The sequence below is a fragment of the Cetobacterium sp. 2G large genome (genome assembly GCF_014250655.1).
Taxonomy (GTDB): domain Bacteria; phylum Fusobacteriota; class Fusobacteriia; order Fusobacteriales; family Fusobacteriaceae; genus Cetobacterium_A; species Cetobacterium_A somerae.
Map to the genome: position 1 here is coordinate 1 of NZ_JACHTH010000007.1, position 115,343 is coordinate 115,343.

The 115,343-nt window shown below is 28.1% G+C and carries 104 protein-coding genes, 1 tRNA gene, 1 pseudogene and 1 riboswitch (1 of these 107 running past the window's edge); of the genes and pseudogenes, 64 read left to right on the plus strand and 42 right to left on the minus strand.

Annotated elements, in window-relative coordinates:
- The coding region (locus H5J23_RS10700) for a hypothetical protein (RefSeq protein WP_185892207.1) at window positions 1-1,278 on the plus strand (1,278 nt) is incomplete at its 5' end.
- A 35-nt stretch (window positions 1,279-1,313) separates the two neighbouring features.
- Here the strand turns inward: H5J23_RS10700 and H5J23_RS10705 are convergent.
- Complete coding sequence (locus H5J23_RS10705; protein ID WP_023049669.1) at window positions 1,314-2,246, minus strand: L,D-transpeptidase; 933 nt, start codon at window positions 2,244-2,246, stop codon at window positions 1,314-1,316.
- A gap of 133 nt (window positions 2,247-2,379) precedes the next feature.
- Between H5J23_RS10705 and H5J23_RS10710 the strand changes: the two genes are divergently transcribed.
- Both H5J23_RS10710 and H5J23_RS10715 read left to right on the plus strand, forming a co-directional pair.
- The gene (locus tag H5J23_RS10710) at window positions 2,380-4,455 is read left to right on the plus strand and encodes a molybdopterin oxidoreductase family protein (RefSeq protein WP_185892208.1); all 2,076 of its coding nucleotides are present in this window, start codon (window positions 2,380-2,382) and stop codon (window positions 4,453-4,455) included.
- Between the two features lie 13 nt (window positions 4,456-4,468).
- Window positions 4,469-5,392, plus strand: coding sequence for a hypothetical protein (locus tag H5J23_RS10715; protein WP_023049667.1), 924 nt, complete (start codon window positions 4,469-4,471; stop codon window positions 5,390-5,392).
- Window positions 5,393-5,408: 16 nt separating this feature from the next.
- Here the strand turns inward: H5J23_RS10715 and mobB are convergent, their stop codons facing one another.
- Window positions 5,409-6,503 (minus strand): molybdopterin-guanine dinucleotide biosynthesis protein B, encoded by a 1,095-nt coding sequence (gene mobB / locus H5J23_RS10720; RefSeq protein WP_185892210.1) that lies wholly within the window; start codon window positions 6,501-6,503, stop codon window positions 5,409-5,411.
- The gene (locus H5J23_RS10725; protein ID WP_185892212.1) at window positions 6,496-7,710 is read right to left on the minus strand and encodes a molybdopterin molybdotransferase MoeA; all 1,215 of its coding nucleotides are present in this window, start codon (window positions 7,708-7,710) and stop codon (window positions 6,496-6,498) included. The genes mobB and H5J23_RS10725 overlap by 8 nt, the downstream gene beginning before the upstream one ends.
- 120 nt (window positions 7,711-7,830) lie before the next feature.
- On the opposite strand from H5J23_RS10725, the gene H5J23_RS10730 reads away from it, so the two are divergent.
- Window positions 7,831-8,541: a MurR/RpiR family transcriptional regulator gene (locus tag H5J23_RS10730; RefSeq protein ID WP_023049664.1), complete on the plus strand. Its 711-nt coding sequence runs from the start codon at window positions 7,831-7,833 to the stop codon at window positions 8,539-8,541.
- A gap of 139 nt (window positions 8,542-8,680) precedes the next feature.
- Window positions 8,681-9,922: a coproporphyrinogen-III oxidase family protein gene (locus tag H5J23_RS10735; protein WP_185892213.1), complete on the plus strand. Its 1,242-nt coding sequence runs from the start codon at window positions 8,681-8,683 to the stop codon at window positions 9,920-9,922.
- A gap of 48 nt (window positions 9,923-9,970) precedes the next feature.
- Here the strand turns inward: H5J23_RS10735 and H5J23_RS10740 are convergent, their stop codons facing one another.
- Window positions 9,971-10,918 carry a potassium channel family protein gene (locus H5J23_RS10740; RefSeq protein ID WP_185892215.1) on the minus strand — a complete coding sequence of 316 codons (948 nt, stop codon included), beginning with the start codon at window positions 10,916-10,918 and terminating at the stop codon, window positions 9,971-9,973.
- A 163-nt stretch (window positions 10,919-11,081) separates the two neighbouring features.
- Here H5J23_RS10740 and H5J23_RS10745 point away from each other — a divergent pair, with 163 nt between their 5' ends.
- Both H5J23_RS10745 and H5J23_RS10750 read left to right on the plus strand, forming a co-directional pair.
- Complete coding sequence (locus tag H5J23_RS10745; protein WP_185892217.1) at window positions 11,082-12,257, plus strand: dicarboxylate/amino acid:cation symporter; 1,176 nt, start codon at window positions 11,082-11,084, stop codon at window positions 12,255-12,257.
- Window positions 12,258-12,336: 79 nt separating this feature from the next.
- The gene (locus H5J23_RS10750; protein WP_023049660.1) at window positions 12,337-13,566 is read left to right on the plus strand and encodes a GNAT family N-acetyltransferase; all 1,230 of its coding nucleotides are present in this window, start codon (window positions 12,337-12,339) and stop codon (window positions 13,564-13,566) included.
- Window positions 13,567-13,594: 28 nt separating this feature from the next.
- Here the strand turns inward: H5J23_RS10750 and H5J23_RS10755 are convergent, their stop codons facing one another.
- Window positions 13,595-14,344, minus strand: a complete 750-nt coding sequence (locus H5J23_RS10755; protein WP_185892219.1) for a glucosaminidase domain-containing protein — start codon at window positions 14,342-14,344, stop codon at window positions 13,595-13,597.
- 149 nt (window positions 14,345-14,493) lie between these two features.
- On the opposite strand from H5J23_RS10755, the gene H5J23_RS10760 reads away from it, so the two are divergent.
- A complete protein-coding gene (locus tag H5J23_RS10760) occupies window positions 14,494-15,819 on the plus strand; it encodes an MATE family efflux transporter (RefSeq protein WP_023049658.1) in 1,326 nt (441 codons plus the stop codon).
- A 50-nt stretch (window positions 15,820-15,869) separates the two neighbouring features.
- Here the strand turns inward: H5J23_RS10760 and H5J23_RS10765 are convergent, their stop codons facing one another.
- Window positions 15,870-17,192 carry a YjiH family protein gene (locus H5J23_RS10765; protein ID WP_185892221.1) on the minus strand — a complete coding sequence of 441 codons (1,323 nt, stop codon included), beginning with the start codon at window positions 17,190-17,192 and terminating at the stop codon, window positions 15,870-15,872.
- Between the two features lie 320 nt (window positions 17,193-17,512).
- Between H5J23_RS10765 and H5J23_RS10770 the strand changes: the two genes are divergently transcribed.
- Together H5J23_RS10770 and H5J23_RS10775 are read left to right on the plus strand one after the other, a co-directional pair.
- On the plus strand, window positions 17,513-18,496 hold the full coding sequence (locus tag H5J23_RS10770; RefSeq protein WP_185892223.1) for a DNA-processing protein DprA: 984 nt from the start codon (window positions 17,513-17,515) through the stop codon (window positions 18,494-18,496).
- Between the two features lie 39 nt (window positions 18,497-18,535).
- The gene (locus H5J23_RS10775; RefSeq protein WP_185892225.1) at window positions 18,536-19,306 is read left to right on the plus strand and encodes a homocysteine S-methyltransferase family protein; all 771 of its coding nucleotides are present in this window, start codon (window positions 18,536-18,538) and stop codon (window positions 19,304-19,306) included.
- 7 nt (window positions 19,307-19,313) lie between these two features.
- Here H5J23_RS10775 and H5J23_RS10780 read toward each other — a convergent pair.
- A tRNA-Arg gene (locus tag H5J23_RS10780) sits at window positions 19,314-19,390 on the minus strand.
- Between the two features lie 185 nt (window positions 19,391-19,575).
- Between H5J23_RS10780 and mglB the strand changes: the two genes are divergently transcribed.
- The 3 genes from mglB to mglC all read left to right on the plus strand — a co-directional run bounded on the left by mglB (window position 19,576) and on the right by mglC (window position 23,144).
- Window positions 19,576-20,559 carry a galactose/glucose ABC transporter substrate-binding protein MglB gene (mglB, locus tag H5J23_RS10785; RefSeq protein ID WP_185892227.1) on the plus strand — a complete coding sequence of 328 codons (984 nt, stop codon included), beginning with the start codon at window positions 19,576-19,578 and terminating at the stop codon, window positions 20,557-20,559.
- A 61-nt stretch (window positions 20,560-20,620) separates the two neighbouring features.
- A complete protein-coding gene (gene mglA / locus H5J23_RS10790) occupies window positions 20,621-22,117 on the plus strand; it encodes a galactose/methyl galactoside ABC transporter ATP-binding protein MglA (RefSeq protein ID WP_185892229.1) in 1,497 nt (498 codons plus the stop codon).
- Window positions 22,118-22,133: 16 nt separating this feature from the next.
- A complete protein-coding gene (gene mglC / locus H5J23_RS10795; protein ID WP_023049652.1) occupies window positions 22,134-23,144 on the plus strand; it encodes a galactose/methyl galactoside ABC transporter permease MglC in 1,011 nt (336 codons plus the stop codon).
- A 44-nt stretch (window positions 23,145-23,188) separates the two neighbouring features.
- Here the strand turns inward: mglC and nrdG are convergent, their stop codons facing one another.
- Window positions 23,189-23,698 (minus strand): anaerobic ribonucleoside-triphosphate reductase activating protein, encoded by a 510-nt coding sequence (gene nrdG, locus H5J23_RS10800; RefSeq protein WP_185892230.1) that lies wholly within the window; start codon window positions 23,696-23,698, stop codon window positions 23,189-23,191.
- Window positions 23,699-23,716: 18 nt separating this feature from the next.
- The gene (gene nrdD, locus H5J23_RS10805) at window positions 23,717-25,906 is read right to left on the minus strand and encodes an anaerobic ribonucleoside-triphosphate reductase (protein WP_040407446.1); all 2,190 of its coding nucleotides are present in this window, start codon (window positions 25,904-25,906) and stop codon (window positions 23,717-23,719) included.
- Window positions 25,907-26,264: 358 nt separating this feature from the next.
- Here nrdD and H5J23_RS10810 point away from each other — a divergent pair, with 358 nt between their 5' ends.
- A complete protein-coding gene (locus H5J23_RS10810; protein ID WP_185892232.1) occupies window positions 26,265-27,659 on the plus strand; it encodes an aminopeptidase P family protein in 1,395 nt (464 codons plus the stop codon).
- A gap of 266 nt (window positions 27,660-27,925) precedes the next feature.
- Here H5J23_RS10810 and H5J23_RS10815 read toward each other — a convergent pair whose 3' ends face one another.
- Genes H5J23_RS10815 through H5J23_RS10825 form a run of 3 tightly spaced genes read right to left on the minus strand, consistent with a single transcriptional unit; the run spans window position 27,926 to window position 30,140 of the window.
- Window positions 27,926-28,177, minus strand: a complete 252-nt coding sequence (locus tag H5J23_RS10815; RefSeq protein ID WP_023051059.1) for a hypothetical protein — start codon at window positions 28,175-28,177, stop codon at window positions 27,926-27,928.
- A gap of 16 nt (window positions 28,178-28,193) precedes the next feature.
- Entirely contained in the window at window positions 28,194-29,045 is an 852-nt protein-coding gene (locus H5J23_RS10820) for an outer membrane protein OmpK (RefSeq protein ID WP_185892234.1), read from the minus strand.
- Between the two features lie 12 nt (window positions 29,046-29,057).
- Complete coding sequence (locus H5J23_RS10825) at window positions 29,058-30,140, minus strand: histidinol-phosphate transaminase (RefSeq protein WP_185892235.1); 1,083 nt, start codon at window positions 30,138-30,140, stop codon at window positions 29,058-29,060.
- A 110-nt stretch (window positions 30,141-30,250) separates the two neighbouring features.
- Between H5J23_RS10825 and yvcK the strand changes: the two genes are divergently transcribed.
- From yvcK to H5J23_RS10850, 5 genes are all read left to right on the plus strand, one after another.
- A complete protein-coding gene (gene yvcK, locus H5J23_RS10830) occupies window positions 30,251-31,222 on the plus strand; it encodes a uridine diphosphate-N-acetylglucosamine-binding protein YvcK (protein WP_023051062.1) in 972 nt (323 codons plus the stop codon).
- A 12-nt stretch (window positions 31,223-31,234) separates the two neighbouring features.
- Window positions 31,235-32,626: an aminopeptidase gene (locus H5J23_RS10835; protein ID WP_185892237.1), complete on the plus strand. Its 1,392-nt coding sequence runs from the start codon at window positions 31,235-31,237 to the stop codon at window positions 32,624-32,626.
- Window positions 32,627-32,824: 198 nt separating this feature from the next.
- Window positions 32,825-33,004, minus strand: a riboswitch (cobalamin riboswitch).
- Between the two features lie 113 nt (window positions 33,005-33,117).
- Window positions 33,118-34,053 (plus strand): nitronate monooxygenase family protein, encoded by a 936-nt coding sequence (locus tag H5J23_RS10840; protein WP_023051064.1) that lies wholly within the window; start codon window positions 33,118-33,120, stop codon window positions 34,051-34,053.
- Window positions 34,054-34,148: 95 nt separating this feature from the next.
- Complete coding sequence (gene eutH / locus H5J23_RS10845) at window positions 34,149-35,261, plus strand: ethanolamine utilization protein EutH (protein ID WP_185892238.1); 1,113 nt, start codon at window positions 34,149-34,151, stop codon at window positions 35,259-35,261.
- A 5-nt stretch (window positions 35,262-35,266) separates the two neighbouring features.
- Complete coding sequence (locus H5J23_RS10850) at window positions 35,267-36,442, plus strand: M20 family metallopeptidase (RefSeq protein ID WP_023051066.1); 1,176 nt, start codon at window positions 35,267-35,269, stop codon at window positions 36,440-36,442.
- 48 nt (window positions 36,443-36,490) lie between these two features.
- Here H5J23_RS10850 and mscL read toward each other — a convergent pair whose 3' ends face one another.
- From mscL to H5J23_RS10885, 7 genes are all read right to left on the minus strand, one after another.
- Window positions 36,491-36,883 carry a large-conductance mechanosensitive channel protein MscL gene (gene mscL / locus H5J23_RS10855; protein WP_023051067.1) on the minus strand — a complete coding sequence of 131 codons (393 nt, stop codon included), beginning with the start codon at window positions 36,881-36,883 and terminating at the stop codon, window positions 36,491-36,493.
- A 27-nt stretch (window positions 36,884-36,910) separates the two neighbouring features.
- On the minus strand, window positions 36,911-37,150 hold the full coding sequence (locus H5J23_RS10860; protein ID WP_023051068.1) for a hypothetical protein: 240 nt from the start codon (window positions 37,148-37,150) through the stop codon (window positions 36,911-36,913).
- An 82-nt stretch (window positions 37,151-37,232) separates the two neighbouring features.
- Window positions 37,233-38,564, minus strand: coding sequence for an MATE family efflux transporter (locus tag H5J23_RS10865; protein WP_185892240.1), 1,332 nt, complete (start codon window positions 38,562-38,564; stop codon window positions 37,233-37,235).
- 83 nt (window positions 38,565-38,647) lie between these two features.
- Window positions 38,648-39,400: a hypothetical protein gene (locus H5J23_RS10870; RefSeq protein WP_023051070.1), complete on the minus strand. Its 753-nt coding sequence runs from the start codon at window positions 39,398-39,400 to the stop codon at window positions 38,648-38,650.
- Window positions 39,401-39,449: 49 nt separating this feature from the next.
- Window positions 39,450-40,145, minus strand: coding sequence for a ThiF family adenylyltransferase (locus H5J23_RS10875; protein ID WP_023051071.1), 696 nt, complete (start codon window positions 40,143-40,145; stop codon window positions 39,450-39,452).
- Window positions 40,145-40,366 carry a MoaD/ThiS family protein gene (locus tag H5J23_RS10880; RefSeq protein ID WP_185892242.1) on the minus strand — a complete coding sequence of 74 codons (222 nt, stop codon included), beginning with the start codon at window positions 40,364-40,366 and terminating at the stop codon, window positions 40,145-40,147. The genes H5J23_RS10875 and H5J23_RS10880 overlap by 1 nt, the downstream gene beginning before the upstream one ends.
- Complete coding sequence (locus tag H5J23_RS10885) at window positions 40,360-42,165, minus strand: aldehyde ferredoxin oxidoreductase family protein (protein WP_185892244.1); 1,806 nt, start codon at window positions 42,163-42,165, stop codon at window positions 40,360-40,362. Before H5J23_RS10885 ends, H5J23_RS10880 begins: the two co-directional genes overlap by 7 nt.
- A gap of 161 nt (window positions 42,166-42,326) precedes the next feature.
- On the opposite strand from H5J23_RS10885, the gene H5J23_RS10890 reads away from it, so the two are divergent.
- On the plus strand, window positions 42,327-43,364 hold the full coding sequence (locus H5J23_RS10890; protein WP_185892245.1) for an AbrB family transcriptional regulator: 1,038 nt from the start codon (window positions 42,327-42,329) through the stop codon (window positions 43,362-43,364).
- A gap of 46 nt (window positions 43,365-43,410) precedes the next feature.
- On the opposite strand, the gene H5J23_RS10895 is transcribed toward H5J23_RS10890, so the two are convergent.
- Window positions 43,411-44,004 carry an HAD-IA family hydrolase gene (locus H5J23_RS10895; protein WP_185892247.1) on the minus strand — a complete coding sequence of 198 codons (594 nt, stop codon included), beginning with the start codon at window positions 44,002-44,004 and terminating at the stop codon, window positions 43,411-43,413.
- Between the two features lie 72 nt (window positions 44,005-44,076).
- The gene (locus tag H5J23_RS10900) at window positions 44,077-44,787 is read right to left on the minus strand and encodes a hypothetical protein (RefSeq protein WP_185892249.1); all 711 of its coding nucleotides are present in this window, start codon (window positions 44,785-44,787) and stop codon (window positions 44,077-44,079) included.
- Between the two features lie 156 nt (window positions 44,788-44,943).
- On the opposite strand from H5J23_RS10900, the gene H5J23_RS10905 reads away from it, so the two are divergent.
- Both H5J23_RS10905 and H5J23_RS10910 read left to right on the plus strand, forming a co-directional pair.
- The gene (locus tag H5J23_RS10905) at window positions 44,944-45,156 is read left to right on the plus strand and encodes a hypothetical protein (RefSeq protein WP_023051465.1); all 213 of its coding nucleotides are present in this window, start codon (window positions 44,944-44,946) and stop codon (window positions 45,154-45,156) included.
- Window positions 45,157-45,253: 97 nt separating this feature from the next.
- On the plus strand, window positions 45,254-45,976 hold the full coding sequence (locus H5J23_RS10910) for an MBL fold metallo-hydrolase (RefSeq protein ID WP_023051466.1): 723 nt from the start codon (window positions 45,254-45,256) through the stop codon (window positions 45,974-45,976).
- Window positions 45,977-46,014: 38 nt separating this feature from the next.
- Here H5J23_RS10910 and H5J23_RS10915 read toward each other — a convergent pair whose 3' ends face one another.
- From H5J23_RS10915 to H5J23_RS10950, 8 genes and pseudogenes are all read right to left on the minus strand, one after another.
- Window positions 46,015-47,625, minus strand: a complete 1,611-nt coding sequence (locus H5J23_RS10915; protein WP_023051467.1) for an AbgT family transporter — start codon at window positions 47,623-47,625, stop codon at window positions 46,015-46,017.
- A 233-nt stretch (window positions 47,626-47,858) separates the two neighbouring features.
- Window positions 47,859-49,556 (minus strand): flavocytochrome c, encoded by a 1,698-nt coding sequence (locus H5J23_RS10920; RefSeq protein WP_255494410.1) that lies wholly within the window; start codon window positions 49,554-49,556, stop codon window positions 47,859-47,861.
- Between the two features lie 136 nt (window positions 49,557-49,692).
- Window positions 49,693-50,298 carry a copper homeostasis protein CutC gene (locus H5J23_RS14335; protein WP_040407763.1) on the minus strand — a complete coding sequence of 202 codons (606 nt, stop codon included), beginning with the start codon at window positions 50,296-50,298 and terminating at the stop codon, window positions 49,693-49,695.
- A 30-nt stretch (window positions 50,299-50,328) separates the two neighbouring features.
- Window positions 50,329-50,733: pseudogene (locus tag H5J23_RS14340) on the minus strand (MOSC domain-containing protein); the annotation flags it as partial.
- Between the two features lies 1 nt (window position 50,734).
- The gene (moaA, locus tag H5J23_RS10935) at window positions 50,735-51,715 is read right to left on the minus strand and encodes a GTP 3',8-cyclase MoaA (protein ID WP_185892250.1); all 981 of its coding nucleotides are present in this window, start codon (window positions 51,713-51,715) and stop codon (window positions 50,735-50,737) included.
- Window positions 51,716-51,743: 28 nt separating this feature from the next.
- The gene (locus H5J23_RS10940; protein WP_023051471.1) at window positions 51,744-52,706 is read right to left on the minus strand and encodes an aromatic acid exporter family protein; all 963 of its coding nucleotides are present in this window, start codon (window positions 52,704-52,706) and stop codon (window positions 51,744-51,746) included.
- A gap of 11 nt (window positions 52,707-52,717) precedes the next feature.
- Window positions 52,718-53,635: a glutaminase A gene (gene glsA, locus H5J23_RS10945; protein WP_040407759.1), complete on the minus strand. Its 918-nt coding sequence runs from the start codon at window positions 53,633-53,635 to the stop codon at window positions 52,718-52,720.
- 77 nt (window positions 53,636-53,712) lie between these two features.
- A complete protein-coding gene (locus H5J23_RS10950) occupies window positions 53,713-54,957 on the minus strand; it encodes an AraC family transcriptional regulator (RefSeq protein WP_040407761.1) in 1,245 nt (414 codons plus the stop codon).
- A 258-nt stretch (window positions 54,958-55,215) separates the two neighbouring features.
- Here H5J23_RS10950 and fdhF point away from each other — a divergent pair, with 258 nt between their 5' ends.
- The 14 genes from fdhF (at window position 55,216) to H5J23_RS11020 (ending at window position 70,414) form a co-directional block, all read left to right on the plus strand.
- Complete coding sequence (gene fdhF, locus H5J23_RS10955; RefSeq protein WP_185892252.1) at window positions 55,216-57,876, plus strand: formate dehydrogenase subunit alpha; 2,661 nt, start codon at window positions 55,216-55,218, stop codon at window positions 57,874-57,876.
- A 10-nt stretch (window positions 57,877-57,886) separates the two neighbouring features.
- Window positions 57,887-59,608 (plus strand): 2Fe-2S iron-sulfur cluster binding domain-containing protein, encoded by a 1,722-nt coding sequence (locus H5J23_RS10960; RefSeq protein WP_221892828.1) that lies wholly within the window; start codon window positions 57,887-57,889, stop codon window positions 59,606-59,608.
- A complete protein-coding gene (locus H5J23_RS10965) occupies window positions 59,605-60,189 on the plus strand; it encodes a molybdenum cofactor guanylyltransferase (protein ID WP_185892254.1) in 585 nt (194 codons plus the stop codon). Before H5J23_RS10960 ends, H5J23_RS10965 begins: the two co-directional genes overlap by 4 nt.
- A gap of 141 nt (window positions 60,190-60,330) precedes the next feature.
- Window positions 60,331-61,116, plus strand: coding sequence for a substrate-binding domain-containing protein (locus tag H5J23_RS10970; RefSeq protein WP_185892256.1), 786 nt, complete (start codon window positions 60,331-60,333; stop codon window positions 61,114-61,116).
- 1 nt (window position 61,117) lies between these two features.
- Window positions 61,118-61,747 (plus strand): ABC transporter permease, encoded by a 630-nt coding sequence (locus H5J23_RS10975; protein ID WP_023050501.1) that lies wholly within the window; start codon window positions 61,118-61,120, stop codon window positions 61,745-61,747.
- A complete protein-coding gene (locus H5J23_RS10980; RefSeq protein ID WP_023050500.1) occupies window positions 61,748-62,353 on the plus strand; it encodes an ATP-binding cassette domain-containing protein in 606 nt (201 codons plus the stop codon).
- On the plus strand, window positions 62,353-63,000 hold the full coding sequence (locus tag H5J23_RS10985; RefSeq protein ID WP_023050499.1) for a ferredoxin-like protein: 648 nt from the start codon (window positions 62,353-62,355) through the stop codon (window positions 62,998-63,000). Before H5J23_RS10980 ends, H5J23_RS10985 begins: the two co-directional genes overlap by 1 nt.
- A 20-nt stretch (window positions 63,001-63,020) precedes the next feature.
- A complete protein-coding gene (locus H5J23_RS10990; protein WP_185892258.1) occupies window positions 63,021-65,129 on the plus strand; it encodes an aldehyde ferredoxin oxidoreductase in 2,109 nt (702 codons plus the stop codon).
- A 19-nt stretch (window positions 65,130-65,148) separates the two neighbouring features.
- On the plus strand, window positions 65,149-65,673 hold the full coding sequence (locus H5J23_RS10995) for a hypothetical protein (protein ID WP_185892259.1): 525 nt from the start codon (window positions 65,149-65,151) through the stop codon (window positions 65,671-65,673).
- Window positions 65,674-65,685: 12 nt separating this feature from the next.
- Window positions 65,686-66,405, plus strand: a complete 720-nt coding sequence (fdhD, locus tag H5J23_RS11000) for a formate dehydrogenase accessory sulfurtransferase FdhD (RefSeq protein ID WP_023050496.1) — start codon at window positions 65,686-65,688, stop codon at window positions 66,403-66,405.
- A gap of 15 nt (window positions 66,406-66,420) precedes the next feature.
- The gene (locus H5J23_RS11005; RefSeq protein WP_023050495.1) at window positions 66,421-66,618 is read left to right on the plus strand and encodes a twin-arginine translocase TatA/TatE family subunit; all 198 of its coding nucleotides are present in this window, start codon (window positions 66,421-66,423) and stop codon (window positions 66,616-66,618) included.
- The gene (gene tatC, locus H5J23_RS11010; RefSeq protein WP_185892261.1) at window positions 66,608-67,318 is read left to right on the plus strand and encodes a twin-arginine translocase subunit TatC; all 711 of its coding nucleotides are present in this window, start codon (window positions 66,608-66,610) and stop codon (window positions 67,316-67,318) included. The genes H5J23_RS11005 and tatC overlap by 11 nt, the downstream gene beginning before the upstream one ends.
- Window positions 67,318-68,523: a molybdopterin molybdotransferase MoeA gene (locus tag H5J23_RS11015; RefSeq protein WP_185892263.1), complete on the plus strand. Its 1,206-nt coding sequence runs from the start codon at window positions 67,318-67,320 to the stop codon at window positions 68,521-68,523. Before tatC ends, H5J23_RS11015 begins: the two co-directional genes overlap by 1 nt.
- A complete protein-coding gene (locus tag H5J23_RS11020; protein WP_185892265.1) occupies window positions 68,516-70,414 on the plus strand; it encodes a molybdopterin biosynthesis protein in 1,899 nt (632 codons plus the stop codon). Before H5J23_RS11015 ends, H5J23_RS11020 begins: the two co-directional genes overlap by 8 nt.
- Window positions 70,415-70,432: 18 nt before the next feature.
- Here H5J23_RS11020 and panF read toward each other — a convergent pair whose 3' ends face one another.
- From panF to H5J23_RS11035, 3 genes are read right to left on the minus strand one after another with little or no spacing between them, the layout of a single operon-like run.
- On the minus strand, window positions 70,433-71,881 hold the full coding sequence (panF, locus tag H5J23_RS11025) for a sodium/pantothenate symporter (RefSeq protein ID WP_023050491.1): 1,449 nt from the start codon (window positions 71,879-71,881) through the stop codon (window positions 70,433-70,435).
- An 8-nt stretch (window positions 71,882-71,889) separates the two neighbouring features.
- A complete protein-coding gene (locus H5J23_RS11030) occupies window positions 71,890-72,123 on the minus strand; it encodes a YhdT family protein (protein ID WP_023050490.1) in 234 nt (77 codons plus the stop codon).
- Window positions 72,124-72,183: 60 nt separating this feature from the next.
- Entirely contained in the window at window positions 72,184-73,395 is a 1,212-nt protein-coding gene (locus tag H5J23_RS11035) for an FprA family A-type flavoprotein (protein ID WP_023050489.1), read from the minus strand.
- Between the two features lie 255 nt (window positions 73,396-73,650).
- Here H5J23_RS11035 and lgt point away from each other — a divergent pair, with 255 nt between their 5' ends.
- From lgt to H5J23_RS11050, 3 genes are all read left to right on the plus strand, one after another.
- Window positions 73,651-74,523, plus strand: coding sequence for a prolipoprotein diacylglyceryl transferase (gene lgt, locus H5J23_RS11040; protein ID WP_023050488.1), 873 nt, complete (start codon window positions 73,651-73,653; stop codon window positions 74,521-74,523).
- Window positions 74,523-74,933, plus strand: a complete 411-nt coding sequence (locus H5J23_RS11045) for an META domain-containing protein (protein WP_023050487.1) — start codon at window positions 74,523-74,525, stop codon at window positions 74,931-74,933. The genes lgt and H5J23_RS11045 overlap by 1 nt, the downstream gene beginning before the upstream one ends.
- A gap of 135 nt (window positions 74,934-75,068) precedes the next feature.
- Window positions 75,069-76,673, plus strand: coding sequence for a CTP synthase (locus H5J23_RS11050; protein WP_023052387.1), 1,605 nt, complete (start codon window positions 75,069-75,071; stop codon window positions 76,671-76,673).
- Here H5J23_RS11050 and H5J23_RS11055 read toward each other — a convergent pair.
- Window positions 76,670-77,788 carry an alanine racemase gene (locus H5J23_RS11055; protein ID WP_185892267.1) on the minus strand — a complete coding sequence of 373 codons (1,119 nt, stop codon included), beginning with the start codon at window positions 77,786-77,788 and terminating at the stop codon, window positions 76,670-76,672. The genes H5J23_RS11050 and H5J23_RS11055 overlap by 4 nt on opposite strands.
- Window positions 77,789-77,950: 162 nt before the next feature.
- On the opposite strand from H5J23_RS11055, the gene H5J23_RS11060 reads away from it, so the two are divergent.
- The gene (locus tag H5J23_RS11060; protein ID WP_023049887.1) at window positions 77,951-79,573 is read left to right on the plus strand and encodes a nitrite/sulfite reductase; all 1,623 of its coding nucleotides are present in this window, start codon (window positions 77,951-77,953) and stop codon (window positions 79,571-79,573) included.
- A 15-nt stretch (window positions 79,574-79,588) separates the two neighbouring features.
- Here H5J23_RS11060 and pncA read toward each other — a convergent pair whose 3' ends face one another.
- Complete coding sequence (pncA, locus tag H5J23_RS11065) at window positions 79,589-80,206, minus strand: bifunctional nicotinamidase/pyrazinamidase (protein WP_023049886.1); 618 nt, start codon at window positions 80,204-80,206, stop codon at window positions 79,589-79,591.
- Between the two features lie 133 nt (window positions 80,207-80,339).
- On the opposite strand from pncA, the gene H5J23_RS11070 reads away from it, so the two are divergent.
- Window positions 80,340-80,915, plus strand: a complete 576-nt coding sequence (locus H5J23_RS11070) for a GNAT family N-acetyltransferase (protein WP_221892829.1) — start codon at window positions 80,340-80,342, stop codon at window positions 80,913-80,915.
- Window positions 80,916-80,934: 19 nt separating this feature from the next.
- Window positions 80,935-82,119, plus strand: a complete 1,185-nt coding sequence (locus H5J23_RS11075; RefSeq protein ID WP_023049884.1) for a MalY/PatB family protein — start codon at window positions 80,935-80,937, stop codon at window positions 82,117-82,119.
- A gap of 46 nt (window positions 82,120-82,165) precedes the next feature.
- Here H5J23_RS11075 and H5J23_RS11080 read toward each other — a convergent pair whose 3' ends face one another.
- Together H5J23_RS11080 and H5J23_RS11085 are read right to left on the minus strand one after the other, a co-directional pair.
- Entirely contained in the window at window positions 82,166-82,777 is a 612-nt protein-coding gene (locus H5J23_RS11080; protein ID WP_023049883.1) for a nitroreductase family protein, read from the minus strand.
- A gap of 62 nt (window positions 82,778-82,839) precedes the next feature.
- The gene (locus H5J23_RS11085) at window positions 82,840-83,892 is read right to left on the minus strand and encodes an alanine racemase (RefSeq protein WP_040406158.1); all 1,053 of its coding nucleotides are present in this window, start codon (window positions 83,890-83,892) and stop codon (window positions 82,840-82,842) included.
- A 106-nt stretch (window positions 83,893-83,998) separates the two neighbouring features.
- Here H5J23_RS11085 and H5J23_RS11090 point away from each other — a divergent pair, with 106 nt between their 5' ends.
- On the plus strand, window positions 83,999-84,712 hold the full coding sequence (locus H5J23_RS11090) for a 2-phosphosulfolactate phosphatase (RefSeq protein WP_023049881.1): 714 nt from the start codon (window positions 83,999-84,001) through the stop codon (window positions 84,710-84,712).
- Here the strand turns inward: H5J23_RS11090 and H5J23_RS11095 are convergent.
- Window positions 84,705-86,021, minus strand: coding sequence for an MATE family efflux transporter (locus tag H5J23_RS11095; RefSeq protein ID WP_023049880.1), 1,317 nt, complete (start codon window positions 86,019-86,021; stop codon window positions 84,705-84,707). The two genes, H5J23_RS11090 and H5J23_RS11095, sit on opposite strands and share 8 nt — an antisense overlap.
- Window positions 86,022-86,119: 98 nt before the next feature.
- Here H5J23_RS11095 and H5J23_RS11100 point away from each other — a divergent pair, with 98 nt between their 5' ends.
- From H5J23_RS11100 to H5J23_RS11175, 16 genes are all read left to right on the plus strand, one after another.
- Window positions 86,120-86,941, plus strand: a complete 822-nt coding sequence (locus H5J23_RS11100) for a MerR family transcriptional regulator (RefSeq protein ID WP_185892269.1) — start codon at window positions 86,120-86,122, stop codon at window positions 86,939-86,941.
- A gap of 52 nt (window positions 86,942-86,993) precedes the next feature.
- Window positions 86,994-88,154 carry a hypothetical protein gene (locus H5J23_RS11105; protein WP_023052287.1) on the plus strand — a complete coding sequence of 387 codons (1,161 nt, stop codon included), beginning with the start codon at window positions 86,994-86,996 and terminating at the stop codon, window positions 88,152-88,154.
- A gap of 24 nt (window positions 88,155-88,178) precedes the next feature.
- On the plus strand, window positions 88,179-88,928 hold the full coding sequence (locus H5J23_RS11110; protein ID WP_185892270.1) for a phosphatase: 750 nt from the start codon (window positions 88,179-88,181) through the stop codon (window positions 88,926-88,928).
- 17 nt (window positions 88,929-88,945) lie between these two features.
- Complete coding sequence (locus H5J23_RS11115; protein ID WP_023052289.1) at window positions 88,946-89,902, plus strand: nitronate monooxygenase; 957 nt, start codon at window positions 88,946-88,948, stop codon at window positions 89,900-89,902.
- Between the two features lie 65 nt (window positions 89,903-89,967).
- The gene (locus H5J23_RS11120) at window positions 89,968-90,780 is read left to right on the plus strand and encodes a purine-nucleoside phosphorylase (RefSeq protein WP_023052290.1); all 813 of its coding nucleotides are present in this window, start codon (window positions 89,968-89,970) and stop codon (window positions 90,778-90,780) included.
- Window positions 90,781-90,805: 25 nt separating this feature from the next.
- The gene (locus tag H5J23_RS11125) at window positions 90,806-91,522 is read left to right on the plus strand and encodes an HAD family phosphatase (protein WP_023052291.1); all 717 of its coding nucleotides are present in this window, start codon (window positions 90,806-90,808) and stop codon (window positions 91,520-91,522) included.
- Window positions 91,523-91,874: 352 nt separating this feature from the next.
- Complete coding sequence (asnA, locus tag H5J23_RS11130) at window positions 91,875-92,858, plus strand: aspartate--ammonia ligase (protein WP_040406937.1); 984 nt, start codon at window positions 91,875-91,877, stop codon at window positions 92,856-92,858.
- 75 nt (window positions 92,859-92,933) lie between these two features.
- Window positions 92,934-93,980, plus strand: a complete 1,047-nt coding sequence (gene hydE, locus H5J23_RS11135; RefSeq protein WP_023050384.1) for a [FeFe] hydrogenase H-cluster radical SAM maturase HydE — start codon at window positions 92,934-92,936, stop codon at window positions 93,978-93,980.
- A complete protein-coding gene (gene hydG, locus H5J23_RS11140) occupies window positions 93,965-95,356 on the plus strand; it encodes a [FeFe] hydrogenase H-cluster radical SAM maturase HydG (RefSeq protein ID WP_023050383.1) in 1,392 nt (463 codons plus the stop codon). Before hydE ends, hydG begins: the two co-directional genes overlap by 16 nt.
- Before the next feature lie 9 nt (window positions 95,357-95,365).
- Entirely contained in the window at window positions 95,366-96,553 is a 1,188-nt protein-coding gene (gene hydF / locus H5J23_RS11145) for a [FeFe] hydrogenase H-cluster maturation GTPase HydF (protein WP_185892272.1), read from the plus strand.
- A gap of 172 nt (window positions 96,554-96,725) precedes the next feature.
- Window positions 96,726-98,024: a Na+/H+ antiporter family protein gene (locus H5J23_RS11150; RefSeq protein WP_023050381.1), complete on the plus strand. Its 1,299-nt coding sequence runs from the start codon at window positions 96,726-96,728 to the stop codon at window positions 98,022-98,024.
- Window positions 98,025-98,042: 18 nt separating this feature from the next.
- Window positions 98,043-99,575, plus strand: a complete 1,533-nt coding sequence (hutH, locus tag H5J23_RS11155; protein ID WP_185892274.1) for a histidine ammonia-lyase — start codon at window positions 98,043-98,045, stop codon at window positions 99,573-99,575.
- A 12-nt stretch (window positions 99,576-99,587) separates the two neighbouring features.
- On the plus strand, window positions 99,588-100,484 hold the full coding sequence (gene ftcD, locus H5J23_RS11160) for a glutamate formimidoyltransferase (protein ID WP_185892276.1): 897 nt from the start codon (window positions 99,588-99,590) through the stop codon (window positions 100,482-100,484).
- A 20-nt stretch (window positions 100,485-100,504) separates the two neighbouring features.
- Window positions 100,505-101,761, plus strand: a complete 1,257-nt coding sequence (hutI, locus tag H5J23_RS11165; protein WP_023050378.1) for an imidazolonepropionase — start codon at window positions 100,505-100,507, stop codon at window positions 101,759-101,761.
- The gene (locus H5J23_RS11170) at window positions 101,762-102,400 is read left to right on the plus strand and encodes a cyclodeaminase/cyclohydrolase family protein (RefSeq protein WP_023050377.1); all 639 of its coding nucleotides are present in this window, start codon (window positions 101,762-101,764) and stop codon (window positions 102,398-102,400) included.
- 75 nt (window positions 102,401-102,475) lie between these two features.
- On the plus strand, window positions 102,476-103,423 hold the full coding sequence (locus tag H5J23_RS11175) for a Gfo/Idh/MocA family protein (protein WP_185892278.1): 948 nt from the start codon (window positions 102,476-102,478) through the stop codon (window positions 103,421-103,423).
- Window positions 103,424-103,461: 38 nt separating this feature from the next.
- On the opposite strand, the gene H5J23_RS11180 is transcribed toward H5J23_RS11175, so the two are convergent.
- The 5 genes from H5J23_RS11180 to H5J23_RS11200 all read right to left on the minus strand — a co-directional run bounded on the left by H5J23_RS11180 (window position 103,462) and on the right by H5J23_RS11200 (window position 112,480).
- On the minus strand, window positions 103,462-104,925 hold the full coding sequence (locus H5J23_RS11180) for a DUF4403 family protein (RefSeq protein WP_023050375.1): 1,464 nt from the start codon (window positions 104,923-104,925) through the stop codon (window positions 103,462-103,464).
- A 76-nt stretch (window positions 104,926-105,001) separates the two neighbouring features.
- The gene (locus tag H5J23_RS11185) at window positions 105,002-106,933 is read right to left on the minus strand and encodes a [FeFe] hydrogenase, group A (protein WP_023050374.1); all 1,932 of its coding nucleotides are present in this window, start codon (window positions 106,931-106,933) and stop codon (window positions 105,002-105,004) included.
- The gene (locus tag H5J23_RS11190; RefSeq protein WP_185892279.1) at window positions 106,930-109,791 is read right to left on the minus strand and encodes a UvrD-helicase domain-containing protein; all 2,862 of its coding nucleotides are present in this window, start codon (window positions 109,789-109,791) and stop codon (window positions 106,930-106,932) included. Before H5J23_RS11190 ends, H5J23_RS11185 begins: the two co-directional genes overlap by 4 nt.
- Window positions 109,792-109,901: 110 nt before the next feature.
- Window positions 109,902-111,734 carry a sigma factor-like helix-turn-helix DNA-binding protein gene (locus H5J23_RS11195; protein ID WP_023050372.1) on the minus strand — a complete coding sequence of 611 codons (1,833 nt, stop codon included), beginning with the start codon at window positions 111,732-111,734 and terminating at the stop codon, window positions 109,902-109,904.
- A 53-nt stretch (window positions 111,735-111,787) separates the two neighbouring features.
- Window positions 111,788-112,480 carry a hypothetical protein gene (locus H5J23_RS11200; RefSeq protein WP_023050371.1) on the minus strand — a complete coding sequence of 231 codons (693 nt, stop codon included), beginning with the start codon at window positions 112,478-112,480 and terminating at the stop codon, window positions 111,788-111,790.
- Window positions 112,481-112,657: 177 nt separating this feature from the next.
- Here H5J23_RS11200 and H5J23_RS11205 point away from each other — a divergent pair, with 177 nt between their 5' ends.
- From H5J23_RS11205 to H5J23_RS11225, 5 genes are all read left to right on the plus strand, one after another.
- A complete protein-coding gene (locus H5J23_RS11205) occupies window positions 112,658-112,864 on the plus strand; it encodes a hypothetical protein (RefSeq protein WP_185892281.1) in 207 nt (68 codons plus the stop codon).
- Between the two features lie 94 nt (window positions 112,865-112,958).
- On the plus strand, window positions 112,959-113,375 hold the full coding sequence (locus tag H5J23_RS11210) for an Rrf2 family transcriptional regulator (protein ID WP_040406913.1): 417 nt from the start codon (window positions 112,959-112,961) through the stop codon (window positions 113,373-113,375).
- 45 nt (window positions 113,376-113,420) lie between these two features.
- Window positions 113,421-113,660: a TIGR03905 family TSCPD domain-containing protein gene (locus H5J23_RS11215; protein ID WP_023050368.1), complete on the plus strand. Its 240-nt coding sequence runs from the start codon at window positions 113,421-113,423 to the stop codon at window positions 113,658-113,660.
- 78 nt (window positions 113,661-113,738) lie between these two features.
- Window positions 113,739-113,963, plus strand: a complete 225-nt coding sequence (locus tag H5J23_RS11220) for a YMGG-like glycine zipper-containing protein (RefSeq protein ID WP_023050367.1) — start codon at window positions 113,739-113,741, stop codon at window positions 113,961-113,963.
- 108 nt (window positions 113,964-114,071) lie between these two features.
- Window positions 114,072-115,343, plus strand: partial view of a carboxylesterase gene (locus H5J23_RS11225; RefSeq protein WP_185892283.1) — the 5' portion only. It continues 138 nt past the right edge of the window; the window shows 1,272 of its 1,410 coding nt (coding positions 1-1,272); the start codon lies at window positions 114,072-114,074; the stop codon falls past the right edge of the window.

Sequence of the window (115,343 nt, forward strand, 5' to 3'; positions counted from 1 at the left end):
TTTTTCTCTCAAAATAATGAAGAAATTGATAAACTCTCAAGAGAAAGATTTAGTTTTGAAAAAGAAAGTGGTTTAAGTAATATAGAATGTTCAAAAGTGGAGAATTATAAAAAGCTAAGAGAGGAAGTTAGGAAATTTTTAAATCTTTACTTTTTGGGAGAGGAAAATTTTGAGAAAGCAATTGTATGGTATCAAAGAGTTTTTACTCCAATTGTAAGTATATTAATTTCTAATTTTAAAAATTTAGAAAATGAAAATAATGGAGATATTTTTGTAGAATATTTAAAATATAAAAATACTTATAGATTAGGAAATAAATATCAAAGAGGTTATACAAATACATTAATTGATTATTTAAATAGAAATAAAATTTTATTATTAAAAGATTTAAAAACAGATATTAATTTAGATAGTTTTTTAATAGATGACTTTAGAAAGCTTTATTATATTGATAAAATTATATTTTATACAGATGATACAAAGGGAAAAATAAAAGCTATTAGAGAATATTCTAAAAAGCAGTTTAGAAGAGAAACATTAATAATAGGAGAAATTGCTCTATTTAATCTAGTGAATGATATCCCAGGGTTTATTATTGGGATGCAAAGATGGTTTGAGCAAGTATATAATTTCTACAAGGAAGAGATTATATTAAAATCAAAACAATTAAATTTAACTTTAGATGGATTAAATTTAGAAGAGATAGTTGAAGATTGTATAAGATATTCTAGATATTATAGAAAAAAAGAGGATAAATTATTAACGAAAAAAGAACTTATTTATAGCTATATTTTGGATATATATCTGCCTATTTTTATTATGTTTCAAGAGAATGAACTTGAAAAAAATAGAAATAAGCAATATTTAAAAATAAGTCAGAGTTATCTTTATTATACGAGGTATGGAGGATTAGATAACTTAAGAGAGTTTATAGAAAAAAATATAGTGAATAAAGAGGAATATAAAATAGGAGATTTTACTCTAAGTAAAAATATAAAGCTAGATTATAATTTAGATAAGGAGTTAGAAAGCTATTGGTCCTTAAAAGATTATGGAGGAACACAAAATTATGAAACTATCTATCGACTTAAAGAGTATATAAAGTTTTTAAATATAAAAACTCTAGAAGAAATAAATAAAAAATTTAAAGAGGATATAGAGAAATTAATAAAAAATAGAGAGATTTTAATTCAGTACAACAATAGTAGAGTCTTAAACGTTGTAAAAGGAAAATGGGAACAGTATACATTTATAGATTATTATGGAACATTAGTATAAAAAGGGAACTTAAAAAAGTTCCCTTTTTATATGGTTTAATCAATAACTATGAATAAAGACTTATCAACTTCAGCCCAATTATATACAAATTGAGCATGAGAAGCGGAAGACCTAACACACATGTGTGAAATAGGAAGAGACCCCAAAGAATTGCTGTATTCAATAATACTCGTTCTTGGAAGGTCTACAGGAAATCCATGAAAATAGCCACCACCAGAGAATCGTGTAGCATAAGGGGAATAACCACCAGGTTCAGATTCATTTCCAAATTTCATATAATCCATTCTTTTTAATTTGTTTTGAGTTACAAAAACTCCTAATGGAGTAGCATAACTATAGGGTAGCTTATCTTTGCCAGTAGTGATAGGATTTTTACTTCTTATTTTCCAAATGCCACCCACTCTTTCAAGAGTAACAACATTCTGGAAACTTCGGTTTATGATAATTATTTTATCAAATCTTTTAGTTGAAAGGGTCTCGATATATCTATTTGGAATATACCAGGTACCGTCAATATCTTTCACTTGAACTTTAGAAAAATTTCCATTTCGTGATAAAATTTTTACTAAACTACCATCCCAAGCATATCTTTCAGGTTGATTTAAATTACTTTCAGAATATAGGGGAATTCCTTGATTTCTTCGGACACCGTATATATCAGATTCTGGAGGAGATTTCATTTTTATAGCTGCTCCAGGTTTTCCATTTGCATTTTTATAATTTTTTAAAGATCCTAAATTATATTGATCATGAGTAAAATTATCTATATTATCCAATATATTAGATATTTTTGTCCAATCGTAACTTCTATGTTGAGTATAATTGTCACCTATTTTTATTATATAGGTATCAGGTAAAGTATACTTATCATATAAAAGTTCTTTTTCAATAATTGCTGATTTAGAAAATGAAAATAATGTGAGTAGAAAAAAAACTGTGAATATTTTAAAATTGAAAATTTTTATCATAATACCTCACTCTCCTTATATATTTAAAACTATTTTACAAAATAATCTTCTACTCTCCTTCTATAAATTTAAATTAAAGGAAAAAAAATAAAAAAAAGAATAAAAAAATATAAATAAAAGTGGAGGTAAAGGAATGAGTATACAAACAACATGTAGTTTTTGTGCTACTGGATGTAATTTAGAGTTTGAAGTGGAAAATAATAATATATTGTCTTGCAAACCGGTAATAACACATCCAGTTAATAAAGGTTTAGCTTGTATAAAAGGAAGAAACATAGCTTATCAAAATTCAATGGAACATAGAATCAATTCGCCATTATTGAGGGATGAAGAAGGAAAAATGAATCCGATTTCTTGGGAAAAAGCATATGAAATTATTGCAGAAAAATTTATTGATATAAATAATAAATATGGAAGAGGATCTTTAGCTTTTTTAAGTACAGGTCAGATACCTTTAGAAGAGATGGCAATTTTAGGTTATATAGGAAGATTTGGATTAGGAATGGAAGGAGATGGAAACACAAGACTATGTATGGCAACAGCAGCAGTTTCTTATAATCAATCTTTTGGATTTGATGCTCCTTCATATTCTTGGAATGATTTAATGACAACAGAGTTAGCTATTTTTATAGGAGCAAATCCAGCTATTAGTCATCCAGTTCCATGGTGGAGATTAAGAAAAGAGAATAAAGAGGCAGAAATAATAGTGATTGATCCTAGGAAAACAGAAACAGCAAAAATGGCTAATATGTGGATACCTGTAAAATTAAAAGGAGATTTATGTTTACTTTATACTTTAGCTAACTATTTAATTGAAAAAAACTATATAGATATAGAATTTGTGAGAAATAAAATAGAGAATTTTGATGAGTTTAAAAAATTTGTATCAGAATATACTTTAGATAAATTAGAAGATAGTTGTGGAATAAAAGATAATGTATTAATAGAATTAGCAGAAAAAATACATAATAAAAAAAAGGTGTCGTTTTGGTGGACGATGGGTGTAAATCAAAGTTATGAGGCTACAAGAACAGCAGAAGCAATAATAAATATTTGTTTTTTAATAAAAGCTATTGGAAAAGAAGGGTGTGGGCCCAACTCCTTAACTGGGCAATGTAATGCTATGGGTTCTAGACTTTATAGTGCAGAAACTTGTCTTTTTGCTGGAAGGAAATTTAATTCAGAAAATGATAGAAAAATAATAAGAGATATTTTAGAAATACAAGATGAGATAATTCCAACAAGAGCAACATTAGCATTTAATGAAATTATTGAAAAGGTAGAAACAAAAGATATTAAGGGACTTTGGATAATAGCAACTAATCCAATGGTATCTTATCCACACAATACACTTATGGAAAATTTTAATTCAAAAATTGATTTCCTAGTAGTACAAGACATATATTATGATACAGAAACAGCAAAAGAGGCAGATTTATTTTTACCGACAGCGACATCTCTAGAAAAAGAAGGAACTTTTATAAATACTGAGAGAAGACTTGGGGCAGTTCAAAAAGTGGTTGAACCTCCTGAAGGAATAAAAAGCGATTACGAAATAATACTAGAAATTGGAAAAGCTTTAGGGTTAAATGACAAATTAAAATTAGATAAATGGAAGACTCCTAAAGATGCTTTTAATTTGATGAAGGCTATATCTGAAGGGATGCCTTGTGATATAACAGGAGTTGAATATGACAATTTAAAAAATAGTAATGGAGTTCAATGGCCTTTAAGATATAAAGAAAATTTAGAAAATGATTATAGAATATTATTTGAAGATTATAATTTTTATACAGAAAATAAAAAAGGAAAATTTATATTTGAAACTCCACAAGAATATCCAGAGCTTCCAAATGAGCAGTATCCGTTTTATTTAATTACAGGAAGAGGAGGAGTAGGTCTTTGGCATACATTAACAAGAACAAGGAATATGCCAATAGTACAACATACATACCCAAAGGAGGACTATTTACTAATAAGTCAGCAAGATGCAGATAATTTGAAAGTAAAGGATGAAGATTTAGTTTTAGTATCATCTAAAAATGGAAATTGCAATATAAAAGTTAAAGTAAGTGATGAAGTAGTAGCAGGACAAGTTTTTATATCTATGCACTATAATGTGGCAAATAGACTAACAGATTCTCTGTATGATCCGTATTCAAAAGAGCCATCTTATAAATATGCAACAGTATCTATAAAGAAAATTTAAATTAGGAGGCTTTATGGCAGAAAATAGTTTAATAGAAAAATTAAAAAAGTATCCTTCAGGAGCCTCAGCTTTAGGACTAGGTATAGTTGGTTTAGGTTCAGCATGGGAGGGGTTAGGTTATAAGTATGGAGAATCTATATTTTTAGGTACAATTTTAATCTCTTTAGTTTTAGTTATTACTTATATTTCAAAAATTATATTTTGTTATAGTTCATTTTTAGATGATATACAAGATACTATGAGAGGAGCTGTTGTCACTTCGTTAGATATGGCAATTTTGATAATTTCAACATATGTATATAGATATAATCCAGAAATAGGAAGATTAATTTGGTTCATAGCTTCTTTAGTTCATCTTATTATTTGGTTTACATTTACATATTATAGAATTAAGTTAGGAAAACTTTTAGAGTTTCATTTTGGATGGTTTGTAACTTACGGAGGAATAATAACAGTAGCTGTAACTGCTAAAAATATGGGGTTTGATCCTTGGGCTAAATCATTTTGGTGGATAGGACTTATTTCAGTGATAGCATTGTTACCAATTATAATCATACGTGGAATAAGATTAGGATTTGAAAATAAATATAAAATTACTATTCCTGTTGTGGCTGCTCCGGTAAATCTTTTATTAGCTGGATATTTAAGTGGAATATTTGAAGTTAATCAAACGGTTGCCTGTTTATTAGCAATAGCAGCTTTTACAGGAACGTTTACAGCATGGATAGGAGTTCTTCGAGCTAAAACACTACCTTTTGCACCAACATTTGCAGCTTTTACATTCCCTTTAACGATAAGTGTCACTGCAGCAACTAGATTTGGTAAGTTATACCCCAGTTTTTCTTTTATAGCTTGGATTGAAATTATTATAACAACAATCTCTGTTTTATATACAATTTATAGATTTTCAGAATTTTATTTTTTTAAGAAAGATTAAAAGAGGATGACCTAAATTATATTAGGTCATCCTTTCTTATTATATCGATTAATTTTTCAAAAATATTATCAATGTCATTAATATCTATAATATCTAAATTTTCTCCATTCTCAATAAAATCTAAATCACTTACTAAAAATTTTAAATTATTTTTATTAGATTGACTAATATTAGACACTTCTTTTCGAATAACTTCTATTTTAGGATAAGAACTATTTTTAAAGCCTTCTAGAATTATGAAATCATAATTTTTGAAGAAGTCTAAGTAGAAATTCAAATCTTTTTCAATAGAATTTTCTAAAAACATATATTTACTTTTTGAAAAAATAAGTGTTCCTAATGCACCTGATTTTATATGTTTATCAGTATCTGAATCAAGATTATCCATTTGAAAATCATGACCATCATGTTTTATAGTTCCAACTTTAAAACCATTTTCTAGAAATTTTTTTAAAAGTTTTGTAATCAAAGTTGTTTTTCCAGAATTTTTAACCCCAGAAATTGCAAAAAAATTAGTTTTTTTATTTTTAATTAAGGAGTTGTAATCATCTGGAGTATTAATGTTTTTTAAGATGTTTTTATCATCAAAAATAGTATATTTTAAATCAATAAATTTAATATTAAGTTTATTCATTAGATTTAAAACTTTAAAATCGTCATTATCAATAGCATCTTTAATTATAGGAAGAGATTTTTTAGTGTAAATTCCAAGTAAAGGATGAATAAATCCATCTTTATCTCTAACTATAAAAGCGTCATGATAAGGTGAAACGAAACTAGTTATATATTCGATAAAATCTTTAGTTAGGTTCGGAACATCACATGGAACAGTAAAAATATAATCTAAGTCACTTTCTAAAATACCCTTATACAAACCAGATATAGGACCAATCTCTTTATAATCATCATCAATTCTAATAAAATTATCTGTAGAAATATCCTGTTCACTATTTAAGGATAGATAAATTTTACTAAAATCGCAAAAAAGATGGTTTAGTCGATTTAAAAAAGTTTCGTTGTTATATTTCAATAAAGCCTTATTGCAATAGTTCATTCGACTACCTTTTCCACCTGCTAAAATTAAAACATTAATATCTTTAATTTTAATCAATTAAAATCACCGTAACCTTATCTCCTTCGTTTAAACATGGTGTTCCTGGTAAAATTTCAACAATAGCATTTTTTCCAATAAGAGATGATATAGTTCCTGAAGAATGTTTTTGATCATTTAAATATATATACCCCTCTTTGAAGTATCCTCTAATAAAACGTCTTTTAGAAGATTTTTTATTAAATCCACCTTTAACTTCCGCTTCTACAATAGATGTATTTTTTATACTATTAGAGCTAAGTTTAGATAAAATTGGTCTTCCTAAAAGTTCAAAATTAACTAAAGATGCAAAAGGATTTCCAGAAAGAGAAAGTATTAATTTTCCATCTTTTTCAGATGCTAAAACGGGAGTTCCAGGTTGGATATTAATTTTCCAAAAAAGTCTATTAGCGTTAAGTTCTTTTATTACATCATGCATAATATCTTTTTTTCCAACAGATACACCCCCTGTAGTTATCAATAGATCTATATTTTTAAGTTCTTTGGATATAAAGTTTGAAACTAATGTTGAGTCATCACTCATTGGAGGATACATGACTCCCTCAACTCCTAAATATTTTAATTTACTAATAAGAGTGAAAAGATTACTATTATAAATCTTACCTTTTTCTAGAGTTTTTCCAGGCATAGTTAGTTCGCTTCCTAAACTTAAAACTCCAACTTTAGGTTTTTTAAAAACTTTAATAGTATTAATCCCTAAAGAGGCAAATACTCCAATATGATTATATGTAATTATTTCGCCTTTTTTTACCACAAGATCATTAACCTTTAAATCTTCACCTAAGAAGCAAAAGTTTTCAAATGGTTTAAGTTCTTTAGTAATATATAAAGCTTTAGTTTCTTCATTAAAAACAACATCTTCTTGCTTAATAACACAATTACATCCATCAGGGATAGGTGCTCCAGTCATTATTCTAAAAGCTTCTTTCGAAGAAAGTTTTTTATTACAGAAATCTCCTGCAAAAACTTCAGATATAACATTAAAAGTTACAGGATTCTCTTTAGTAGCTCCTATACTATCATTACTATTTAAAGTAAAACCATCTAGAGGAGAACGATTAAATGGAGGATTGTTCAAAGGGGAGAAGATATCTTCGGCTAAGACAAAACCTAAACTATCTAAAATATATTTTTCTTCAACAGTGTTTAAGGGTTGTATTTGTTTTAATAGAGTTTCAAGGGCGTACTCTAAGCTAATTTGCTCCATATTAATAACACCTCGCATAAATTTAATTAAATAATTTCTTTTTAATAATATAGCATAAAATATGGAAAAAAAGTATTTAAAAATTATGATATAATAGAATAAAAACTGGGGGAATAAAATATGGAGATAGATATATATAAGTTAGGTGAAAGATATAATTTAACAGAATCAGAAGAGTTAGCATTAAGTTATATAGTAAATAATATAGATAAAGCTTTGGAGATTGGTGTTAGAGGAGTGGCAAAAGAGTGTTTTGCATCAACTTCAGTAGTTATGAATCTATCCAAAAAATTAGGGTATAAGGGATTTATAGACATGGTTTATAGATTAGAATTAACTTTAAAATCAAGTTTAGAAAAAAAGAGTGTTACAGAAAATTATTGTTTGGATTTTTCTTTACAAAAAGGAATGAAGTTTAAAAACATTTTGAAAAGAAAAAAAAATAAACCAATTTTTGTTCATGGAGTGGGTTTTTCAAATCCTATTGCAAAATATATATCGGATAAATTAATGGTAATTGGCTATTTTTCTATGATGTCAGAATATATGGAGAATGTAGAAAGAGATTATGAAGAAAAACCTGTATTAATAGTAGTTTCAAAATCGGGAGAGACAGCAGCAATTTTAAATTTGTGCCAAAAGGCTAAATTAAAGGAAGTTCCTGTAATAGTTTTAACGGGAGTTAAGAATAGTAGTATGGAAGAGTTAGCTGAATTAAGTTTTGTAATAAAAAATAGTAATTTATTAGATGATAGAAATTTAGAAAAGAATGATTTCTTTGGAAATACTATATTATTTTTTGAAGAATTAGTAGAAGAATACTTAAAATAATAATGGAGGATTTATTCTTCCATTTTTTATTTAGATTAATTAAATTGACAAAATTAGAATAAATCATTATAATTAAATCAACTTTTAATTTGAAAATCAAATATTTTTAATTTTATATAAAAAATAGAGGGGGATGAGAGTGTTTAAAATAAGATATAAATCACATCACGATGTTAAGGATATAATTTTGTCTAAAAGTAAAAGAAAATTAAGATTACCACAGTCATATTGGGGATTGATGGAAAAGGAATCAGAAGATTTAGATGGTGGAATATATGTACATGTACCCTTTTGTGATAAAATTTGTTCATTTTGTAATATGAATAGGAAACAGTTAGATAATGATTTAGAGGATTATACAAAATTTTTAGTGAAAGAAATAAATAAGTATAGAAACAAAATTTATATACAGAAAAAGAAATTTTCAGTAATATTTTTTGGAGGAGGAACACCTACAATATTGAAGCCTCATCAGCTTGAAGTAGTTTTATCAACTTTAAGAGAGGTATTTCCTTTGAGAGAAGATTATGAATTTACATTTGAAACGACACTTCATAATTTAACTTGGGAAAAGTTAGAAGTTATGAAAAAGTATGGAGTTAATAGATTGAGTATAGGTATACAGACTTTTTCAAATAGAGGTAGAAAATTGCTGAATAGAACCTATGATCAAGACTTTGTAAAGAAAAGACTAAAAGAAATTAAAGCAAAGTTTCAAGGATTAGTTTGTTTAGATATTATATACAATTATTTAGATCAAAGTATTGAAGAAGTTAAAGAGGATGCTAGAATTGTATCAGAAATATCTCCTGATAGTGTAAGTTATTATTCTTTAATGATTCATGATGGATCTGAAATATCAAAAGATTTAAATTCTGGAGAGAAAAACTTTGATTATAAAACTGAACGAGATAAAGAATTGCATGATGCATTTTTAGACTTTTTATTGGAGAGTGGTTATAAAGTTTTAGAGCATACTAAATTAACAAAAGGAACAGATTTATATAAGTACATCAGAAATGTCCACAAATTAAAAGATTTAATTCCAATTGGAATAGGAGCAGGGGGAAGAGTTCAAAATATAGAGTTGTACCATTTAAATAGATTAGTTTCATTTTATTCCTTAGATACAGAAGATGTGATGAAATTAAAGAAAATATCAGGTATCACCCAATATGAAGATGTTCAACTAGAAAAGTTAAGTAATATAGTGAAGGAAAAATATAATGAAATATATGAGGTTCTAAAAGAGTTAGAAAAAACTGGATATATATCTATAGATAGAGAAAAAAATCTTTATAGATATACAAAGAAAGGAATATTTTGGGGGAATAATATATCCGCACTCTTAGTTGAAAAATACCTTGAAAATAGATTATAAAAAATAGGCATAAGAATTCAAAAAATTCTTATGCCTATATTATTTTATTTAATTTGTTGAAGTGTTTTCAATATCATCTAAATCTGATTTTATTTTTTTAAGAAAATCGATTGTTCCCCAAAATAAAGGGAATTTTTTTGTAGGAATATTAGTAGTTATCTGGACATCGGTAGTATTCTCTTCTTGGGAAGTAGGTGGTAATGTAGCGCCAAGAGCTGAAAAAATAAATCCAAGAGAAAAACTTGTTAAAAAGATTCCTAAGATGGTTTCTAAAACACAAAGCAATCGTATATATGCATTTAAAGGAGAGATACTTCCAGAACCAACAGTTGTAAGACTTCCTAAACTAATATAAAGATGATTAAGGAAATTTTCTAAATTAAATGTAGAGGGTTTATCAACACCTATAAAAAGATTGTTTTGTGCCATTAGATTTAAAATATAATAGAAAGAACCAAAAGCTAATCCTAAGGTTATGTATGTTAAAAATGTTGTAAGAATATCTAATCCTTTAATTTGCCTTTTTTTATTTATTAGCATAATAAATTGTTTGGATACTATAATAATTATTAAAGACATTGATACCAAAATAGAAATAATATGTAAAAACTTAATAATAAAACTACCTAAAAATATATTTAAAAATATATAATCAATTCCACCTAAAATTGGAATTAATAAAATAAAATACAAAATTAAAAAAATAGAAAAAATAGTGTGGTTGCTCAAAAATATTTTTAATTTAGGTCTAAAAAAGTATATAAAGGGATATATAATAAAAAACATAGATATTATCATTATAAAACTGCTAACAATAAATTCTCTAGATGAGTTTATTGTGTTCGAAGTATAAAGTTCCCAAGCTGTAAATAAAATTGAAAGAATTAAAGAAAAAGTACGTATTTGTTCTTTTTTTAAATCGTTAATATTTTTGATATTCTTTATGTTCTTGATATTCTCTATTAGTTTTGAGAAAAAATTTTTATAATTTATCATAATTTTAAGTATCCTCCAAAAAAATATTTTCTATTCAACACTTACCGAAAGATTTTTAATTTCCTTTAAAAATTATAGAAGAAATATTTGACAATTAGAACAAAGAGTAATAAACTTGAAAAGTAGGAAGAGATTAATAAATTAATTTAAAGGGGGAGAACAAATGTCAAAAGAAAAAAAAGATAACTTAATATTAAAATTAATTGTTGGAGTTATCATAGGATTAATTATTGGATTGTTTTCTAATGAACCGGTAATTGGAGTAATTCAAACTATTAAATTTATCTTAGGTCAAATTATTTCGTTTACAGTTCCATTGATTATTTTAGGGTTTATAGCACCTGCTATAACGAAAATGAAAGCTAATGCGAGTAAAATGTTAGTAGCTATGTTAATATTAGCATATCTATCATCACTAGGAGCAGCTATATTTTCAATGCTTTCAGGGTATATGATTATCCCAATGTTAAATATATTAACAGTAGTAGATGGTTTGAAAACACTACCACCAATGATATTTAAGTTAAATATACCACCAGTACTTTCTGTTATGTCAGCTTTAGTTTTAGCTTTATTTTTAGGATTAGCAATAGTATGGACAGATTCTAAAAAATTAGAAGCTGCTTTAGATGAGTTTAATAATGTTATTTTGTCAATAGTTTACAAGATTATAATTCCAATACTACCATTTTTTATAACAACAACTTTTGCAACACTTGCATATGAAGGTAGTATAACAAAACAACTACCAATATTCCTAAAAGTCGTTGTAATTGTTTTAGTAGGGCACTTTATATGGTTGTCTATTTTATATTCAATAGGTGGAGCTGTATCAAAGCAAAATCCATTAAATCTATTGAAGTTTTATGGACCGGCATATTTAACAGCTGTAGGAACGATGTCTTCAGCAGCAACTTTACCAGTAGCATTATCATGTGCTAAAAAATCAAAGAGTTTAGATGATGATATAGCTAACTTTGCAATTCCATTAGGAGCTACGGTTCATCTATGTGGATCAGTTTTAACAGAGGTTTTCTTTGTAATGACAGTTTCTCAAGTACTATATGGAACACTTCCTTCAGTAGGAACAATGGTATTATTTGTAGTTTTATTAGGTATATTTGCAATAGGTGCTCCTGGAGTTCCTGGAGGAACAGTTATGGCATCACTTGGAATAATATCATCAGTATTAGGATTTGATGATACTGGAATAGCTCTTATGCTAACAATATTTGCTTTACAAGATAGCTTTGGAACGGCTTGTAATGTTGTAGGAGATGGAGCTTTAGCACTGATATTAAATGGGATTTTTAAAAAAGATAAAAGTCTACAAAATTAAAAAAATAAAAAACTCTCCAGACTTGTAAAAGGAGAGTTTTTTTTATATAATATTCTAATCATTGTTTTGCGGAGGAGAGATGTATAAGAGTTATATATATGAGGATATAGAAAATAAACTTGAAGAATTTAAAGAGTTAGATAAGAATTTTTCTTTAGATAAAGATGGGTTGTATTATACTATAGAAAATAAAAATGAAATTATAGCATATATTTTATTAGAAAAAAACGAGAATAATTATAAGTTGAAAAGAATTTTTGTAAAAAAAGATGAAAGGTTTAAATCTTATGGAACAAAACTTTTACTTTTTATTATTAATAAAAAAATAAAAAAAGGAAATTTAATTGTAGGTAAAGATAATTCAATTTCAGATTTTTTAATAAAGATTGGGTTTAAAAAGAAAGAGGATGGAGAGTTTGTAATAGAGGATGTAGAAAATAAAGATTTTAGAAAAAAGGAAGGACAAAAAACAGTAATAGCATCCATATTTTGGAATATAATTTTAGCTACTACAAAAATAGGCTTTGGATATATAGGAAAATCAAGAGCATTATTAGCAGATGGATTTAATTCGCTTTCAGATGTTGTAACGTCTAGTGGTATTTTATTAGGAATTCATTTTAGTAATATACCGGAGGATGAATCACATCCTTTTGGACACGAAAAGATAGAAAGTGTAATTGGAGTAATAATGGGAATTTTTATGATACTTACAGCTTTTGAGTTAGGAAAGGGAGGAGTAGAAATTCTTTTTTCAGGCGAAAAAAGAGAAGTTCCTGAAATGTTAACAGTTTATTTTGCTTTATTTTCATCAGTTGTAAAATATTTTATGTATAAACAGAAAATAAGGGTAGGGTTAGAAACTGAAAACAGTGCTTTGATAGCAGATGCCAAAGATAGTAGAAATGATATATTTGCATCTCTTGGTGTAGTGTTAGGAATTTTATTATCTATTTATGTAAATCCAATATTCGATTTAATAATAAGTATATTGGTTGCTGTATTGATATTTAAAGAAGGAGTTAGTGTAATACTAGAAACGACAGATACTATTTTAGATAAACAAGATATGGAATTTATTGAAGAGATAAAAAAATATATATATGAAAATACAGATATAAAAAATGTTCATGATATTATGATGAGGAAATCTGGTGATAAAATATTTTTAGAGCTACATATAAGAGTTCCCAAAAATATGAGTGTTTATAATGCACATAAAATATCAGATGACTTAGAAAATTCTATAAAAGAGGATTTTCCGTTAGTAAAAAATGTTATTATTCATTTAGATTGTTTATTGAATTAAAAAAAGTCTGCTTAATTGCAGACTTTTTTTATGCATCATCATATTTTTCAAAATCATTATGTTTTAACATTGTTTGCACCTTTTTTATATATGCACCCTTTAATTCAGAGTAACTAGTTAAGCCATGTGCAATCTTTTCTGGGGGCTCACCTGCGTGAACTTTAGTTCTAAGTGATTTGTAAGCATTAACTCTAGAAAGAGTTAGAACAAAATCTTTAACAGAGTCTTTAATAGAGTCATACTCTTTGTAAGTACGATTTGTATGTTTATAAGCATTCATACCAAAAAGATTATTTTTCTCTTTAAAAACCTTTGATGTTCCCCAACCACTTTCAATAGCTGCTTGCGAAAGAATAAGTGATGTAGGGTATTTAATCATTCTTTTTTTAAGCTCAGACCAATTATAAGCTGAAACTTTATAAGAATTAAAAATTCTATCTAATTCTTTTTTTTCCTCAGAAGTATGAGAATTTTTTTTAGATAATGTTTCTATGATAGAAATATCTCTATCAATTTCTTTGTTTACAATTTCAATACTAGGCAGGAGCATTGAAATAAAAACTTCTTTTCTACTACGTACGCTTAATTTTTTTAAATCTAATCCATCTAAAGAGTAAACATGATTTCCAGTAGGTTTATTCTCTAAATCTTTTAATGTTTTTACTTCGATAGTTTTATATTTAATTTCGTGTGGGATATGAAAATCCCTATCAATAGAGAATGAAAAAGATGAATAAAGGAAAAAAACGAGCATACTAATAACTAATTTTTTTAACATAGCTTCTCCTTTATCAATATAATAATTTTAATATACGTTAGATTATACATGATGATACATTAAAAATCAATAAAAAATTTACACGGAGCTAAAGGTATAGTATAATAAAACGATATAAAATATTAAATCATGGTAGGAGAGGGCAATAGATGTTAGAGCAAAAAAAATCATTATTTTCAATAACAATTCCAATATTTTTAGAACTGTTATTAGTTACTGTAGTAGGAAATATTGATACCATAATGTTAGGAAGATTTAGTGATAAAGCTGTTGGAGCAGTTGGGGGAATGAGTCAAGTTTTGCTTATTCAAAATACAATTCTTAGTTTTATTTGTTTAGGAACAACAATTCTTATGTCTCAATATGTAGGTGCAAAAAATCATAAATCTACAAAGGAGGTAATAGCAGCTTCTTTAGTAATGAATGTGGTTATTGGTGCAGTTTTAGGATTAATATATTTAGTTGCATGGGAATGGATTTTAGTAAAGATAAAATTACCATTGAGTCTTAGAGAGATTGGTATGAATTATTTTAAATTAGTAGGTGGACTATGTATATTTCAAGCAATCTCTCTTACAAATGGAGCTATATTAAAAAGCTATGGAAATACAAAGCCTATGCTATTTGTAAATGTTGGAGTTAATTTATTAAATATTTTAGGAAATGGAATGTTTATTTTTGGGTGGCTAGGAGCACCAATTCTAGGTGTAACTGGCGTTGGATTATCCACAGTTTTTTCAAGATTTATAGGTGCGATAATTTCATTACTTGTAATGACAAATTATTGTAAATTTAAAATTGTAGAAGATTTGAAGAAATTTACTCATGAAAAAGTTAAGCAAATTTTATCTATTGGAATTCCTACAGCAGGAGAACATTTAACGTGGAGTTTAACACAAGTTATAATTTTAGCTATGGTAAATACAATGGGAACAATTGAGATTACAGCAAGAACATATTTAGCATTAATCTCTTCCTTTATTATGATTTTTTCCATTGCTTTAGGACATGGAACAGCAATACAAGTAGGGCAACTTGTGGGAGCAGGAGATAAAGATAGAGCGTATAATCAATGTATGAAAAGCTTAACACTATCTTTTATAGCCGCGGCATTAGTTTCAGTTATAGTTTATTTTTTAAGATTTCAAATAATGGAATTATTTACTAAAGATATGGAAGTTGTGAAAGCAACAGCGAAAGTATTTCCGTGGTTAATTTTTATAGAAACTGGAAGAACGTTTAATATTGTAGTTATAAATGCACTTCATGCAGCAGGAGATATAAAGTTCCCAATGATAATGGGGTGTATAGTTATGCTTGGAGTAGCTGCACCATTATCGTGGTTATTAGGAATAAGAATGGAATGGGCTTTGGTTGGAGTATGGATAGCTAATGGAACAGATGAATGGATAAGAGGTTTTGCAATGTTATGGCGTTGGAAAACTAAAAAATGGATGGCTAAAGGATTTGTTTAGAAATAAAAAAGCAGCTTACAAAATAATGTAAGCTGCTTTTTTTATTTAAATTAATAGCTTAAAATTCCAAATTTAACAAGTATCATAGCTATTGAATAGATAACAGGGAATGTAATAGCAGTTCTTAAAATAAAGAATTTAGCGACATCTAATATAGAGAATCCCATTTTCGAATTAACAAGAATCATACCAGTTTCACTTAGGAATATCAATTGTGCAAAAGAAAGAGTTCCAACTATAAATCTAGCTACTTCACTTGTTGTATTTTCAATAAATAAAGCAGGTAAATACATATCAGAGAAACCAACAATCATAGCAGGAGCCATTTGTGATGCTACTTCATGAGTAAATCCTAATCCTCTTAAAATAGGCATTAAAGGCATAGATAAAATATTGAAGAAATTAGTATTTTCTGCAATAACTAAACCAATAGATCCAACACACATAATAACAGGAATAAAAGTTACATAGATAACTAATACTTTAAAAAGAGAATCCACAACAATCTCTTTTTCAGATGCTTTTCCAGCTGTAGTAGTTGCTAAATGAAGAGCTTCAGCAAAACTTCTAGCTCCACTATCATCAACTTTATTACCTTCGTAGTATTCATTTCTGAATTTTTTTAAAGGTAATCGAGCGATTATAAATCCAGCAATTATAGTTGAAAAAGCAATAGTTCCATAAAATATCCAAAATATTTTAGAGAATTTTAATAAATCAGCAACAACAGCAGCAAAAGATATTCCTACTATTGAGAATGATGTTGCGATAATTGCAGCTTCTCTTTGAGTGTAATATCCTTTTTGGTATTGTTGATCTGTAACTACAATTCCAATAGTTCCATCTCCAAGAAATGACGCAAGAGCATCGATAGCGGCATATCCAGGAACTTTAAATATTTTTCTCATAATTGGAGCAATTAAAGTTCCAATAAATTCGACTAATCCAAAAGATGTAAGAAGTGGCATAAGCATAACCCCTATAAAAAAAGTAACCATAAGAGGTGGAATCATATCTCCAGCCATTAATCCACCAGTGTTCTCATTACTTAAAAATTCAGGTGCAAGTCCAAGTGAGATTAAAATGAACATAAAAGAACCACCAATTCTTAAAATTCCACTTAATTTATCTGTAACGAATAAATCATTTAAGTATTGTTCTTTAAAATTTTTTTTGATAAATCCAAGAGTTGTTCCAGTAATAGTAATAACAGAACAAAACATTATTAAGAAATTAACCCAACTTGAAAAATTATTTAGAACAAAGTTTTTAAGGTGACCCATAATAATAGATGATTCACCACCAATTGTAATAGGAGCTAAGAATGCTAAAAGCCCTATGAAAGAATAAATACCAAATTTTAGTATTGCCATTATAAAAAACCTCCAGAAATTATAAAATTTCTGCCAAATAAAAAAACATACTTTAAATAAAAGTATGCCTGAATTGAGAACTTATATTATTAAGCGTATTACTATGGCAGCTTCGTAATACTTAATTCACAGGAACATGTCGTCATCGCCATCGGCCTTAGGCTCAAAACATATAAGTGAACTAACCTCTGTTTAAATTGTCAGTTAAGTATACATTAAATAAAAGAGATTGTAAAGAAAAAAATAAAATAAATAAAAAGGTTAAAATATAATTTTAAGTATTTATCTTTATAAATACAAAATGTGGAGGCGAGAAAGTTATGTATTCGAAAGATGATATGATTTTATGGTCAATGATAGGTTCGATGGTTATAAATGTTGGAAAAATAGATATTTTAGCTTTTTCACCTGAATATCTATTTAGAATTTTTAAAAAATCTAGTGAATTAGGAATAAATATATTAAATGGAAATTATAATGAAGCATTAGAGGTTATAAATATATTAAAAGATGGAGCAGAAAAAGAAAAAATAAAAATCTTTTTTAGTGATTTTAAGATGTTGAAAAACTTAAGAAAACAAATAGAGGAAGAGAAAAAAATAATGGATAAAGACAACATAAAGTTTATTACATATTTTTGTTCAAATTATCCTCAAAGATTGAGATTATGTAAAATACCGCCGTTTGTGTTGTATTATAAAGGGGAAGAAATAGATGCAAGCAGTTTAGATAATTCGATTTGTATAGTGGGTACAAGAAAACCTGAAGGTAGAAATATAGAGGAATTTACAGAAGAGGTCATAAAAAATATGAGGAGAGAATTAAAATACAATATAAGTGGATTAGCTATTGGTTGCGACTTTATTGGACATAAAATTACTTTAAAATATAATATAAAAAATATAGCTATATTAGGTCAAGGGTTAGGAAGTGAAATTTATCCAAAAGAACATTTAAGTTTAGCAAATGAAATTTTAGATAATGGTGGAACGATTTTATCTGAGATACCTCCTAGTTTAAAAGTAAGAGGAATATATCTTCTTCAAAGAAATAGAATTCAAGCTTATTTAACAGAAGAGCTATTAATTTTAGAAACTGGAAAAAAAGGTGGAACTATAACAACTTTAAAAGTGGCTTTTTCAGAAAAAAAGAGAGTTTATATTAGAAATATAAAAATAAATCAAACTATATTTAATATGAAAAATATATCTAAAGTTACGTTTATAAGTTCCTATTCTGATATAAATTTAATTAAAATTTTAACTTCTAAACCAAATACTCTTTTTACTTTTGAATTTTCTTGAGATATAATAAAGGAGAAATTAGAAGGAGGTATTTTAGATATGATTTTATTAGATGGAGCTATGGGAACAACAATTTCAAATATATATAAAATAGAGGATAAATGTAGAGAAAAATTAAATTGTACAAAACCCGAATTAATAAAAGAGATACATGAAAAATATGTAGAGGTAGGAGCGGATTGTTTAAAGGCAAATACTTTTAATTGTTCTAAAGAAGCTTTGAAAAATTATGGAGAAAACGAAGAGAAAGCTTATGAATATGCACTATTAGGAGGAAAGATTTGTAAAGAAGTTGCTGACAAGTATAATAAAAAAAGTATTGGAACTTTTTGTTTGCCAGATAAAGATCAAATAGATGGAATTTTGGATAGTGATGTAGATATTATTATGATTGAAACGATTTATAACTTAGATAAAGGATTAGAGAGTTTAAAATTATTAAAAAAACAAATGGAAGACAAAAAGTTAGTAAAACCTGTTATGATTTCATTTGCAGTTGATAAAGATGGGAAACTTTATTCTGGTGAAAAACTTATAGATGTATATGAAAAATTTTTGAATAAATATATTATATCAATAGGAATCAATTGTAGTGAATTAACAAGAGAGATTATAGGAGTATTAAAAAAATTTAAAAAAGAAACAAATTTAAAGATATCATTTCATCCAAATTCTAATGGAGATATAGAAAAGTTTACAAAAGATATAAATGAATTACTAAAAGTAAATGTAGTTGATATTGTTGGTGGATGTTGTGGAACAGATTTTAATCATATAAAAATACTAAAAAAAACTTTAGAAAAGTTTTAAAATAAAATGGTGTACCTGACGAGAGTTGAACTCATGACCTACTCCTTAGGAGGGAGTTGCTCTATCCAACTGAGCTACAGATACACTTTATATTTTGAATGTAACATATAAAAAAATAAAAGTCAAGATAAAAAATAGCGATAAAAAAGAAGTTTTTTTACTTAGGAAAAAAACTTCTTTTTTAGTTTTTTCATATGCTTGACATTGGGTTTAATTATAAAGTATAATTAACAATATGTTTCATATAATTACAATTTTGGAGGGGTTTTATGAAAAGAGTTTCGGTTTTATTAGGAGCATTAGCTCTTACGACAATGGCATCAGCAGCACCAACAAAAATTGGAGTGACAGTTTATCGTTATGATGATAATTTTATGTCAACAGTTAGACAAAGAATTGAAGAGGTAGCAAAGAACGATAAAAATGTTGAAGTTTTAATGAACGATTCACAAAATGACCAATCTAAGCAAAATGACCAAGTAGACGTTTTAATTGCTAAAGGGGTAGATGCATTAGCAATTAACTTAGTTGACCCAGCAGCAGCTTCAACAATAATCCAAAAAGCTAAAGCTGAAGATATTCCAGTTGTATTTTATAATAAAGAACCGTCTAAAGCAGATATGGAAAGTTATGATAAAGCTTACTATGTAGGAACAGATTCAAAAGAATCAGGAGTTATTCAAGGGGAAGTAATAGCTAAACATTGGGCAGCAAATCCAGCTTGGGATTTAAATAAAGATGGAGTATTACAATATGTTCTTTTAAAAGGAGAGCCTGGACATCCAGACGCAGAAGCTAGAACAACATATGTAACACAAACTTTAAATGAAAAAGGAATAAAAACACAAGAATTACATATGGATACTGGAATGTGGGATGCTGCTATGGCAAAAGATAAAATGGAAGCATGGTTATCAGGTCCAAATGGTGAAAAAATAGAGGTTGTAATTGCAAATAATGATGGAATGGCAATGGGAGCTGTTGAAGCATTAAAAGCTAATGGAAAAGCAAAAACTCCTGTATTTGGAGTAGATGCTTTAGCTGAAGTTTTAGTTATGGTTGAAAACGGAGATGTTGCAGGAACAGTACTTAATGATGGAATGAACCAAGGTCAAGCAACATACGAAATTGCAAAAAATTTAGCTGAAGGGAAAAAACCTACAGAAGGAACAAAATGGGAATTAAAAGATAAAGTATTAAGAGTACCTTATGTAGGAGTAGATAAAGACAATTTAAAAGATTTTAAAAAGTAGTGTGTAGGGGAGGTATGAGCCTCCCTTTCTTTATAAAATATTTAGATTTTAAGGAGTGGGTATGGAAAAATATTTACTAGAAATGACAGAAGTATCAAAGTCTTTTCCCGGAGTAAAAGCTCTAGATAAGGTAAATTTAAAAATAAGACCTCATACAGTTCATGCTTTAATGGGAGAAAATGGAGCTGGGAAGTCAACTTTAATGAAATGTTTATTTGGAATTTATTCAAGAGATGAGGGGAAAGTTTTCTTAGATGGAAAAGAAGTTAATTTTATTTCAGCTAAAGATGCTTTAGAAAATGGTGTATCAATGGTTCACCAAGAACTAAATCAAGTTTTACAAAGAACTGTAATGGACAATGTTTGGTTAGGGAGGTATCCTTTAAAAGGAATATTTGTAGATCATAAAAAGATGTATGAAGATACAAAGAAAATATTTAAAGAGTTGGAAATTGATGTAGATCCAAAAGCGAAAGTTTCAACATTATCTGTATCACAGATGCAAATGGTTGAGATAGCAAAGGCCTTTTCATATAATTCTAAAATAATAGTAATGGATGAGCCTACATCCTCTCTAACAGAAAAGGAAGTTGGACATCTTTTTAAGATTATCAAAAAGCTTACAGATAGAGGTTGTGGTGTTGTATATATATCTCATAAAATGGAAGAAATAAAAGAGATTTGTGATGATATAACAATACTAAGAGATGGACAGTGGGTTACTACAACTAGTTTAGAAGGATTATCAACTGATGAGATAATAAGTATGATGGTTGGAAGATCTTTAACTCAAAGATTTCCTGAAAAAACAAATGTTCCTCAAGAAGTGGTACTTCAAGTAGAAAACTTAACAGCTAAAAATCAACCGTCTATAAAAGATATAACATTTGAATTGAAAAAAGGAGAAATCCTTGGAGTAGCAGGATTAGTTGGATCTAAAAGAACAGATATAGTTGAAACTATATTTGGAATTAGAGAAAGAGAAAGTGGAAAAGTAATAATAAATGGAAAAGAAATAGAAAATAAAACTAGTTTAGAAGCTATAAAAAATGGTTTTGCACTTGTAACAGAGGAGAGAAGAGCTACAGGTATTTTTCCTCAGTTAAATATTGAATTTAATTCTTTAATATCTAATATGACTAATTATGAAGGGAAAAATAAAATTTTGAACTCTTCTAAAATGTATGGAGATACGAAATGGGTTATTGATTCAATGAGAGTAAAAACGCCAAACCAAAAAACTCCTATTGGGAATTTATCAGGTGGAAATCAACAAAAAGTAATAATAGGAAGATGGCTTTTAACTAGTCCGGATATACTGATGTTAGATGAACCAACAAGAGGTATAGATGTAGGAGCTAAATATGAAATTTATCAGTTAATGCTAGACTTGGCAAATAAAGGAAAAGGAATAATTATGATTTCTTCTGAAATGCCAGAGCTTTTAGGGGTTACAGATAGAATATTAGTTATGAGTAATGGAAGAGTAGCTGGAATTGTAAATACTCATGAAACAAGTCAAGAAGAGATTTTAAAATTAGCATCATTATATTTATAAGTTACGGGAGGACAAAATGGAATTTTTTAAAGGTAAAGATACAAAAAAACTTCTATTGGATGGAGGGTTATATTTAGTATTGTTGATACTTATAGCAGGAATAATTATAAAAGAACCATCTTTTCTAAGTTTTAGAAATATGAGAAATATACTAACTCAATCATCAGTTAGAACAATATTAGCTTTAGGAGTAGCAGGAATAATAGTTACTCAAGGAACAGATTTATCTGTAGGAAGACAAGTAGGGTTATCAGCAGTAATTTCGGCGACATTATTACAGGCAATGACTAATGTAAATAAAGTATTTCCTAATCTAGATACATTACCAATTCCAGCTGTTATAGTTATAATAGGAATTATTGGAGCATTTGTTGGATTTTTAAATGGATTTGTTGTAGCATACTTAAATGTAACTCCATTTGTTGCAACGCTAGGTTCGATGATTATAATCTATGGTGCAAACTCTTTATATTATGATTATGTTGGAGCTTCACCAATAGCAGGATTCTCAAAGAGTTTTACTAATTTTGCTCAAGGCTATTTCACAATAGCAGGATTTAGATTTAACTATCTGATTATTTATGCAGCATTAGCAGTATTGTTTATATGGATTTTATGGAATAAAACAACTTTTGGAAAAAATTTATTTGCAGTAGGAGGAAATCCTGAAGCGGCTAAGGTATCAGGAGTAAATGTAAAAAAGACATTAGTGCTAGTTTATACATTATCTGGAATATTCTATGCTTTTGGTGGAATGTTAGAGGCTGGAAGAGTAGGAAGTGCTACAAATAACCTTGGAAATATGTATGAGATGGATGCTATAGCAGCTTGTGTTGTAGGAGGAGTTTCGTTTTCAGGAGGAGTAGGAACAGTTCCAGGAGTATTAATAGGGGTTATAATTTTTACTGTAATAAACTATGGATTAACTTTTATAGGAGTAAATCCATATTGGCAATATATAATAAAAGGATTAATAATAGTTATGGCAGTTGCATTAGATACATTAAAATATGTAAAGAAAAAATAGAAATAATAAAAAGAATCTAGAGGAGTATACCTCTAGATTCTTTTTTAATCTATATATTTGATGGTTTCTTTTAACTCTAAACTTTTTTTTATATTAATGACTCTTTGATTTTTACTACCACGCCATTTAAGATTTAAATCTTTTTCTTCTATTCGAAACTTTCCATCGACTAAAATATCACATAATTCTATAAGAGACAATAACTTTGGGCTTTCAATAATAGCTTCCCAAGTAAAACCTGACCAAATCCAGATATCTTTTTCAGGAAAAAGATTTTTAAATTTCTTTATAAAAGACACAAGAGGATCTATATTACTGATATAAGTAGGGTCTCCTCCTAATAAAGATAATCCTTTTATACTTTTATCATATTTTTTAAAATAGTTTAAAATATCATTTTCAGTTTCTTCAGTAAATAGAGAACCATAATTTGGATCCCAAGTATCAGAATTAAAACAATCTTTACAATAGTGTGAACAACCACTTACAAAAAGACTAACTCTAATACCTTCCCCATTAATCATATCTGTATATTTAATACCAGAATAATTCATAATCAATCTCCCATCATTTTACATATGTTTAACTCTATTTATAACCTCTTTTTGTTTTCCTTTATTGAAAGGTCTAGAATCAGGTTGAGCTAAGTAACCACATACTCTTCTTATAACATTCATTTTAGTAGAATCATGATTTCCACATTGTGGGCATTCAAATCCTCTTTCTGTTGCTAAAAATTCTCCATTAAAGTTACAGATGTGACATTTATCAACGGGTTGATTAATTCCCATATAGTGAATCCCAATTGATTGAGCATATCTTAAAACTTGATATACAGCTTCAAGGTTTTTCTTTAAAGAATCAGTTTCAATGTAACTGATATGTCCACCAGCTGCTAAAGTATGTCCAGGAGCCTCTAATCTCAATTTCTCAAAAGGATTTATTTTAATTTTAGAAGAAACGTGGAAAGAGTTATCGTAATATTCTTTATCAGTGATTCCTTCAATTGGACCAAACTCTTTTAAATCTATTTGGGCAAATCTATCACAAAGAGATTCAGAAGGTGTAGAATAAAGAGCGAATCCTAATTTTGTTTCATCTTTAAATTCTTTAACTTTTTTAGAAATATATTCTAAAATTTTAAATGTTTTATCATATGATTCTTCATCTAAGGCAAAGTTTTTACCATATATAAGCTCAGAAACTTCGCTAAGACCAATATAACCAATAGATACAGTAGCATATCCGCCCCAGATTAAATCTTTGATTGTTTCTTTAGCTTGTTTCTCAGAAAGAGCACCGGCCATCCAAAGAATTGGAGCAATTTCTGCAGGAGTATTTTCTAAATATTTAGCTCTGAATATACTATTTTCTTTACAAAGGTTTAAAATTTCATCTAATTCTTTATAGAATCCAGCTTCGTTACCTCTATTTTTTATAGCGATTTTAGGTAAGTTAATTGTAGTAGCTCCAATATTAAATCTACCTGAGTATTTTTCATTTCCGTTTTCGTCCCACCAAGGAGATAGGAACGCTCTACATCCCATAGGATAAACAACAGTACCGTTTTTAACTTGTTCTGGTGTAACGAATAAGATATCAGGATAAACAGATTTTGTCATACATTCAAAAGCAAGTTGAGATATGTCCCAGTTTGGATCTTCAGGATTGAAGTTTAATCCATCGCAAACAGCATAAACGATTTTAGGGAATATAGCAGTCTCTTTTTTTGCTCCAAATCCTTCCATTCTAGTTTTGAATACAAATTTTTGAACTAATTTACCTTCCCAAGATGTTTCAGTTCCTATTCCTATAGTAGTAAAAGGAGTTTGACCATTAACTGTAGATAAACTATTGATTTCATATTCTAAACCTTGCATAGACTGTTTTACAGACTCCTCAGTCATATCTACAGTATAATCAAAAGCGTTTGGATATTTTGCTTTTAAAGATTCATTAGAGTAGTTGATATCAGTTGTAGAAAGAATTGAATCAATTTCACTTTGAGTTAATCTTTCTATATACTTTAATCCTTTTGCAAAATGTTTTTTAAATGTTTTAACAATATATGGAACTAATGCTCTGTCAAGGTAAGGAATAGAGCATCCACCATAAGTATTCGAAGAAACAGAAGCGATAATTTGTACAATATGTCCAACTGCAACTTCAACAGAGTTAGGTTCTAACATTTTAGCATTACCGATATTGCATCCACCTTTTAACATTTGTTCAATATTAACTAACTCACAATTTGTTTCTCTAAAAAGAAGGTAATCTAAATCATGTATGTGTATTCTTCCACTTTCATGAGCTTCTTTTAAGTGTTTTGGTAGAATTCTATTTAAATAATAATCTTTCGATGAAATACCAGCTAATAAATCTCTTTGTACAGAGATTGTTTTTCCATCTTTATTAGCATTTTCATTTAACATATCTTCGTTAGATGCGTCGATTAATTCACCAATTTTTTTATATATAACCTGTTCTTTTTTTCTTAGCTCATTTTTAACAGTACGATATTCTTGATAAGAAAGTGCAATATCTTTTTCAGAAGATCCCATAAGTTTTTTTACAACAATATCCTGGATTTCCTCAACATGCATCTTAGGAGTATCAAGATTTTCTATTTGAGACGCTATTTTCTCAATAAGATCGGTATTAACTAATTTTTCTTTTTGATTAAAAGCCATAGTAATAGCTCTAACAATTCTACTTTTATCAAAGTTTACAGTTGATCCATCTCTTTTAATAACTTCTTTCAAAGAAATCACCCCATTTTTATTTTTTTCTTCAATTATTATACACATTTTTATATAATTCTACAAATGTGTAAAAAAGTAAAAATGATTAAAAAAATGGTTAAAAAAAAATATTTGACAGAAAAATATAGAGTTACTAAAGCAAAATGAAGTTAAAAAAATAATCAAATTAAAAAAAATAGAGCAAAAAAAATTCATAGAAAAAAATAAAAAACACAATATATATTGTTTGGTTTAAAAAAATAACACAAGATATTGTGTTATTTTTATTTTTGAACTTTTTAAATAATAAAAAAATAAAAAAATATTAAAAAAATATGCTATAGTATTTTTGAAATACTAATATAAAAGGAGGGGTTTTATGTTTGATAAAAATATCTATATTTCAAGAAGAAAAAAATTAAAAGAATTGGTGGGAGATGGATTAATCTTGATTATAGGAAATTCAGAATCACCAATGTCTTATGCAGATAATGCGTATAATTTTATACAAGATTCAACATTTTTATATTATTTTGGATTAAATTCACCAGATTTGATTGGAGTTATAGATGTAGAAAATGATAAAGAATATATATTTGGAAAAGAATTTACAATAGATGATATAATTTGGATGGGACAACAAAAAACTTTTAAAGAAAGAGCTACAGAAGTAGGGATTGAAAAGTTTGTAGAATCAGAAAAATTGGAAGAGGTATTAGAAAAAGCTAAGTTAAAGAAACAAATTATTCATTTTACTAATCAGTATCGTATTGAAAATAGTTTAAAAATATCTAAATTATTAGATTTTAATTTGGATGATGTAAATAAAAAGTTCTCAAAAAAATTAGTAGCTGGAATAATAGAAATGAGAAATTTAAAAAAAGACTATGAGATTACAGAGTTAGAAAAAGCTACAAATGTGACAAGAGAAATGCATCTAACAGCTATGAAAAATGTAAAGCCTGGAATGAAAGGTTATGAATTGGTAGCGTTGTTGGAAGCAGCAGCAAAAAAATATAATGCTACAACATCTTTCCATACTATTTGCACAACGAATGGTCAAATTTTACATAATCATTTTCATGGAAATACTTTCAAAGAAGGAGATGTAGTTTTATTAGATTGTGGTGCTAGATTAGAAAATGGTTATTGTGGTGATATGACAACAGTTTTTCCAGTTTCAGGAAAGTTTGATTCTAGACAAAAGGATATATATTCATTATTAATTGAGATGTTTGATAGAGCAGAAGAGTGTACAAAGCCTGGAGTAACAAATAAGTTTGTTCATTTAGAGGTTTGTAAAGTTTTAGCTAAGGGGATGATTAAAAGAGGTATTATGAAGGGGAATATAGATGAAATAGTTAATACTGGAGCTCATGCGCTATTTTTCCCACATGGATTAGGACATATGATAGGTTTAGATGTACATGATATGGAGAATTTTGGTGAAAATAATGTTGGTTATGATGAGTTTACAAAAAGAGAGACTCAATTTGGACTAAAATCTTTAAGAATGGGAAAAGAACTAAAAGCAGGGTATGTATTAACAATTGAACCTGGTATTTATTTTATTCCTGAATTAATAGAGAGATGGAAAAAAGAAGGTAAATTCGAAGAGTATATTAATTATGAAGAAGTAAAAAAATATCTAGACTTTGGTGGGATGAGATATGAGGGAGATTTCTTAATAACGGAGAACGGAAATAGAAGATTAGGAGATAAAATGCCTAAATACTTTAATGAAATAGAAGAAATTTTAAAAAACAACAATTAAATGTATTTTAATAGAACTTGAATGTTTTAAAAAAGAAAAAACAAAAATAGATTAAAACTATTTAAAAACATTGTTGACATTTTAGTGCGGATATAGTATTATTAATTGAAACCGATGATTAAGTAAATTTAATACCCCCCAAAAATTTATTTAAATCTTTTTATTTTAACACTCCCCCGTGTTATAAAAAACTCCTTTTACCCCAAAAGGAGTTTTTTTATTACAAAATATAAAAAATACCCTCTGAAATTTCAGAGGGTAATCTTTTACATTTCAAATATATTATTTATTTTTAAAATATTGTTTTCAAAAACTTCAAATTCTATGTAGGTATAAATATCTTCGACACTATCTTGAAATTTGTTTTCAAAAGCAATAACATTTTCATTTAAGCAATCTTGAATTTCTCTTTCACTTAAATCATTATGTATATTATAATAGTTGTTTTCAATCATAAAATTATTTAACTCTTCAAAAGTCATTTTTTTTCCAATTAAAGAAAGTTCATTTTTTAACATATAATCCTCCTACAAATTAAAACATGATAGCATAATGAATACCAAAAGATTCATTATTTTTATTTGAACTATTTTGATCAACTTGAGAAAAATGGTTATTTATTTGATAGGTATAACTTACAGAGAGATTATTGTTTAGATAAAATCTAATTTGATTTTGCCATTGTAAAGAGTCGTGAGTTTGTTTATTAAATCCAGAGCTATTTTTTGCACCAAAATCATAATCAAGCCATCCACTAAATCCAAATTTCATACCATTTTCAAATTTATAAATAGTACCACCATAAGCAATATTAAACAAATACCCATCCCATTGATCTTCGTTTCGACCATAATTCTTTTCCACATATCTGGCATATAAATTTGTTTTAAAATAATCAAACTTCATATACTTCATTTCTGGAATTGACACGTAGTTACCGATACCAATATAATATTTTCTAAGACCTTCATTTTGCCCAGTCCATTGACTTTTACCATGAACATTATCAAAATCAAATTGTGTTGCAATAAACCACTCTGATATAGGTCCTATAGATAGATTAGTTCCAGTTAAACCATCTATTGAGATTCTAGGTGAAATTTCACCGTAAGTATAGTTATCATCAATACCATTTTTGTCACTTAGCTTAGAGTTTTTAAAGATATTTGATCTATCCACAAACCAATATAAATCTAAAAGATTATATCTAGTTGTCCCTTGCACCTCTAAAACAACATCTTTTTCTGAAGTTCCCCAACCATTTGGTAAAGCATTACCTTTAATAAGGCTACCTTCTAAAACAGTAAAATTCCAAGGTTCATATTTAGCATAACTTACTGTTGAAAGTACAACTGAACCTAAAAGTAAAATTTTCTTTAATAACATAATCCCTCCGTGTTAATATTCCCGTATAAATCCTTCAATCTCCTTTAACAGAAGATTAATATTTTCTTTAGTGAGTACACAAACTCTAAAAAACTTTTCATTTAATTTATCAAAAGATTGAGCCTTTCTAATAATAATTCCTTTTTTAGATAGATAATTATAAAGGTTGTTAGCATCAAACCTAGAGCTTAAAATTTCACAAAGAATAAAATTACTATTTGAGTTATAAACTTTAAACTCTTTAAAGTTTTTTAAGCCTTTAAATAGTAAATTGAAATTTTCGTTAAAATCATTATGACACATATTTATAAAGTCATAATCTTTAAACATTGCTTCACCCATTAGAGAAGCAAAAATATTTATATTCCAAAGATTAGGAATAATATTTAAAGAGTCTAAAATCTCTCCTTTTGAAACAATAGAATATCCAAGCCTAATTCCAGGAGTAGAAAAGAACTTAGATGTTCCTCTAATAACTATAAATTTATCATACTTATTAACTAAATTGATAGCAGAAGTTTTAGAAGAATCTGTAAATTCAATATATGTTTCGTCAATCATAATTGGTTTTTTAAAATTTAAATAAATTTTTTCAAGATCTTCAACAGAGATTAATGTTCCTGTAGGGTTGTTTGGATTGCAGATAATAATCATATCAAAGCAATTAGAAGAAATAAATGAGATTAAATGATCTATATTGATTTGAAAGTTATTTTCTTTTTCATAAAAAAACTTAGTAATTTTTGACCCAACTTTAATTAATTCATTTTCATATTCAGAATAGGCAGGTGATAAAAGTAAAGTATCTTTTGGAGATATAATTTTAATTGTAGAAGATATAAGTTCTGTAGCTCCACTACCTAAAACAATATTTTCTGAATTACAATTACAGTAGCTTGAAATACTAGCCTTTAATTCTATATAATCAGGATCAGGATAAATACTTGCAAGTTGTAGGTTATCTTTTAGTTTTTTTAATCCTTTAGGACTAAGTCCAAAAGGATTTATATTTGAACTAAAATCAATAATTTGATTTTCATTAATACCCAATGTTTCTGATAGTTGATGAAGATTTGCTCCATGATTATTTTTCATAAAACCCCTCCATTATTTAAAATATATAACTATTTTAACAAATATAGTTTTTTTTTGCAAAAGAATGTTATAAAATATAAATATAATTAAAAATAAAAAGGGGAATAGTAATGAGAAATCCAAAAGTAGTAGTAATAGGAGGTGGAAGTGGACTTTCTGTAGTATTAAGAGGGTTAAAACACTTTCCAATAGATGTAACAGCTATTGTTTCTGTTGCAGATAGTGGTGGAAGTAGTGGTATTTTAAAGAAAGAATTTAATATACCAGCACCAGGTGATTTAAGAAATGTGATGATAGCTTTGAGTAATGTAGAGCCTTTAATAGAGGAGGTTTTTCAATATAGGTTTAGAGAGGATTCTTCAATAGGCGCTCATCCATTAGGAAATTTGTTGATAACAGCAATGACAGAGATTACGGGCGATGTACAAGTTGCCTTAAGAAGACTTAGAAAACTTTTTAATATTAATGGAAAAATACTTCCTGCAACCTTAGAAAAAATAGAGTTAATAGCAGAAAAGACGAGTGGAGGATTTGTATTTGGTGAATCAGACATACCAGTTTTAGGAGAAAAAATAAAAAGAGTTTTTTATGATGGAAAAGTAAATAGTCCAAAGGAAAATATTAAAGCTATTGAAGAAGCTGATTTAATAGTATTTTCTATAGGGAGTCTTTATACAAGTATTATTCCAAATTTACTATTAGAGAATATGCAAGAGGCTTTAAAGAAATCAAAAGCACAAAAAATTTATATTTGCAATGCTATGGGACAAATGGGGGAAACAGAAAATTATAGCGTTGCAGATCACATAGAATCGATAAATAGACATGTAGGATTTGATATGATTGATAAAGTGATAGTTAATTCAGTTGAGATACCAGAAGAGATACTTAAAAGATACAGTGACGAAGGCAGTACACTTGTTGAATTAGATATAAATAGATTAAAGAAAATGAGAGTAAAAGTAATAAAAGAACCTTTGATAAAAATAGATTCAGAAAAAAGAGTTAGGCATTTATCGCATAAATTAGCAGCAGTTGTATATTCGCAAATAGATAGTCTTGAAAATTTTTATGATGAATAAAAGGAGGAGAAAATGTTATTAAAAAAAGAGAATGGGTGGAAAAATAAGGATTTGGAGAGGGAAAAAATATTTGATTTTTGTCAAGAATATAAAACTTCTTTAGATTTAGGAAAAACAGAAAGAGAATATGTAAGATTTGGGTTAGAATTAGCTAAAAAAAATGGGTTTGTATGTGCTAATTCAAAGGAAAGATTAGAAGCAGGGGATAAAGTTTATTATGTAAACAGAGAGAAAAATTTGGTTTTAGTAGTGGTGGGAAAAGAAGATATAAAAAAAGGAATAAATTATGTAGTTTCTCATATTGATTCTCCAAGAATAGATTTAAAGCAAAATCCACTATATGAAGAGTTAGAGCTAGCGTATATGAAAACGCATTATTATGGTGGAATAAAAAAATATCAATGGGCATCAATACCTTTGTCTTTACATGGTGTTGTTATTTTAGCTAATGGAGAAAGAAAAGATATTATAATAGGAGAAAAAGAGGATGATCCTGTATTTACAATACCAGATTTATTACCACATTTAGCAGCGAAATATCAAGGAGATAGACAAACTTCTGAAGTTATAAAAGGTGAAGAGTTACAAATAATAGTTGGATCTATACCAACTGAAGTTAAAAATAGTGAAATTAAAGAATTAATAAAATATCAAATTTTAGAAGAGTTAAACAGAACATATAATATGATAGAAGAGGATTTTATATCGGCAGAATTTCAATTAGTTCCAGCTTTTAAAGCTAAAGATGTGGGATTAGATAGATCTCTTATTGGAGCTTATGGTCAAGATGATAGAGTTTGTGGTTATACTTCATTGAAAGCAATATTAGATTTAAATGAAATTCCAGTAAAAACAGCGGTTTGTTTTTTAGCAGATAAAGAAGAAACAGGTTCCCATGGATCAACAGGATTACAATCTAATTATTTAGAATATTTTACAAGTGATTTAATCAACAAAATTCAAGGGACATATAATGATTTAGATTTAAGAAAAACTCTTTGGAATTCGAATGCATTATCATCAGATGTAAATGCAGCAATGGACCCTATATTTAAAGGAGTTCATGAACCTCAAAATGCAGCAAAATTAAATTATGGTATTGTTGTAACTAAATTTACAGGAGCTAGAGGTAAGAGCGGAACAAATGATGCAGATGCAGAGTATGTATGGAGTATAAGAAATCTATTAAATACTCATGGAATTACTTGGCAAATTGGTGAATTAGGTAGAGTTGATGAAGGTGGAGGAGGAACCGTTGCGATGTTTTTAGCTGAAGTAGGAATAAAAACAATAGATGTAGGACCAGCACTTTTAGCAATGCACTCACCATTTGAAGTATCATCAAAATTAGATATATATGAAACTTATAGAACATACAAAGTATTTTTTGAGAAAATGATTTAAAAAAATAGGAAAGCTCTCTATTCTAGACAACATTTCTAGATTAGAGAGCTTTTAAAAGTTTGTTTAAAAGTTTGTTTGTTTTTATAAAAGTTTTTTTAGTTTGTTTTCCTTATAGTCAAAAAAATTCATGTTATTAAAGATATTTATATAGACTTAAGGAAAAAAATGCCAAAATTTCATCATATTTAGTTCCTCCCTCGAAGATAATTCACTAGAGATAAATATCCTGACTCTTTTCATTCTACTCGTAAACCTTCCCAGAAATAAATCCAGTGGTATAAAATACTTTCGTCCAAATTACAGTGGCGGGGCCGTAGAGGAATCAAACCTCATTTCCTTATCTAAGTGTCCTGTTATATTATTTAACATTAATATGAATATACTCCATATATTGTTTAAAGTCAAGGGTGAAATTTAAATAAAAAAAGTTTCCATTTTTTGATAACATATGTTATTATAACAAGTGTTATTATACTTGGAGGTGAATTTAAGTGAAAATAGGAGATTTAAATATAGAGGTACCAATTATTCAAGGAGGAATGGGAATAAGAGCATCAATGTCGAGATTAGCTTCAGCAGTAGCAAATCAAGGAGGAGTTGGTGTTATATCAGGAACTGCAATTCCAGCAGAAGAATTTAGAGAAGAAATAAGAAAAGCAAAAGAGATGATTATAGAAAAAGGTGGAGCACTTGGAGTAAATATAATGGTTGCTGCATCAAATTTTGCAGAGGCAGTAAAAGTATCGATAGAAGAGAAAGTTGATATGATAATCTGTGGAGCAGGATTCTCAAGAGATATATTTGAAACTGTAAAAGGAACAGGAGTAAAAATTATTCCAATAGTTTCAAGTTTAAAATTAGCTAAAATAGCTGAAAAGTTAGGTGCGGATGCCATTGTTGTGGAAGGTGGGAACGCAGGTGGACATTTAGGAACAGATAAAGATTCTTGGGATATAGTTGAAGAGATAGTAAATGGTGTTTCAATTCCAGTCTTTGGAGCTGGAGGGGTAATTACACCAGAAGATGCAGAAAGAATGATGGCTTTAGGTGTAGATGGAGTTCAAATGGGAAGTAGATTTATAGCAACTGAAGAGTGTGAGGTAAGTCAAGAATTTAAAGAAATGTATGTTAATTCAAAAGAGGGAGATGTAGTTCAAATTATGAGCTCTGCAGGTCTTCCAGCAAATGCTATAGTATCACCATATGTAAAAAGAGTTATTAATGAAGAAAAATTAACTCCTAAAAAGTGTACAAGTTGTTTAAAAAAATGTAGCAGAAAATTTTGTGTAAAAGATAGTTTGATAAAAGGTCATGAAGGTGATTCACTAGAAGGAATTTTCTTTGCAGGAAAAGATGCGTGGAAAATTAACGAGATTTTATCAGTGAAAGAAGTGTTTGATTTATTTAGAAGTAAAGTTGTAAAATAATATAAAAATAAATAGAAATCTAGTACGTTAGTACTAGATTTTTTTTATATTCATGATATAATCAATTGATAAAAATAGAATTAGGAGGATTAAAGTTGAAAGTTATATTTTTTATTCTAACTTTTTTTGCGGTTTTAGGAGCCTTAGATAGATGTTTTGGAAATAAATTGGGATATGGAAAAAGATTTCAAGAAGGAATATGTGTAGCGGGTCCTTTGATACTTGCTATGTTAGGAATTTTATCGATAAGTCCATTAATTTCAAAATTTTCAAAACCATTTGTTGAAAAACTTTACTTTTTAACTGGGATTGATCCCTCGATATATATAAACTCAATTTTAGCAACAGATATGGGAGGATATTTTTTAGCGAAAGATTTAGCAATAAATAAAGAATTAATCGATTTTTCAGGAATAATATTAGGTTCAATGTTAGGAACAGTAGTAATTTTTACAATGCCTGTAGCTTTTGGAATTATTGATGAATTGTCAAAAGAGAATTTTTCTAAAGGAATATTGAGTGGTGTAGCTACAATTCCTTTAGGCTGCTTTGTGGCAGGAGTAATTATGGGTCTTGATATGATTTTAATTATTCACAATTTAATACCGGTAGTAATTTTTTCAGGAATAATTTGTACAGGACTATGGTTTTTTCCAGAGAAAACTTGCAAGTTATTTGATAAATTTGGGAAAGGAATGACAGTAGTAATAACTTTAGGATTAGTTTTAACTATTATAGAAACTATGTTCGGATATTCAATAATTAAAGGATTAAATCCTATAGATGAAAGCATGAAGATAGTTACAAGAGTAGCTTTAACTTTAAGTGGAGCTTATCCATTGTTATATTTTATAGAAAAATATTTTAAAGAAACTTTGAAAAAAATGGGCTCTTTATTAGGAATAGATGAGAGTGGTACAGCTGGTTTTATGGCATCTTTAGTGAGTAGTATACCAATGTTTGGAATTTTTAATAAAATGGATAATAACAGTAAAATAATAAATAGCGCATTTGCGGTAGCAGGTTCATATGTTTTTGGAGGACAGTTAGGATTTGTGGCAGGAGTTTCTCCTGATAATATATTACCTTTCATTGTAGCCAAATTAGTAGCTGGATTTAGTGCAATTTATCTGGCTAAAACTATGTTTATAAATAAAAAAGAAAAAAATAAAAGCTTTGTATTAAATAAAAATTTTAAAATAAACTAGGAGGGATGAATTTGGAAAAAATTATATTAGAATTAAAAGAAAGATATATGGAAATTTTTGAAGAATTAAAAGATTTAAATAGCTATCTTTTTGAAAATCCAGAATTAGGTTTAAAAGAATTTAAAGCAAGAGATAGACATTGTGAAATTTTAAGTAAATATGGATTTTTTATAGAGAAAGGTTATTGTGGAATTGAAACAGCCTTTTTAGCAAATTATGTAGGAGAAAAACCTGGACCAAGAATAGCTTATTTAGCTGAATATGATGCGCTTCCAGAAATAGGTCATGGATGTGGTCATAATATTTTAGGTGTAACTAGTAGTGCTGCTGGAATACTTTTAAGAGAGTTTGTAAATATATATGGTGGAGAAGTATTAGTTATTGGAACGCCAGCGGAAGAAACAGATGGGGCAAAGGTAGCTATGGTTAAATCTGGAGCATTTAATAATATTGATGTTGCGATGATAGTTCATCCTACAAGTGGAAATTTACACTTGAGAAGTAGTTCGAGTCAGGCTATGGAAGCTTTACAATTTACATTTAAGGGGAAAACTTCTCATGCAGCTGGATCTCCTCATTTAGGAATAAATGCTTTAGATGGTGTAATTAATTTATTCAACACAATAAACGCATTAAGACAACAAATACTACCAACTGATAGAGTACATGGAATTATAACAAAAGGTGGAGAAGCAGCTAATATAATTCCAGATTTAGCTGTAGCTAATTTTTATGTAAGATCAAGAAATAAAAATGAATTGGATACACTTTTAGAAAAAGTATTAAATTGTGCTAAAGGTGCTGCAATTTCTTCAGGAACTAAATTAGAAATAGAAAACTACGAAACAAGTTTTTTAGATTTAATAACAAACAAAACTTTAATGAATCTTTACGAGGAAAGTTTAAAAGATATAGGAATAACTGAAATGAAAGATTCGGAGGATAGTGGATCTACTGATGCAGGAGATGTAAGTCATGTGTGTGCGACAATTCATCCATATTTACCTTTATACAAAGATGTAATTAGTCATAGCAGAGAATTAGCACAGTGTACAATTGAAGATGGAGCTTATAAAGGTATGGAAGAAGCTGTATTAGCTCTTACTTTAACAGGAATAAAAATATTAAAAAGTGAAAAAATATTAGATGAAATAAAATTAGAGTTTGATAATAGAAAATAATAAAAAAGGATTGTCATATTTAGGACAATCCTTTTCTTTTGTTTAAAGTTATTTTTTAGCTAAAAGATCTCTGATTTCTGTTAATAGAATCTCCTCTTTACTAGGACCAGGAGCAGGAGGTGCCTCCTCTTTTTTACGAAGATGATTAATACCTTTAACCATCAAAAAAATACAAAATGCAATTATAGTAAAATCAACAACAGATTGGATAAAATTACCATATCGTATAGCCGCCTCAGGCACAGTTCCTTCAGCAGGTTTAATAACATACTTCAAATTGCTAAAATTAACTCCACCTAAAAATATGCCAATAATAGGCATTAAAATATCATTTACAATAGAACTAACAATCTTTCCAAAAGCACCACCAATAATAACACCAACAGCTAAATCTATAGCGTTTCCTTTTATGGCAAACTCTTTAAATTCTTTTAAAAACATTTAATAGCCTCCTTAATTACAGCAAGATTAAGAGATTTCAATAGCTTTAATTACATCACAATCAAGAGCATTACGATATAAACCTAATACTGTAGGAATTCCATCAGATTCATCAGATTTAGACACCATAAACTCTTTGATTCTAATTTTATGGCATTTTTTACATTTATATATATAGTATAGTTGACTCATCTCGTTTCCATAATCATCAGTAAAATTTTTCTTCGCTAGTCCTAAGAATTCAAAGTCGTGTACAAAGTGCAGCATAGATTTCCCTCCTTTTATTATAAAAGTATTATGCTAAATATATACTAAATAAAAGTTAATTTCTTTTTCTAACTAAAAAAAATTATAAGATTTTTCTGTTTTTCTTTTTCAATGTTACTGCAGCACCTGTTATGAATGTCATAAAATCTGCGAAAGGTAGAGAAAGCCAAACACCGTCAATTCCTATAAAATCAGGTAAAGTAAATATACCAATAATAATAAACACAAAACTTCTTCCAAAAGATAAAATATTAGCAAAAGTAGATTTTTCCATAGATTGAAGATAAGATATATTTATAAAGTTCGCTCCTAAAAAAATAACAGCTGAGGAATAGATTAAAAGACCTCTAGAAGCAAGTTTAATTAACTCTATATCACCATTAAAAAATTCTATAATAAAATTTCTTTCAAAATAAACGAAAAAAAGAATTGATAAAGCGACAATTAAAGAAATTTTATGTCCTAAAATTAAAGTTGCTTTAATTCGATCTCGGTGTTTAGCACCAAAATTATAACTAATGATGGGTTGAATTCCTTGAGCTAAACCATTAAAAATCATTCTAAAAACATAGAAAATATATGCAATTATACTAAAAGCAGCAACTCCAATCTCGCCAGTTAAAATCATTAAAGTAGAGTTGAATAAAATTGTAATAATAGCGACAGCAAACTCTAAAATGAATGATGAAAAGCCATTTGAGCAGATTCTTTTTATAATTTGTAAATTTAAAGTCTCTTTTATAAATTTTATATTACAGTCTTTCCTAAAGAAATATGAGAGTAAAAATAATGCAGATGCCATTTGAGCAATTCCAGTAGCATAAGCAGCACCATACATTCCCCACTTAAATTTAATTATGAATAAAGCATCTAGTACAATATTGACAATCGCACCTATTCCCATAGAGGCCATAGCAAAATTTGGGCTATTATTGTTTCTAACAACTGCATTTAAGGATATAGAAAGCATAAAAAATATACTAAAAATAACTCCAGGAATTAAATAAGCTTTAGTTAAATAGAAAAGTTTCTCACTGCTTCCAAGTAAGAAAATTATTTTATCTTGAAAAATAAGAGTTAATGAACAAATAAGAATATATGATATGACATTTAAAATAATCATATGTGAAAAGTATCTGTTAACTTCTTTTAAATTTCCTTCTCCTTGTTTTATAGAAATAACTGTTGCACCACCAGTTCCAAACATCAAACTTAAAGCTATAGTTAGTGTAATAATGGGATAAGCTAAGTTTATAGCAGCTAAACCATCTCCACCAATTCCTCTACCAATAAAAATGCCATCAACAATAACATAGAAAGCCGATATTAACATTCCCATAACAGCAGGAAAAGAAAAATTAAAAAATAACCTACTTATAGAATCATTCTCTAAATCAATTGAACGAAATTTCATTATTAACTCCTTTTAAAATTTTTACGCTGAGGTAGATTATAACATAAAAAAAAGAGACTGATAAGTCTCTTTTTAAATTCCTTTTAAGCTATAAAAATTGGAGTATTAACATGCTCTAAAATGTTTAAACCCATACGATTAGTTACTTTTTCAAAGAAAAAAGAATGACTAAGATTTCCCATGATTAAAAGAGATGTTTTATTAAGTTCGAAATAAAAATCTTCAATATCATCTAAAGGTGAAGAGAAACCTCTTAAATTTGGTAGTACTCCTTTATCGTGAATAAGTTCAAGTAAAGTATGTTCATTTTTCTTATAGTTCCATGTAAAAACATCAAGTTTTTCAATATCTGTAGTTGAAAATAAAGTAAGGAAATTATAAACACTTTTATTAACTTTTATTCCATCATCAGATACAATACCGATATTTTCAAAACTTAAAGGTTTACCTCTTAAAACTATAATTGGTCTATATATAGTTTTTAAAATTTCTAAAAAAAGATCTCCTAAAAATAATCCTTCTTGGTAAATAAGAAGATCATTTAATCTTAAAAGGTTTTTTAAATTTTCTGTAGTAACTTGAACAATTGTAAGTAGATGAGCATTTAACTTATGTTCAATTAACTTTTCTTTTGTTTTATCTAAAAAATCATCTTGAAGTTCAGAAAAATCTTCAAGAAGATTTGCTGAATCTTCAGAATTGTTAATAAAAGGGTTTACATTTAATGCATAAACAGGAGTTATCTCAAAACCAAATTCTTTTTTTAATGAAAGACAACTTTCAATTATTAAATTAAGATCATCTCCACTTTTAAAAATAACAAGTGCTTTTTTCATAAAAACCTCCAAATATATTGATATCTACAATTAATCTATTGAAAATAGTTCATTTTTCCTTTTTAATTTCAAAAGAAATCCATTGAATTTCAAAAATATTCATATCTATATAATAAAAACCATTAGTTTTTATTGTTTTTTTTAAAATTAATTTAAGAAAAATATTTATTTGTAAAGATGCTACAATTGATACGACAAAGCAAAGATTACCTGTTTTACTTTCCACTCCTTCAATGTTTTTTTTTGGATAAATTTGTTTTAATAATGTAAAATTAGGTAAAATACAACTGACTTGTCCAAAATATCCTGCAACTGCTCCATAAATAAGGGGTGTGTTGAAAATTTGACATTGTTCTTCGATATTGAACTTAGTAATTATATTATCACAGCAATCGAAAACGATATCTATGTCTTCAAAAATAGTTTTAAAGCAACATTCTTCAAATTTATAATTAAAAATTTCTACATCAATCAAAGAATTAATTGAGTTAATATATTTTTTTCCCTCTAAAACTTTAGAGAGACCAATATTTTTTTCTGTTGATAAAAGTTGGCGATTTAAATTAGTAATATCAAAATTATCAAAATCGATGAGTTTAATTTTATTTACTCCTAGTCGAGCTAAAGAGTCTAAAACAAATCCACCAAGACCACCAAGGCCAATAACTAAAATGTTTTTTTGTTTTATAATTTTTTGTTCAAATTCACTTAATGAGTCAAAATTTTTGATATATCTTTTTTCCATTAGCCACCACCAACAGGTGGAAAAATTGAAATAATATCGTCATCACAAAGTTTTGTATCTAAAGAGCGATGAAAGCCATTAACTAAAAATATAGATACTTGATCTTGTGAAATGTTAAAGATTTTAAGAAGTTGAACTCCTGTAATATCTTGATAAAATGGTATTTTTACAATATTTCCTCTATTATTTCTAAGAGTAGCAAAAAAGCGAATCTCTAACATAAGTCTTCTAATCCTAGTTTTTGTAAAGTTTCTTTTGTAGGAAAAGCATTTTCCCATCCACGAGCTTTGTAATATTCAGGAAGCATTATATCAAGTTTACTTTTAAGTCCTTTAGAAGGACCATCTACAATAGCTTCTTTTAAAAGACGTTTAGGAAGTTTGTCATCTTCAGGTTTCATTCCAGCTCTTTTATTGAAAATTCTTTCTAAGTTATAGATTCGTTCACCAGTATCTAAAAGTGATGTTACAGTGTGTTCAGTACCAGTAGCAGCATTTAAGAAGTTAGTATAATCCTCTGCATTAAGGGCAAAAGAAGTGAATAGACACATTCCCATAGAATCAATAACAGCAGTTAAATCTTGGAATATTTTAGTCCAAGAGGCTTTATTGTCTGTAACAGTTCGATCTAATAGCTCAGGGTGAGCTAAAATTTCAGGAGATATCATATAGCCTCTAACATGGCATCCCCCACGGTTACTAGTAGCATAATTTAAACCAATACCCTGTATCCCACGAGCATCATATGCAGGAAGTTCTTGTTTTTTAACAGACATTGAGATTTCAGGATGACCATAATACTCACACAATCTCTGTGAACCTAAAGCCATTAATTTACCGAGAGGAGTTTCTCCAAATCCAATTCTTTTTGTCCATTCAACTACAGCAATTTTACTTCCAAACTTTAAAGGAATGCCTTCGCAATCATTTTCAGAGATAAGGCCTTTTTCGTATAGTTCCATTCCAGCGGCAATAGTACAAGGTACAGATATTGCATCTAATCCAAGTTCATTGCACCAAAAATTAGCTTCATTAATTGTAGGTATATCGTAGACTCCACAATTTCCACCATATGCCCATAAAGTTTCATACTCAGGACCTCCAATTTCTTTTCCTTCTCGTTCTACAACTCGTCCACAACCTATTGGACATCGGTGACAGTTATATGTTCTTTTTAAATATTTTTCAGTAAGAGTTTCTCCACTTATATTTTCTGCATTTTGAGAATATGATCCTTGCCAATTATTTGTAGGAAAACTTCCAGTTTCATTTATAATATTTACAAGAACAGCAGTTCCATAAGTAGGTAGACCAGTACCAGTTACACCATCTTCTTTTATTTTTTTCATTGCTATAACTAATTCTTTTCTTAGAGCATCTGGATTATTGACAGGGATTGAATTTTTTGAGGAATTAACAACAATTGCTTTTAAATTTTTAGATCCCATAACAGCTCCTACTCCAGATCTACCAGCAGCTCGATCAGTGTCATTTATAATAGCAGCCATTAGAGAGAGATTTTCGCCGCCAGGAGCAATATTCAAAACAGAAGCTTGAGGATATTTCTCTTTTAAAAAAATATCAGTTTCGGTACTAGTTTTTCCCCAAACATGATGTGCATTTAAAATTTCGACTTTGTCATCATTAATATATAAATATTTAGGAGTACTACTTTTACCTTCTATGATAATGCCATCAAAACCTGAATATTTTAATTTAGCTCCCCATTCACCACCGGAGTTAGAGCAAGCAATCATACCAGTAAGAGGAGATTTTGTAACAACAACATATCTGCCACCTGTTGGAACAGATGCTCCAGTAACAGGTCCAGTCATAATAACTAATTTATTTTCGCTCGATAAAGGATCAACACTGGGATCGATTTCGTCTAAAAGAATTTTACTCCCTAATCCTCTTGCACCAATAAATTTTTTAGCAATTTCTAAATTTAAAGGCTCTACTTTTATTTCATTGGTTGTTAAATTGATTCTTAATAATTTTTCATTATATGATGTTTTCATAAATATATACCTCCATATAAATTATATTAATGACTATAAAAACCTATTATTGCGAGTATACCTCATAAATAAGTTATTATCAATAGAATAAGTTAAGAAAAAATATATCTTTTTCAAGAAATATGATAAGATAAATTCAACGATATTATTTGGAGGGGATGATGGAGTTTTTAATAACTATAATTGTAGCTATAGTTGGAGGGAAAATTGGTTTAAAATTAAAAATACCAGCAGGAGCTATGATTGGATCTATGGTTTTGGTTTCGATTTTTAATTTATTTTCAGGTAAGGCTATAATGCCACAAGAGTATAAGGTGTTGACACAGATAGCTACAGGGGCATTTATTGGTGCAAGAATAGAAAAGAAGGACATTTTAGGATTAAGAGAGGTATTAAAGCCAGCAATACTAATAGTTAGTTGTATGGCATTAATGAATTTTATTTTAGGATATGTACTTTATAAGAATTCATCATTAGATTTAGCAACAGCATTATTTTCAACTGCTCCTGGTGGCATGATGGATATGACTCTGATTGCTCATGAATTAAATGCTGATTCAGCTAAGGTTGTGATGTTTCAACTAATTAGATTAATATCTGTAATTGGAGTTATTCCTATTTTTTTAAAAAAAATAATAAGAAAAAAAGGAGAGGCTGAAGTAGTAAAAACTTATGAAAAAAGTAAATCTGATAAGAAAAATAGTTTAGAGAATATAATTTTAACAATAATTGTTGGAATTGTAATAGGGTATATAGGGTATTTATCAAAAGTACCAGCAGGAGCCTTAAGTTTTTCTATGATTGGAGTTGGAATATTTAATATTTTTTTGAATAGAGGAGTTATGCCAATTCCTTTGAGACAATTAATTCAGATGTTTGGAGGAGCTTTGATAGGAACTAAAGTATCTTTAAAAGATGTTTTAGAAATGGGACAGTTATTACATTTGGTTGTTATTGTTATTGTAGGATTTTTATTTATGAATATTATTATTGGTTTAATAGTTTATAAGTCAAGTAACTTTAATATAGCAACGTCTCTTTTTTCAGCAGCACCAGGAGGAGTATCAGATATTTCTATTATTGCAAGTGAAATGGGAGCAGATACTCCAAAAGTTGCGATTATCCAGTTAATGAGATTGGTATCAATTGTAAGTTTTTATCCTATATTAATTCAAATTATTGTAAAAATAATAAAATAAAAAAGAACTCTTAAAAAATTAGAGTTCTTTTTATTATATTTTAAAATTAAAGTAGTGGTTTAATCGAATTTTTAAGTTCATCACAATTTGTAAATAATACACTATGAAAACCTATTTTTTTAGCTTCTTCAATATTATCGAAATTATCATCTATAAATAGTGTTTCACTAGGATCTAAATTATATTTTGAAAGAAGAATTGCATATATAAAATGATCAGGTTTTAAAGTATTAACTTGATATGAAATAACGCCACCATTTCCAATTCTTAAAAAATCATGCTTATTATACATTTTCTCATAAACATCTTTTTGAAAGTTAGAAAGATAATAAATATTATATCCATAATCTTTTAATGATTTTAAGAGATTAACGTTTGCTTCAATAGGAATAAGCATTTCGTGCCACTTATCAAGAACAATAGATATCTCTTTTTTTAAATCAGGGGCTTTTGTCTTAAAAATCTTTTCAGCAACTTCATAGTCGATAGAACCACGATCTAACTCTTTCCATTCGTCACTTAAAAAAATTAATTTGTATAACCTATCTTCAATATTTTTTTCAAATCCTAATCCTTTTAAAAATTCTTGTGGATGAAAATCTAGCAGAACATTACCAATATCAAATACTATATTTTTCATAATGCCTCCTTTAAAAAATAATTTAGGGTTATTATAAACATACCTCATAAATAAGAAAACATCAATAGCAATTTATAAAAAATCTTTTTCTTTTACAAAAAGTTTTTTTATATTTTTTAAAGTTCCAAAGATAATGACTTTATCGCCATTCTCTAAAATACTTTCACCAGTTACACCAATAGATACATCCTCATTTTTTATAATAGTTAGAATTTGGAGAGTGTAGTTTAAACGAATATTAGAATTTTTTAATTGAACGTTAGATAATTCCTCAGGAAGATTAGTTATTGTAACTTCAGCAATAACTTCAGTTTTAAAAACTCCAAGAATCATTATCGGATTATGCTGATTTTTAAACATTGCTTTAATACCAATTTTACTTATAAAACGATCGAAATTATTTTTTACAAAATTAACTTTTAAAAGAGAGTACCAGATAATAATGAGTGCAATTATTGCTATAAGAACTTTAACAATTAAATGAAAAACATTTCCATCAGTTAATCTCATAAAAAAATTTATAACCATGGAAACAATTGTAACAGAAAATATATAACCAAAAAGAATTGTTACAAAAGCCAATTTTCTTCGTTTTCTAGAAGATGTAATAAGCTCACTTTCAACAGTTGTAAAACCACAAGTTGTTAGCATAGAAATTACTTGAAAACGTGCAGTTTCTTCTGTAAGTCCAGTAAGTCTAAATAAAATAGTAAATATCTCACAAATTAAAAGATAGGTTAACATTAAGCTAAAAAATGCTAATATTGCGAAATCAGTACTCATAACACCACCTTTAAAATCTATTTAGTTAAAAATAATTATGATATATTAAAATACTATTAAAAAAATAAAATCCTTTTTAATTAAATATAAAATTCAATAATATTTAAATAAAGAATATGTTATAATAAAATTAAAAAAATAGTTAGGAGTTAGATAATGAAAAAATTAGTATTATTTATAGCAATATTATCACTGGTTGGTTGTATGAAAAAAGAAGTTAAATTTGGAGATGAAAATTTAGAATTAAAAGGAACTAAATTATATTATAAAGATAAGTTATTTACAGGTTTTATTACCCAAGAAGTACCTTTTACTGATAAAGTTATAAAAGTAGAGTATGTAAATGGAGTTATAAAAACAGAAAAATAAAAAAGATATCTTAAGGGTATCTTTTTTTTATTTAAAAGGAATACTTATATATTTTTAGAAAAAATACATAAGTAAATTTTGGGAGGATGAGAGTATTATGGAGTTTAAATTTAAATTTTTAGGTAAAACTTGTTGGTTTTTAGAAGTTGACAAAAAATTTAAAATCGGTTGTAATCCATCATTTATTTTAAAAAAAAATAGTGATGTTAAATTAGTTTCTCCTATGGATGATTCTTTTAAAAATATAAAGCTTTGGTTAATTACAGAGTGTAATCCTGATTCTTTTGACGAAGAAGGAGTTAAGGTTATAGAAGATGAAGCTAAGATTGTTTCAAGGAAAGAGTGTGGAAAATATTTACGAGATAAAAAAAATGCAAATATCTATTTTGTAGATTGGTTTAAAAAAATAGACCTAGAGATAAAAGGTTATAAAATAGTAGTTGAGGTTATCCCAACATATAAAGGAGGAGGTTTTTTATCAAATCCAATATTAGGAAAAGCAAATGGGTATCTTGTAACTATAGTTGATAGACTTGGTAAAATAAAAAGAATTTATGTTACAGGAGAAACAATTTATCAAGAGAATATAATAAAAACATTGATATATTATCCTATAGATATTATGATTGCAAATATAGGACATATAAAAAATAGTTATTTCAGTGGGGAAAAAAGTATGGATTTGGTTATGCTAAATAGCTTTATAAGAACATTGAATCCTACTGAAGTGATAACTATCTTTTCAAAAGGTGAAAGTTCTAGAAAAGAAATGAAAAAATATATAGAATTAATTGAAGTTGGAGAAGAAAAAGATATATAAAAAAGGATGAAGAAAAAATTCTTCATCCTTTTATTTTTTTACATAAACATGCTAACTCCAGGTCCAATAGGTAATCCTAAGTAAGTCCATGCAATAAACATAATTGACCATCCAATTAAGAATACTAATGAATATGGAAGCATCATCGCAATGATAGTTCCAATTCCCATAGATCCTTCTTTTTCCTCATATTTAGATGCAAATCCAACTATGATAGGGAAATATGACATTAGAGGAGAAATTATATTAGTAGTTGAATCTCCAATTCTATATGCTAATTGAGTATACTCAGGAGTTAATCCTAATTCAACGAACATAGGTATGAAAACAGGAGAAAGCATTAACCACTTAGAAGAAGCTCCACCAATAAATAAGTTAACAAATGCAGTTAAGAATATTAATCCTACAGCTGCCCAAATTCCAGATATTCCAAGATCTTTTAAAACATCAGCTAATTTAACAGCAATAACAATTCCTATATTTGATTTAGAGAAAACGTATACGAATTGAGCAGAAACAAAGATAATAACTAAAACTTGTCCACAAGAAGCCATTGCTTTAGTCATTGACTTAATAACATCTTTGTGTGACTTTACAGTTTTTGCTGCAACACCATAAGCAAGTCCAGGAATAAAGAATGCTAACATAAGAATGTAAACAATAGAATCACTAAAGAAAGGTTTTAAAATTTCCATAGTTCCAGGTTCTCTATTATTTTCAGCTATAAACTTTGTAATTTCTTCAGGAGTTAATCTGAAAATAGCATTTTCAGGAATAACCATAAGTAAAACTACAATAATAAATCCGATTGTCGCTAATCCAGCAGCTCTTAATCCTTTTTTCTCTTCAGGACTAATTTGGTCGTTTAAGTTAATATCAACTTTAGGACCATTATAGTCTCCTAATCTAGGTTCAACAACTTTATCTGTTATCCAAGCTCCAACAGCTGTTATAAAGAAAGTAGAAGCAAACATAAAGAAGAAGTTTGCAGTTGGAGTAACAGAATATCCAGGTAAAACAATTTGTGCTGCAGATGTTGTAATTCCACCAAGTAATGGGTCAGTAGTACCGATTAAAAGGTTAGCAGAGAATCCACCAGAAACTCCAGCGAAAGCAGCTGCAATACCAGCAAGTGGATGTCTTCCAAAAGATAAGAAGATTACTGCTCCAAGGGGAATTAAAACAACGTACCCAGCATCTGATGCAATATTTGACATAACTCCAGCAAAAACAACAATAGCTGAAACTAGTTGTTTAGGAGTTGAAATAACAATTTTTTTAATTATAGAGTTAAGTAATCCAGTTCCCTCAGCTAAACCAACTCCAAGCATAGCAACAACAATTGATCCCAGTGCCGCATGTCCTGTAAAGTTTTTAACTGTTGAACCGAAAATTCCTCTAATACCGCTTCTAGTTAAAAGGTTTTGAACATAAGTTGTTTTTTCAATAACTTGTCCAGTAGTTCTTGAGATTTCTTTATAGTTTACAGAAACACCAGTGTAAGAAAGTATCATAGAAAATATAATAGTTATCACAAAGAAACCAAAGAACATGGCAACTGGATGAGGTAACTTATTTCCTGTAACTTCAACAAAGTTTAAGAATCTCTCAAAAAAGCTCATTTTTTTTGTTGCAGATTTTGTAGACATTTTTTCCTCCCTAATAATAAAGTGAATTTGTGGAATAAGTGCAAAAATTGAAAATATTTTTTCACAATTTCCATTTATGAAATATATCGAGTCTATTGATGTGGTATAGACTCAACTGATTTTATCATAATTTGTTCTATAAAGCAATACAAAAATCAAAAAAAACAAATAAAAAACGCATTTAATAAATCATTAAATGCGTTTTACAAACTTATAGTTTTTAAAATAAACAATTATTTGGAAAAAGAACTTGCATTTTCTCCAGCAATTTTACCAAAAACAGTTATATCAACAACGGCATTTCCACCTAATCTATTAGAACCATGTATTCCACCAGTAACTTCACCAGCAGCATAAAGGCCTTTTATAGGCGTTCCATTAGATAAAACTTCAGTGTTTTCATTTATTTTGATTCCTCCCATAGTATGATGAACGGCAGGAGCAACTTCTACACTATAAAAAGGACCTTGTGATAATGAAGTTGGTAAACTTTGTCTATTAAATTCAGAATCAACACCAGTTTTTACACTTTCATTATATTTTGAGAAAGTTTTCTCTAACTCTTTAGAAGGAATATCTAAATTTTTAGCGAGTTCTTCAATTGTATTTCCTTTAGTTAAATATCCTTTTTTATCATAACTATCTATAGCTTTTAAACTCTTTTTAACATTTTCATCAAACATAAGGTATGCACTTCCACCTTTTTGATTAAGTTCTGCTTTAGAAACAACGTCTCTAGTATCTAACTCATTAATAAATCTTTTTCCATCTCTATTAACAAGAATAGCTCCATTACCTCTAACAGCTTCAGTAATCATAACACTATTAGTAGGGATAACTGTTGGATGTGTTTGAATTTGTTCCATATCAACTAAATCAACATTAAGTGGCTTAGTCATAATTATTCCGTCACCAGTAGCACCTTTGTGATTAGTAGTTCCAAATCCTTTTAGAGAAGCAACATTTTCAACAATTAAATCTGAGTTAGCTCCAAAACCACCAGTGGCAATAACAACAGCTTTAGAGTTTATATTATATTTTTGTCCATTTGGAGCTTTAACGATAATTCCTTTAACAGCTTCACCATCGTAAATAATAGATTCAGCAAAAGTTGATAATCTAATATCAACACCTGATTCTTTTGCAGTTTTAGAAAGAGCTGCAATCATATTTGGTCCAACAGGAGCTCCGCCAGTAGGTCTATGTGTTCTATCTACACTTTGTCCTCCCATTCTTCCAAGATCAGTTAAATCAGCACCTTTTTCTATTAGCCAGTCTACAATTTCAGCAGAAGAATTAGCCATTTTTTCAACTAAAGTTTTATTATTAGTATTCTTTCCACCTTTCATAGTATCATCTATAAAAATTTCAACAGAATCTTTAATACCTTTATTTTTTTGAATAGAAGTTTCAGCGGCATTAAGTCCACCAGTGGCATAATTTGTATTTCCTCCAAGAATAGCTGCTTTTTCAACTAATATAACATTTGAACCCTTATCTTTAGCAGCAATAGCAGCAGAAAGTCCTGCTCCACCTCCACCAATAATAACAACATCTGTTGTAACATCGTTATAAACAATAACTTTTTTTTCTTTTGGAGTTAATTTTGCTTTAGATTCTTTAATAGCTCTATCTACAGCTCTTTTTAGCCCAACACTAGTAGAAGTAGCCCCTGCAACGTTATCTACTTTAACAGATTGAGTTTCAATAATATCAGCGATGATAGAATTCATACCATCTTTTGTAAAATCACTTTCTTTTTCTTCTAAAATATTGATATTTTTGATTTCATTATTTACAATATCAACTTTTACTTTAATATCACCATTGTATCCTTTAGCAGAAGAAATAAATTCTTTTCCTTGAGCTAAAGTTGTCATTAAAAGTAAAGAAGTAAAAAAACTCATATACTTTTTGTTAAAAAATTTCATAAATATAACCCTCCCTTAATTCATGTATGTAATAATACTAATATACAACTTTAATAGTTTAAAATAAAAGTGAATAAAAATCAAGATAAATATAATAAAAAATGACGGAAAGTACAAATTCCGTCATTTTTTTATTCTAAACTATTTTTTTACCATGATATTCTGTGCTTGGAATTAATTTATTGATTTGTTGAAAATTATCAGATGTAACTCCACCACACACGATAATTTTTATTTTATCTTGAGCAATTTTAATAAATTTATTTAAAAGTTCAGCTCCTTCAAAAGCAGTAGCTTTTTTACCAGATGTTAAAATTCGATCTATTCCAACTTCTGCTAGTGTCAATATTTCATTTTCTGGATTTTCGATTTCGTCAATAGCCTTGTGAAAAGTTATGCTCATAGGCTTTGCAAGTTCAACAAGCTCTTTTAAAAGAGGATAATCAATTTTATTATCTTTTGTTAAAACTCCAAAAACAACTCCAAGTACACCAAGCTCTTTACAAACCTTAATATCTTCTTTCATAATTTCAATTTCAGCTTGAGAATAGCAGAAGTCTCCACCTCTAGGTCTAATCATTACAAAAGCAGGAATAGCAAGTTCTCTAACTTTTTTAATAGTTCCATAAGATGGAGTTGTTCCACCTTCAAATAGATTTTCGCAAAGTTCAACTCTATTTGCGCCTTTATTTATAGCAATAATAGCTTCAGAATATGAGCCAACGCAAGCTTCTAGTGTTATCGGAGATTTGATTATTTTAATTTCATCGTTTGGAAAAATAATTCCTCCTTTTAATACCTTTGCAAAAACACCCTCACGAGGCATTATACAATCCCCAACTCTATGATATATTTTACAGTGGTGATGGCATTGTTTTCCTTTTTGAGTTATTTCAAGAAGAGCTGTGCCAATTTGTAATATACTACCAACGGCAAGATTTTTTAAGTCTATACCTTGGATTATTAGATTTTCTCCAAAAGCTCCAAAATCAACATTTCCACCCTTATTATTGAAATCATCGATTTTTTCAAGTTCTAATAAACTAATTTGTCTATGCCAATTTCCTCCATGAGCATCTTTTTCTAATCCAAAGTTTTCAATTAAAACTCCACTTTCAACAACAACTTTTTCAGTCCCCTTATTTTCACTTATACAAATTGCTATAACTTTTCCCATGTTATCCTCCTATTTTGTTCATGCCCTTTAATTCTATATCATTAATATTTTCACTATTATCCATGTGATGTTCTTTTGGCTTTTTATTGTAGATAGCTTTTTCAATAATCATTGCTAAAGTTTCTACAGAAGTCTCATCTTTTAAATAAGGCATTAAATCAATTCCTTTGTTATAATGTAAACATAGTTTCAAAAAGCCATTAGAGGTTACTCTAACTCGATTACAACTATCGCAGAATCTATTCGAAAGAGGACTAATAAAACCGATCTCTCCCATAAACCCGGAAACTTTATAATAAGAAGCTGGTCCGTCAGTAGAGAGGTTTGAATTTTTTTCTAACAAATAATGTTTTTTTATAAGATTTAAAATATCTGAATTTTTAACAGAAGTAAATTTTTTACCTTCTCCAATTGGCATTATTTCAATAAAACGCACACCAATATCTAAATCTTTGGTTAAATTGACAAAGTCTAAAATTTCATTATCATTGATACCTTCCATAATAACAACATTTAAACGTATTTTTTCAAAATTTTTTAAAGTTGCTTCTTTAATAGTTTTAAAAACTTTATCAAAATTACCACCACGAGTAATTTCATTATATTTTTTAGCGTTTAAACTATCTAAACTTATATTAATTCTATTTAATCCATTTTTCTTGAATAAATCTAAATTTTCTAAAAGTTGAAATCCATTTGTAGTAATAGCAATTTTTTCGATTCCTTTAATATGATTTATTTTTTCTAAAATTTCATTAAAATCCTTTCTAACTAAAGGTTCGCCACCTGTTATTCTAACTTTTTTTATACCAATTAAAGAAAAAGCTTTAACAATTTTTTCTATTTCATTACTATTTAGTAAATCACAATTGTTATAAAAGTTTGTATCTTTTTCAGGAAGACAATATTTGCACCTTAAGTTACAATGATCTGTAATAGATAATCTTAAGTAGTTTATTTGTCGTTTATTTTTATCTAACATGGACACTCCTTTATAATAAGTTTACAAATTAATTTTCATAATCTTTTTTGAATTCGATTTTAGCATTAAGAAACTCTTCCATTTCCTGTAAAAGTTGAAATAAAGTAGCTCTATTTTCAAATTCAGCTCTAGTTTTGGGCAGAGGAAAATTTGAGAATAGTTCTTTTAATTCTTTATGCTCTTCAATTAACGGAGTAGTTTTTTTATTAACTTCAACATTTTCTGAAACTTTAGCTATAAATTCAGCAATGATAAGACTATATTCGTGAGTAATGTATAATCTTTTAAAACACGTTCTCATCCTAGTTAAAATTCTATACTGTCTTCTTCTCATAGAAAAAAAGTTTAAATTTTCATTACATTTATCAAAGAGAGTGTTATCGTAATCTAATAAAGAGAACTTTCGTCCCTCTTCTATTGTAGCTTTTAATGATTTGAAGTTTTTATCTTCATTAACAGAGACACAACTACATTTTAAACTTTCAGAAATATCTGAAAGAATTTGTTTTAAAATTAAATCAACTTTCATTTTGATTAAATCTATTGTTTTGGAGTTAGTGGGCATATAAAGATTTAAAATATTTCCAACAGATAGTCCTAAAATTAAAACATAAAATTCATTGAGTAAAAAATCAAGAGAAATTGATTTTTCGCTTAGAATATGTGTTGCTAGAACAGTAGTAACTAAGAATCCTTGAACAATTCTAAATTTAATACATAATGGCATAAAAAGAAGTATAAAAATTCCTAATGTAATATAGTGATATCCTAAAAATGATGATAACAGTATAAAAAGTGACATTCCTAGAATAACTGCGAAGAAACGTTCAATTGTAATTTTTATACTATCACTTTTAGTTGCCTGAATAGAAATAATAGCAATAATACTCGCAGTAAGACCATACTTTATTCCAAAATAATCTGCAAGATAATACGATAAAAAAGAAGCTAAAGCTGTTTTTATAACTTTATGATCAAAATACTTAAACATAATAACTCCTTTTAATTAAAAATACTAAATTTAAAATTTTCTGCAATCTCTTCAAGAACAGCAATGCCACCAATAGAGTTTCCTTTTAAATCCAGAGAAGGGCCAAAAACACCAATACCCATTTTTCCAGGAATTACAGATAAGATTCCACCACCTACACCAGATTTTGAAGGAATACCAACTTTTATTGCAAATTCACCAGAACCATCATACATTCCACAAGTCATCATTAGTGTTTTAGCAATAGTAGCGATATGTTCGCTAACGACTCTATCTCCATTTTCTAGAACTCCTCCTCTAGCTAAAAATAATCCAATCTTAGCTAAATCGATAGCAGTAACTTCAATAGAACATTGTTTAAAATAAACATCTAAAACATCTTCAACATCACCAGATATAAGACCTTCACCTTTTAGAAAATAAGCCATAGAACGGTTTTTATTTCCAGTTTCTTTTTCACCTTTATAAATATCTTCGTTAACTTTTAAATTATTATTTCCAGATATTAATTTAATAAAATTAAGGACTCTTTCAAACTTTTCAGCACTACTTTTTCCTTTGATCATAGAACATACTTCAATAGCACCTGCATTAATCATAGGATTAAATGGTTTTCTCATTCTACCAGTTTCTAATTTTCTAATAGAATTAAAAGCATCACCACTAGGTTCCATACCTACTTTAGAAAAAACATATTTTTCTCCTTGGTCAAGTAAGGCTAACATTAAAGTTAAAGGTTTTGAAATACTTTGAAGAGTAAATTTTACATCAGCATCACCAGCTATAACAATCTCTCCAGATGTATCAATTATACATATACCTAAATGATTTTTATTAGCGGTTGATAAACCAGGAATATAATCAGCTACTTTTCCTAATTCACACATATATTTATTTCTATTAATAACACCTTCTAAAAAACTTTTCATAAGCATCCTCCATAATTATGTAATTCTTACTTAGATTATATATAAAAAAAAGAAAAATATCAAAATAAATAATAATCTCACTTGAGTTCTTTATATTTTTTTCTAAATTGTAATGGTGTGTATAGAAATTTATTTTTAAAATTTAGAGAAAATTTACTAGAATTTGAAAAATTTAATTTAGATGCAATTTCTGTTACAGATAGTTTAGTTTCTATAAGAAGAGTTGATGCATACTCGAGCTTTTTATTTATAATGTACTTAGAGGGGCAAATATTGTAATTTTTTTTAAAAAGTTGAATTAAAATATTTTTATTAAAACCAAATATACTTTGTAGTTGACTTATTGATAAATTAGGATTCTCCAAATTATTATCAATAAATTTTGTTATTTTTAAAATATTACTTTCAGAAAGCACTTTAAAATTTAAACTATTCTTTTCTTCTAAAAGCTCTAAAATTATTTTAGTTAGAAAATTTAAAATAAGAATTTGATTATTTTTTAAAGTATTTAAGTTTTCAAATAAAAAAGAGGAATTTTTTTCAATTTTCCAAGGTAATTTTTTCATAGAGTAATTAATTTCTTTAATATTAAAGTCTTTAAGAAACTTATCTTTAATGTGTATTGTAAGATAGTTAATATCATTTGTTAAAACTTTGTATTGTCCTAAAGAGATTCCATTAGTTACAAGAGCTTCGTTTTCATTTAAAATAATTGTATCTTTTTTAAAACCAATTTGTCCGAGTTCACAAAATCTAATAGTTAAACCAAAGCTAGAAAATAATGATGGGTTAAACTCTTGAAAAAAATTTTTTTTAATTAAAATAATATCACAATATTTATCAGAATATATTTCATAAAATTCTTTATCCGAAGAAAAATATTCTAGTTTCTCTTGAAACATCTCTTTATTAAAATCATAAACATTAGATATTAAAGATGTATTTTTAACTAAAAAATCAATAACTGAATAAGTATATTTATTAGTTTTTTTAATGGCCTCTATACTTTGAAATGAGTCTAAGGAATATATAGATCTATTTCGATAGTACTCTAAAGCTAACTTAAAATTTTTTTCTTTAGTTTTATTTGTTATAAAAATTGAAGATTCTGTTTTATTTAAAATATCAAATATATCAAAGTGTTTATTTAAAGCTTTTTCATGGAAAAAAGTTATTATTTCTAGTTGGTCTTCTAAAATAAATTCTTGGACACTTTCTATAAAAAATTTGTATAGATTAAGAATCTTTAAGTACTCATAAAAAAGGATTTTATTATTATTTTTTATTAAATCTTCTAATTTGTAGATAATATTTTGATTCATTAGCTCACTTCCTAAATTTTATTTATTATAATATATTATATTTTTTTTAAAAACAATCTTTTTATCTAAAAAAAAGTGAAAAAAAGTACTTTTCTATCCTTTAAATTAAGGGTAATGTGTATAAAAATTGTAAAATATTAGTTTGTGAAAAAAATAATGTTGTTTTTTGTTATAAAAAAAGTGACTAAAAGATATTTTTTATAGAAAGAAAAAATTTTATACTCAATAAGGTTAATAATATTTTTAAGGAGGGAAAAATTGAGTGTAAAGGTCAATAAAAAAGAGTATGAATTTATAAAAAACAAAACTCTTTTAGCCTTTTTAAGTGAACTGGGTATAGTAATTCCAACGTTATGTCATGATGAGAGAATTAAAAATAATGATCAAGAGTGTGGAATTTGTGTTGTAGAGGTAGATGGTAAGCTAGAGAAAGCTTGCGAAATAATATTAAAAGATAACTCTATAATACAGACTCATAGTAAATTGGTACTTAAAAAACGAAAAGAGATATTAGAAAATATAATTAAAAATCATGCGTTAGATTGTTTAGGATGTAAAAAATCAGGTGAGTGTAAGTTACAAGATTATTGTTATGAATATGAGATTCACCAAAGTAAAAATGAATTTAAAGAAATGTTGCCCATAGATAGTTCTAATCCATTTTATACAATAAATCCTAATAAATGTATAGCATGTGGAAAATGTGTAGAAATTTGTAAAAATCTTCAAGGAAGTAATATACTAGAGTTAAAAGAAGAGAATGGAAGAAAATATGTTAGTCCTATAAAAGAAGATAAGGTTAATAACACTAAGTGCATGTCTTGTGGAAATTGCGTAAGTGTGTGTCCAGTAGGAGCATTATTGCCAAAGGAAAAGGAGCAATTTAGGTTATGGGAAACAAGTAGTGTTAGAACCACTTGCTCATATTGCGGTGTAGGATGTCAAATTGATTTTTTAGTAAAAAATAACAAGATAGTTGAGGCAAAACCAGCAAACATACCTCCAAATGATGGATTGTTATGTGTAAAAGGTAAATTTGGTTATAAATTTGTAAATCATCCAGATAGAATAAATACACCTTATATAAGAAGAGATGGTAAGTTGGAAAAAGCTTCTTGGGAAGAAGCATATAATCTTATTCAAAAAAATATGATAGAGATAAAAGAAACGTATGGTTCAGATTCTTTTGGTGGGTTAACTTCAGCAAGATGTACAAATGAGGATAACTATATTTTTCAAAAACTTTTTAGGGCGGTAATTGGAACAAATAATGTTGACCATTGCGCTCGTCTTTGACACAGTTCAACAGTTGCCGGGTTAGCAACTACGTTGGGAAGTGGAGCTATGACTAATAGTATAGAAGAAGTTGTAGACTCAAAAGTTATCTTTATAATAGGGTCAAATCCTAGAGAAAATCACCCTGTTATAGGAGCTAAAATAAAAACAGCTAAATTAAATGGCGCAAAAGTGATTGTTGCCGATCCAAGAATGATCGATTTAGCTAATGATGCAGATGTATTTTTACAATTAAATTTAGGAACAAATATCGCACTTATTAATGGGATGATTCATGTAATAATAAAAGAGAATTTATATAATAAAGAATACGTAAAGAGAAATACAGAAAATTTTGAAGAATTAGTAAAATTAGTAGAAAAATATACACCAGAATATGTAAGTAACGTATGTGGGGTATCAAAAGAGCTAATAGAAAAAGCTGCAAGAATTTATTCAAGTAACGTAGCATCAATTTTTTATGCTATGGGAATAACACAACATAAAGCTGGAACTAATGGAGTGATGAGTTTATCTAATTTAGCCTTATTATGTGGAAATATAGGGGTTAAATTTGGTGGAATTAATCCTTTAAGAGGACAGAATAATGTTCAAGGTTCTTGTGACATGGGAGGACTTCCAGATTCATATCCAGGATATCAAAAAGTCTATAATCCAAAAATTAAAGATAAATTTGAAAAAGAGTGGGATGTAGAGTTAAGTGATAAAATAGGATATACAATTCCAGAGATGATGCATAGAGCTTCACATCATGAATTAAAATGTCTTTATATAATGGGAGAAAATCCAATGGTTTCAGATCCAGATATCAATCATATAAAGCATGCTTTAGAGTCTTTAGATTTTTTAATTGTTCAAGATATATTTATGACTGAAACAGCTCAGTTAGCAGATGTTGTTTTACCAGCATTGTCTTTTGCTGAAAAAGATGGAACATTTACTAATACTGAAAGAAGAATTCAAAGAGTTAGAAAAGTTGTAGATAGAGATGGTGTAGAACCTGATTGGAAAATTATAAATAATATAATGAATATTTTAGGTTATGAGAAAGTTTATAAATCAGCGGAAGAGATAACAAAAGAAATAGCAAGAGTAACTCCTCAGTATGAAGGATTAGATTATAAAATAATTGATAAGTTGGGAATAGCTTGGCCTATAGGAGAAAATAAAAAAGGTACATCAATATTGCATATAGATAGTCCGATGAGAGGAAAGGGATTGTTTGTTCCTTCGGTACAAGAGTTATTAGGAGAAAATCAATGTAGTCAATATCCATATTTATTAACAAATGGTAGAAATTTATATCACTATCATACGAGAACTATGACTGGAAAAGTAGATGGATTAAATGAAAAATCTCCAGATTCATATATTGAGATACATCCACAAACAATGAGAAAATTAAATATAACAAATAATGAAATTATAAAAGTTATATCTAGAAGAGGAGAAATTTTAACGAGAGTAACTCCTAATGAAGGAATATTAGAAGAGCTATTCTTTATGCCTTTCCATTTTGCAGAGGGAGCTTGTAACGTATTAACTGGAGCAGATCGTATAGATGAAAAATGTGGAATTCCAGAATTAAAAGTAACAGCAGTAAGAATAGAGAAGTTAATTTAGTGGAGGAATTATGAATTTTCAAATAGAAATTGATGGAGTTTTAACAGATATAGAATCTACACAAACACTTTTAGAAAAATGCAAAGAGCTGGGTATAAATATACCCACTCTTTGTCATCATGAAGATTTGGGGTCACAAAAAGTTTGTGGAATTTGTGTTATTGAATGTAACGGAGAGCTTTTGAAATCTTGTGAAACATATCCTCAAGAGAATATGATTATAAAAACTAAAACTCCAAAAATAATTGAAAAAAGAGAAAAAATATTAAAAAATATTATGGAAAATCATCCTAATGATTGTTTAACTTGCGAAAAATCAAAAGGAGATTGTGAATTACAAAACATATCTTTTGAATATAATATAGTTAATAGAAATTTAGTAGATATAAGAAAATATGAAATAGATAATAGCTCATCAGGTATAACTAGAAATATGAATAAGTGTATTTTGTGTGAAAGGTGTGTTGCTATCTGTAAAGAAGTTCAAGGATTAGGAATTTATGAAGTTATTAAAGCTGATGGAGTTAAAGAGATTGTTATAAAAGATGGAAAGTTATTAGGAGAGAGTAAATGTGTTTCTTGTGGTCAATGTATAAAGATATGTCCAGTTGGTGCTTTAACAGAAAAAAATAGTGTGACAGAGCTAAATAGACTTTTAAAAAATTCACAAAAGCATATTGTTGTTCAAATGGCGCCAGCTATAAAGCATACAATAGGAGAAGAGTTTTTTATTACACCAGGAGTAGATGTGACTTCAAAAATGGTTGGAGCTTTGAAAAAATTAGGATTTGATAAAGTTTTTAGTACAGATTTTTCAGCAGATGTAACAATAATGGAAGAAGGAACTGAGTTGATTGAAAGATTAATGAAGGGTGATAGAGAATTACCAATGTTCACTTCTTGTTGTCCAGGTTGGGTAAATTACGTAGAAAAATCATATCCAAACTTTATTAAAAATTTATCAAGTTGTAAATCTCCTCAACAAATGTTTGGTGCACTAGCAAAATCTTATTATTCAAATACATTAAAGATCCCTAAAGAAGATATATATGTTGTTTCAATTATGCCATGTACTGCTAAAAAAGGTGAAAGTGAAAGAATAGAAATGCAAGAGAATGGGATTAGAGATGTTGATTTAGTTATAACAACAAGAGAGTTTGCTAAGTTAATAAAAATGAATAATATAGATTTTAATTCATTACCTGATGATTTAACGTATGATTCGTTTATGGGATTAGGATCCAGTGCAGGAAGAATTTTTGGATCTTCTGGTGGAGTTATGGAAGCAGCATTAAGAACAGTAAGTCATATTTTAACTGATGGTCAACTAAAGCAAATAGAGTTTAAAACTTTAAGAGGATTTGAAAATGTAAAATCAGCAGAGATAATTTTAGGAGAAAGAAAAATTAAAGTAGCTGTAATAAATGGTATTGGATCAGCTAAAAAAGTTTTAGATGCTATTGAAAAAAATAAAATTTATTTTGATTTTATAGAAGTAATGGCTTGTTATGGTGGATGTATAAGTGGAGGAGGAGCACCTATTCCAGATAGTTTAGAAGTTAGAAAAAGTAGAATGAAAGGGATGTATTTATTTGATTCTAATTCGACTTTAAGAAAATCTCATGAAAATATAGAGGTAATTAACCTTTATAAAAACTATTTAAAAGAACCTTGTGGACACAAAAGTCATCATATTCTACATACTACATATTCGAATAAAACAAAAGTATGAAATATAAAAAAAGTGTAATTTTATTAGCTGGAGGAAAGGGAAGTAGATTAAATTATATTGATAAAAGTTTTTTAGAATTTAAAGGAAAACCATTTTTTGAAATTATAATAGAAAAACTTGGAAATTTTTCAGAAGTTATAATAATATCCAATTCTCCAGAAAAATATTTAAAGTATAATGTTAAAGTAATAAAAGATGATGTGAAAGATATTGGTCCAATAGGTGGAATTTTTACAGGATTAAAGAATGCTTTAAATGACGAGTGTTTAGTATTGTCTTGTGATACTCCATTTATAAAAAAAGAGTTTATTGAGTATTTAGGGAAAATAAAAGGAGATTACGATATTTCGGTACCTGTACATAATTTTTATAAAGAGCCTCTTTGTGCATTATATAAAAAGAATAGTTTAAAAGAAATAAGTGACTCTATTAAAAAAAGAGAATTTAAAATAGCTAAAATTTTTCAGAAATTAAATGTAAATTGGATAAATATTAATAAATTAAAAAACTCAGAAGAGATATCTAAAGGTTTTTTTAATATTAATACTTTTGAAGATTTAGAAATAATAAAAAAAATGTAGGATAAATTTTAAATTTATCCTATTTTAATTTCATTCTATTTTAGTATAAAAAAAATTAAAATAAAACAAAAAGAATAAAAAAAGTTGTAAAAAAACTAGTATGATAGTATAATTATTCATATTTTATGAGGAGGGATTATAATGAAAAAGTCCGTATTTTTAACAAGTTTATTAATATGTGCAAATATTTATGCAGGAGAAATTTTAATGGGGACCACGACATCGCTAGATGATACAGGGTTTTTAACTGAGATTTCAAAAACATTAAAAAATGAAAAAGGAATTGAATTAAAATGGATTGCTAAAGGGACAGGAGAAGCCTTAGAACTTGGAAAAAGGGGAGATGTAGATATTTTATTTACTCATGATCCGGGAAGAGAAAAAAAGTTTATAGAAGATGGATACGGAGTAAAAAGATACCCGTTAATGTATAATTATTTTGTAGTTGTGACTGATAATGAGAAAGATTTAACAAACTATCCTAAAAACTTAAATAAATTATTAAGCAAGATAGCAACAGAAAATTTAATCTTTATATCAAGAGGTGATAAATCAGGTACACACTCTAAAGAATTAGCTATGTGGAGAGAAGCACAAGTTGATAAGAATTTTAAAAATTATAAAGAAGCTGGATTAGGAATGGCTAAAACTCTAAATTTAACTTCTGAATTACAAGGATTTACATTATCTGATAGTGGAACATTTTTAAAAGTAAAAGAAAATTTTAAATTACAAGAAGTGCCTTTAGATGAAAAAGAACCTTTAAAAAATATATATTCAATTTTAGAACTATCAAATGTTCAAGAGTCAAAAAAAGATGATATTAAAATATTTATAGAGTTTATGCAGTCAAAAGAAGCAGAAGAAATAATGAAAAATTATGGGAAAAGTGAATTTGGTACACCATTATTTTTTGTAGGTAATTAATGTGGATAAAGAGATAATAGAGATTGTTTTACTATCTTTATTTGTGACAGGAGTTGCAAGCATTTTAAGTTCAATAGTTGGATTTTTTATAAGCCTTGGGTTATTTTTTAGAAAAGATAAAATTTTTAAAAAAATATTGGAGTTTTTTAGAGCTTTAACAGGAGTCCCAACAATAATATTTGGATTAGTAGTACTTCTAATGCTTTCAAGGAGAGGAATTTTGGGACCTTTAAATCTGCTGTTTACACCAACAGCAATAATAATAGCACAATTTTTATTGCTATTGCCACTTGTTATAACATTATGTTCAGAACTTTTAGAAGATGATGGTAGTAGAATTTTAACAACTTGTAAAATTTTACATATACCGTCGAATAAATTAAATAGAGTTTTTTTTAGAGAGTTAAAAACTAGGTTTTTAGGAATATTTTTAGTAGCTTTTGCCAGAGGAATTTCTGAAGTAGGATCGGTTATGTTAGTTGGAGGAAATATTAAAGGTCATACTAGGGTAATGACAACATATATAGCCTTATCAACATCTATGGGAAACTATAATACTTCTTTAGTAATAGCGTTAATTTTATTTAGTATTTCTTTTCTATTAAATTTCTTAATAAAATGGGTGAAATAATTGATAGAGATAAAAAATTTAAAAAAATATTATGAAGATAGACTAATTCTAGAGATAACAAATTTAAATTTTTCTAAAGGAAAAATTTATTCAATATTGGGAAGAAATGGTGCTGGAAAGAGTACTCTTTTAAAAATATTAGGTGGTATTTTATCTTATGATGAAGGAAATTTAAGATATGATAGAGATAATGTAATTTTATCTACACAAGAACCACTATTTTTTAAAGGAAATGTTATTTATAACTTAACTGAACCATTTAAATTGAGAAATTTGAAAGTAGAATTAGATAAAGTAACTATTTTTTTAAAAGAGTTTCAAATAGAAAAATTGAAAGAATCATCAGTAGATAATTTGTCTGGTGGAGAAAAAGCAAAAATTCAATTTATTAGAACAATTCTTTATAATAAAAAAATATTACTTTTAGATGAACCTACCGCAAGTATGGATAAAAAAAGCACATATGTAGTAGAAAGAATATTGAGTGAATTAAGGGATATGGGGTGTTTAATAATTATAGTAACACATGATTACGAACAAGCAGTAAGAATAAGTAATTATATTTATGAAGTAGATGAAGGAAAAATAATACAAAGGGGGACGTAATGTCTAAAGGTTTAATTAATAAGGTTTTTGATAAAGAAACTACAAGAAGAGAATTTTTAAAATTAACTGGAAAAGGAGTGGCTGGATTTGCAGTAACCTCTTCAATCTTGTCAATGTTTGGTTTTGGTGAAGAAGCAATGGCGGCAACAGCTTTACCAGAAGGGTTATTAGTAGTGGATAGATCGAAATGTACAGGGTGTCAGCGTTGTGAAATAACATGTACATTACAAAATGATGGAAAAGTTCAACCATTTTTATCTCGAATTAAAGTTGGGGAAAATTATAACTTTGGAACAACAGGCCCTAAAATAAATTATCAGTATGAAGATGGGCAAATGGGGAATTTAAAGATGTCTCCAGTAACATGTAAGCAATGTAGAGAACCGTTTTGTGCTAATGCTTGTCCTAATGGAGCTATAGTAGCTGATGCAAGAACAGGTGCAAGAGTAGTTTTAAAAGATAAATGTGTAGGATGTGGAGTTTGTACAGAAGCATGTCCATGGAATTTACCTACAATAGATACAGAAAATGGATATGCGACAAAATGTACAACTTGTGGGTCATGCGTTAGAGGATGCCCTACAGATGCTTTAAAAGTTATTAAGTGGGAAGATATCAGCAAAGCACATTTTTTTAGTAAGAGATAATTGAGGGGGATAAATAAAAAATGAGTAAATCATATGGATGGGCAGGAAATATTTTAAGGGTAAATTTAACAACAGGAATAATAACAAAAGAACCTACGTCTAAATATAAAGATTTTATTGGTGGAATGGGAATAGGATATAAAGTTATATTTGATGAAGTACCAGCAGGAACAAAAGCTTTTGATGAAGCTAATAAAATAGTCTTTGCAGTAGGACCGTTAACAGGATCAGGAGCACCTTCAAGTTCTAGAACAAATATAACATCGCTATTTCCATCAAATCCTTATAATGCTGTAGGAGATTCGCATATGGGAGGAAATTTTGCAGCTCAATTAAAATATGCGGGATATGATGCTATAATTATTGAAGGAAAATCAAATAGACCAGTTTGGTTAAAAATAGATAATGATAAAGTTTCTTTAGAAAGTGCAACAAATGTATGGGGTAAAGGGATAAAAGATACAACAGCTCAATTAGGAGCAATAATGGGAAAAGAGGCTTCAATAGCAGCAATAGGTCAAGCAGGAGAAAATATGGTAAATCTTTCTGTAATTATGAACGGATTAAGTCATTCAGCAGGTGGCCATGGTGGTATATTAGGATCAAAGATGTTAAAGGCTATTGGAGTAAAAGGGACTAATGCTGTCAATATTGCTGGAAAAGGTAGAGAGTTACTAAAGTTAAATAATTATATGATGAAAGATTTAATTGGAGCAAACAATCAACATGTTGTACCAAGTACTCCACAACCGTGGTCTGAGTTTCATCATAAAGGTAGCAGATGGACAGCTAGAGAAGGATTAACTTGGGGTGCAGCAGAGGGTGGACCGATAGAAACTGGAATTGCAGCAGCAGGTGACGTAAATAAAGTGGGCTATAGAACAATGAAAGCTACATTTGATTTAGGTCCTTCAGCAGAAAAATATACAGTAAGAATGGGAGGATGTCAATCATGCCCAATTAGATGTATGAGCCAATTAAAGGTACCTAAATTGCAAGATTATGGATTATCACCTTATGTAGCAAATACTTGTATGGGGTACTTTTCACCTCAAAGAGTGATGTTTAAAGGAAATAAAGATATAGAAGAGAAAGGTGACGGAAAAATGTTTGCTGCAGTTATTGGAGCATCATTAGCTGATGACTATGGAGTATGGTGTAACTATGGTCTTATTGGAACAGATTTAAAACATGGATATGAAAGTGGAATTTTTAAAAAGGTCTTACCAGAAGAGGAGTATAACTCTATTCCGTGGAATTTATTAGAAGAAAAAGATCCGGCATTTCTAATTGATTTTTATAGAAGAATAGCTTATAAAGAAGGAGAATTGAGTCATCTTGGAGACGGAGCATATTGGGTTGCTAAAAGATGGGACTTTGGAGATGATTATTGGAATAATCCTAAATATGGGTTATGGTCAAGATTAGGATTTCCAAAACATCATTCTAACGAGACAAATGGTCAAGTAGGGTCATTAATAAGCTGTATGTTCAATAGAGATGCTCAAAGTCATACTTTAGTAAATTTAGTTGGAAGTGGATTGCCAATAGAGATTCAAAAAGAGGTTGTAGCAGAGATTGTAGGTTCACCTGATGGAATAGATCCACCATTAAATTATAGTCCAATGAATGAGTATAAAGCTAAATTAGCTAAATGGGCTATTGTAAAAAATTGCTTACATGATTCTTTAACTCTTTGTAATTGGATGTGGCCAATGACAGTTTCTCCACATAAATCAAGAAATTATAGAGGCGACTTAGCTTTAGAATCTAAATTTATGACTGTGGTAACAGGAGAAAATTATACAGAAGAAAGTTTAGATTTAGCTGCAGAGAGAGTATTTACTTTACATAGAGCATTAACAGTAAAAAATATGAATACAATTAATATGAGAGAAGAACATGATGGAATGACTGATTGGGTATTCGATAAAGATCCAGATATTAAAGCATTTACTCCTGGAACAGATAAGATGGATAGAGAGGATATGCAAGTTGCACTGACAATGTTCTATAAAGAGATGGGATGGGATGAAAAAACAGGAGCTCCAACAAAAGAAACATTAAATAGATTGGGAATGTCCGATGTTGCAGCAGAGCTTGAAAGATTAAATTTATTACCAGCATAAAAACAAAAAGGGAAGAGAAATGAATATAGAGATTTTAGCTCAGTCTATAAGGGAAGCGTCAAAATTAGGAAAATTAATTAGTAAATATGAATTAGAAAGGGAGCCTTTAAAAATAAAGGCTTCTAAAATTGAAAGAGTGATAGAAGAATTAAAAAATAGTGAAAAGACAAAAGATATAGATATAATTAGAGGAAAAACAGAAGTATATTTTTATTCAAAAGATTATATTAGCAATGCATATAGAGATGTTTTATTTAATTTGAAAGAAAAAAATATTCAAGAAGTAATAATTGATTTAGTTAGAAAAGAATCTCAATTATATCCAAGACCAACATCTTTAGAAATTTTTAAACTATCTCCATTTAACAGGGATGATATAGAAGATTTGATAGATGAAATAATCAAAAATAAAGAATATATAGATATAAAAATAGTGGAAGCTTCAAATGGAGCTAAATATCTTTTTTCTGATACATATATGATTTTTGGACATGCAAAAGGATTGTGTGAATGGGTAGAGGTAGGACAGTTTGAAAATCCATAAAAAAGGAGTAATATGTTAAAAAAAACTAATGTATGTGAAGAAGCGCCAGTAGAGCTAAAAGTAAATAGAGAAAAAATGGTAACTTTTATGTGTTCACCATATGATTTAGAAGATTTAGCTTTAGGTCATCTTTATACGAGAGGAATAATAAAGAATAAAAATGAGTTAGAAAGTATAGCGGCATGTAAAGATGCAAAACTCATTGCAACATATACCTTAGGAGAAGTAAAAGATGATTTATTTACTATTCCTAAAGTAGTTTTAAGTGGTTGTGGAAGTGGAGCACTTTTTGATGAGAAAGTTATGGAAAAAGAGAAAATAGAATATTCTAATCAAATATCTTTAGAAAGAATAAAAAAAATTGCAAGAGATATGTTAGAAGGTGCAGCGATGTATAAAAATAGTGGTGGAATGCATTGTGCATCAATTGGAAATGCAAATGGTGAAGTTGTCATAAGAGAGGATATAGGAAGACATAATGCTGTTGATAAAGTTATTGGAGCAGCTTTAAACAAAGAATTTGATTTAAAAAATTCAGTTATAACTACTACAGGAAGATTATCTTTAGATATGGTGCTTAAAGCTGTAGCAACTAAAATACCTGTTGTAGCTACAATTAGTATTCCAAGTAGTTTAGCAATAGAGTTAGCAGAAAAATTGGGAGTTTGTTTAATTGGAAGGATTGGAAAAAATGATCCAATAATTTATACTTTTGAAAATAGAATAAAATAAGGGGAGAGATAAAAAATGTTTGGAAGATTAGGACCGTTTGAATTGATATTAATATTATGTATAGCATTAGTAGTTTTTGGACCATCAAAGCTACCAGAAATTGGAAAAAGTTTAGGAAAAGCTATAAAAGAGTTTAAAGGACATGCTAACGATATTAGTAAGGATATAGACCCAAATACACAATCAAAGAATGAGGGAAATAGTGAAAAATAAAAATTTAACAATGCTAGGACATTTAGCAGAGTTGAGAAAAAGGATGTTATATATAGTTGTTGCTAATTTAATCACAACATTTATTTGTTATGAATATTCAAATATATTAATTGAAATATTTTTGAATATGAATAAAAGTATGAAATTGGTTTATTTAACTCCTCCAGAATTATTTTTAGCTTATCTAAAAATATCATTAATAGGAGGAATAATTTTAGCATCACCAATAACAATTTTACAGATATGGACCTTTGTATCTCCTGGTCTTTATAAGGATGAAAGATTATATATAGTAGGTTCTTTTATAGGTGGATTGTTATTTTTTATAACTGGAAGTTATTTTGCTTATAAAATGGTATTACCAACAATGTTAGAGTTCTTTCAAAAATTCCAAAGAGATGAGATTGCTCAAATGATTTCGATAGGGTCATATTTAGATTTTGTATTAAGTATTATTTTTACTTTTGGAATTGTATTTGAAATGCCTGTTTTAGCAGCATTATTAGCAAAATTAAAGCTTATAAAAGCCACAACATTGAAGAAAAAACAACCAATTATGATATTAATAATATTTATAGTAGCAGCAGTAATGACACCACCAGACATAATATCTCAAATTATGTTAGCACTTCCAATGATATTATTATTACAGTTAAGTATAGGTATTTGTTGGTTAATAAATAAATATCAGGAGGAATAATGAGATTTTTTAAAACAGTGAGTTTAAAAGAAGCTATAGATAGCATAGTATCAAAATTAGATAAAGAATTAAAAATAGAAGAAGTTTTGTTAGAAGATTCTTTAAATAAAATTATAGCAGAGAATATAGTATCAAATATAGATTTACCATCATTTGATCGATCTACAGTGGATGGTTATGCTGTAAAAGCTAAAGATATTTGTGGTGCTAGTGAATTTTCACCGATTCCTTTAAAAAATATAGGTAATGGGAAAATGGGAGAAGAGAATGTTAATAGGATAGATTTAGGGCAGTGTATGTATATTCCAACAGGAGGGATGCTTCCTATTGGAGCAGACGCTATGGTTATGATAGAAGATTGCGAAACTTTAGGGGAGGAAATATTAATTAATAAAGGTATTGCACAACTTTCAAATATAATTATAAAAGGGTCTGAGATAAAAAAAGATGATTTATTGGTTAAAGTAGGCGAAAGAATAACATCAAGTCATATAGGTGTTTTATCGTCTATTGGAATATCTAAAGTTAAAGTTTACGAAAAAATAAAGTTTTCAATTATTTCTACAGGAGATGAAATTGTAGAGTTAGGAAAAGAATTAAAAATAGGTGAAGTTTATGATATAAACACAAATATTTTTAGAGCTCTAATTGAAGAGGGACTAGGAGAGGTTACCAGTACATTTTTAGTAAAAGATGATTTAAGTATATTATCATCAACATTAAAGAAAGCTTTGGAAATAGCTCATGTTGTATTAATCTCTGGTGGTAGTTCTGTAGGAGTAAGAGATTTTACAGAAAAAGCCATAGAAGATATAGGGGGTAATATATTTGTTCATGGAATATCTTTAAAACCTGGAAAGCCAACTATAATAGCAAAATATAAAAATAAATTTATTTTTGGAATGCCAGGACATCCTCAATCAGGAGTAAATGTTTTTAAGGCTCTAGTTGAACCGATATTTTTAAATAAAAAAAGAGTAAAAGTATATGGTGAGTTAAAAGAAAATATTTATGGTGACCCTGGAAAAACATGTTTCATAAATGTTAAGTTAAAGACAGAGGATCAAAAAGTACAAGTTTATCCACTTGTTAGCAAATCTTCTATGATAAGACCAATTTTAGATGGAGATGGTTATATAATTATACCAGAACATAAAGAAGGACTTTATAAAGGAGAATTAGTGGAGGTTGTATTGAATGTCTAAAAGAAATATTTATATAGATAATATTGATGTAGAATTAGCTTTAGAAAAATATTTTTCAGAAATATCTTTTGATTTTAAAAGCGAAAAAATATCAGTTTTAGATTCAGTAGGAAGAGTTACTTATAAAGCTGTTTATGCTAATTATTGTTCTCCTACATATGCAGCAAGTGCAATGGATGGAATTTTTCTTTTTTCAGAAAAAATAAAAGAAGCAACGGAAGTGACTCCTGTGTACTTAAATGAAAATGATTTTAAATATGTAAATACAGGAAATCCACTGGATTTGTCTTTAGGGGATTGTGTTGTTATGATTGAAGAGTTAATTGAATTAGAGGATGGAAACTTTAAAATTATAAAGAACGCAAAGCCGTGGCAACACATAAGGCCAATAGGTGAAGATATTGTAGCAGGAGAAATGTTAATAAAGTCAAATCATAAGATTTTACCTCAAGATTTAGGAGCACTTATAACTGGAGGAATAAAGGAGATAGAGGTTTATAAAAAACCAATGGTAGCTATTATTCCAACAGGAGATGAAGTTATAGACATATTTAAAGAAGAGTTTAAGGAAAAATCAGTAATTGATTGTAATTCTTATATTTTTTCAGCTCAAATAAAGGAATGGGGTGGGATACCACATATTCAAGAAAAATTAAAAGATAATTATAATGAAATGAAAAAAAAGTTAAAAGAACTTTCTAAAAATTATGATGTTTTAGTTGTAAATGCAGGGTCTTCAGCAGGTAGTAAAGATTATACAAAAAATGTGATTGAAGAAATAGGAGAGGTTATTATTCATGGAGTAGCAATTAAACCTGGAAAACCAACAATATTAGGAAAAATAAATGGAAAACCAGTTATAGGGATACCAGGCTATCCAGTTTCAGCATATTTAGCGATGGATATATTTATGAAACCACTTTTAGAAAAGATGACTAATATTTTTAATGTTGAAAATTTTATAGAGGGAAAATTAGGAAAAAGTATTGTGTCGTCTTTAAAACATAAAGAGCTTGTGAGGGTAACTCTACATAAAAATAAAGATGAGTATATAGTAATGCCTTTAGCTAGAGGAGCGGGGATTACAACGAGCTTATCAAAAGCAGATGGAATTTTGGAAATATCTAAATCAGTTGAAGGGATTGGTTTAGGAGAGAGAGTAAAGGTAAGGTTATTAAAACCATTAAAAGAGATAGATAATAATTTAGTATCAATAGGAAGTCATGATATTGTTATGGACTTAATTGGGGATTCTATAAAACTATGCTCTACTCATGTGGGAAGTTTCGGAGGGATATTAGCAATAAAGCAGAGAAATACAGATATTGCACCCATTCATATGTTAGATGAAGAAAGTGGAGAATATAATATTTCTTTTATAAAAAAATATTTTCCAAGTGAAGATATGATGTTAGTGAAAGGTGTCGAAAGAATCCAGGGGTTAATAGTCCAAAAAGGAAACCCTTTAAATTTAAAGGAAATCAAAGATATATTAGAAAAAAATATTAAATTTGTAAATAGACAAAGAGGATCAGGAACAAGGATACTTTTAGATTATTGGTTAAAAGATGAAAACTTAGATTATATAAATTTAAAAGGGTATGACTATGAAGTTGCAACTCATTTAGATGTAGCAATGGCTATAAAAAATGGAACAGCTGAAGCTGGATTAGGAATAATGGAGGCTGCTAAAATAGCAGATTTAGATTTTATTCCCTTAGCTAAAGAGGAGTATGATTTTTTAATAAATCCAGAAATAAAAAATAGTGAAAAAATTAAAGAGTTTATTAAATTTTTGAAATCTGATTTTTTAAAGAAAAAAATAGAGAGTTTAGATGGGTATAGTCTAAATAAACCAGGTGAAGTTATAGAAATAAAATGCTCGAGATAATCTCGAGCATTTCTATCTTTAAAGATTGAAGAAGATATCAATAGTTTCATCATCAGGTTTTTCACCTAAGAAAGACCCTAAAATGAAGACTAATAAACTCATGGCAATAACTGGTACAATTTGATGAAGCCCAGAAAAACTAATTTTAAAAACAGAAAAATATATATATGAAGCTACACCAAAAATCATAGAGGATATAGCACCAAGAGCGTTAGCCCTTTTCCAATATAATCCCATAATAATAGGACAGAAAAATGCAGCTTCTTGACCTGCTAGAGCAAAAAGATTTATCCAAACTAAAAGTTCAGGAGGATCAAGTGATAAAAGAAAAACAATTACTCCTATAAATAGTGAAGTAAATAGTGAAAGTTTTTTAATTTTTTTATCTCCAGGATTTGGATTAATATAGTTAATATATAAATCTTTGACAATAGTTGCAGATGATAAAATTAAAAATGAATCAACGGTAGACATAATGGCAGCAAGAGGCCCACCTATAAATACACCAGCTAAAATAGGATGTAATTTTGAAATTGCTAAGGTCGGAATTATTTTATCACCAATAGTTATTCCAGGAAGAATAGCAACTCCCATAACTCCAATTAAATGCATAATAAGCATTAAAATCCCAACAACAGATGTTCCAATAATCATAGCATTATGCATCGATTTGCTATCTTTAAATCCCATACATCTAACAGATGTAGCAGGAAGACCAAGAATAGCAACTCCTACTAACATCCAAAAAGAAAGAATAAATGGTTTAGCAATTGCTCCACCAGAATCTGGTGTCAAAAGAGCAGGATTTGTTTGTTCAATTGTTCTCATAATATTTTCCATTCCACCGCCATTTTTTAAAAGAGTGAAAAATAAAATACCTGAAGCAATTAACATAACCCCACCTTGAATAGCGTCTGTTAGAGCAACAGCTCTAAATCCACCGATAGTTGTATAAGTAATTATAACAAAGGAAAAAATAACTAATCCAACAATATAGGGAAGCCCAGTGACACTTTCAAAAAGTCTTGCTCCACCAACAAAGTTTGCAACAACAGTTCCAATAAAGAAAACTAGCATGATAACAGACCCCAGAATAACAACAATATCATTTTTATATCTTGCTCTAAGTAAATCAGTGATAGTAAGACCACCAATTTTACGTGATATTATAGCTAAACGTTTTCCTAAAATTCCTAAGGTTAAAAAAGCAGTAGGTGTTTGAATACATGCAAGCAAAACCCATCCAAGTCCTAATTTATACGCAACTCCAGGTCCACCTATAAATGAGCTAGCACCTATATAAGTAGCAATAATTGTCATAGCAAGAACAAATCCCCCCATATTTCTACTTCCAATAAAGTATTCCTCCATAAAATCAACGCTACCGCTATTTTTAATTTTATTGACTTTCCAAGCAACACCTAACATTAAAAAAAGATATAAAATAATTGGTAAAAGTATAAGCATTAATCCTCCTAATCTAAATCGACATCTTTAAAAAAGCATTTAACTGCTATAAAAACTAATACGTTTATAACAACTAATCCTAAAACGCATGAATAGAAAAACCAACTAGGTAAACCTAAAATAAATTCATTAGTATCTGATTTATAAATATATGCGAAATAATACCACCAGCAAAAATAAAAAAGATACAGTAAACAAGTAATAATCGCTTCTTTATTAATTTGTTTAATATTTTTTTTCATTAAAAACCTCCCTAACGTAAAAAAAGAGAGCATGTTTTGCTCTCTTTAAAGTCTTAGATATTACTGTCTTTCACTTTTTAACTTTTCAGCCATAGCTTTAGCAATATTTTCTAATTTTCTTTGATCGTCTGGAGTTGGTTCTCCTTTAGCTTCAACAGCATCAGCGATAACTTCTAAACCAGGAAGGGCGTCAGCAAAGGCTTGTATTCCTCTTACTCCACCACCACTCCAAAGCATATTTCCGAAAATTCCAAGATATCTATTTTTTAAACCGTAATTCTTTAATTTATGTAAAAGTCCTTGTAAAACAGGATAAACATCATTGTTATGAGCTGCAGATCCAATAATAAGCCCTTTATATTTCCAAATATCGCTAATAATGTATGAGTGATCAGTTTTTGAGGCATCATATATTTTTATATTTTTAATTCCATTCCAAGCAAGTTCTCTAGCAATAACATTTGCCATTTTTGCAGTTGTTCCATATAAAGTACCATATACGATAACAACACCCTCTTCTTCAGGAGTAAAGCTTGCCCAATTAGCAAAGTGATTGATAACTACAGAGATATCTTTTCTCCATAAAATTCCATGAGAAGGACAAATATATTTTATTTCAAGTCCACCTAATTTATTAATAGCATTCAAAACTTGAGGTCCATATTTTCCAACTATGTTAGAATAATATCTTCTCATTTCATCTTCGTAGAAAGAGAAGTTAATTTCGTCATCAAAAATTCCACCGTCTAAAGTTCCAAAACTTCCAAAGGCATCATTAGAGAATAAAATTTTATCAGTTATATCATATGTAACCATTGATTCAGGCCAGTGAACCATAGGTACCATAGCAAAAGTTAGAGTATGATGACCTAAACTTAATTTATCTCCCTCTTTTATACAGATAAATTTTGCTTCATCAAAATCAGGAATAAAAGCTTTAATCATTTTTAATGTAATCACATTACCAATAAGTTTTGCCTCAGGAAAGTGAGCCATAACCTCCCCTAAAGAACCAGAATGATCAGGTTCCATGTGGTTAACTATAATATAGTTAAGAGCTTTTCCTTTTAAAATTCCATTTATTTTTTCAATAAATAATCCAGCAGTTGAGAAATCAACTGTATCGATGATACAAGTTTTTTCATCGTTTATTAAATATGAGTTATAAGCAACACCTTGCGGTAATGGCAAATAATTTTCAAATCTTTCAGTTTTTCTATCGTTAGTTCCAATCCAGAAAACTTTTTCTGTAATAGGCGCATGATAATGCATATTTTCCTCCTTGATATTTTAGTCTATATTAACTGTATATATTTTAATCTAAAATCATTAAAAATTCAACTATAATTGTAAAAATAAACAATAATTAAATATAGGTTAACAAAAACTATACAAAAAAAATATAAAAAGGACATTGGTTTAATAAATAATGTAGAAAAAAATAAAAAAAGTTTTACGAAAATTCGAAGTGGTGATATAATCAAATCAAAGCTAGATATACAAAAATTACAAATAGGGAGATTTTATATGAATCCAATATTTTTACAAATAGGCAGTTTTAAATTAAGCTATTACGGATTGTGTTACGCAATTGCATTTTTTATAGGAATAGAATTGTTAAAAAAAGAAGCTGATAAAAAAGGAATATCAAAAAATATTATTGAAGATTACGCTTTTATTGCAATGCTGTCAGGTCTTTTAGGAGGAAGATTGTATTATGTATTGTTCAATTATACTTATTACTTTTCTCATCCTCAGGATATAATAGCTGTATGGAAAGGTGGAATGGCTATACATGGTGGTATAATAGGTGGATTTATAGGAACTTTGATTTATGCTCATAGGAAAAAGTTAAATCCATTTTTATTAGGAGATATGGTTGCACCTTTGCTACTTTTAGGTCAAGGTATAGGTAGGTTTGGAAACTTAGCAAATGGAGAAGTACATGGTGTTCCAACATTTACTCCACTAAAAGTGATATTTAATTTAAAACCAAGTTTTTATCAATGGTATAATAGTTATAATTTGATGAGTTTAACTGAAAAAGCTCAATATAAAGAGTTAGTTCCTTGGGGATTAGTGTTTCCGACATCATCACCAGCAGGATCAGAATTTCCTAATTTACCTCTTCATCCAGCAATGCTTTATGAAGCAGCACTTAATTTTATAGGTTTTTTCTTTTTATATTTTTTTATGAGGAAAAAAAATTATGCTACAGGAACAATTTGGTGGACATATATAATAATATATAGTATTAATCGTATAATTGTGAGTTTCTTTAGAGCAGAAGATTTAATGTTGTATGGGTTTAGAGCCCCGCATGTTGTAAGTTTTATAATGTTGTTGATAGCAGCAATAATTATAATAGTTATTAATAAAAAATCAGGGAGTGATAAATAATGAAAAAAATCTTAGGAATACTATTAATGATTTCAGTTTTATTTGGAGGGTGTTCAAGCTTGACAACAAAAAATAAAAGATTAGTAGGGAAAGAGTATATCTTAATTCAAGAAAACTCTATTCCAAATGTACTAATAGGGTTTGACGAACATAATTTTTATGGATTCTCTGGGTTAAATAATTACTTTGGAAGATATGAGAAAAAAGGAAATAAAATTAAGTTAGAAAAATTAGGATCAACTCTAATGGCTGGTTCAGATAAAGTTATGAAAATGGAATCTGAATATTTAGAAAAATTAGATACAGTTCAAACATTTAAAGTAGAAGATGATATATTAATTTTTAATTTAAAAGATGGATCTACTTTACAATATAAAGAAAATAAAAAAGTTGACAAAAAATTAAAATAATGATACAAAATAATATCAAAATAAAAAATATCCAAGGGAAATAAATTTTTTATAAAAAATTGGATTAAGTTAAGGCGAAATTTTTTTTTTCGCCTTTTTTTTTTTCGATTTTTATAAAATAAATGGAGGATATTTATGAAAGAAACTAAGTATGTATTTGTAACAGGAGGAGTTGTATCATCTTTAGGAAAAGGAATTACAGCAGCATCGCTAGGAAGATTATTAAAAGAAAGAGGATATAGTGTAACTATTCAAAAATTTGATCCATATATAAATATAGATCCAGGAACAATGAATCCTTATGAGCATGGAGAAGTATTTGTAACTAACGATGGTGCTGAAACAGATTTGGACTTAGGTCATTATGAAAGATTTTTAGATGAAAATTTAACAAAGTATAATAATATTACAACTGGTAAAGTATACGAATCTGTAATCAATAAAGAAAGAAAAGGTCAATACTTGGGAAAGACTGTCCAAGTAATTCCACATATAACAAACGAGATAAAATCTAAAATAGAGTTAGTTGGAAAAGAAAATAATTCAGATGTAGTTATAACAGAGATAGGTGGTACGGTTGGAGATATTGAATCTACACCTTTTTTAGAAGCTATAAGACAATTTAAGTACGATGTAGGAAGAAATAATGTTTTATACATCCACGTGACACTTTTACCATATTTAAAAGCTGCAGGAGAATTAAAAACAAAGCCATCTCAGCATTCAGTAAAAGAACTGATGAGTTTAGGGATAAGACCAGATATTTTAGTTTGTAGAACAGAGCATCCTGTAAGTATGGATATAAAAAGAAAACTATCAATGTTTTGTGATATTGATGAGGATGCAGTGATAGAAGCTCCAGATGCTAAGACAATTTATGAAGTTCCACTTATAATGGAAGAGAATGGATTAGCTAACGTTGCATGTAAAAAATTAGGAATTGAAAATAAAAAACCAACTTTAAAGATTTGGAAAGAAATTGTAAGAAAAATTAAACATCCAACTGATAAGATTAAGTTGGCCGTTGTAGGAAAATATATTGAATTAAAGGATGCGTATATAAGTATAAATGAGTCTATAGAGCATGCAGCATACGAACTTGGATTAAAAGCTGAAATTCATTATATTCAAGCAGAAGAGTTAGATACAAAGACTTTAGAACAGTTTAATGGAATATTAATTCCTGGTGGATTTGGAGATAGAGGAGTTCAAGGCAAAATTGATGCAATAAAATTTGCAAGAGAAAATAGAATTCCGTTTTTAGGTATTTGTTTAGGGATGCAAAGTGCAGTAATTGAATTTTCTAGAAATGTTTTAGCTATGGAAGCAGCGAATTCTACAGAATTTGATAAAAATACAAAATTTCCAGTTATAGATATTTTATTAGATCAAAAAAATATTGAAAATTTAGGTGGAACAATGAGATTAGGACTTTATCCATGTAAATTAGAAAAAGATAGTTTAGCTTATGAGTTATATCAAGAAGAGCTTATATATGAAAGACATAGACATAGATATGAATTTAATAATATTTATAAAGAGATAATTCAAAAAAATGGTCTAAAGATATCTGGAAAATCTCCAGATGGAACTTTAGCAGAAATTGTAGAATTACCTAAAGAGTCACACCCATTTTTTATAGCGGGTCAGTTTCATCCAGAATTTAAAAGTAGACCAGGAAAACCACACCCGCTATTTTTAGGGTTTGTAAAAGCTATTTATAAAAGAGAAAATAATTAATCAAGAGAAATTTTTCTAGAATTTCCTCTTATATCAACCTCAATAATTTTTTCAATAGTTCCAGCTCTATGACCTATTAAGTAGTTTGTCATATTAGCTGCTGAACATGAGTGATTAGGGATAATTTCAATTTTATCACCAATTTTTAGGGCTGTAGGGCCCTCTTTTTTTACTTTTGCTACTTCTTCAGATAATCCAATAACAGTAAGTTCAGGATGATTTTTAACAATTCCAAATCCTTTTGTTAAAGAGTTTCCGTGTGCTCCTTGATCAAGTCCTAAACACTTACTACCGCAATCAAGAATAAATAAATCTTCAGATGGATGAGAAACTACAGTTGCTAAAACAGTTAAAGCGCAATCTTTTTCTTCTGCAGCACCTAAAGCTACTTGAATAGCATCAAAGAATACATAGTTTCCAGGTCTAGAAACTGTTATTTCTTTAGATTTTATTGCATTTTCAAAAGTTGGAGTAGTTCCAGTAGCTACAAATTCAACAGTAGCACCATTTTCAATTAAAAGATTTTTAGCTAAAGTCATTATATTAATCTCTTTTTCTGTGATTTCATTAACATGATCTTTTGAAAAACCATAAACTTGACCAGTGTGAGTAGAAATACCTTTGAAAACAAGATTAGGGTATTTTTGTAATGAGTTATATAAATTAACACTTTCTTCAGGTGACACTCCGAATCTATTTAAACCACTATTTATTATAATTTGATAATTAATTGTATTTGTACCTAATTTTTTTGAAAGTTCAATTGCAGGAATTTCATTGTCAAAAGCAACAAATAAGTCACATTGTGCACTAAGAGCAATTATTCTATCTAAGTTACTATCTCCAATAATAGGGTAGGCAAGCATAACTTTAGTTACTCCACTTTTTTTAACAACAGATTCAGCCTCATCTAAAGTTCCAACTAAAACACCTTTAGCTCCAGCTTCAATCTGCATTTTAGTGATTTCGCTACTTTTATGAGTTTTTAGCATAGGGAATAATTCAACAAGATTTTCATCAGCTAAATTTTGATATTTTTTTATATTATTTTCTAATGCATCTAAATTAACTAAAAAACTTGGTGTAGTTAATGATGATATATTTTTTTTATTCATATATAAACCTCCAATTTAAATTCTAATAAAATATACAACATTTTTTTCTTAAAGTCAAACTTTATTTATTAAAAAAAATAAATTAAAAATTTATTAAAAGGAAAAACAAAGATATGTTGAAAATAGATAATATTACTAAATTTTTTGAAAAGAGGTATTGTTATGGAAAGAATTGAAGAAAAATTAAAAGATATTGAAAAAGAATATTTAGAGCTTCAAGAGGGAATAACAGAATATTCAAATAATAATTTGAAATCAGCAGATTTAAAAAAAAGAGGATCAAAATTTGGAATTTATGAGCAAAAGGGTAAAAAAATGATGCTGAGACTAAAAGCTGTTGGAGGAGAGCTTTCAATAGAAAAATTTAAATCTTTAGCTGGAATAATGGAAAAAGAAGAAATTCCATATTTACACCTTTCAACAAGACAGAATTATCAACTTCACGAAGTTGAATTTGAAAGAGTGAAAGACACAATAGAGCAATGCAATTCAAAAGAGATGTATTTTAGAGGTGGAGGTGGAAACACATTTAGAAGTATCTTAGTTTCTACGTACACAGGAGTTGATAAAAGAAATATATTTGATGTAATGCCATATGCAAGAATGGTTGAAAATGAAGTGTTTTTTATGGATAAAGCTTTTGATTTTGGAAGAAAGTTAAAAATAGGGTTTTCAAACTCTTTAGACGATGAATTTGTTATGGCTGTTCAAGATATGGGATTTGTTGCAAAAGAAATAAATGGCGAAAAAGGTTTTAAAGTTTACTGCGGTGGTGGAATGGGAAGAGGTAGTAAAATTGGGCATGTTTTAATAGAATTTTTACCTGAGACAGATTTACTAAGAGCAGTTAAAGCTTTAATAAACTTATTTTATGATCGTGGAGATAGAGTAAACAGAATGCAGGCAAGACTGAGATTCTTAGTTGAAAAAATGGGATTTGAAGGTTTTAAAAAATTATATTTAGATTACTTTGAAAAAGAAACTATAGTTAATGGAAAGATACCTAAAATAGACTATGAAAAAAAAGTAAGAGAGTTAAAACAATTTGATGAAATTGAGAATTCAGAGACATTTAATTTATGGAAGGATATTTGTACTAAAGAAACTAAATTTAAAGATATAGTTTCTCTTGTGCTATATGTAAAAAATGGTGATTTAAGTGCAAAAGATATAGAGAAGTTATATATATTAATGAAGGATATAAATACTCCAACTATAAGAGCTACTATTAATCAAAACCTAGTTATTCCATTGGTTCATAAATCAGCGATTCCTTATATATACAAATATTTAAGTGAAACAATTCCAGAGATAGTTACAGAAACTATATCAATAAGAGGACAAATTAGAGCATGTGTCGGTGCAAAAGTATGTATGATAGGAGTTCAAGATTCTCAAAGTATAGCAGACGCAATAGGAGATGAATTAGACCAATTAGCAAAAGAGTTTCCACAATATAGAAAAATTATATTTAAGGAGGCTAAAAATATAAGAATTTCTGGATGTCCAAGCTCTTGTGCAGGTGTTCCAGTAGCTCCATTAGGATTTATTGGATTAAAAAAGAAAATAAATGATAAGCTAGTTGATTGTATGCAGGTTTATATGGGAGGAATATTAACTGATTCAATTCAATCTTTAGCATTTGAAATACCAAATTTAATTTTACCAATAGATGAAATACCAATTTTGGTAAAATCTTTGTTTAGAGATTATTTAGAAATATTACAAGTTTATGATATTACTTTTAGTAATTATATGTATGAAAGAAGATTAGAAGAGTTTTAACTAAAAAAGTGACGATTAATTTAAATCGTCACTTTTTATTATTTTTGCACCCTTTTCCATCATCTCTTTGAGAGCGTTATTAGAATCGTTAAAAGATAGATTAACACCTTTACAACCATCTTCTATAACATTAACCTTAAAACCTAAATCAAGAGCATCTAAAACTGTATGTTTAACACAGTAATCTGTAGCTAGACCTAAAACAAAAATTTCTGAAATTTGGTTGTTTTCTAAAAGAGATAACAGTTCAGTGCTTTTTAATTTTCCATTATCAAAAAAACCACTATAAGAGTCAATTTCAAAATTAGTTCCTTTATAAATAATATGTTTAATTTCTTTAAGATTTGGATGAAAGTTAGAGCCATAAGTATTTTCAACACAATGTTCAGGCCACCAGACTTGTGGGAGATTATTTAAAATACCAATTTCTCCAATAGTTCCATTAGAATTTTTTGCAAAACTTTTATGATTAGCTGGGTGCCAATCTTTTGTAGCTACAACGAAATATTGATTTTTATTAAAAAAATCAATAACTTTATTAACAATAGGGATAATTTCATGAGCATCTTTAACTGCTAAAGCCCCACCTTCGCAAAAATCATTTTGAACATCAACAACAATCAAAGCTTTCAAAATAAACCTCCTAAAAATTCATTTTTCACAGTATAGCAGCTAAAGAAAAAAATGTAAATTAAAAACAACTTGGAAAAAGGATTTCTATTTGTTATTATTGTATATATAAGTATAAAATTTAAGGAGGGGGAATATGAACGTAATATTAGGAATTGCATTTTTTATTTTAGGGAGTTTAGCTGTTTATATTTTTCAAAGAAAAAAATATAAAAAAATGACAGAAGAGGATTTTGTTTGTGAAGTAGTACAAAAGGCTTTTATAAGAGAGAAATTTTCAGATCACAATGAACATAAGTTAGTGAGAGAATTATTAAAAAGTGATGCTTTTGTAAAAGATTTATCATTGACAGCAAAATTTAAAGGTATAATAGTAGGTTATATTCTTTTTACAAAAGTTAAGGTAGGAAATGATACATTGTTAACTTTAGCTCCCTTAGCGGTATTGCCAAGATTTCAAAAAAAGGGTATTGGTAAAAGCTTGGTAGAAAAAGGTCATAAAATAGCTAAAGAATTAGGATATAAAGGAATTGTTGTTTTAGGTCATGCAGACTACTATAAAAAATTTGGTTATGAACCAGCTTCAAAATGGGGAATAAAATGTCCTATAGAAGTACCAGATGAGAACTTTATGGCAATTGAATTATATCCTGGAGCTTTAAGTAATGTGAAAGGTACAGTTGAATATCCTAAAGAATTTGGAATAAATTAGGTAAAAGGGAGTGGAGATTATGAACTTTAATAATTACGTTGAAAGAAAAGGTTCAGATTCAAGAAAATGGAGTTTAGAAGGTATGCTTGAAATGGCATCTTACGTAGATGAGAACAGTATTCCTATGTGGGTTGCAGATATGGATTTTAAAGCTCCAGATTTCGTAGAAAAAGCTTTGTTGGAAAGAGTTAGTCATGGTGTATTTGGTTATAATACAGTTGGTGATGATTACTATAACAGTGTTATATTTTGGTTGAAAAATAAGAATAATTGGGATATAGAAAAATCTTGGATAGTTCCAACAAGTGGAGTCGTTCCTGCATTATGTTATGCAATTCAAGCATTCACTGAACCTGGAGATGGAGTAATAGTTCAAAATCCAGTATATCCACCGTTTAAAGGGTCTGTAGAGTTAAATAATAGAAAAGTAGTAAATAACTCATTAAAATTGATTCAGGATAGATATGAAATAGATTTTAAAGATTTAGAAGAAAAATTGAAAGATTCAAAAAATAAAATGTTAATTTTATGTAATCCTCATAATCCAGTTGGAAGAGTTTGGAGTGAAAATGAATTAAAGAATATTATAGAGCTATGTTTAAAATATAAAAAAATAGTAGTTTCAGATGAGATTCATAGTGATTTAATACTATTTAATAATAAATTTACATCGATGGGAATTTTAAATAGTAAAATTCATGATTATTTAGTTGTTTGTACATCAATAAGTAAAACATTTAATTTAGCAGGTTTAAAAGCATCAAATATAATAATACCTAATAATAATTTAAGAGAAAAATTTATAAATGAAATGTTTAAAGTAGCTGCTAAACCAGTACCAAATATTTTTGGAGCAATTGGAGTTAAAAGTTGTTATTCAAAAGAAGGTGAGGATTGGTTAAATAATTTGTTGGAATATCTTGAAGAGAACTATTTATTTCTAAAAAAATATTTAGAAGAGAGGATACCAAAAGTAAAGTGCTTACCAATAGAAGGAACATATTTAGCTTGGATTGATTTTAGAGAGTTAAATTTAGATGAGAAAGAGTTAAAAAATAAATTAGAAAAAGAAGCTAAGATTGTTATTGATGGCGGAGAGATATTTGGAAACGAAGGAAAGGAATTTATAAGACTAAATTTTGCATGTCATAAATCTATTTTAGAAGAAGCATTAAAAAGACTAGAAAGAGCACTAAAAAATTAATCGATAAAAAAACAAGCAAGGATTTTAAACTTGCTTGTTTTTTACTTTATATAACAGTACAAATTTCATTGAAATTTAATCTTCTTTCTCTTGGATTTAAAGTTTTAGTTTCATCAAAATATCCTATTGAAAGAAGCATAACTACTGTTTTATCTTCATCAATATTAAAAAGTTCTTTTACCTTATCTTCATTAAACCCAATCATTGGGTGAGTATCAACACCATGGTCTTTTGCACATAGCATAATTGACATTGCTAAAAGAGAAACATCTCTAACAGCCATAGCATTTCTTTTAACTTCTGTAGGGTATAAAACAGTTTCGCACATATTAATAAGCTGTCCAACTTTTTCTTCTTTTAATCCTAAATCAATTTTTATATTCCACATAGGATTGTCTCGACCATATCCAAAAGTGTCCCCAACTAAGATTAGAGTCATAGAAGCTTCTTTTATTTTAGGTTGATTACAAGCTGTAAAAAGTTTTTCCTTAGCTTCAGTAGAACGAACAGCAATAATTTCCCAAGGTTGAAGATTAAACGCTGATGGAGCAAGAACAGCCTCATTTATAATATCTTCAAAAAGTTTCAAGTCAAGCTCTCTATTTGGATCAAAAAAATTAACACTTCTTCTTTTAGAAATAACATCTTTAAAATTCATATTAACACACCTCCACAAAGATACTTAACTATATATACTGAGATTGAAGAGAAAATCTTTTATTATTTAACAACAAATCTAGGAATTCTAGAGTTTATAAGAGTAGTATATTCGTAATGATCCATTTTTAAAAAAGCATTACATTTATCGAAATCTTTATAAATTTCTACAAAATCGCCTAAATTAACAGAATCATCTATAAGAACAAATGATGTATCCATACTAATGTGAACTATAGGATATTCTTTATTATTTATATGGCACAAGATATTTGTATTTCTCTTAGAAAATCCATCTCCATAACCAATTTTTATTTTTCCAACTTTTGAATAGTTATTTATAAATATATTTTTTATACGTTCATATCCAATAAAATCTAAATCTGAAAAATTCTTTATATTATATATAGGACCAGAAAGAGTCCAAGAACGCTTAATATTGTAATCTATAATTCCAGGGTCTAGCATTCCTAGAAGACTTATTCCACAACGAACATGTGTAGAACCGTTTCCTAATCCTAAGAGCGTGGCAGCACTATTTTGAGAATGTATAATATCAAAATAATTGTTTCCAATGTAATTAATTGATTCAATAAACTTATTTTGAATATCGATGGTTTCATTAATATCAGAACTAAAAAAATGTGTCATAGCACCCTTAAAATGAAGATTATTTTTTATTATAATATCTTTTATAGAATCAATATCGTTTTGAATAAATCCATTTCGAGCAAAACCAAAGTCAAATTTCAAATGAAGTTGAGAAAAATTTACCTTCTCTTTAATTAGTTCTAAAAGTTCGTCAGTGCTATTAATAACCATTTCTAAATTTTTATATTTTTTTAAAATTGAAAAATCTTCAACTGTTTCAAAAATTAAAATATTAATATTAGGAATATTAAGTGAAAGAATTTCTAGAGCTTCAGACTCTCTAGCAACAGCAAAATAGTTGCATCCACCCTCTACTAGAATAGGAACAACCTCTTTTAAACCATGACCATAAGCATTTGCTTTGACAACTGAAATAATCTCTTTTTTTGTATAATTCTTTATATAATTAAAATTATGAATTATATTTTCTTGAACAAGTTGTATCTTAAAACCATCTCTACCCATACTAACACCCCTCACATATTTTTTATATTGTTACTATTATTACCATATAATTCTTTAAATTTCAAAAGAAATATTATAAAATACAAAAATAAGGAGATGATTAAATATGAAAGTAGAAGTTTTAGAATCAGCAAAATGTGCCTTAAAAAAGAAATTTAACGGAAAAAATGTTGTTGTAATTGACGTGCTAAGAGCTACAACAGTTATGGTTACAGCTTTAGAAAATGGTGCTAGCTGTATTTATCCCTTTAAAGAGATAGATGAAGCGAAAGAGAAGTGGAGGGCAAAAAAAGATGGATTTTTAGCAGGAGAGAGAAGAGGACTCAAAATAGAGGGATTTAAATTTGGAAATTCTCCTCTAGAATTCACTAAAGAAGCTGTTCAAGGAAAAGAAATTTTCATGACAACAAGTAATGGAACACGAGCTATAGAGAATGCTTTAAGTGCTGATAATTTATATATAGCTTGTTACTTAAATATATCTGCTATTTCTGAAAAGCTTTTAGAAAGTGAAAAAGATGTTGTTATTCTTTGTGCTGGAACAGATGATGAATTTTCATTAGATGATAGCTTATGTGCTGGAATGATTATAAAAAAAATGTCTGAAAAGATTAAATTAGAAATAAATGATTTAGGATTATCATTGAAAAAGATAGCAGACTTAACTTCAGATATAAAAGAAATTTTATCTGAAAGTAAGCACTATAGTTATTTGAAATCTATCGGTTATGAAAATGATTTAGAGTATTGTACAACTGTAGACGCTTTTAGTATTACTCCGTTTTATAAAAATGGAAAGATAAAACTTCCTCTTAAATAGAAAGAGGAAGTTTTTTTAATGATTTTTTCATTAATGGAATACTTATACCAAGACAAATAAGTTCAGCAATAGGAATAGCTAACCAGATGCCTATTTCACCTATGAATGCGGGTAATATAAAAAGGGGAATTAATACAAATATAATAGATCTTCCACAAGATATAAACGCTGATTCAAAAGGTTTTTCAATAGATGTATGGAAACTACTAGATATTATATTAATAAATGATAATAAATACGCAAATGTAAAGAAAAATATAGCTTTGTTAGTTAAATCAGCTAACTCCTTATTTCCATTTGAAAAAAGATAAATTATTTTATCACCAAATAGATGCATTCCAATGAAGGTTGTTAGTCCAATTACTGCTCCAGATTTTAAAGCAACTTTAAGTACATCTTTAATTTTATCAATTCTATTAGCTCCTAAATTATACGAAATTATAGGTTGTAGAGCTTGAGAAAGACCATAAAGAGATATATTAACAATTGAATTAATATAAAAAACAATAGTTAGTGCAGATACACCTAATACGCCAATATTTTTCATTATAATAATATTAAAAATATATATAGTGATAGCACTTGAAATAACAGTGAGCATCTCAGAACTACCATTATAAAAAATCTCTTTAATATCTTTTAATGTACATATTATTTTTCCAAAACGCATATGATGAAAAAGAGTTAGGGCTCCAAACATATTTGCGAAACATGATGCAACAGCAGCTCCTTCCATTCCCATACCTAATTTTAAAACAAATATATAATCTAGAAAAACATTAGCAATAAAGCAAACAGAACCACTAATGAAAACTTGATTAGGTTTACCAGCTATTCTGACAAAAGTTTCAGTAAAGATAGGCATACTAAAGAATATAGAACCTGGAATGAGGATAGCTAAGTATTTCTTTACAAGAACAAAAGTTTCTTCATTAGCTCCTAAAAGCATTATAACTGTTTCAAAATTTGATAATAGAAAAACAGATATTATTAGAAGTGTTGTTAGAAGTAAAACTAAAGTTAGACTTGTAAGTCCTTTAGCTCTAGTTTCATTCCCGTTTCCAGAAGCTATTCCAACTAAAACTCCACCACCGATACAAATCATGAGAGCAATACTAAGTAATAAATTAATAAGAGGCATAGAGAGATTAACAGCTGCTAATCCTTGTGCTCCAACTCCCTTACTTAAAAAAAGACCATCTACCATAATTTGAAGGGAAACAATTAACATTCCTAAAATACTAGGTAAAGCGAATTTAAAAAACAATTTTTTAACACACCCATTTTCTAAAGTGATATTTTGTGACATTCTTCTCTCCTCTATGAAATTAAAATAATATTATATAAATAAATAGTTATATATGTTATTATAAACTATATACTTAACTATATTGTCAAGGAGAAAATATGAAAAATAGATATAAAATTTCTGAACTAGCAAAATTAGCGAATATTTCAAAACAAACTCTTATTTTTTATCATAAAAAAGACATATTAGTTCCAGAATATGTTGATGAAGTTAATGGATATAGGTATTATTCTAATTCTCAAATATGGGATTTGTTTTTCATTATAACTTTAAAAGAAGCAGGGTTTTCTTTAGAAGAAATAAAAAATTATATTAAAGTAAAAAATCCAACTAAAAATATAGAGTTTTTAGAAGAAAAAATTTATGATATAGATAAAAGAATTGATGAATTAAGAAAAAGTAAAAATAGAATAACTGAAAAAATATTATGTTTAAAAGAGATGTTAAGTAATTTAGAAGAGAAAGTTGAAATAATTAATTTAAAAGAAATGAAAGTTTATTTTATAAAAATAAAAAATCCTTTGGACCAAAAAGAAATAGCAGAAACATATGATAAATTACAAAGATTAGGGAATAAAAATAATATAGAGGAAATAATTTATATATCAGAAGTAAAAAAACATGATTTGTACGAAGGATCAGAATTACCACTAAGTAAAATTGGTATTTTAGTTCCAGATAATCAATCAATAGCAGGTGAAGAAGTTTTAAAAAGCAAAATTTGTGTTATGTTAAAGCATAAAACTACTTTTGACATGATAAAGTTGACTTATGAAAATTTGTATCGTTTTATAAAAGATAATAAGTTTGAAATTGAAGGAAACTCTATTGAAGTGGGAAATGAGGTTGTGGTGCCATTTGAAAATGGCTTTGGAGGGATAATAGATATATATATTCCTATAAAAAAATTTGAAAAATAGTAAAAATTAAGATATTCTATAAGGTAGCAAGGAAGTAAAGAGGAGAAAAAACATGGATGCAAAAAAATCAAGAAGAAAAAAAGCTATGGGCTTAGAAGGTGTTGTATGTATAGCAATACTTTCGACATTAATCTATTTAACATCTAGTAAGATGGGTGGAATCAATATGATTAATACAATTATAAAAACAGCCCATGATTTACTGTTAAATACAGTGTTCTTTATAATGGGAGTATCAGTTATTGCAGGAGCATTTGCAGGAATTTTATCAGAATTTGGAGTAATTGCAATATTAAATAAATTACTATCACCACTAATGAAACCATTATATAGATTACCTGGGGCGGCAGCTTTAGGAGTTTTGACTACATATATTTCAGATAATCCAGCTATTTTAAGTTTGTCAGCAGATAAAGGATTTACTAAATATTTTAAGAAATATCAATTACCAGCTTTAACAAATTTAGGAACTTCTTTTGGAATGGGATTTATAGTTTCTACATTTATGATAGCTCAAAGTGGTAGTATGAATGAAAATCTTGTATTTCCAGTTGTTCTAGGAAATTTAGGAGCTTTTGTAGGTAGTATAGTAAGTGTTAATCTAATGATTAATTTTACAAAAAAGATTTTTAATGAAAAAAAAGAATCTTTAGAAGATGAATCTGCAGATTCAGATTTCTTTGAATATAGAGATATAAGAGATGGAAATGTATTGGAAAGATTATTAGAAGCTTTATTAGAAGGAGGAAAAAATGGAGTACAAATGGGAATGGAAATAATTCCAGGAGTTTTAATAATTTGTACAACAGTTTTATTGCTAACTAATGGACCAGGACCGCAAGGTTATACAGGTGAAGCTTATCAAGGAATTGCATTGCTACCTTATATAGGTGAAAAACTACAATTTATTTTAAAGCCACTTTTTGGATTTACAAGTGCAAAAGCTTTGGCATTTCCAATAACATCTTTAGGAGCCGTAGGAGCTGCATTAGGGTTGGTTCCTAGATTTATCAATGATGGAGCGATAACATCTAGAGAAATTGCAGTATTTACAGCTATGGGAATGACATGGAGTGGATATTTAAGTACTCACGTGGCAATGATGGATAGTTTAGGTTATAGAAGATTAACAGGAAAAGCTATATTTAGTCATACAATTGGTGGAATAGTTGCTGGAGTAGTAGCTAATATTCTTTATACAGTTTTTATGTAGTTTAATTATTAAAGGAGATCAACTATGAAAAATTATAAGATTGATTTACATATTCATACAAATGTGAATCCTCATGCATTTAGTACATTAGAAGAAAATATAGGTGCAGCTTCTAAAAAAGGAATGGAAGTTATCGCAATAACTAATCATGGACCAGCTTTGCAAGATACTCCACATTGGTGGCATCTTGTTAATATTGCTATTTTACCAAAGGAAATAGAAGGGGTAAGAGTTATAAAAGGTGTAGAGGCTAATATTTTAAATGAAAATGGAAAGTTAGATATAAATCAAAAAATTTATGAAAATATGGAGTTAATTTTAGCAGGATTCCATGTTGTAGATGAATATGGAAACATAGATGATATCGAGAAAAATACACAAGCTATATTGAGTTTGATAAAAAAGCAAAAAGCTGATATAATAGTGCATCTGGGAAATCCAATTTTTCCAGTAGACTATGAAAAAATAGTGAAGGCAGCTAAAGAAAATAACGTGGCGTTAGAAGTTAATAACACCTCTTTAGGAACAATTACAAGAGTTGGTTCAAAGAAAAATTGTAAAAAAATGTTAGAACTAGCTAAAAAAGAGAGATGCTACATAGCTTTAGGAACAGATGCTCATTATTCAGGTCACATAGGAGAGTTTCAAAGGGCAATTGAACTTTTGGAAGAAGTTGATTATCCAGAAGAATTAATAATAAATAGTTCGAGAGAAACTTTTGATAAATTTTTAAAGCTGAGACAAGAGTTGAGAACCAAAGAGGTAAACTCTTAATTTTGGGAGGAAAGAAGATGCAAAAAAATAGAATTTGTGAATTATTAGGAATTAAATATCCAATTATCCAGGGAGCAATGGCATGGATATCAAATGGAAATTTGGCAGGACATGTATCTAAAGCTGGAGGATTAGGTATAATTGCTGGTGGAGGAATGCCGCCAGAAGTTTTAAGACAAGAGATTAAAAAGGCAAAATCTATTACAGATAATCCTTTTGGAGTTAACTTAATGTTAATGATGGAAAGTGTTGCAGAGCAAATAGATGTTTGTATAGAAGAAGGTGTTAAAGTTGTAACAACAGGTGCAGGAAATCCAGGAATATATATGGAAAAATTAAAAGCAGCTGGAATAAAAGTTATACCAGTAGTAGCATCAGTAGCTTTAGCAAAAAGAATGGAGAGAATAGGTGCAGATGCGGTAGTTGCAGAAGGATTAGAAGCAGGAGGACATATTGGAGAAATTACAACTATGTCTTTAGCAACTCAAGTAGCTAGAGAGGTTTCAATTCCTGTTATAGTTGCAGGAGGAATTGCAAGTGGAGAGCAATTTTTAGCAGCTTTAGCTTTAGGAGGAGAGGCTATTCAAGTTGGAACGATATTTATAGTTGCTCATGAGTGTGATGTTCATGAAAATTATAAAAACTTAGTATTAAAAGCTAAGGATAGATCAACAGTTACAACAGGAAATTATACAGGACATCCTGTAAGAGTATTAAATAATAAATTTGCTAAAGCAATATTAGAATTAGAAGTAAAAGGAGCTCCGAAAGAGGAGATTGAAGATTTAGGAAAAGGAAAACTAAGATTGGCAGTTGTAGATGGAGATATAGAGAATGGAAGTGTTATGTCAGGACAAGTTGCTGGATTAGTTAAAGAAGCTTTAAGTTGCCAAGAGATTGTAGATAAATTAATGAAAGAACTAAAAGAAGAAAAAGTAAGACTAGATGAAACATTCTCAAAGATAGCTTTCTAATAGGAAAAAACACAAGGGTGGAGAGATCTACCCTTTTTATCTAAAAAATAAGGGGAGAAAATATTATGTATAATAAAGTAATGGAGACTGTAGAGTTTTTAAATTCTAAGGTGACAAATAGACCTAAAATAGCTATAATTTTAGGATCTGGACTAGGTGGATTAGTGGAATATGTTGAAAATAAAGTTGTAATACCTTATAAAGATATACCAAATTTTCCTGTTTCAACAGTTGCAGGACATGCAGGAGAATTAGTTTTTGGTACAATAAATAATGTTGAAGTTTTAGTAATGAAAGGAAGATTTCATTACTATGAAGGGTATAATATGAAAGAAGTTACATATCCTCAATATGTGTTTAAGAAATTTGGAATAGAGACAATGATTGTAAGTAATGCAGCTGGTGGAGCAAATAGAGATTTTAAGCCAGGAACGTTAATGATAATTAATGATCATATAAACTTTTTTGGAACAAATCCATTAATTGGATCAAATGATGAAAGATTTGGACCAAGATTCCCAGATATGTCTGAAACGTATAGTAAAGCTTTAATTGAAAAAGCTAAAAATGTAGCTAGTAAACTTAATATTGAATTCGAAGAGGGAGTATACTTAGGATCTTCAGGTCCAACATATGAAACAGCGGCAGAAGTAAAAATGATGATGACAATGGGAGCATCAGCTGTTGGAATGTCTACAGTTCCAGAGTCAATAGTGGCTAATTACTTAGGGATTAAAATATTAGGAATATCTTGTATAACTAATATGGCTACAGGAATAGCTACTAAACCACATTCACATGAAGAGGTTGTAGAAATAGCAAACCAAACAGGAGAGAGATTCTGTAAATGGATTGCTGAAACAGTAAAAGAGTTGTAATAATAACTCATAGGAGGTATAAAGTATGAAAGCAGCATTTTTTGATATTGATGGAACAATTTACAGAAATTCACTATTAACAGAGCATTTTAAAAAACTTATAAAGTACGAGCTACTTGATATTAGAGAATATGAATTAAAGGTAAAGGATGCTTTTAAAAAATGGGATGAAAGAGTAGGAGATTATGATAAATATCTAGAAGAGATAACTACTACATATGTTGATGCTATAAAAGGATTATCTCTTCAATACAATGATTTTATTTCAGATCAAGTGTTAGAGTTAAAAGGAAATAGAGTATATAAATTTACAAGAGACATGATAAAATGGCATAAGGAACAAGGACATAAAGTAATTTTTATTTCTGGAAGCCCAGATTTTTTAGTTTCAAGAATGGCTAAAAAATGGGGAGCAGATGATTATTGTGGATCGATATACCATTTTGAAGATGGAAAACTTTCAGGAGATATTTCTCCAATGTGGGATTCAAAAAATAAAATGATAGCAATAAATAATTTTTGTGAAAAATATGATATTGATTTATCAGAAAGTTACGCATATGGAGATACTAATGGTGATTATAGTATGCTTAATCTTGTAGGACATCCTAGAGCTATAAATCCATCAAGAGAGTTGTTATTAAAAATAAAAACAGAAGAAAATTTAAAAAATAAAACTGAAATATTTGTAGAAAGAAAAGATGTTATCTATAAAGTTTCAGCAGATGTAGAAATTTTATAAAAAAAACTTGACAATTTTACAAAAAAGTTTTATTATTAGTCCAATAATAAAAATAAATTTTTAAAAAGAGGAGGAAGTTATGTCTATAAATTTCAATAATAATAATTATAATTGTAATAATAATAACAATAATAACAATAATAATTTATTGAAATTTGTGATGAATAATTTCCGTTATCTCGAAATAAAAAAGAATTTAAATTTAATTAGGTAGATTTATTTGTTTAAAGTAAATTTATTTAGGTGCATCTTTAAGTAGGTGTATTATATAATATTAAATTAGAACTCTTAACTATTTCCGCTAATGGAGATGTTAAGAGTTTTTTATTTTTATAAAAAAATTGGAGGTAGTATTATGTATAAGACAAAGTTAGATATCATGGAAACAGAGATTGCAATTAAAGAAGTAAAGGATTTCTTTGAAAGAGATTTAGCTAAAAAACTTGATTTAACAAGAGTTTCAGCACCTTTATTCGTAACACCTGAAAGTGGTTTAAATGATGATTTAAACGGTATCGAAAGAGCAGTAGCTTTTGATACAAAGTGTAAACAAGATGCAGTAATAGTTCACTCTTTAGCAAAATGGAAAAGAATGGCTCTTCACAAATATGGTTTTGACTCTGGAAAAGGTCTTTATACAGATATGAACGCAATCAGAAGAGATGAAGATTTAAGTCCAATTCATTCTTATTATGTAGATCAATGGGACTGGGAAAAAGTTTTAGAAAAGGATGATAGAACAACTGAAACTTTACAAGAAACTGTAAAAAAAATATATAGTTCATTAAAAGATACAGAAAGTTATATTAGAAATATTTACCCTCAACTTTCAAAGAAATTACCTGAAGAGATAACATTTATAACATCTCAAGAGTTAGAAAAACTTTATCCAGAATTAACTCCAAAAGAGAGAGAACATGAACATGCAAAAAGATATGGAGCAATATTTATAAGTGAAATAGGAAAAGTTTTAGAATCAGGAGAGAAACATGATGGAAGAGCACCAGATTATGATGATTGGGATTTAAATGGAGATATAATTGTATATTATGAACCATTAAAAATAGGTTTGGAACTATCATCAATGGGAATTCGTGTATCAGAGGAATCGTTAGCTAAACAGTTAGAGATAGCAGGAGCTGAGGGAAGAAAAGAGTTAGAGTTCCATAAAAAACTTTTAGCAGGAGAGTTACCGTACACAATAGGTGGTGGAATTGGGCAATCAAGATTATGTCTATTTTTCTTAGATAAATTACATATTGGTGAAGTTCAGGCTTCTTTATGGCCACAAGAAGTAATAGAAGAGTGTAAAGCTAAAAATATTCCATTATTATAAAAAGTAAAAATAAACTTGTCTTTCTGGACAAAAAGGGTATATAATTGGTGTGTTATATACTTTTGGAGGTGAAGGATGAGGTATTTAATAGATAAATTATCTATTAAAAATGATTTATCACAAGAAGAGTTAGAAGTGTTACTTACTAATCTAACAGAAGAAGATAGAGATTATTTAATAGATAAAGCATATGAGGTAAGAAAACAATATTATGGAAATACTGTTTTTTTTAGAGGATTAATAGAAATTTCTAATATATGCAAATGTGATTGTTTTTATTGTGGTATTAGAGCTTCTAATAAAAAAGCTAGTAGATATAGATTATCTAAAGAAGAAATCTTAGAGTGTTGTTATAGAGGTTATTCATTAGGATACAGAACCTTTGTTTTTCAAGGTGGAGAAGATAGTTATTTTTCTGATGAGCTTTTAGAAAGTATAATAAAAACTTTAAAAGGTAAATACTCAGACATAGCTATTACTCTTTCTCTTGGAGAAAGAGGAGAAGAATCTTTTAAAAGATTATATGAAGCAGGAGCAGATAGATATTTATTGAGACATGAAACAGTAAATGAGAAACTTTATAAAGAGCTTCATCCAAATATGTCTTTAGATAATAGAAAAAAATGTTTAGAATATCTTAAAGAAATCGGATATCAAGTGGGAAGTGGATTTTTAATAGGATTACCAGGTTTAAAACTAACAGATTATGCTAAAGATTTAATTTTTTTAAAAAAACTTAAACCACATATGGTAGGAATAGGACCATTTATTCCACATGAAGATACTCCTTTGAAAAATGAAAATGGAGGAACTGCTTACGATACAATTACTTTACTTGCAATAATAAGGCTTCTTTTACCAGATGTATTATTACCAGCAACAACTGCTTTGGGAACAATAGATCCTAAGGGAAGAGAGAAAGGATTTAAAGCAGGAGCTAATGTAATTATGCCAAATCTTTCTCCAATGGAATGCAGAAAAAAATATGCTTTATACAATGGAAAAGTCTTTTTAGGTAAAGAATCGGCAGAAGAGAAACTAAAGATTGAAAATAGCATTTTAGAAGCTGGTTTTCAGCCAGTACTAACAAGAGGAGATAATGTCAGATGGAAAAGAAAATAAATTTTATTGATCAAGAGTATATAGAAAAATTATTAGAAGAATCTAAAATAACAGATTATAAAGAGATAGATAGAATATTAGATAAAGCCAGTAATAAAGAGGGATTAACACATAAAGAGGTTGCATCTCTTTTACAGATAAAAGATGAAAATCAAAAGAAAAGACTTTATGAAATTGCAGGAGAGTTAAAAAAATCGATTTATGGAAATAGAATAGTTGTTTTTGCACCTCTTTATGTAAGTGATTATTGTGTAAATAACTGTACATACTGCGGATATAAAAGAGATAATAAATTCCCAAGAAAAAAACTAACTAGAGAACAAATTCAAAATGAAGTTAAATTATTGGAGAAAATGGGACATAAAAGACTTGCTTTAGAATTAGGAGAAGATCCTGTAAATGTACCTATTGATTATGTGCTAGAAGCTATTGATGCAGTTTATACAACTAAATTTGAAAATGGTTCTATAAGAAGAATAAATGTAAATATTGCAGCAACAACAGTTGAAAATTATAAAAAATTAAAAGATGCTGAAATAGGGACATATATTTTATTTCAAGAAACATATCATAAGCCAACCTATGAGAGAGTTCATCCTAAATCTCTAAAAGGAGATTATGAATATCATTTAACTGCTTTTAATAGAGCAATGGAAGGTGGAATAGATGATGTTGGTGCAGGAGTTCTTTTTGGATTAGCAGATTATAAATATGAAATTATAGCGTTAATGATGCATAATGAATATTTAGAAAAGCATTACGGAGTGGGCTTCCATACAATATCTGTACCTAGAATAAAAAAAGCTGAGGGAATGAGTTTAGATGAATATCCTCATCAAATAGATGATGATACATTTAGAAATATTGTGGCTATAATAAGATTAGCTGTTCCATTTACTGGAATGATTCTTTCAACGAGAGAAACTGCTGAGTTAAGAAGAGAGTTAATAAAATATGGAATTTCTCAAATAAGTGCAGGTTCTTCTGCTGATGTTGGAGGATATACAGACAGAGAAGAAGGTAAAACTCAGACACAATTTGAATTAGCTGATCACAGAACACCTTTAGAGGTATTAAAAGAACTTTTAGATCAAGATTGCATACCAAGTTATTGTACAGCATGCTATAGAATGGGAAGAACAGGGGATAGATTTATGCAATTAGCTAAAAGTGGAAATATTCAAAATGTTTGCTCGCCAAATGCATTATTGACTTTAATGGAATATGCTATGGATTATGGAGATTTAGAATTAACAGAAAAAGTTGAAAAAGTTATAGCAAGAGAGATAGAAAATATAAAAAGAGAAGATATTAAAATATTAACTTTAGAAAAATTAGAAAAAATAAAAAATGGAGAGAGAGATTTGTATCTTTAGGAGGAAATTATGAAAAATACCCCAAATTCAAATAGATTACATATAGGGATTTTTGGAAAAACTAACTCTGGAAAATCATCTCTTTTAAATGCTATTACAGAGCAAAATATAGCGATAGTTTCAGAAATTGAAGGAACTACAACTGATTCTGTAGTAAAAGCTATGGAATTTTTACCATTTGGACCAGTATTATTCATAGATACTGCTGGACTAGAGGATAATACACCTCTTGGAAAGTTAAGAGTGAAAAAAACTTTAGAGGAATTAAAACGAACTGATTTTGCCATTTTAGTTATGGATGCAACGAAGATTGATATGGCATTCTACAAAGATCAGGAAATTCAATTTAAAAAATATAATATACCATTTTTATTTGTTATAAATAAAGATGATCTTTTAACTGAAAATGAAAAAGATGTTATAAAAAAGATATTTCCAAGAGCAATATTTGCTTCAACAAAAAATAGAGATTCTATTTTAATGTTAAAAGAAAATATTTTAAAAGAGATAATTAAAGAAAAAGAGGAACCAAAACTTTTAGGAGATTTGGTTCCTTATAATGGAAAAGTTTTAATGGTTGTACCTGTAGATTCTGAAGCTCCTAAAGGAAGACTGATACTACCTCAAGTCCAACTTATAAGAGAGTGTCTTGACCATGGAATAAAAAGTTATGTGGTAAGAGATACTGAATTAGAAAGTGCTTTAGAGGATATTAAAGACATTGATTTAGTTGTAACAGATTCTCAAGCCTTTAAAAATGTTGATAAAATTTTAAATAATAGAGTTAAGTTAACAAGTTTTTCAATACTTTTTGCTAGACAAAAAGGAGATTTAAATGATTTAGTTAGAGGTGTAAAAAAACTTAAATCTTTAAATCATGGAGATAAGATATTAATTGCAGAAACTTGTACTCACAATACTTCTCATGAAGATATTGGTAGAGTAAAAATTCCAAAACTTGTAAAAAATTATACTGGAAAAGAGATTGAATTTACTTTTGTAGGAGGAAAAGATTTCCCAGAAGACTTATCAAAATATGCTTTAGTTATTCACTGTGGAGCTTGTATGATAAATAAAAAACATATGCAAAGTAGAATAGATGAATCAATGTCATTAAATGTTCCAATAACAAATTATGGATTAGTTATAGCTGAGGTAACTGGAATTTTAGATAAATCTTTAGAGATTTTTAAATAAAAAATATTTATAAAAATAAAAAGCCATAAAATTAATTTAAAAAAATTAATCTTATGGCTTTTTTATTTAAACTATTAATATAAATAAATTTATATATAGCTATTGACTTCAAAATATCTGTGAGGTAATATAAGTACCACTTAAGAAAATAAAAAAGTAAAGGGAGGGCCATATGATTTTTAATCCAGTGATATTATCAGTTACTACTATGATTGTACTAAGTTTATTAAAATTAAATGTAATTCTAGCAATATTAGTGGCAGCTTTGGTAGCAGGGGCAACTTCAGGAATAGGTATAAACGAAACTATGAAAACTTTAATAGGTGGAATGGGAGGTAACTCTGAAACAGCACTTAGCTATATTCTTTTAGGTACATTAGCTGTAGCAATCAATAGTACAGGAGTAGCTGCTCTTTTATCTAAGAAAATATCTAAAGTTGTTAGTGGAAAAAAATGGATATTAGCATTAATTATTGCTGTAATAGCTTGTTTTTCTCAAAATTTAATTCCTGTTCATATAGCTTTTATTCCAATATTAATTCCACCTTTATTGAAATTAATGGATGAATTAAAAATGGATAGAAGAGCTATGGCATGTTCTCTGACATTTGGATTAAAAATGCCGTATATAGTTCTTCCTGTAGGATTTGGATTAATTTTCCATGGAATAATTAGAGATCAAATTGTTAGTAATGGTATGAATATAGAGTTAAGCCAAGTTTGGAAAGCAACTTGGATTTTAGGAATTGCTATGTTAGCTGGATTGTTAATAGCTGTATTTATAAGTTACAGTAAACCAAGAGATTATAAAGAATTATCAATAGGTGGAGTACATGAAGATATTCCAGAAAAAATGGAACTTAAGCATTGGTATACTTTAATATCAGCAATTATAGCTTTTGGTATACAACTTTATACAGGATCACTTCCTTTAGGAGCTATTGTGGCAATAGGATTTATGTTAGCTACAAAAGTTATTAGATGGAATGAAATAGATGGATTAATAAGTGGTGGAATTGGAATTATGGGATTGATAGCATTTATTATGCTGGTTGCAGCAGGATATGGAAGTGTTATCAGAGAGACTGGGGCAATAGCACCTTTAGTACAAGGTGTTGTAGGTGTTGTAGGTGGAAGTAAATTAATGGGGTCATTTGTGATGCTATTAGTTGGACTTTTTGTAACTATGGGAATAGGAACATCTTTTGGTACAATTCCAATTTTAGCAGCTATATACGTTCCTTTATGTATAGAGTTAGGAATATCTCCATTAGGAACTATTGTCTTAATAGCATGTGCAGGAGCTTTAGGAGACGCAGGATCCCCTGCATCAGACTCAACATTAGGACCAACAGCTGGATTAAATGCTGACGGACAGCATGATCATATAAGGGATACTTGTATTCCAACATTTATACACTATAACATTCCTCTTATAATAGCAGGTGTTATTGGTGGAGTATTATTCTAAAAAGGAGGCAGGATTGATTTGGAACTACTAATAGGAAACAAAAAACTAACTTTAGAGGATTTAATTAATGTTACAAGAAATGGGTACGAGGTAAAAATTTCAGAGGAAGCTAAAGAAAAGGTTGCTATAGCTAGAAAATTAGTTGATGATTATGTAGAGGAAGGAAAAATATCTTATGGAATAACAACAGGATTTGGAAAATTTTCAGATAGTATAATTTCCAAAGAGGAAACTGCAACTTTACAACGAAATTTAATAATAAGCCATGCATGTGGTGTAGGAAACCCATTACCAATAGATCAAGTTAGAGGAATAATGCTTTTAAGAGTAAATAATTTGATTCAAGGTCATTCAGGAATACGTCAAAAAGTTTTAGATTTATTAGTGGAAATGATAAATAAAGGTGTAACTCCATATATACCAGAAAAAGGATCACTAGGTGCATCAGGAGATTTAGCACCATTATCTCATATGGTTTTAGTTATGTTAGGATTAGGAAAGGCTTACTATAAAGGAGAATTATATACTGGAGAAGAAGCCTTAAAAAAAGCAAAGATTAAGTCTATTAAGAGTTTATCTTCTAAGGAAGGGCTAGCTCTTATTAATGGAACGCAGGTAATGACATCTGTAGGAGCACATACAGTGTATGATGCAATAAATTTAATGAAGCATTTAGATGTAGCAGCAAGTTTATCCATGGAAGCTTTAAATGGAATTATTTGCGCTTTTGATCCAAGAATTCAGGAAGTTAGAGGACATTTAGGACAAATTAATACAGCTAAAAATGTAAATAAAATCTTAAAAAATAGTACATCAATAACAAAGCAAGGAGAGCTGAGAGTACAAGATCCATATGCACTTAGATGTACACCTCAAGTTCACGGAGCAAGTAAAGATGCTTTAAACTATATAAGAGATAAAGTTGAGATTGAAATGAATGCAGTTACAGATAATCCTATAATTTTCCCAACAGAAAGTGAAGTATTATCTGGAGGAAATTTTCATGGACAACCGATGGCATTACCTTTCGATTTTTTAGGAATAGCTTTAGCAGAAATGGCTAATATATCTGAAAGAAGATTAGAAAGATTAGTTAATCCATCTTTAAATAATGGATTACCAGCATTTTTAGTTGAAAATGGAGGAGTTAACTCAGGATTTATGATTGTTCAATATAGTGCAGCTTCTTTGGTTTCAGAAAATAAGGTTTTAGCTCATCCTGCATCTGTTGATTCAATACCATCTTCAGCTAATCAAGAGGATCATGTATCTATGGGAACTATAGCTGCTAGAAAAGCCAATGAAATTTTAGGAAATGTTAGAAAAGTAATTGCAATGGAAATTTTAGCAGCATGTCAAGGTATTGATTTGAGAGATGTAAAAAGATTAGGTAAAGGAACAAATGAAGCCCATACATTAGTGAGAGAAATAGTCGAATATTATGATAAAGATAGAGTTATGTATATTGATATAGAAAAAGTAGAAGAACTAATTAAAACTAATAAGATAGTGGAAAAAGTAGAAGAGAATGTGGGCAAATTAAAAATATAGTTGGGGGTAAAAATGAAGAAGTTAGTTCAATGTGTTCCAAATTATAGTGAAGGAAAAGATTTAGAGAAAATAGAAAAAATAGCAGCACCTTTTAAGAATAATAAAAATATAAAGTTTATGGGATGTGAACCAGACGCTGATTATAATAGAACTGTAATTACTGTAATAGGAGAACCAGAAGATATTGTGGCAGCAGTAGTTGAATCAGTTGGAATAGCTACAGAATTAATAGATATGAATGTTCAAAAAGGAGAGCATTTAAGAATGGGAGCAACAGATGTTATTCCATTTATTCCAATAAAAGATATGACAATGGTTGAATGTGTAGAACTTTCAAAAATTGTAGGTGAAAAAATATGGGAAAAGTTTAAAGTACCAGTATTTTTATATGAGGAATCAGCTACAGCACCTAATAGAGTTTCGTTACCATCTATTAGAAAAGGTGAATTCGAAGGAATGAAAGAAAAATTAAAGTTAGAAGAATGGAAACCAGATTTTGGAGAGAGAACTCCTCATCCAACAGCAGGAGTAACTGCAGTAGGAGGAAGGATGCCTCTAATAGCTTTTAATATAAATTTAGATACAACAGATATAAATATAGCGAAAGAGATATCTAAGGCTATAAGATTTTCAAGTGGTGGATTTAGATTTATTCAGGCTGGACCAGCTGAGATGAAAGAAAAAGGAATTGTTCAAGTAACGATGAATATAAAAGATTACAAGAAAAATCCTATTTATAGAGTATTTGAAACTGTAAAAATGGAAGCAAAAAGATACGGAGTTAATGTTCTTGGAAGTGAAATAATAGGAGCTGTTCCAATGGAGGCTTTATCTGATTCAATAGAATATTATTTAGGATTAGATGGGTTTAAAATAGATAAAATAATAGAGAATGAGTTATTAAAGTAGAATTTTTATGAGGTGAGTTTATGAACGCAGATTTAATAATTTACAACATAGGGCAATTAGTAACAGGTAAAGAGATACCGTTAAAAGATGGAGAAAGTCCAATGGAAAATATTGAAATTTTAGAAAATGGATATATAGTAATTTCAGGAAATGAAATAATGGAAGTTGGACAGGGAGAAGTACCGTCAAAGTTGATAAAGTTTACAACAAAATTAGTAGATGCAGAAGGATGTGTAGTAACTCCTGGATTAATAGATTCTCATACTCACCTAGTGCATGGAGGTTCTAGAGAAAATGAATTTTTAGATAAAATTCAAGGTGTGCCGTATTTAGAAATTTTAGAAAAAGGCGGAGGAATATTAAGTAGTGTAAGAGCAACTAGAGAGTTAAGTGAAGAAGAGCTTCTTGATAAAGCAAAAAAATCCTTAAGAAAAATGTTATCATTTGGAGTAACAACGGTAGAATCTAAAAGTGGATATGGATTAGATAATGAAACAGAATTAAAGCAGCTTAAAGTTAACGAAAGATTAAACCATGAACAAGAAATTGAAGTAGTTTCAACATTTATGGGAGCTCATGCTTTACCAGAAGAATATAAAAATAAAAGAGAAGAGTACCTTGAGAAGATTGTAGATTTACTTCCAATTATAAAAGAGCGTAATTTAGCTGAGTTTTTTGATGTCTTTTGTGAAGAGGGTGTTTTTTCAAATGAGGAAAGCAGAAGATTGTATTCAGAGGCTAAAAAATATGGATTTAAATTAAGAATTCATGCAGATGAGATAGTAAACACTAAAGGAGCAGAGTTAGCAGTAGAGTTTGAAATGAACTCGGCAGATCATTTAATGGCAATAAGTGATGAAGGCATAGAAGCTCTTAAAAATAGTAAAACAATTGCAAATCTTTTACCTGGAACATCTTTTAGCTTGGGAAAAGCATATGCACCTGCAAGAAAAATGATAGAATCAGGTGTCCAAGTAGCATTATCAACAGACTATAATCCTGGATCATGTCCAACGGAAAATTTACAATTAATAATGCAAATTGCAGCTTTAAAATTGAAGATGAAACCTAAAGAGATTTTTAAAGCAGTAACTATAAACGCAGCAAAATCTATTGGTCGAGAAAAAAGAATAGGTTCAATTGAAGAGGGAAAAAAAGCGGATTTTGTAGTATTTGATGCTAAAAATATAGAGTATATTTTATATCATTTTGGTGTAAGTCATACAAAAAAAGTTTTCAAAAATGGATGTTTAGTTTATAAAAAAGTAGGAGGATAAATGAAGCTAGTAGACTTATCTGTTAAAGATTTTTTAAACATAGTTGACTCTAAAAGTCCAGCCCCAGGGGGAGGTTCAGTATCAGCTTTGGTATCAGCATTAGGGTGTACTTTAGGAAGAATGGTTGCTCATTTAACTTTTGATAAAAAAAAATATAAAGAGTTACCCGAAGGAGAACAAATTATTTTTAAAAATTCTTTTGAAGAGATTGATGATTATAGAAAAGTTTTAGAAGAACTAGTAGATAAAGATACAGAGGCGTATAATTTAGTTATGGCAGCTTACAAACTTCCTAAAGAAAATGATGCTGAAAAAGAAATTAGAAAAATAACTATTGAAAAAAATTTAAAATTAGCAATTGAAACACCTTTAGAAATTTGTAAAATTTCAAAAAAAACTTTGAAAGCATTAAAAATTATATTAAAATATGGTAATAAAAATGCAATTACAGATTTAGGTGTGTCAGCAATACTACTTTACTCAGGAATAGAAGGTGGTATTTTAAATGTCAAAGTTAATTTAGCAGGTTTAGATGATGAACGATTTAAAATGGAAACTATTAATCAGTTAGATGAAATATTAGTTACATCAAAAGAGTTAAAAGATGAAATTTTAAATGTAGTTAACAATAGCCTATAACTTTAAACAGTAAGAGATGACATAGAAATTATGTCATCTTTTTTTTGAAAATTAAGTTTTATAAAGGAGATACTAATGATAAAAATAGCGATAATAGGTACTAGTAAAATTTCAGATGAATTTGCAAATGCTATTCAAAAAGTTATGGGATGCGAGCTTAAAGCAATTTATTCAAGAAATTTTGAAAAAGGATTAATGTTTGGTAAAAAATATGGAGTAGTGGATATAATTATAGAGTTTGAAGAACTATGTAAAAGACAAGATTTAGATATGGTTTATATAGCAAGTCCTAACTCGTTGCATTATAAGCAGACTTTAGAGTTATTAAAAAATAAAAAACATGTGCTGTGCGAAAAACCTATGGGAATTAATGAAAATGAAATTGAAGAGATGTATAGAGTAGCTTATGAAAATAAAGTAAGTTTAATGGAAGCTATGAAAAATACATTCTTACCTAATTTTAAGTCAATAGAAAAAAATATCTATAAAATAGGTGATGTAAGAGGTTTTATAGGAAATTTTTGTCAATATTCATCGAGATATGATAGTTTAAAAGATGGAGAATTAACAAATATTTTTGACCCTAAATATGGAGGAGGGGCGCATTTAGATATTGGTGTTTATCCATTGTATTTTATATTGAGACTTTTTGGAATTCCATTAAATAGTAAAATAATAAATTACACTTTAGATAGCGGAGTTCCTGGGATTGGAAGTGCACTGTTAGAGTATAAAAATATGGCAGGAGTAATAGTTTATTCAAAAATAACAAACAGTTATATTGGAAGTGAAATTCAAGGAGAAAAGGGTTCAATTATAATAGATAGTATTTCTAATATAAAAGAGGTAAAAATTTGTTATAGAAATGGTGAAATTGAAAATATTAGCGTTCCTCAAGAAGATAATAGTATGATTTATGAATTAGAAGAATTTATAAGTTTGATAAAAAAAGGTAAAGTTGAATCAGATATAAATACTAAAGAAATATCAAAAGAGGTAATAAGAATATTAACGCAAAAATAGAGGAGAATATCTCCTCTATTTTTATAATAATCATAAAATTACTCAGATATTTCAATAGTTGCTTTACCACTAGTATTGAAAATAGCTGAAATAGAATCATTATTTATGTTTAGACCCACGATTTTAAAAGTATTTATAGTAGATTTTAAATTTACATTCTTTTCTAGTTCAATATTTTCAACTTTTGTTTGTAAGTAGTTTTGAGCTAATTTCATTTCATTTGTGGGATTAAAAGATAGGTAATTATTTTTAATTAAATTTATTATTTTATTTTTAAAGAAATAATTTCCTATTTTTAGTATAACGCTATCAGTTTCTAATGTATAATCAAAATCGTCACCACTTAAAGTTCCAATTTCATTATTAAAATTAGGTTTTACATTAGCTTTTATAATTCCACTTGGGTGTAAAAAGCCAAAGATAGATAAATTAAAGTCAGATGTAACATACAAAGTTGAGTTTTCTGAAGATATATTTATATTTTTTATATTTGAAGATATACCTGATGTCAATTGAATATCTTTATTAGTTAAATTTGTATTTATAACTTCATTTAAGCTTTTATATGATGCTGAAACAGGTAATATAATATTAAATGAATCATTTACAAATCCATAGTTCATACTAGGAAGAGTTGTAAGATTTAAAGCAGCAGGTTTCTCTCCAAAGTATAGATGAAGATTAACATCACTACCAACTTTAATTCCTAAGTTATTATCAGTAGTAACTAAGTTAGAATATCTTGCTGATTGTGGGTTTACTGTTAGCCAAAGTTTATATTCAGGATTAACTAATATAGGCTCTTTAAATTCTAACCAATATTTTTCAACAAGAGATCTTAAGTCAAAGGCTTGTATTTTATTATCAAGTTCGTTTGTAGCAGTTCTTAATTTTGAAACAATACTTTTCTCCAAACTATCTCCAATATTTATATCAGTTTTTAAATTAAGACCATAAATATTTAAAGTTAATGGTAAATTATTGTTAGAGATATTTAAAAATGGTGTACTATTAGCACTTATTTGCCAATTAGGAGATATACTAACGATACTTGAAATTCCAGCAGTACCATTCAGTGCAATTTCAGTACTTTGACTTTCTCTACTCCAACTTGCTTTAAAGTTTCCATTGATATTAGTCACAGCTTGAATTTGTTGTTCTTGTGCTGAAAAACTAATAGGAGAACGATTTATTTTGTAAGCCCAAACAAAAGATTCTGAAAACTGTGAGAATTTTTTATCCACACTTCCAAGGATATCAAGTCCAAATCCTAATAGATTATTTTTACCACCATTAAAAATTTGATTTCCAGAACCTGAATCTTCAATTGTATAAGGTAATTGATTATTAATAATATTTTCAACAATAGATTTCTTCATCATAATATCTACATCAACCTTAGATGTAGAATTATCTTCTGAATAGGCATATGTTCCTAAAATAAATGGTAGAGCAAAAAGTGATAAACAATATTTGTTGGTAAAAATTTTATTATACTTCATATAAACCTCCTGTTAAATAGGTTAAAAGATATAAAAATATAGAAGTCACAATGGACTTCTATATTTTGTAATCACATTATCTATGCGTTTTTATTTTTGGGAAATATTTAGTGTGTAAAAGCTCATGAGCCTTTCTACTTAAAGGATAATCTAAGTACTTCTCATAAATAGCAAGCACTTGTGGATTTTCATGAGATCTTCTGTATTCAGAAGCTACATCAATATTATTTAGACCTTGTGCTCTCTTTTCAAGAGTTTCTTGTTTTTTTATAGCTTTAGGTTGTCCACCACCACCGATGCAACCTCCTTTACATGCCATGATTTCAATAGCGTGATAGAATTCTTCACCACTTCTAATTTTATCTAGCATTTTTTTAGCTTCTTCAAGACCATGAGCAATACCGATTCTTAGTTCAATATGACCAATTGTTAAATCACAACTTCTGAATCCATCCCAACCTCTTAAAGCTTCAAATTCAATATTATCAATTCTTTCACCAGTAATCATTTCAATAGTGGATCTAGTTGCAGCTTCGATAACTCCACCTGTTCTACCAAAAATAATACCAGCTCCAGAGTATTCTCCTAATGGATTATCAAATTCTTCCTCTTCAACTGCATTTAGATCAATCTCAGTTTCTTTTAATATTTTTATTAATTCTCTTGTAGTGATAACATAATCAGTATCATAGTTATCTCCTCTAGAAAATTCATCTCTAGAAGCTTCATATTTTTTAGCTAAACACGGCATGATAGCAACAGTTGTAATTTCATCTCTTTTGTAACCTTTTTCTTTAGCCCAAATATCTTTAGCTATTGTAGAGAAAATTTGCATAGGAGACTTAACTGTTGAAGGTACATCAAGCATATCAGGATAGCTTTGCTCGATAAATTTAACCCAAGCTGGACAACATGAAGTAAGTATAGGTAATCTAACATTGTCATCACCTTTAAAGAATGCTTCTAATCTTTGTTGGAACTCTGTAGCTTCTTCCATTATAGTAAGGTCAGCTGCCCAAGTAGTATCGAAAACAAAGTCTACTCCAAGCATTCTAAGAGCACCATTTATTTTTTTCTCAATATTAACTCCAGCTTCAAATCCAAAAGCTTCACCTAAAGCAACTCTAACAGCAGGTGCCATTTGAGTTATAACAACTTTACCTGGTGTAGATAAATCTCTAAGGAATTTTAAACTGTTATCTCCTTCATTAATTGCATTTACTGGGCAAGCAGCAACACATTGACCACAGTGAGTACATCTTTCTATATCAATACGATGTCTCTCTTTTATTTTACCTTCAATACAATGAACTGGACAAACTCTAGCACAAGCAGTACATCCGATACACTTGCTTGTAATTCTAAATTTAACTAATTGAGGACATTCACCAGTGTAACATCTATGTTCTTCAATATGTTCTTCAAATTCATGATAAAAGGCATCAATAGCTTCTTCTATCAAATTATGTTTTTGTTGAGTAGTTTCTTTTATATTTTTAGAAAGTTGTCTTAAAAGATAAAGGTCTCTCATATTTCCTTTACCTTTAGAGATTCTATCTAAAACTCTCCAAGATCTTTCTATTTCAAATTTTGCAATAAGATATTCTCTATACTCTCCTTTAGAAAGTTTTCCTAAAATAAACTCGATATAGTATTTAGCAAATTGAACAATACAACTTTCGTTAGATAAAACGATTAGTGCTTTTGGATGTTTTGAATCAAAAAAGTGATCAAAATCAACAATTTCATTCAATGCTTCTTTAGTAGCGAATCCTCCAAAAGGTAATCCAAATTGAGCTGCTTTAAAATCTTTTCCATTTTTCATTCCACCAGCAATATCTAGGATATCTTTTAAAGTGGCATTTTCAGGGATTTCGTAGATTCCTGGATTGTTAATTTTTCCAGAGATTGTGATTAGTCTGTTTTCTCCTACAAGTCCTCCCATAAGGTCACTTTCCATAAAGACAGAACCTAAAGTTGTTCTAAGTAAGTTTTGCTTCTTGTTCATAAATTCTCCTTTTTATTTTTGTAGTTTTTTATTATATTCTTATATAAAATTAATTTCCTTTTTTCTAGGTTATTATTAGAAATATCTGCTAAATTATTAAGCATTTCATCAAGCATATCTTGATATATATTTAAATCAAAAACTTTTTTATGTATTAAAAGTTTAAAAATAGGTATATTCTTTAAATACATTGGAAAAAATAGTTTATTATTAAAGTTAAAGTTGAATCTAATAAAAATATCTAAAAATTTTGATTGAAGCTCTTTAGATAGTTTCATAGTATATAAGCAATAAAAAGGTACGAGCTCTTTACCTTTGACAAAAGTATTTAGATTTCCACCTAGATACATTATCATTTCAAAAAGTATGGGGTCATTTTTAACTAATAAGGCTCTTTGCAAAGCACTTAGTTTATCTTTTTTATCAAAACTATTTATATTTTTATTTAAAATAATTTCATCTAATTCCGCAACTTTATCTTGAAAATTAGGAAGATTTTTAAAATAATCTTCTAAAATTCCGCAACGAGCTAATCTAACACCAGGAATATTATTTAAATTTTGATAAAAAACTAAGGCTTCATTAAATCTTTTCATTTTTAAAAGTAAATCTCCAACAAAGTTAGAGTCTTTTTTTTCTTTATAAAGTTGGATAATTTTTTGAAGTTCTTTTTGAGTGTATTTATTTTCTAAAACACCTCTTTTGATTCCTTCTTTAATCTCTTTATCTTTATAAGCTATTCCAAAACTACGATTACATTCAGCAGCAGTGAAAAAAAGATTATTTTCAATAGCAGTATCAATTATTAGTTTTCTATAAGAAACTTCTTTACTTTTTAAGGATTTATTAGAAAGTTTTGTAATTGCATTTCTAAAATTGAGCTGTGATATATCATTCTCAAGATCTCTTTCTAAAATCCATGTAGGTTCACCGGCTTTTTCAAAAGCATATTGAGCTTCTTCTAATTGTTCTAATTTATAAAGTTTAATTCCCTCTTTTAACCAATCCTCTTTTTCGTTTAGAGTATCATTATTATTCTTTGTTATATTAATATTATTATTAGGTGTTAAAAAATTATGGAGTTCTTTTAAAACTTTATTATTTTCAATATTAGATTCCATAATAATTAGATTTTCTTGCGCTCTAGTTATTCCAACATAAAAAATATTAAAATATTTTCTATATTTTTGATCATGTTTGGTAGCTTTAGAAAAAATCTTTTCCCATTGAGATTTATAAGTAGATGATAAATTATAACAAATAATATTGCTATATTCTAATCCTTTAATCTCTTGAATAGAAAAAACTCTGTGTTTATTATTTAATTGTTCAAGAAGTTCAGCTTTTGTTTTAGTGTCAGAAACAACAATAGCTGTATTAGCATCATTTTGTGCCTTTTCTAATAGAGGGAGATTTATTCCGGTTAAATTAACTTCACCATCTTTTTGGATAGCGATCTCTTTGTAATCATCACTCCCTAAATTTCCAATATATGAACTTCTAAGTTCAGCAAAATAATTTGCTAAATCTACAATTTTTTTGCAACTTCGATAATTTTTAGAAAGAATTTTTATATTAACTTTTTTATTATATTTAGAGTAAAAAAGATTTTTCATTCTTTCAAAATTAAAAAAAGTAGCATTTATCATTTGATGAATATCTCCAGCCAAAAACAAATTTTCTTTATTTTTAACAAGAGAAGTTAAAGCAAAAATCTGTAACTCAGTTAAATCCTGAACTTCATCAATTATAATAAAATCAAACTGAATATCTTTTTTTAAAAGAGTTAGAGAAAGATCATTCAAATCAAAGAGATTATTATCATCTAACCATTGGTTAAACTTTAAACATACTTCATAAAAAAACATTCGATTTTCTTTATCTAGTGTTGAATATTTAGAGCTTAAATTTAAGTAGTCTTCTAAGGTTATTGTACGTTGATTTAAATCTCTATTCCAATTATCAGCATTTCCTTTAATCATAAGGCCTTTAATAATTCCATTTATTTCTGAATAAATCTCTTCAATAGAAAGATTAAATTTTCTTCTATTAGGATAAGAAAGAAGAAAAAATTCTTTAAATTTATTAAATTCAACAATTTGTTTTGGTGAAACTTGTAGTTTTTGACATATAAACTCTTTTAAAGTAAAAAAATTAGCAATTTTTTTGCCTTCTTTTCTGAATTCTAAATATTGCTCAAAAGAGTTGTCTTTTAAGTATCTATTAGCTGTTAAATAAAGAATTTTTGAGATATCATAAAATTCGTAATTCTCTTCTAAATTTAAAAGTTTTCTTAATGTTATTGTACTTTTACCACTTCCAGCACTTCCGGCAATAAAGTGAGGAGGTAAATCTACAAGACATGAATATTGTTCATCATTTAAATAATAATATTTATATTTTTTGTTATAAAAATTTTCTATAAAATGAGAATCATCAATAATTTCATATGTAATTAAGTTGTTGTAATTAAAGAAATTTTCATCAATGGATTCTATATTATCTTCTTGATCAAAGATTATGAATTCTTTTAAAGAGCTTTCATCAATCTCTTTTCGTTTTGCTTTTTTTATAGCCATATCATGAGAAGAGTAGATTAAGAAAATAAGATTTCCTTCAATATCATCTCTTGAAAAGCTATTAAGAAGAAAAAAAATACGGTCACCACTATCAACTCTAAATTCATAAAGAGAGTTAGCTCCTGCAATTTTTTTTATCCAAAAACCTTTAGGAAGATTATAAGACAAAATTTTATAATTTTTAATTGTATTATAAAAAAAATAAAGTTTATCAAGAACTTTTTTATTTTTTTCAATGGGAATACTTTTAAAAAAATAATCAGTAATTAAAAATTTCATAGGTATACTCCAAAAATACGACTTAACTAAATATTATATCATTTTAGTTAAATTTTCAAGAAGTTTAAAGTATAAAAAGAAAAAAGAGTCTAGATTTAACCAGACTCTAATCATTTTGTAATACTTTTTTTACTAAGTAAGTTACATCCACCCTTATATTCAGGAAAATAATATCTAACTAAAGAAGCGATAAAGTATTTATTTATGTTATTTTTCTTAATGAAAGCTTTAAAACTTTTATTAAGATTTATTTTACTTATTAATTCTGGAATAGATATATTTCCGTCATTATCATTAGAAATAACAAGTTCTTTGAAAAGTTCAATTTCATTTTTTGACATTTGAACAAAATTTATTAACCCGATGAAAGATCTATCAAAACTTATAATTTTATTTGAATTATCAATAGCGTTATTTAAAGAAACGTTTGAATAATTAAGTTTTTCTTGAATATAACTTTTTTCAAGTATTTTTCCTTCTGTTTCAATAAACTTTTCAAGTTCATCAACTCTATTGAACCCTTGTTCTCCAATTGTTAAAACTCTACTATTACCATTTGTACTTAAATTTAACTCTTGAGCAAAGTGGTACTTAAATAGCGAATAAAAAACATGATCAGAGTAAATACCAATACTATTTAGTATACTTTCTAAATTTTTATAAACAGCAATACTATCAATATAATTTTCATTAAAAGAAAGAATAGTGTTTTTTAAATTTAAAAACTCTTCAACATTATATTTTATTTTATTTATATGAATATAAGTTCTAGAATCTGTCATTATAATACCATCTATTCTTGAAAGTAGACCTTCTAATCTACGAGCCAAGTAAATTGCAGTGTTATCATTCATATTCTTAATCTCTTCAGAATAAAGATTATAATCTAATCTAGAGTTAATATCCTCAATAATTAATTTTATTGTATTTTCATCTACTCTTAATGGATGTGAAACTAATTTAACAAAGTAAAGTTCTAGAATATCTTTATATCCACTATTTTGAACATAATATTTTCCATGTTTTTCATAACCTAGTTTTGTTATTATTTTTTCAATCTCTTCTTGAGTAATCCATTTAAAACTTTTAAAACTACTTCTAATTGTTTTAACATTTTCTGTAGTCAGAATGTTAGTAAATTCTAATGAGTAGAAAATTTTAAAGAAACGTTCTCTTCTATCGAAAAGAAATAAATCCAAGAAATCTATATAAAAAGGTCTTGAGAAAATTTCATTTCTTTTCAGGAAGCTAACTAAAAAACGATAATTTTTACCAAATAGCTCATACATTTCATCTAAAGATATTTCATCTTTAAAATCAGCTTCAATTTTTAATGCAATATTTAGATTTGTATTTTTAAATATATTTGCAATAATCTGTTTTAATTTTATTTCAATTTGTCTTGTTCTTTCACGACTAATATTTCTTAGGGTACCAATCTCTTCTAAAGTTTTATTATTTTCAAGTCTATCAACTAAAAGTTGAATATCATCTTGAGAAAGAGTGGTTTTGATTTTTTTTAAAGTTTCTTCCAGAGGAAGTGTAGTAGTACATATCTCATATATTCTTTCAAGTTCATTACTAGTTAATTGTAAAGAATCGATATCCTTTTGGTTATAGTTTAAAAATTCTCCAACTGTTATTCCTTCAATATGCTTTATATTAAAAATTATTTTGTCTAAACGACAATCAACAATTTTTTTAAAAGTTTTTTGTTTTGAAAATCTTTCTACAATTTCAGACAGATCATTTTTTATATCTGCAATTCTTCCAGGACCAACACCAGGTACTTTGGAGTATTGAGTTAGTAACTCCTCATCTATTTCAGATAGGTAAATTACATTATTTTCCTGACAAAAATTTAAAAATTTTAATTTTTTTTCATCAGGGTAAATAAATCTATCAATTCTAAGGTAGTTGCACCATAATTTGTATGTACTCATCAAAATTTCCTCCCCAAAACTCTACGCCTAATATATAAACTAGGTAAAAGCTATTATATTTTTCTTTCGGCATTATATGATTCATATTTTTGTTTAAAAGCATCTATATCTTCTTGAGAAAATCCAAATTCGTTAAGTGATTGAAAATCAAAAGATTCTAAATCAACCATAAATTCAATATTTTGCTCAGATAAAATGTTTAAAAATTTTCTAGATTTTTGATAAATTTTAGTTACTTTATCACCTTTCATTAAGAAAGTTTTCACATCCCAATCAATAATTCCCTTTTTATAATCTAAAAATTTTTGAAGTCCCTCTTGTACATAACGATCCTCTTTTAAAAGAGTTGAAAACATCTCCTCGTTTATTTCTTGTAAGTATTTAACACCAGATTCTAAAAGCTTTTCTCTGATACTTACAAACTTATTAGCTGAATAAAAATAATGAAGATCAACTAAAAAAGAGTATTGCCATTGCTGTTTTGGAATAATTCTATTTAATTTAATGAAATTCTCCTTTAACATTCTATTTTCTTCTTGTAGATTTCTAAGATTTTTTTCCATAAGTTGCCATTGCTTTGAATAGTCAGTATTTGGCTTAGATTGCAAAGAAGAGTAATTACTAATAAGAACCTCTTTTTCCTCCAACTCTTTTTGAAGATTTTGTAACTTTTCACTTAAAGTTAGATTGATTTTTTCGAGTTCCTTGATGTTCTTATTGTTAAAAAGTTTAAATAAAAAACTCATAGCTCTCCCCCTTATAGATTAATACTTTATTTATATATAGATATTATACTAACTGATATCATTATAATTCATTTTAATCAAAAATTCAATTTAAAATATAGTATTCTTCAAATATTTGACATTATATAATACATAAAGTAATATATTATTATATCAAAGAAGTTCAAGGAGGAAATTATGGTTCAAAGGTTGATAATATATAACTTAATAGTACTAACTTTTGATGCATTTACATATTTTTTTATGAATGAAAAATATAGAGGTTACTTAGGAATTAATGACTATATTAGATTATTTAGTAATCCAATGTATAGAAAAAGTCTTCTTACCAAAATTTTTATAGTAGATTTTATAGTGATATTATTTTTCATCCTATTTAAATAAGGCATTTTCAATTAATTTATATAAAATATGTATTGATTTATAGTAAAAAATGGTCTACAATATTAGTATTGAAATTAAAAAAACTGGAGGAACAATGTTAATAAGTAGAGAAGTTGATTACGGTATAAGAATCGTACTTTTATTGTGTGAAGCAAATAGAAAAATGGATGCAAAGGAGATTTCTGAAATTTCAGGTGTTTCTATAAGATTTACACTTAAAATTCTTGGAAAATTAACTTCATCTGATTTAGTAGAATCATTTCGTGGTGCAAAAGGTGGTTATGTAGCAGCAAAGAAGCCAGAAGATATAAGTGTATACGATATAGTAGAAGTTTTAGAAGGTGGAATCAAAGTAAATGGATGTTTTGAAGACAAAACAAGTTGTACAACTTCTAAAATGGCTTTATGTGGATTAAGATGTAAATTAGAGGGAGTTAATTTAAAAATAAAAGAGGAGTTAGAAAAGATAACAATGGATAAACTTGAAAACTGCTCAGGATATGACTCATAATAATCTGATATATTTAACAAGAATTTAAAAGGGAGATTTTGGGAAATGAAAATTTTAAAAACAAAAGGTGTTTGTGCAAAAGAGATTGGTATAAAATTAAATGGAAACATTGTTGAAAAAATTGAATTTTTCGGAGGATGTGACGGTAATACAGTTGCTATTGAAAAATTAGTTGAAGGAATGACAATAGAAAATGTAATAAAAAAATTAGAAGGTATTGATTGTTCAGAGAGAGGGACATCTTGCCCAGATCAGTTAGCTAAATTATTGAGAGAATTAGTTTAAAAGCAAGGAAATTATAAAGTTGAGTAGTATAATAAAATAAATTATTATATTGATTTAATTTTATAGGAGGTCCTTAAAATGAAAAAATTATTTGTAGGTTTAATTTTAGGTTTAATGTTAGTAGGTTGCTCGAATATGACATCTAGAGAGAAAAGTGCATTAGTAGGAGCTGGAGCTGGAGCGTTGGTTGGAACAGCAATTTCAGGAGATTCTAAAGGTGCTTTAATAGGAGCTGGAGTTGGAGCTTTAGGTGGAGCAGCAGTGGATAATTATAATAAAAAAGGTAATGTTCTAGGAAATTAGGGCTAGACAAAATTTATTAAAAAAGTAAAAAGCTATTGTCAACTTATAAAAAGTTTGATGATAGCTTTTATTAGTTTAGATAAGTATAAATTAAAGGGGGAATTATTTGTGAAAAGAGTCATCAATGTAATTAAGAAATTTGTAATTTTTCTGATAATATTAATATTAGTGGTTCAATTTACTAGAGCTTATTTATACAATAAGATGGCACCGAAGTTAAAAAAATGGCATGAAAAAAGTAAATATGAAGAACCAGAGTACGAAAAATTTAAAACAATTGATGAATATTTAGTTGCAGAGAAAGAATTTTTAGAAAAAACTTATGCAGAAGTAGAAGTTAAATCAAAAGATGATCTAACAAGATTTTCTAAAAATGGTATATTATCACCAATAAACGAAAAAGGTGAAAATATAAATAGTTCTTTTGAACTTATTCCAGAAAGGATTAAAGGAGGAGTACTTTTACTTCATGGATTAACAGATTCACCTTTTATGATGAGAGACGTAGGTCAAATTTTTTATGAAAAGGGATACTATGTTTTGGGATTAAGATATAAATACCATGGTACTTTTCCAGGAGAGTTACCGAAAATATCTCAAAAAGATTTTGAGGAAGCTGCAATATTTGGTTCTAAAATGATAAAAGAAAAATTAAAAGATATAAAAAATCCAGAGTTTTATATGGTAGGATTTTCAACAGGAGCAGCAGCAACTTTACAGTATATAACTCAGAGTGTAAAAAAAGATAAAGAGTTACCTACTCCTCAAAAGGTATTTTGGTTATCACCAGCTATGGGAGTATCTTCTGCAGCAAAATTTGGTTTTTTAGATAGTTGGGTTAGTATGATTCCATACTTTAAAAAATTTCAATGGTTAGATATAAATCCAGAATATGACCCAAGTAAGTACAACTCTTTTCCTAAAAATCCAGGGATTCAGGTATATTATCTAATAAAAAAAGCAAAGCTGAATTTTTCAAAGCTGAGTAAAGAGGAAAAAATGAACTTACCTCCTATTTATAGCTACACTTCATTAGTAGATTCTACTGTTCTAGATAAAGATTTATATGACATTTTTGAAAAAATGGAAAATCCAAATAATAAGTTAGTTATTTTTGATATAAATAGAAAATTTGAAGATTTTTTTAAACCAAACTTAATAAAATTGAATTTAAAAGACGAAATGTCAGAATTAAATTTTAAATTTAATGTAGCATTTATTAGTAATTATAGTAGTAAAAAAGATGATGAAGTAGCTATATTAAACTATAATAACAATGTATTTTCTGAAGAAAATAAATCAAATCTTAAATGGAATGAATCTAATTTTTCTTTATCACATGTAGCAATACCAATATCACCATCTAATCCTATTTATGGA

Coding starts and splice junctions, on each gene's coding strand:
- H5J23_RS11060 (WP_023049887.1), top strand. CDS start 77,951: ATGGAAAGAATTGAAGAAAAATTAAAAGATATTGAAAAAGAATATTTA.
- H5J23_RS11020 (WP_185892265.1), top strand. CDS start 68,516: ATGTCTAAAAGAAATATTTATATAGATAATATTGATGTAGAATTAGCT.
- H5J23_RS10825 (WP_185892235.1), bottom strand. CDS start 30,140: ATGAAAAATAATCATGGAGCAAATCTTCATCAACTATCAGAAACATTG.
- hydE (WP_023050384.1), top strand. CDS start 92,934: ATGAGGTATTTAATAGATAAATTATCTATTAAAAATGATTTATCACAA.
- hydF (WP_185892272.1), top strand. CDS start 95,366: ATGAAAAATACCCCAAATTCAAATAGATTACATATAGGGATTTTTGGA.
- H5J23_RS10940 (WP_023051471.1), bottom strand. CDS start 52,706: ATGTTTAAGTATTTTGATCATAAAGTTATAAAAACAGCTTTAGCTTCT.
- H5J23_RS10920 (WP_255494410.1), bottom strand. CDS start 49,556: ATGAAATTTTTTAACAAAAAGTATATGAGTTTTTTTACTTCTTTACTT.
- H5J23_RS11110 (WP_185892270.1), top strand. CDS start 88,179: ATGAAAAATTATAAGATTGATTTACATATTCATACAAATGTGAATCCT.
- H5J23_RS10760 (WP_023049658.1), top strand. CDS start 14,494: ATGTTAGAGCAAAAAAAATCATTATTTTCAATAACAATTCCAATATTT.
- H5J23_RS10750 (WP_023049660.1), top strand. CDS start 12,337: ATGTATAAGAGTTATATATATGAGGATATAGAAAATAAACTTGAAGAA.
- H5J23_RS10885 (WP_185892244.1), bottom strand. CDS start 42,165: ATGAAAACATCATATAATGAAAAATTATTAAGAATCAATTTAACAACC.
- H5J23_RS10895 (WP_185892247.1), bottom strand. CDS start 44,004: ATGAAAAATATAGTATTTGATATTGGTAATGTTCTGCTAGATTTTCAT.
- H5J23_RS10755 (WP_185892219.1), bottom strand. CDS start 14,344: ATGTTAAAAAAATTAGTTATTAGTATGCTCGTTTTTTTCCTTTATTCA.
- H5J23_RS11150 (WP_023050381.1), top strand. CDS start 96,726: ATGATTTTTAATCCAGTGATATTATCAGTTACTACTATGATTGTACTA.
- H5J23_RS10820 (WP_185892234.1), bottom strand. CDS start 29,045: ATGTTATTAAAGAAAATTTTACTTTTAGGTTCAGTTGTACTTTCAACA.
- H5J23_RS11170 (WP_023050377.1), top strand. CDS start 101,762: ATGAAGCTAGTAGACTTATCTGTTAAAGATTTTTTAAACATAGTTGAC.
- hydG (WP_023050383.1), top strand. CDS start 93,965: ATGGAAAAGAAAATAAATTTTATTGATCAAGAGTATATAGAAAAATTA.
- H5J23_RS10705 (WP_023049669.1), bottom strand. CDS start 2,246: ATGATAAAAATTTTCAATTTTAAAATATTCACAGTTTTTTTTCTACTC.
- H5J23_RS10740 (WP_185892215.1), bottom strand. CDS start 10,918: ATGATAAATTATAAAAATTTTTTCTCAAAACTAATAGAGAATATCAAG.
- H5J23_RS10770 (WP_185892223.1), top strand. CDS start 17,513: ATGTATTCGAAAGATGATATGATTTTATGGTCAATGATAGGTTCGATG.
- H5J23_RS11090 (WP_023049881.1), top strand. CDS start 83,999: ATGAAAGTAGAAGTTTTAGAATCAGCAAAATGTGCCTTAAAAAAGAAA.
- H5J23_RS10985 (WP_023050499.1), top strand. CDS start 62,353: ATGTCTAAAGGTTTAATTAATAAGGTTTTTGATAAAGAAACTACAAGA.
- H5J23_RS10710 (WP_185892208.1), top strand. CDS start 2,380: ATGAGTATACAAACAACATGTAGTTTTTGTGCTACTGGATGTAATTTA.
- panF (WP_023050491.1), bottom strand. CDS start 71,881: ATGCTTATACTTTTACCAATTATTTTATATCTTTTTTTAATGTTAGGT.
- H5J23_RS10960 (WP_221892828.1), top strand. CDS start 57,887: ATGAATTTTCAAATAGAAATTGATGGAGTTTTAACAGATATAGAATCT.
- hutI (WP_023050378.1), top strand. CDS start 100,505: ATGAACGCAGATTTAATAATTTACAACATAGGGCAATTAGTAACAGGT.
- H5J23_RS11125 (WP_023052291.1), top strand. CDS start 90,806: ATGAAAGCAGCATTTTTTGATATTGATGGAACAATTTACAGAAATTCA.
- moaA (WP_185892250.1), bottom strand. CDS start 51,715: ATGTTAGATAAAAATAAACGACAAATAAACTACTTAAGATTATCTATT.
- H5J23_RS10765 (WP_185892221.1), bottom strand. CDS start 17,192: ATGGCAATACTAAAATTTGGTATTTATTCTTTCATAGGGCTTTTAGCA.
- mglA (WP_185892229.1), top strand. CDS start 20,621: ATGGAAAAATATTTACTAGAAATGACAGAAGTATCAAAGTCTTTTCCC.
- H5J23_RS11005 (WP_023050495.1), top strand. CDS start 66,421: ATGTTTGGAAGATTAGGACCGTTTGAATTGATATTAATATTATGTATA.
- H5J23_RS11115 (WP_023052289.1), top strand. CDS start 88,946: ATGCAAAAAAATAGAATTTGTGAATTATTAGGAATTAAATATCCAATT.
- H5J23_RS11200 (WP_023050371.1), bottom strand. CDS start 112,480: ATGAGTTTTTTATTTAAACTTTTTAACAATAAGAACATCAAGGAACTC.
- yvcK (WP_023051062.1), top strand. CDS start 30,251: ATGAGAAATCCAAAAGTAGTAGTAATAGGAGGTGGAAGTGGACTTTCT.
- H5J23_RS10865 (WP_185892240.1), bottom strand. CDS start 38,564: ATGAAATTTCGTTCAATTGATTTAGAGAATGATTCTATAAGTAGGTTA.
- H5J23_RS10775 (WP_185892225.1), top strand. CDS start 18,536: ATGATTTTATTAGATGGAGCTATGGGAACAACAATTTCAAATATATAT.
- H5J23_RS11070 (WP_221892829.1), top strand. CDS start 80,340: ATGAACGTAATATTAGGAATTGCATTTTTTATTTTAGGGAGTTTAGCT.
- H5J23_RS10730 (WP_023049664.1), top strand. CDS start 7,831: ATGGAGATAGATATATATAAGTTAGGTGAAAGATATAATTTAACAGAA.
- H5J23_RS11100 (WP_185892269.1), top strand. CDS start 86,120: ATGAAAAATAGATATAAAATTTCTGAACTAGCAAAATTAGCGAATATT.
- H5J23_RS11220 (WP_023050367.1), top strand. CDS start 113,739: ATGAAAAAATTATTTGTAGGTTTAATTTTAGGTTTAATGTTAGTAGGT.
- H5J23_RS10725 (WP_185892212.1), bottom strand. CDS start 7,710: ATGGAGCAAATTAGCTTAGAGTACGCCCTTGAAACTCTATTAAAACAA.
- H5J23_RS11050 (WP_023052387.1), top strand. CDS start 75,069: ATGAAAGAAACTAAGTATGTATTTGTAACAGGAGGAGTTGTATCATCT.
- H5J23_RS10965 (WP_185892254.1), top strand. CDS start 59,605: ATGAAATATAAAAAAAGTGTAATTTTATTAGCTGGAGGAAAGGGAAGT.
- H5J23_RS11195 (WP_023050372.1), bottom strand. CDS start 111,734: ATGAGTACATACAAATTATGGTGCAACTACCTTAGAATTGATAGATTT.
- H5J23_RS11175 (WP_185892278.1), top strand. CDS start 102,476: ATGATAAAAATAGCGATAATAGGTACTAGTAAAATTTCAGATGAATTT.
- H5J23_RS11055 (WP_185892267.1), bottom strand. CDS start 77,788: ATGAATAAAAAAAATATATCATCATTAACTACACCAAGTTTTTTAGTT.
- H5J23_RS10745 (WP_185892217.1), top strand. CDS start 11,082: ATGTCAAAAGAAAAAAAAGATAACTTAATATTAAAATTAATTGTTGGA.
- H5J23_RS11105 (WP_023052287.1), top strand. CDS start 86,994: ATGGATGCAAAAAAATCAAGAAGAAAAAAAGCTATGGGCTTAGAAGGT.
- lgt (WP_023050488.1), top strand. CDS start 73,651: ATGAATCCAATATTTTTACAAATAGGCAGTTTTAAATTAAGCTATTAC.
- H5J23_RS10890 (WP_185892245.1), top strand. CDS start 42,327: ATGGAGTTTTTAATAACTATAATTGTAGCTATAGTTGGAGGGAAAATT.
- H5J23_RS11205 (WP_185892281.1), top strand. CDS start 112,658: ATGGTTCAAAGGTTGATAATATATAACTTAATAGTACTAACTTTTGAT.
- H5J23_RS11180 (WP_023050375.1), bottom strand. CDS start 104,925: ATGAAGTATAATAAAATTTTTACCAACAAATATTGTTTATCACTTTTT.
- H5J23_RS10860 (WP_023051068.1), bottom strand. CDS start 37,150: ATGCTGCACTTTGTACACGACTTTGAATTCTTAGGACTAGCGAAGAAA.
- H5J23_RS11030 (WP_023050490.1), bottom strand. CDS start 72,123: ATGAAAAAAAATATTAAACAAATTAATAAAGAAGCGATTATTACTTGT.
- H5J23_RS10870 (WP_023051070.1), bottom strand. CDS start 39,400: ATGAAAAAAGCACTTGTTATTTTTAAAAGTGGAGATGATCTTAATTTA.
- H5J23_RS11120 (WP_023052290.1), top strand. CDS start 89,968: ATGTATAATAAAGTAATGGAGACTGTAGAGTTTTTAAATTCTAAGGTG.
- mglB (WP_185892227.1), top strand. CDS start 19,576: ATGAAAAGAGTTTCGGTTTTATTAGGAGCATTAGCTCTTACGACAATG.
- H5J23_RS10970 (WP_185892256.1), top strand. CDS start 60,331: ATGAAAAAGTCCGTATTTTTAACAAGTTTATTAATATGTGCAAATATT.
- H5J23_RS10950 (WP_040407761.1), bottom strand. CDS start 54,957: ATGAATCAAAATATTATCTACAAATTAGAAGATTTAATAAAAAATAAT.
- H5J23_RS11085 (WP_040406158.1), bottom strand. CDS start 83,892: ATGGGTAGAGATGGTTTTAAGATACAACTTGTTCAAGAAAATATAATT.
- H5J23_RS11035 (WP_023050489.1), bottom strand. CDS start 73,395: ATGCATTATCATGCGCCTATTACAGAAAAAGTTTTCTGGATTGGAACT.
- H5J23_RS11210 (WP_040406913.1), top strand. CDS start 112,959: ATGTTAATAAGTAGAGAAGTTGATTACGGTATAAGAATCGTACTTTTA.
- H5J23_RS11185 (WP_023050374.1), bottom strand. CDS start 106,933: ATGAACAAGAAGCAAAACTTACTTAGAACAACTTTAGGTTCTGTCTTT.
- H5J23_RS11075 (WP_023049884.1), top strand. CDS start 80,935: ATGAACTTTAATAATTACGTTGAAAGAAAAGGTTCAGATTCAAGAAAA.
- H5J23_RS10915 (WP_023051467.1), bottom strand. CDS start 47,625: ATGTCTACAAAATCTGCAACAAAAAAAATGAGCTTTTTTGAGAGATTC.
- H5J23_RS10880 (WP_185892242.1), bottom strand. CDS start 40,366: ATGTTAGAGATTCGCTTTTTTGCTACTCTTAGAAATAATAGAGGAAAT.
- H5J23_RS10810 (WP_185892232.1), top strand. CDS start 26,265: ATGTTTGATAAAAATATCTATATTTCAAGAAGAAAAAAATTAAAAGAA.
- H5J23_RS10900 (WP_185892249.1), bottom strand. CDS start 44,787: ATGAGTACTGATTTCGCAATATTAGCATTTTTTAGCTTAATGTTAACC.
- H5J23_RS10835 (WP_185892237.1), top strand. CDS start 31,235: ATGTTATTAAAAAAAGAGAATGGGTGGAAAAATAAGGATTTGGAGAGG.
- ftcD (WP_185892276.1), top strand. CDS start 99,588: ATGAAGAAGTTAGTTCAATGTGTTCCAAATTATAGTGAAGGAAAAGAT.
- H5J23_RS11015 (WP_185892263.1), top strand. CDS start 67,318: ATGAGATTTTTTAAAACAGTGAGTTTAAAAGAAGCTATAGATAGCATA.
- mglC (WP_023049652.1), top strand. CDS start 22,134: ATGGAATTTTTTAAAGGTAAAGATACAAAAAAACTTCTATTGGATGGA.
- H5J23_RS10905 (WP_023051465.1), top strand. CDS start 44,944: ATGAAAAAATTAGTATTATTTATAGCAATATTATCACTGGTTGGTTGT.
- nrdG (WP_185892230.1), bottom strand. CDS start 23,698: ATGAATTATTCTGGTATTAAATATACAGATATGATTAATGGGGAAGGT.
- mscL (WP_023051067.1), bottom strand. CDS start 36,883: ATGTTTTTAAAAGAATTTAAAGAGTTTGCCATAAAAGGAAACGCTATA.
- H5J23_RS11095 (WP_023049880.1), bottom strand. CDS start 86,021: ATGTCACAAAATATCACTTTAGAAAATGGGTGTGTTAAAAAATTGTTT.
- fdhD (WP_023050496.1), top strand. CDS start 65,686: ATGTTAAAAAAAACTAATGTATGTGAAGAAGCGCCAGTAGAGCTAAAA.
- H5J23_RS10850 (WP_023051066.1), top strand. CDS start 35,267: ATGAATTTGGAAAAAATTATATTAGAATTAAAAGAAAGATATATGGAA.
- glsA (WP_040407759.1), bottom strand. CDS start 53,635: ATGAAAAGTTTTTTAGAAGGTGTTATTAATAGAAATAAATATATGTGT.
- H5J23_RS10715 (WP_023049667.1), top strand. CDS start 4,469: ATGGCAGAAAATAGTTTAATAGAAAAATTAAAAAAGTATCCTTCAGGA.
- H5J23_RS10875 (WP_023051071.1), bottom strand. CDS start 40,145: ATGGAAAAAAGATATATCAAAAATTTTGACTCATTAAGTGAATTTGAA.
- H5J23_RS11190 (WP_185892279.1), bottom strand. CDS start 109,791: ATGAAATTTTTAATTACTGATTATTTTTTTAAAAGTATTCCCATTGAA.
- H5J23_RS11045 (WP_023050487.1), top strand. CDS start 74,523: ATGAAAAAAATCTTAGGAATACTATTAATGATTTCAGTTTTATTTGGA.
- H5J23_RS11215 (WP_023050368.1), top strand. CDS start 113,421: ATGAAAATTTTAAAAACAAAAGGTGTTTGTGCAAAAGAGATTGGTATA.
- H5J23_RS10990 (WP_185892258.1), top strand. CDS start 63,021: ATGAGTAAATCATATGGATGGGCAGGAAATATTTTAAGGGTAAATTTA.
- H5J23_RS10910 (WP_023051466.1), top strand. CDS start 45,254: ATGGAGTTTAAATTTAAATTTTTAGGTAAAACTTGTTGGTTTTTAGAA.
- H5J23_RS10995 (WP_185892259.1), top strand. CDS start 65,149: ATGAATATAGAGATTTTAGCTCAGTCTATAAGGGAAGCGTCAAAATTA.
- H5J23_RS10815 (WP_023051059.1), bottom strand. CDS start 28,177: ATGTTAAAAAATGAACTTTCTTTAATTGGAAAAAAAATGACTTTTGAA.
- H5J23_RS11080 (WP_023049883.1), bottom strand. CDS start 82,777: ATGAATTTTAAAGATGTTATTTCTAAAAGAAGAAGTGTTAATTTTTTT.